This is a genomic window from Bibersteinia trehalosi USDA-ARS-USMARC-188 (assembly GCF_000521725.1).
GTDB classification, from domain to species: domain Bacteria; phylum Pseudomonadota; class Gammaproteobacteria; order Enterobacterales; family Pasteurellaceae; genus Bibersteinia; species Bibersteinia trehalosi.
Genome location: NZ_CP006954.1, coordinates 576,715 through 692,057 on the forward strand (window position 1 = coordinate 576,715; position 115,343 = coordinate 692,057).

At 39.6% G+C, this 115,343-nt stretch carries 108 protein-coding genes and 1 pseudogene (2 of these 109 only partly in view); 62 read left to right on the plus strand and 47 right to left on the minus strand.

Annotation, left to right across the window (positions count from 1 at the left end):
- The 9 genes from prfA to F542_RS02845 all read left to right on the plus strand — a co-directional run.
- Positions 1 to 841, plus strand: the 3' portion of a protein-coding gene (prfA, locus tag F542_RS02805; RefSeq protein WP_025266854.1) for a peptide chain release factor 1. The gene continues 242 nt to the left of window position 1, outside the view; the window shows 841 of its 1,083 coding nt (coding positions 243-1,083); its start codon lies off the left edge, out of view; its stop codon occupies positions 839 to 841.
- A 248-nt stretch (positions 842 to 1,089) separates the two neighbouring features.
- Positions 1,090 to 1,959 carry a peptide chain release factor N(5)-glutamine methyltransferase gene (gene prmC / locus F542_RS02810; RefSeq protein WP_025266855.1) on the plus strand — a complete coding sequence of 290 codons (870 nt, stop codon included), beginning with the start codon at positions 1,090 to 1,092 and terminating at the stop codon, positions 1,957 to 1,959.
- Positions 1,947 to 2,795, plus strand: coding sequence for a SirB1 family protein (locus F542_RS02815; RefSeq protein WP_025266856.1), 849 nt, complete (start codon positions 1,947 to 1,949; stop codon positions 2,793 to 2,795). The genes prmC and F542_RS02815 overlap by 13 nt, the downstream gene beginning before the upstream one ends.
- Positions 2,796 to 2,831: 36 nt before the next feature.
- Entirely contained in the window at positions 2,832 to 3,686 is an 855-nt protein-coding gene (kdsA, locus tag F542_RS02820; RefSeq protein WP_025266857.1) for a 3-deoxy-8-phosphooctulonate synthase, read from the plus strand.
- A gap of 108 nt (positions 3,687 to 3,794) precedes the next feature.
- On the plus strand, positions 3,795 to 4,742 hold the full coding sequence (locus F542_RS02825; RefSeq protein WP_015433042.1) for a 2-hydroxyacid dehydrogenase: 948 nt from the start codon (positions 3,795 to 3,797) through the stop codon (positions 4,740 to 4,742).
- Positions 4,743 to 4,921: 179 nt separating this feature from the next.
- On the plus strand, positions 4,922 to 5,425 hold the full coding sequence (locus F542_RS02830; protein ID WP_025266858.1) for a toxin-activating lysine-acyltransferase: 504 nt from the start codon (positions 4,922 to 4,924) through the stop codon (positions 5,423 to 5,425).
- Positions 5,426 to 5,440: 15 nt separating this feature from the next.
- Positions 5,441 to 8,308, plus strand: coding sequence for an RTX family hemolysin (locus F542_RS02835; RefSeq protein ID WP_015433040.1), 2,868 nt, complete (start codon positions 5,441 to 5,443; stop codon positions 8,306 to 8,308).
- A 74-nt stretch (positions 8,309 to 8,382) separates the two neighbouring features.
- Positions 8,383 to 10,509 (plus strand): type I secretion system permease/ATPase, encoded by a 2,127-nt coding sequence (locus F542_RS02840; RefSeq protein WP_025266859.1) that lies wholly within the window; start codon positions 8,383 to 8,385, stop codon positions 10,507 to 10,509.
- Between the two features lie 12 nt (positions 10,510 to 10,521).
- Complete coding sequence (locus F542_RS02845) at positions 10,522 to 11,958, plus strand: HlyD family type I secretion periplasmic adaptor subunit (RefSeq protein WP_015433038.1); 1,437 nt, start codon at positions 10,522 to 10,524, stop codon at positions 11,956 to 11,958.
- Between the two features lie 227 nt (positions 11,959 to 12,185).
- Here F542_RS02845 and F542_RS11105 read toward each other — a convergent pair whose 3' ends face one another.
- Positions 12,186 to 12,575, minus strand: a complete 390-nt coding sequence (locus F542_RS11105; RefSeq protein ID WP_231504945.1) for a hypothetical protein — start codon at positions 12,573 to 12,575, stop codon at positions 12,186 to 12,188.
- A 1,285-nt stretch (positions 12,576 to 13,860) separates the two neighbouring features.
- Between F542_RS11105 and F542_RS02855 the strand changes: the two genes are divergently transcribed.
- On the plus strand, positions 13,861 to 15,036 hold the full coding sequence (locus F542_RS02855; protein WP_025266861.1) for a lipoprotein-releasing ABC transporter permease subunit: 1,176 nt from the start codon (positions 13,861 to 13,863) through the stop codon (positions 15,034 to 15,036).
- A 26-nt stretch (positions 15,037 to 15,062) separates the two neighbouring features.
- A complete protein-coding gene (msrA, locus tag F542_RS02860; RefSeq protein WP_015433035.1) occupies positions 15,063 to 15,569 on the plus strand; it encodes a peptide-methionine (S)-S-oxide reductase MsrA in 507 nt (168 codons plus the stop codon).
- 132 nt (positions 15,570 to 15,701) lie between these two features.
- Here msrA and F542_RS02865 read toward each other — a convergent pair whose 3' ends face one another.
- Positions 15,702 to 16,259, minus strand: a complete 558-nt coding sequence (locus F542_RS02865; protein WP_015433034.1) for a TorD/DmsD family molecular chaperone — start codon at positions 16,257 to 16,259, stop codon at positions 15,702 to 15,704.
- Between the two features lie 58 nt (positions 16,260 to 16,317).
- Here F542_RS02865 and nfo point away from each other — a divergent pair, with 58 nt between their 5' ends.
- Complete coding sequence (gene nfo, locus F542_RS02870; protein ID WP_025266862.1) at positions 16,318 to 17,157, plus strand: deoxyribonuclease IV; 840 nt, start codon at positions 16,318 to 16,320, stop codon at positions 17,155 to 17,157.
- A 580-nt stretch (positions 17,158 to 17,737) separates the two neighbouring features.
- On the plus strand, positions 17,738 to 18,247 hold the full coding sequence (locus tag F542_RS02875) for an NlpC/P60 family protein (RefSeq protein WP_025266863.1): 510 nt from the start codon (positions 17,738 to 17,740) through the stop codon (positions 18,245 to 18,247).
- 12 nt (positions 18,248 to 18,259) lie between these two features.
- Here F542_RS02875 and F542_RS02880 read toward each other — a convergent pair whose 3' ends face one another.
- From F542_RS02880 to F542_RS02895, 4 genes are all read right to left on the minus strand, one after another.
- A complete protein-coding gene (locus F542_RS02880) occupies positions 18,260 to 18,706 on the minus strand; it encodes a LexA family protein (protein WP_015433031.1) in 447 nt (148 codons plus the stop codon).
- A gap of 162 nt (positions 18,707 to 18,868) precedes the next feature.
- Complete coding sequence (gene pepB, locus F542_RS02885; RefSeq protein WP_015433030.1) at positions 18,869 to 20,158, minus strand: aminopeptidase PepB; 1,290 nt, start codon at positions 20,156 to 20,158, stop codon at positions 18,869 to 18,871.
- Between the two features lie 38 nt (positions 20,159 to 20,196).
- On the minus strand, positions 20,197 to 21,366 hold the full coding sequence (locus F542_RS02890; protein WP_025266864.1) for an efflux RND transporter periplasmic adaptor subunit: 1,170 nt from the start codon (positions 21,364 to 21,366) through the stop codon (positions 20,197 to 20,199).
- 68 nt (positions 21,367 to 21,434) lie between these two features.
- Positions 21,435 to 22,253 (minus strand): Cof-type HAD-IIB family hydrolase, encoded by an 819-nt coding sequence (locus F542_RS02895; RefSeq protein WP_025266865.1) that lies wholly within the window; start codon positions 22,251 to 22,253, stop codon positions 21,435 to 21,437.
- 581 nt (positions 22,254 to 22,834) lie between these two features.
- Here F542_RS02895 and leuA point away from each other — a divergent pair.
- Positions 22,835 to 24,382, plus strand: a complete 1,548-nt coding sequence (gene leuA, locus F542_RS02900; RefSeq protein ID WP_025266866.1) for a 2-isopropylmalate synthase — start codon at positions 22,835 to 22,837, stop codon at positions 24,380 to 24,382.
- A 70-nt stretch (positions 24,383 to 24,452) separates the two neighbouring features.
- Here the strand turns inward: leuA and recB are convergent, their stop codons facing one another.
- On the minus strand, positions 24,453 to 28,055 hold the full coding sequence (gene recB / locus F542_RS02905) for an exodeoxyribonuclease V subunit beta (RefSeq protein WP_025266867.1): 3,603 nt from the start codon (positions 28,053 to 28,055) through the stop codon (positions 24,453 to 24,455).
- An 801-nt stretch (positions 28,056 to 28,856) separates the two neighbouring features.
- On the opposite strand from recB, the gene rep reads away from it, so the two are divergent.
- A complete protein-coding gene (rep, locus tag F542_RS02915) occupies positions 28,857 to 30,875 on the plus strand; it encodes a DNA helicase Rep (protein WP_025266869.1) in 2,019 nt (672 codons plus the stop codon).
- A gap of 4 nt (positions 30,876 to 30,879) precedes the next feature.
- Here the strand turns inward: rep and F542_RS02920 are convergent, their stop codons facing one another.
- The 15 genes and pseudogenes from F542_RS02920 to lptF all read right to left on the minus strand — a co-directional run bounded on the left by F542_RS02920 (position 30,880) and on the right by lptF (position 47,101).
- Entirely contained in the window at positions 30,880 to 31,131 is a 252-nt protein-coding gene (locus F542_RS02920; protein ID WP_269319468.1) for an ATP-binding cassette domain-containing protein, read from the minus strand.
- Positions 31,132 to 31,163: 32 nt separating this feature from the next.
- Positions 31,164 to 31,487: a hypothetical protein gene (locus tag F542_RS11200; protein WP_407636815.1), complete on the minus strand. Its 324-nt coding sequence runs from the start codon at positions 31,485 to 31,487 to the stop codon at positions 31,164 to 31,166.
- Between the two features lie 84 nt (positions 31,488 to 31,571).
- A pseudogene (locus tag F542_RS11205) lies at positions 31,572 to 31,907 on the minus strand (JmjC domain-containing protein); the annotation flags it as partial.
- A complete protein-coding gene (locus F542_RS02935) occupies positions 31,885 to 32,241 on the minus strand; it encodes a hypothetical protein (RefSeq protein WP_025266870.1) in 357 nt (118 codons plus the stop codon). The pseudogene F542_RS11205 and the gene F542_RS02935, both read right to left, overlap by 23 nt.
- A 1,143-nt stretch (positions 32,242 to 33,384) precedes the next feature.
- A complete protein-coding gene (locus F542_RS02950) occupies positions 33,385 to 34,638 on the minus strand; it encodes an HlyD family secretion protein (RefSeq protein ID WP_015433019.1) in 1,254 nt (417 codons plus the stop codon).
- Between the two features lie 747 nt (positions 34,639 to 35,385).
- Positions 35,386 to 35,742, minus strand: a complete 357-nt coding sequence (locus F542_RS02960; RefSeq protein ID WP_015433018.1) for a hypothetical protein — start codon at positions 35,740 to 35,742, stop codon at positions 35,386 to 35,388.
- Positions 35,743 to 36,100: 358 nt separating this feature from the next.
- Positions 36,101 to 37,249, minus strand: coding sequence for an N-acetylmuramoyl-L-alanine amidase (locus F542_RS02965; RefSeq protein ID WP_015433017.1), 1,149 nt, complete (start codon positions 37,247 to 37,249; stop codon positions 36,101 to 36,103).
- 18 nt (positions 37,250 to 37,267) lie between these two features.
- Positions 37,268 to 37,768: a tRNA (adenosine(37)-N6)-threonylcarbamoyltransferase complex ATPase subunit type 1 TsaE gene (gene tsaE, locus F542_RS02970; protein WP_015433016.1), complete on the minus strand. Its 501-nt coding sequence runs from the start codon at positions 37,766 to 37,768 to the stop codon at positions 37,268 to 37,270.
- Entirely contained in the window at positions 37,768 to 38,331 is a 564-nt protein-coding gene (orn, locus tag F542_RS02975; RefSeq protein ID WP_015433015.1) for an oligoribonuclease, read from the minus strand. Before orn ends, tsaE begins: the two co-directional genes overlap by 1 nt.
- Positions 38,332 to 38,356: 25 nt before the next feature.
- Positions 38,357 to 38,833 (minus strand): pantetheine-phosphate adenylyltransferase, encoded by a 477-nt coding sequence (coaD, locus tag F542_RS02980; protein WP_015433014.1) that lies wholly within the window; start codon positions 38,831 to 38,833, stop codon positions 38,357 to 38,359.
- Between the two features lie 2 nt (positions 38,834 to 38,835).
- Complete coding sequence (gene waaA / locus F542_RS02985) at positions 38,836 to 40,116, minus strand: lipid IV(A) 3-deoxy-D-manno-octulosonic acid transferase (RefSeq protein WP_015433013.1); 1,281 nt, start codon at positions 40,114 to 40,116, stop codon at positions 38,836 to 38,838.
- Positions 40,116 to 41,363, minus strand: a complete 1,248-nt coding sequence (locus tag F542_RS02990; RefSeq protein WP_015433012.1) for an O-antigen ligase family protein — start codon at positions 41,361 to 41,363, stop codon at positions 40,116 to 40,118. Before F542_RS02990 ends, waaA begins: the two co-directional genes overlap by 1 nt.
- Before the next feature lie 55 nt (positions 41,364 to 41,418).
- A complete protein-coding gene (dnaE, locus tag F542_RS02995) occupies positions 41,419 to 44,895 on the minus strand; it encodes a DNA polymerase III subunit alpha (RefSeq protein WP_025266876.1) in 3,477 nt (1,158 codons plus the stop codon).
- Between the two features lie 30 nt (positions 44,896 to 44,925).
- Positions 44,926 to 45,996: an LPS export ABC transporter permease LptG gene (gene lptG, locus F542_RS03000; RefSeq protein ID WP_025266877.1), complete on the minus strand. Its 1,071-nt coding sequence runs from the start codon at positions 45,994 to 45,996 to the stop codon at positions 44,926 to 44,928.
- Positions 45,997 to 46,000: 4 nt separating this feature from the next.
- Complete coding sequence (lptF, locus tag F542_RS03005) at positions 46,001 to 47,101, minus strand: LPS export ABC transporter permease LptF (protein WP_025266878.1); 1,101 nt, start codon at positions 47,099 to 47,101, stop codon at positions 46,001 to 46,003.
- A gap of 168 nt (positions 47,102 to 47,269) precedes the next feature.
- Between lptF and F542_RS03010 the strand changes: the two genes are divergently transcribed.
- Entirely contained in the window at positions 47,270 to 48,745 is a 1,476-nt protein-coding gene (locus F542_RS03010; protein WP_025266879.1) for a leucyl aminopeptidase, read from the plus strand.
- Positions 48,746 to 48,775: 30 nt separating this feature from the next.
- On the opposite strand, the gene F542_RS03015 is transcribed toward F542_RS03010, so the two are convergent.
- A complete protein-coding gene (locus F542_RS03015) occupies positions 48,776 to 49,228 on the minus strand; it encodes a DUF5358 family protein (RefSeq protein WP_025266880.1) in 453 nt (150 codons plus the stop codon).
- Positions 49,229 to 49,366: 138 nt separating this feature from the next.
- Here F542_RS03015 and F542_RS03020 point away from each other — a divergent pair, with 138 nt between their 5' ends.
- The 9 genes from F542_RS03020 to F542_RS03060 all read left to right on the plus strand — a co-directional run bounded on the left by F542_RS03020 (position 49,367) and on the right by F542_RS03060 (position 57,949).
- A complete protein-coding gene (locus tag F542_RS03020; RefSeq protein WP_042365552.1) occupies positions 49,367 to 50,185 on the plus strand; it encodes a DNA ligase in 819 nt (272 codons plus the stop codon).
- A gap of 93 nt (positions 50,186 to 50,278) precedes the next feature.
- Complete coding sequence (gene pxpB / locus F542_RS03025; RefSeq protein WP_025266882.1) at positions 50,279 to 50,926, plus strand: 5-oxoprolinase subunit PxpB; 648 nt, start codon at positions 50,279 to 50,281, stop codon at positions 50,924 to 50,926.
- Complete coding sequence (locus F542_RS03030; RefSeq protein WP_025266883.1) at positions 50,923 to 51,852, plus strand: 5-oxoprolinase subunit C family protein; 930 nt, start codon at positions 50,923 to 50,925, stop codon at positions 51,850 to 51,852. The genes pxpB and F542_RS03030 overlap by 4 nt, the downstream gene beginning before the upstream one ends.
- A complete protein-coding gene (gene pxpA / locus F542_RS03035; RefSeq protein ID WP_015433002.1) occupies positions 51,839 to 52,591 on the plus strand; it encodes a 5-oxoprolinase subunit PxpA in 753 nt (250 codons plus the stop codon). The genes F542_RS03030 and pxpA overlap by 14 nt, the downstream gene beginning before the upstream one ends.
- Before the next feature lie 42 nt (positions 52,592 to 52,633).
- Positions 52,634 to 53,827 (plus strand): NRAMP family divalent metal transporter, encoded by a 1,194-nt coding sequence (locus F542_RS03040; RefSeq protein ID WP_015433001.1) that lies wholly within the window; start codon positions 52,634 to 52,636, stop codon positions 53,825 to 53,827.
- A gap of 280 nt (positions 53,828 to 54,107) precedes the next feature.
- A complete protein-coding gene (locus F542_RS03045) occupies positions 54,108 to 54,371 on the plus strand; it encodes an oxaloacetate decarboxylase subunit gamma (protein WP_015432999.1) in 264 nt (87 codons plus the stop codon).
- 14 nt (positions 54,372 to 54,385) lie between these two features.
- Positions 54,386 to 56,191 (plus strand): sodium-extruding oxaloacetate decarboxylase subunit alpha, encoded by a 1,806-nt coding sequence (gene oadA / locus F542_RS03050; protein ID WP_015432998.1) that lies wholly within the window; start codon positions 54,386 to 54,388, stop codon positions 56,189 to 56,191.
- 9 nt (positions 56,192 to 56,200) lie between these two features.
- Positions 56,201 to 57,505, plus strand: coding sequence for a sodium ion-translocating decarboxylase subunit beta (locus F542_RS03055; RefSeq protein ID WP_015432997.1), 1,305 nt, complete (start codon positions 56,201 to 56,203; stop codon positions 57,503 to 57,505).
- Positions 57,506 to 57,622: 117 nt separating this feature from the next.
- On the plus strand, positions 57,623 to 57,949 hold the full coding sequence (locus F542_RS03060) for a zinc ribbon domain-containing protein YjdM (RefSeq protein WP_015432995.1): 327 nt from the start codon (positions 57,623 to 57,625) through the stop codon (positions 57,947 to 57,949).
- 45 nt (positions 57,950 to 57,994) lie between these two features.
- Here the strand turns inward: F542_RS03060 and F542_RS03065 are convergent, their stop codons facing one another.
- A complete protein-coding gene (locus F542_RS03065; protein WP_015432994.1) occupies positions 57,995 to 58,885 on the minus strand; it encodes a LysR family transcriptional regulator in 891 nt (296 codons plus the stop codon).
- A 213-nt stretch (positions 58,886 to 59,098) separates the two neighbouring features.
- Between F542_RS03065 and F542_RS03070 the strand changes: the two genes are divergently transcribed.
- Entirely contained in the window at positions 59,099 to 60,199 is a 1,101-nt protein-coding gene (locus tag F542_RS03070) for an alpha/beta hydrolase (protein WP_025266884.1), read from the plus strand.
- A gap of 29 nt (positions 60,200 to 60,228) precedes the next feature.
- Complete coding sequence (locus F542_RS03075; RefSeq protein ID WP_015432992.1) at positions 60,229 to 60,675, plus strand: nuclear transport factor 2 family protein; 447 nt, start codon at positions 60,229 to 60,231, stop codon at positions 60,673 to 60,675.
- 31 nt (positions 60,676 to 60,706) lie between these two features.
- On the opposite strand, the gene F542_RS03080 is transcribed toward F542_RS03075, so the two are convergent.
- Complete coding sequence (locus F542_RS03080) at positions 60,707 to 62,416, minus strand: protein-disulfide reductase DsbD (protein ID WP_015432991.1); 1,710 nt, start codon at positions 62,414 to 62,416, stop codon at positions 60,707 to 60,709.
- 177 nt (positions 62,417 to 62,593) lie between these two features.
- On the opposite strand from F542_RS03080, the gene artP reads away from it, so the two are divergent.
- The 4 genes from artP to artM are packed head-to-tail and all read left to right on the plus strand — an operon-like array spanning position 62,594 to position 65,432.
- Complete coding sequence (gene artP / locus F542_RS03085; protein WP_015432990.1) at positions 62,594 to 63,328, plus strand: arginine ABC transporter ATP-binding protein ArtP; 735 nt, start codon at positions 62,594 to 62,596, stop codon at positions 63,326 to 63,328.
- Between the two features lie 15 nt (positions 63,329 to 63,343).
- Complete coding sequence (locus F542_RS03090; RefSeq protein WP_025266885.1) at positions 63,344 to 64,069, plus strand: transporter substrate-binding domain-containing protein; 726 nt, start codon at positions 63,344 to 63,346, stop codon at positions 64,067 to 64,069.
- 5 nt (positions 64,070 to 64,074) lie between these two features.
- Positions 64,075 to 64,746 carry an arginine ABC transporter permease ArtQ gene (gene artQ, locus F542_RS03095; RefSeq protein ID WP_015432988.1) on the plus strand — a complete coding sequence of 224 codons (672 nt, stop codon included), beginning with the start codon at positions 64,075 to 64,077 and terminating at the stop codon, positions 64,744 to 64,746.
- A 2-nt stretch (positions 64,747 to 64,748) separates the two neighbouring features.
- Positions 64,749 to 65,432, plus strand: coding sequence for an arginine ABC transporter permease ArtM (artM, locus tag F542_RS03100; RefSeq protein ID WP_015432987.1), 684 nt, complete (start codon positions 64,749 to 64,751; stop codon positions 65,430 to 65,432).
- A gap of 84 nt (positions 65,433 to 65,516) precedes the next feature.
- Here the strand turns inward: artM and F542_RS03105 are convergent, their stop codons facing one another.
- On the minus strand, positions 65,517 to 65,858 hold the full coding sequence (locus F542_RS03105) for a carboxymuconolactone decarboxylase family protein (protein WP_015432986.1): 342 nt from the start codon (positions 65,856 to 65,858) through the stop codon (positions 65,517 to 65,519).
- A 97-nt stretch (positions 65,859 to 65,955) separates the two neighbouring features.
- On the opposite strand from F542_RS03105, the gene F542_RS03110 reads away from it, so the two are divergent.
- Complete coding sequence (locus tag F542_RS03110) at positions 65,956 to 66,861, plus strand: cupin domain-containing protein (protein ID WP_042365556.1); 906 nt, start codon at positions 65,956 to 65,958, stop codon at positions 66,859 to 66,861.
- A gap of 8 nt (positions 66,862 to 66,869) precedes the next feature.
- Here the strand turns inward: F542_RS03110 and F542_RS03115 are convergent, their stop codons facing one another.
- A complete protein-coding gene (locus tag F542_RS03115; protein ID WP_015432984.1) occupies positions 66,870 to 67,616 on the minus strand; it encodes a YdcF family protein in 747 nt (248 codons plus the stop codon).
- A 103-nt stretch (positions 67,617 to 67,719) separates the two neighbouring features.
- Between F542_RS03115 and F542_RS03120 the strand changes: the two genes are divergently transcribed.
- The 7 genes from F542_RS03120 to F542_RS03150 are packed head-to-tail and all read left to right on the plus strand — an operon-like array spanning position 67,720 to position 74,204.
- The gene (locus tag F542_RS03120; RefSeq protein WP_025266887.1) at positions 67,720 to 68,394 is read left to right on the plus strand and encodes an acylneuraminate cytidylyltransferase family protein; all 675 of its coding nucleotides are present in this window, start codon (positions 67,720 to 67,722) and stop codon (positions 68,392 to 68,394) included.
- Positions 68,394 to 69,599, plus strand: a complete 1,206-nt coding sequence (locus tag F542_RS03125) for a flippase (protein ID WP_015432982.1) — start codon at positions 68,394 to 68,396, stop codon at positions 69,597 to 69,599. The genes F542_RS03120 and F542_RS03125 overlap by 1 nt, the downstream gene beginning before the upstream one ends.
- A complete protein-coding gene (locus F542_RS03130; protein ID WP_015432981.1) occupies positions 69,596 to 70,525 on the plus strand; it encodes a glycosyltransferase family 52 in 930 nt (309 codons plus the stop codon). The genes F542_RS03125 and F542_RS03130 overlap by 4 nt, the downstream gene beginning before the upstream one ends.
- Before the next feature lies 1 nt (position 70,526).
- Positions 70,527 to 71,294, plus strand: coding sequence for a glycosyltransferase family 25 protein (locus F542_RS03135; protein ID WP_015432980.1), 768 nt, complete (start codon positions 70,527 to 70,529; stop codon positions 71,292 to 71,294).
- Position 71,295: 1 nt separating this feature from the next.
- Positions 71,296 to 72,516, plus strand: a complete 1,221-nt coding sequence (locus F542_RS03140; RefSeq protein WP_025266888.1) for a hypothetical protein — start codon at positions 71,296 to 71,298, stop codon at positions 72,514 to 72,516.
- Between the two features lie 3 nt (positions 72,517 to 72,519).
- Positions 72,520 to 73,404 (plus strand): glycosyltransferase family 2 protein, encoded by an 885-nt coding sequence (locus F542_RS03145; RefSeq protein WP_015432978.1) that lies wholly within the window; start codon positions 72,520 to 72,522, stop codon positions 73,402 to 73,404.
- The gene (locus tag F542_RS03150; RefSeq protein ID WP_015432977.1) at positions 73,404 to 74,204 is read left to right on the plus strand and encodes a glycosyltransferase family 2 protein; all 801 of its coding nucleotides are present in this window, start codon (positions 73,404 to 73,406) and stop codon (positions 74,202 to 74,204) included. Before F542_RS03145 ends, F542_RS03150 begins: the two co-directional genes overlap by 1 nt.
- 36 nt (positions 74,205 to 74,240) lie before the next feature.
- On the opposite strand, the gene F542_RS03155 is transcribed toward F542_RS03150, so the two are convergent.
- From F542_RS03155 to leuS, 6 genes are all read right to left on the minus strand, one after another.
- A complete protein-coding gene (locus F542_RS03155) occupies positions 74,241 to 74,522 on the minus strand; it encodes a heavy-metal-associated domain-containing protein (RefSeq protein ID WP_015432976.1) in 282 nt (93 codons plus the stop codon).
- Positions 74,515 to 74,874 (minus strand): hypothetical protein, encoded by a 360-nt coding sequence (locus F542_RS03160; RefSeq protein WP_025266889.1) that lies wholly within the window; start codon positions 74,872 to 74,874, stop codon positions 74,515 to 74,517. Before F542_RS03160 ends, F542_RS03155 begins: the two co-directional genes overlap by 8 nt.
- Positions 74,846 to 75,952, minus strand: a complete 1,107-nt coding sequence (locus F542_RS03165) for a transglutaminase-like domain-containing protein (RefSeq protein ID WP_025266890.1) — start codon at positions 75,950 to 75,952, stop codon at positions 74,846 to 74,848. The genes F542_RS03160 and F542_RS03165 overlap by 29 nt, the downstream gene beginning before the upstream one ends.
- Before the next feature lie 87 nt (positions 75,953 to 76,039).
- Positions 76,040 to 77,065, minus strand: coding sequence for a DNA polymerase III subunit delta (holA, locus tag F542_RS03170; RefSeq protein WP_015432973.1), 1,026 nt, complete (start codon positions 77,063 to 77,065; stop codon positions 76,040 to 76,042).
- A 4-nt stretch (positions 77,066 to 77,069) separates the two neighbouring features.
- Positions 77,070 to 77,564, minus strand: a complete 495-nt coding sequence (locus F542_RS03175; RefSeq protein ID WP_015432972.1) for an LPS-assembly lipoprotein LptE — start codon at positions 77,562 to 77,564, stop codon at positions 77,070 to 77,072.
- Between the two features lie 95 nt (positions 77,565 to 77,659).
- A complete protein-coding gene (leuS, locus tag F542_RS03180; RefSeq protein ID WP_015432971.1) occupies positions 77,660 to 80,251 on the minus strand; it encodes a leucine--tRNA ligase in 2,592 nt (863 codons plus the stop codon).
- A gap of 341 nt (positions 80,252 to 80,592) precedes the next feature.
- Between leuS and thrS the strand changes: the two genes are divergently transcribed.
- The 6 genes from thrS to F542_RS03210 all read left to right on the plus strand — a co-directional run bounded on the left by thrS (position 80,593) and on the right by F542_RS03210 (position 85,315).
- Complete coding sequence (thrS, locus tag F542_RS03185) at positions 80,593 to 82,524, plus strand: threonine--tRNA ligase (RefSeq protein WP_025266891.1); 1,932 nt, start codon at positions 80,593 to 80,595, stop codon at positions 82,522 to 82,524.
- 452 nt (positions 82,525 to 82,976) lie between these two features.
- The gene (infC, locus tag F542_RS03190) at positions 82,977 to 83,465 is read left to right on the plus strand and encodes a translation initiation factor IF-3 (protein WP_038442966.1); all 489 of its coding nucleotides are present in this window, start codon (positions 82,977 to 82,979) and stop codon (positions 83,463 to 83,465) included.
- A 215-nt stretch (positions 83,466 to 83,680) separates the two neighbouring features.
- Positions 83,681 to 83,878 carry a 50S ribosomal protein L35 gene (rpmI, locus tag F542_RS03195; protein WP_005596065.1) on the plus strand — a complete coding sequence of 66 codons (198 nt, stop codon included), beginning with the start codon at positions 83,681 to 83,683 and terminating at the stop codon, positions 83,876 to 83,878.
- A 106-nt stretch (positions 83,879 to 83,984) separates the two neighbouring features.
- Complete coding sequence (rplT, locus tag F542_RS03200; protein WP_006249240.1) at positions 83,985 to 84,338, plus strand: 50S ribosomal protein L20; 354 nt, start codon at positions 83,985 to 83,987, stop codon at positions 84,336 to 84,338.
- A 55-nt stretch (positions 84,339 to 84,393) separates the two neighbouring features.
- On the plus strand, positions 84,394 to 84,936 hold the full coding sequence (locus F542_RS03205; protein WP_015432967.1) for an ATP-binding protein: 543 nt from the start codon (positions 84,394 to 84,396) through the stop codon (positions 84,934 to 84,936).
- 70 nt (positions 84,937 to 85,006) lie between these two features.
- Positions 85,007 to 85,315, plus strand: a complete 309-nt coding sequence (locus F542_RS03210) for a hypothetical protein (protein ID WP_015432966.1) — start codon at positions 85,007 to 85,009, stop codon at positions 85,313 to 85,315.
- 220 nt (positions 85,316 to 85,535) lie between these two features.
- Here F542_RS03210 and F542_RS03215 read toward each other — a convergent pair whose 3' ends face one another.
- Entirely contained in the window at positions 85,536 to 86,333 is a 798-nt protein-coding gene (locus F542_RS03215) for an ABC transporter ATP-binding protein (RefSeq protein ID WP_015432965.1), read from the minus strand.
- A 2-nt stretch (positions 86,334 to 86,335) separates the two neighbouring features.
- Positions 86,336 to 87,268, minus strand: a complete 933-nt coding sequence (locus tag F542_RS03220; RefSeq protein WP_025266893.1) for an ABC transporter permease — start codon at positions 87,266 to 87,268, stop codon at positions 86,336 to 86,338.
- Positions 87,269 to 87,443: 175 nt separating this feature from the next.
- On the opposite strand from F542_RS03220, the gene F542_RS03225 reads away from it, so the two are divergent.
- On the plus strand, positions 87,444 to 87,659 hold the full coding sequence (locus F542_RS03225) for a YgjV family protein (protein ID WP_015432963.1): 216 nt from the start codon (positions 87,444 to 87,446) through the stop codon (positions 87,657 to 87,659).
- Between the two features lie 66 nt (positions 87,660 to 87,725).
- Here F542_RS03225 and secF read toward each other — a convergent pair whose 3' ends face one another.
- The 3 genes from secF to yajC are packed head-to-tail and all read right to left on the minus strand — an operon-like array spanning position 87,726 to position 90,872.
- Positions 87,726 to 88,697, minus strand: coding sequence for a protein translocase subunit SecF (gene secF / locus F542_RS03230; RefSeq protein WP_015432962.1), 972 nt, complete (start codon positions 88,695 to 88,697; stop codon positions 87,726 to 87,728).
- Positions 88,698 to 88,706: 9 nt separating this feature from the next.
- On the minus strand, positions 88,707 to 90,551 hold the full coding sequence (gene secD, locus F542_RS03235; protein ID WP_015432961.1) for a protein translocase subunit SecD: 1,845 nt from the start codon (positions 90,549 to 90,551) through the stop codon (positions 88,707 to 88,709).
- Positions 90,552 to 90,578: 27 nt separating this feature from the next.
- Positions 90,579 to 90,872 (minus strand): preprotein translocase subunit YajC, encoded by a 294-nt coding sequence (yajC, locus tag F542_RS03240; RefSeq protein WP_015432960.1) that lies wholly within the window; start codon positions 90,870 to 90,872, stop codon positions 90,579 to 90,581.
- Between the two features lie 185 nt (positions 90,873 to 91,057).
- Between yajC and F542_RS03245 the strand changes: the two genes are divergently transcribed.
- A complete protein-coding gene (locus F542_RS03245; RefSeq protein ID WP_025266895.1) occupies positions 91,058 to 91,618 on the plus strand; it encodes a YtfJ family protein in 561 nt (186 codons plus the stop codon).
- A gap of 79 nt (positions 91,619 to 91,697) precedes the next feature.
- Here the strand turns inward: F542_RS03245 and F542_RS03250 are convergent, their stop codons facing one another.
- A complete protein-coding gene (locus F542_RS03250) occupies positions 91,698 to 92,600 on the minus strand; it encodes a transcriptional regulator GcvA (RefSeq protein WP_015432958.1) in 903 nt (300 codons plus the stop codon).
- 392 nt (positions 92,601 to 92,992) lie between these two features.
- On the opposite strand from F542_RS03250, the gene F542_RS03255 reads away from it, so the two are divergent.
- From F542_RS03255 to F542_RS03275, 5 genes are all read left to right on the plus strand, one after another.
- Complete coding sequence (locus tag F542_RS03255; protein ID WP_015432956.1) at positions 92,993 to 94,015, plus strand: branched-chain amino acid aminotransferase; 1,023 nt, start codon at positions 92,993 to 92,995, stop codon at positions 94,013 to 94,015.
- 73 nt (positions 94,016 to 94,088) lie between these two features.
- Positions 94,089 to 94,433: a RidA family protein gene (locus F542_RS03260; protein WP_015432955.1), complete on the plus strand. Its 345-nt coding sequence runs from the start codon at positions 94,089 to 94,091 to the stop codon at positions 94,431 to 94,433.
- Between the two features lie 12 nt (positions 94,434 to 94,445).
- Positions 94,446 to 95,126, plus strand: coding sequence for a pyrimidine 5'-nucleotidase (gene yjjG, locus F542_RS03265; RefSeq protein ID WP_015432954.1), 681 nt, complete (start codon positions 94,446 to 94,448; stop codon positions 95,124 to 95,126).
- A 26-nt stretch (positions 95,127 to 95,152) separates the two neighbouring features.
- A complete protein-coding gene (cysB, locus tag F542_RS03270; RefSeq protein ID WP_015432953.1) occupies positions 95,153 to 96,136 on the plus strand; it encodes an HTH-type transcriptional regulator CysB in 984 nt (327 codons plus the stop codon).
- Positions 96,137 to 96,144: 8 nt separating this feature from the next.
- On the plus strand, positions 96,145 to 96,777 hold the full coding sequence (locus tag F542_RS03275; protein WP_375804313.1) for a hypothetical protein: 633 nt from the start codon (positions 96,145 to 96,147) through the stop codon (positions 96,775 to 96,777).
- Between the two features lie 55 nt (positions 96,778 to 96,832).
- On the opposite strand, the gene trxA is transcribed toward F542_RS03275, so the two are convergent.
- Positions 96,833 to 97,147 (minus strand): thioredoxin, encoded by a 315-nt coding sequence (gene trxA, locus F542_RS03280; protein ID WP_015432951.1) that lies wholly within the window; start codon positions 97,145 to 97,147, stop codon positions 96,833 to 96,835.
- Between the two features lie 120 nt (positions 97,148 to 97,267).
- Positions 97,268 to 98,572 carry a nucleobase:cation symporter-2 family protein gene (locus F542_RS03285; RefSeq protein WP_015432950.1) on the minus strand — a complete coding sequence of 435 codons (1,305 nt, stop codon included), beginning with the start codon at positions 98,570 to 98,572 and terminating at the stop codon, positions 97,268 to 97,270.
- A 163-nt stretch (positions 98,573 to 98,735) separates the two neighbouring features.
- Here F542_RS03285 and F542_RS03290 point away from each other — a divergent pair, with 163 nt between their 5' ends.
- The 6 genes from F542_RS03290 to F542_RS03315 all read left to right on the plus strand — a co-directional run bounded on the left by F542_RS03290 (position 98,736) and on the right by F542_RS03315 (position 104,722).
- Entirely contained in the window at positions 98,736 to 98,939 is a 204-nt protein-coding gene (locus tag F542_RS03290; RefSeq protein WP_015432949.1) for a heavy-metal-associated domain-containing protein, read from the plus strand.
- A 28-nt stretch (positions 98,940 to 98,967) separates the two neighbouring features.
- Positions 98,968 to 101,136: a heavy metal translocating P-type ATPase gene (locus F542_RS03295; protein ID WP_015432948.1), complete on the plus strand. Its 2,169-nt coding sequence runs from the start codon at positions 98,968 to 98,970 to the stop codon at positions 101,134 to 101,136.
- A 246-nt stretch (positions 101,137 to 101,382) separates the two neighbouring features.
- A complete protein-coding gene (locus F542_RS03300) occupies positions 101,383 to 102,261 on the plus strand; it encodes a metal ABC transporter substrate-binding protein (RefSeq protein ID WP_015432947.1) in 879 nt (292 codons plus the stop codon).
- Positions 102,261 to 103,022, plus strand: coding sequence for a metal ABC transporter ATP-binding protein (locus tag F542_RS03305; RefSeq protein ID WP_025266896.1), 762 nt, complete (start codon positions 102,261 to 102,263; stop codon positions 103,020 to 103,022). Before F542_RS03300 ends, F542_RS03305 begins: the two co-directional genes overlap by 1 nt.
- Positions 103,015 to 103,908 (plus strand): metal ABC transporter permease, encoded by an 894-nt coding sequence (locus tag F542_RS03310; RefSeq protein ID WP_015432945.1) that lies wholly within the window; start codon positions 103,015 to 103,017, stop codon positions 103,906 to 103,908. Before F542_RS03305 ends, F542_RS03310 begins: the two co-directional genes overlap by 8 nt.
- The gene (locus tag F542_RS03315; RefSeq protein WP_015432944.1) at positions 103,901 to 104,722 is read left to right on the plus strand and encodes a metal ABC transporter permease; all 822 of its coding nucleotides are present in this window, start codon (positions 103,901 to 103,903) and stop codon (positions 104,720 to 104,722) included. The genes F542_RS03310 and F542_RS03315 overlap by 8 nt, the downstream gene beginning before the upstream one ends.
- On the opposite strand, the gene F542_RS03320 is transcribed toward F542_RS03315, so the two are convergent.
- Positions 104,703 to 105,593 carry a LysR family transcriptional regulator gene (locus F542_RS03320; RefSeq protein WP_015432943.1) on the minus strand — a complete coding sequence of 297 codons (891 nt, stop codon included), beginning with the start codon at positions 105,591 to 105,593 and terminating at the stop codon, positions 104,703 to 104,705. The genes F542_RS03315 and F542_RS03320 overlap by 20 nt on opposite strands.
- Before the next feature lie 119 nt (positions 105,594 to 105,712).
- Between F542_RS03320 and F542_RS03325 the strand changes: the two genes are divergently transcribed.
- From F542_RS03325 to rsgA, 3 genes are all read left to right on the plus strand, one after another.
- Positions 105,713 to 106,123, plus strand: coding sequence for a DoxX family protein (locus tag F542_RS03325; protein WP_015432942.1), 411 nt, complete (start codon positions 105,713 to 105,715; stop codon positions 106,121 to 106,123).
- A gap of 100 nt (positions 106,124 to 106,223) precedes the next feature.
- A complete protein-coding gene (locus tag F542_RS03330; protein ID WP_015432941.1) occupies positions 106,224 to 107,228 on the plus strand; it encodes a TerC/Alx family metal homeostasis membrane protein in 1,005 nt (334 codons plus the stop codon).
- Positions 107,229 to 107,353: 125 nt separating this feature from the next.
- Entirely contained in the window at positions 107,354 to 108,385 is a 1,032-nt protein-coding gene (gene rsgA / locus F542_RS03335) for a small ribosomal subunit biogenesis GTPase RsgA (protein WP_015432940.1), read from the plus strand.
- A 37-nt stretch (positions 108,386 to 108,422) separates the two neighbouring features.
- Here the strand turns inward: rsgA and F542_RS03340 are convergent, their stop codons facing one another.
- The 3 genes from F542_RS03340 to pyk all read right to left on the minus strand — a co-directional run bounded on the left by F542_RS03340 (position 108,423) and on the right by pyk (position 113,539).
- A complete protein-coding gene (locus tag F542_RS03340; RefSeq protein WP_015432939.1) occupies positions 108,423 to 109,976 on the minus strand; it encodes a SulP family inorganic anion transporter in 1,554 nt (517 codons plus the stop codon).
- 113 nt (positions 109,977 to 110,089) lie between these two features.
- Entirely contained in the window at positions 110,090 to 112,048 is a 1,959-nt protein-coding gene (recD, locus tag F542_RS03345; protein ID WP_015432938.1) for an exodeoxyribonuclease V subunit alpha, read from the minus strand.
- A gap of 54 nt (positions 112,049 to 112,102) precedes the next feature.
- Positions 112,103 to 113,539: a pyruvate kinase gene (gene pyk / locus F542_RS03350; protein ID WP_025289592.1), complete on the minus strand. Its 1,437-nt coding sequence runs from the start codon at positions 113,537 to 113,539 to the stop codon at positions 112,103 to 112,105.
- 111 nt (positions 113,540 to 113,650) lie between these two features.
- On the opposite strand from pyk, the gene sixA reads away from it, so the two are divergent.
- Positions 113,651 to 114,133, plus strand: coding sequence for a phosphohistidine phosphatase SixA (gene sixA, locus F542_RS03355; protein WP_015432936.1), 483 nt, complete (start codon positions 113,651 to 113,653; stop codon positions 114,131 to 114,133).
- Positions 114,134 to 114,186: 53 nt separating this feature from the next.
- Here sixA and thrB read toward each other — a convergent pair whose 3' ends face one another.
- Positions 114,187 to 115,137 carry a homoserine kinase gene (gene thrB / locus F542_RS03360; protein WP_025266897.1) on the minus strand — a complete coding sequence of 317 codons (951 nt, stop codon included), beginning with the start codon at positions 115,135 to 115,137 and terminating at the stop codon, positions 114,187 to 114,189.
- A protein-coding gene (thrA, locus tag F542_RS03365; RefSeq protein ID WP_025266898.1) for a bifunctional aspartate kinase/homoserine dehydrogenase I crosses the window boundary here: on the minus strand, positions 115,137 to 115,343 show its 3' portion. Its footprint extends 2,250 nt past the window's final position; 207 of the gene's 2,457 nt are visible here — the last part of the coding sequence; the start codon falls outside the window, past its right edge; it ends in the stop codon at positions 115,137 to 115,139. Before thrA ends, thrB begins: the two co-directional genes overlap by 1 nt.

Below are 115,343 nucleotides of genomic sequence, written 5' to 3' on the forward strand. Positions count from 1 at the left end.
GATTGAGCAAAATAAAGCAGAGATTGAGCAAACTGAACAACAGTTACAAATTCTTTTATTACCAAAAGATCCAAACGATGAATACAACGCATTCTTAGAAATTCGTGCGGGAACAGGTGGTGATGAAGCGGGGATTTTCGCAGGGGATTTATACCGTATGTATAGCCGTTATTGTGAAAGTAAACGCTGGCGTATTGAAGAGCTTTCGGCCAATGAAAGTGAGCAAGGTGGTTATAAAGAAATTATTGTGAAAATTTCGGGTGAAGGCGTTTACGGGCAGCTCAAATTTGAATCGGGCGGCCACCGTGTACAACGTGTGCCAAAAACTGAATCACAGGGGCGTATCCACACGTCTGCGTGCACCGTTGCAGTAATGCCTGAATTGCCAGAGAGCGAATTGCCAGAAATTAACCCATCGGATTTGCGTATTGATACCTACCGTTCATCAGGTGCGGGTGGTCAGCACGTGAATACCACCGACTCTGCGGTGCGCATTACTCACATTCCAACAGGTATCGTGGTAGAGTGTCAAGACGAACGTTCACAACATAAAAACAAAGCGAAAGCATTAGCAGTGTTAGCCTCTCGCATTGTTCAAGTGGAAAAAGAGAAACAAGCTCAAGAGCAAGCGGATACTCGCCGTAATCTACTTGGTTCGGGCGACCGTTCAGATAAAATCCGCACTTATAACTACCCACAAGGGCGTGTTACCGATCACCGTATCAATCTTACCGTTTACCGCTTAGATGAAGTCATGAACGGCAAAATTGATGAGTTAATTCAGCCGATTATCACCGAATACCAAGCGGATCAGTTGGCAGCGTTGTCGGATCAGCCGTAATAAAGATTGTATAACTAGTGCTAAATCCTGCATTTCTGCTCGATGTGATTCCCCTCTTTAGCAAAGAGGGGTTAGGGGAGATTTGGCAGGTGTGATTGGCGGAGTGAGAGAGTAATTGATAGCTGAAATTTGTTGATAATTTATGCATTTTTATAACTTATTTTCTTCGATAATTTCTTCTGCCAAATCTCCCCCTGCCCCTCTTTGCTAAAGAGGGGAGTCAGATCACAACAAAGATAGATTAAACAATGAACTACGCCCAATGGCTCACATTCGCCACTCAGCAATTACTTAAAAACGTTAAGAATGATCCGTTTTTAAATGCAAAATTTGACGCAAATTTACTGCTACAAGCGGTAACAAAACGTTCAAAATCTGCCATTTTTGCTTTTGCGGAGACAGAATTAACGGAAAATGAATTAACTGAATTAACGGAAAAATTGGCTCGCCGTGTGAAAGGTGAGCCAATGGCGTATATTTTAGGCGAGCGTGAGTTTTGGTCTTTGCCTTTAAAGGTCTCTCCGCACACGTTAATTCCCCGCCCAGATACTGAACGCTTAGTTGAACTTGCCCTTGATAGAGCTTACAAACGGTTAGAAAGTCAGAAAAGAGTGCAAATTTTGGATCTCGGCACAGGCACGGGAGCGATTGCATTAGCACTTGCTAGTGAGCTGAAAGAGAAAGCGGGAATAGTAGGGGTAGATCGCATCATAGAAGCAGTAGAGCTTGCTGAACAAAATCGGCAAAATCTTGGTTTTGATAATGTCTGTTTTTTACAAAGTGATTGGTTTTCAGCATTAGGTGAGCGTAAATTTGACATTATCGTCAGTAATCCGCCTTATATTGATGCTGATGATGAAAATTTAATGGTTGGTGATGTTCGTTTTGAACCCTTGTCTGCATTAGTTGCCGAACAGCAGGGTTTAAGTGATTTGCAAAAAATTATTCAAAATGCACCGCTTGCATTGAATAAAAATGGCGTTTTACTGCTTGAACATGGTTGGCAGCAAGCTTTTGCTGTACAAGAATTATTTAAACAAAATCAATGGGATAACATTCAAACCGCACAGGATTATGGCGGTAATGATAGAGTAACGAGTGCCGAATGGAACAGATAAATTTTCAACCTCCTTTTTCTAAAAAAGAGCGGGTTGCATTACAGCAATTTTTATATCGAGAATTAATTCGTATTAGTTTGTTATTAGATAATAATCTCACCGCGCCACAGCTTTACGGCAAAATGGCGGCCTTGGTAAAAAAGGCACGCTATGCAGTGAATGCGGATACGGATTTGGCGCGAATTGAGCAGCTTTTAGCATTTTTCTACCAAGAACAGGGGTTTTATTGTCACCACGCAGAATATTATCATTCACAAAATTTAATGTTAAATCAAGTGTTAGATTTAAAGCGTGGTATGCCTGTGTCGTTGGGGGCGGTATTATTACAGCTTGCAAGTGTGTTAGATTTGCCGCTTTATCCCGTCAATTTCCCTACGCAATTATTATTGCAAGCGGAAGTGACTCTTGAAAATGGGCGTAAAGAGAGCCGTTTTATTGATTTGTGGAATGGCACTTATCTTAGCTTTGAACAGATGGAAAAACTGCTTGAAGGCGAAATGGGAGCGAGCACGAGTTTAGCACGCCAGCATTTAAAAATTGCCGAGCCAAGTGAGTTGCTAGAGCGCTTAGAGACGGTGTTAAAGATGGCATTAACTCGCGAGAAAAAATTTGAAGAAACCTTGAGAGTGATTGAATATCGCTTACAGGAGCAACCAGATGATCCTTATGAAATCAGAGATCGAGGCATGATTTTAGCCAGTATGGAGTGTTATCAAGCTGCCATTGAAGATCTCAACTATTTTATCGATCAATGTCCAGATGATCCTTCGGCAATGATGCTCAAAATGGAAATCCCCGCATTAGAGAAACAAGGCAAAGCATTTATTATTCATTAAGTAAATTCTCTTTACGAGAGAAAATAAGGAAACCTTATGCAACAAAAAACCATCAAACTCGGCAATCTTGAAATTGCCAATGACAAGCCATTTACCCTATTTGGTGGGATGAATGTGCTGGAAAGCCGTGATATGGCAATGGCTGTCTGTGAAAAATATGTGGAAGTCACCAATAAACTTGGTGTGCCATATGTGTTTAAAGCCTCATTTGATAAAGCCAACCGTTCCTCGATCCACTCTTATCGAGGGCCGGGTATGGAAGAAGGTTTGAAAATCTTCCAGGAATTAAAAGATACTTTTGGCGTAAAGATCATCACGGATGTACATGAAATTTACCAATGTAAACCCGTTGCCGAAGTGGTTGATATTATCCAGTTACCAGCATTCCTTGCGCGCCAAACCGATTTAGTGGAAGCAATGGCTCGTACTGGTGCGGTAATTAATGTGAAAAAACCGCAATTTTTAAGCCCAGGACAGATGGGCAATATCGTAGAAAAAATTGAGGAATGTGGTAACGATCAAGTGATTCTTTGTGATCGTGGTACAAATTTTGGTTACGATAATTTAGTGGTAGATATGCTCGGTTTCAGTGTAATGAAACAAGTTTCCAAAGGTTGCCCAGTGATTTTTGACGTTACCCATTCATTGCAATGTCGTGATCCATTTGGTGCTGCATCAAGTGGTAGACGTGCTCAAGTTACCGAGCTTGCCCGTGCAGGTTTAGCGGTGGGCATTGCAGGTTTATTCCTAGAAGCTCACCCTGATCCAAACAACGCAAAATGTGATGGTCCATCAGCATTACCACTTTCAACCCTTGAAGCCTTTGTCGGACAGATGAAAGCGATTGATGATTTGGTGAAGTCATTCCCTGAGATTGATACCTCAAAATAATGAACTAAGGGCGAATGATTTCGCCCTTTTGTAAAAAAATTGTTAATTTTAACCGCTTGATATATATTGATTCCGGTATTTTAATCATAAAAAACATAAGGAAACACTATGCTCAACATCGTTTTTTTAGACCGTACAGGCATTCCTGCAACACATGAAATCCCTCGTCCTTCATTTGCTCATAACTGGGTGGAATATGATCGTACTACAGCGGAGCAAACTTTTGAACGAGCTAAAGATGCAGATATCATTATCACGAGTAAAGTGATTTTTGATCGAGAAATGCTTGCTCGTTTGCCAAAATTAAAGCTGATCGCGATTACTGCAACGGGGACGAATAATATTGACACCGTAGCAGCAAAAGAGCTGGGAATAGCGGTTAAAAATGTAACGGGCTACTCTTCGGTTACCGTGCCTGAACATGTTTTGGGAATGATATTTGCCTTGAAACATAGTTTAATTGGTTATCATCGAGATCAAGTCACTTCTGATCGCTGGGCAACTTGCGGGCAATTCTGCTATACCGACTATCCAATCACAGATATTCGTGGTTCAACCTTAGGGGTATTTGGGAAAGGGAATCTTGGCTCAGAAATCGGGCGTTTAGCAACGCTGTTAGGCATGAATGTGCTGTATGCAGAACATAAAGGGGCTACAACAATTCGTGAAGGTTACACGCCATTTGAAGATGTGCTCAAGCAAGCGGATATTGTTACGCTGCATTGCCCATTAACTGAAACTACACAAAATTTAATTAATGCAGAAACCCTCGCATTGATGAAACCAACCGCGTATTTAATCAATACGGGACGAGGACCTTTGGTTGATGAAAGTGCTTTGTTAAATGCCTTAGAAAATGGTGAAATTGCTGGTGCGGCATTAGATGTTTTGGTGAAAGAGCCACCAGAAAAAGATAATCCACTTATGCAAGCGGCTAAACGTTTACCAAATCTACTGATTACGCCACATGTTGCGTGGGCATCGGATAGTGCGGTAACCACTTTAGTCAATAAAGTGGCACAAAATATTGAAGAATTTGTAGTAGTAGGTAAATAGCCTCACTCTACCCTCCCTCTACTCTCCCTTTAGCGTCAATTACAACCGTAAATATTGCTTCTTACGTTTTTAATAAGCAGAATGCGGTTGTTTTCCACTTCTTTTTTCTGTTTTTTGATAAAAATAATTATATAGTGTTATAATTCTCATTCGTATTTTAAATGAAGGTGGTGTGAGTTATGAAAGGAAATAATTTTAATCTACTAGGGAATATCACATGGCTATGGATGAATTCCTCTCTCCATAAGGAATGGAGCTGCAAATTGTTAGCTTGTAATGTTATTCCAGCAATTGAAAATGAACAATATATGCTGCTTGTCGATAATGGGATACCTATTGCTTATTGTAGCTGGGCAGACTTAAATCTGGAGACAGAGGTAAAATATATTAAGGATATTAGTTCGTTAACATCCGATGAATGGCAATCGGGTGATCGACGCTGGATTATTGACTGGGTAGCGCCATTTGGACATTCTCAATTACTTTATAAAAAAATGTGTCAGAAATACCCAGATATGATCGTCAGAGCTATACGGTTTTATCCAAAACAGAAAGAACTAGGTAAAATTACTTATTTTAAAGGAGGTAAATTAGACAAAAAAACAGCAAAAGAACGTTTTGATATATATCAAGAAGAACTGGCAACAGCGTTGAAAAATGAATTTAATTTTATCGAAAAATAAGAGGAGATCTCCCTTATGGGAACTAAACTAACCCTATCAACCTTATCAAATGGAATAAGAAGTACTTTAACTGCAACAAGAGGCGGCTTAAATAGAGCAGGGCAGTCATTAACCCAAGCTGGACAGACTTTAAAAAACGGAGCTAAAAAAATCATTCTCTATATACCAAAAGATTACAAATATGATTCAGGTAGTGGTAATGGATTACAAGATTTGGTTAAAGCTGCTGAAGAGTTAGGTATTGAGGTACAGAAAGAAGAAGGCAATGATATTGCTAAAGCCCAAACTAGTTTGGGAACAATTCAAAATGTATTGGGTTTAACTGAACGTGGTATTGTATTATCCGCACCACAACTTGATAAGCTATTGCAAAAAAATAAAGTAGGTCAAGCATTAGGTTCATCTGAAAGCATTGCGCAAAATTTTAGCCAAGCAAAAACAGTATTATCTGGAGTTCAATCAATTCTAGGATCTGTATTAGCTGGTATGGATTTAGACGAAGCATTGCAGAATGAGAGCGATCAACTTACTCTGGCTAAAGCTGGTTTAGAGTTAACTAACTCATTGATTGAGAATATTGCTAATTCAGTACAAACACTTGATGCCTTTAGTGAGCAAATCAGTCAATTTGGTTCTAAATTACAAAATGTAAAAGGTCTAGGAGCTTTAGGGGATAAACTCAAAAATATCGGTGGACTTGATAAAGCTGGTCTTGGTTTAGATGTCATTTCGGGTTTATTATCAGGTGCGACTGCAGCACTTGTTCTTGCTGATAAAGATGCTTCAACAGCTAAAAAGGTAGGAGCAGGCTTTGAGTTAGCAAATCAAGTAGTTGGTAATATTACGAAAGCAGTTTCTTCATATATTTTGGCTCAGCGTGTTGCAGCAGGATTATCCTCTACGGGCCCTGTTGCTGCTTTAATAGCCTCAACTGTTGCACTTGCTATCAGTCCATTATCGTTTGCGGGTATTGCTGATAAATTTGATCGAGCAAAAAGTTTAGAAAACTATGCTGAACGTTTTAAAAAATTAGGTTATGAAGGTGATAGCTTATTAGCTGAATATCAACATGGTACAGGGACTATTGATGCATCCGTCACTGCAATCAATACAGCATTAGCTGCTATTGCTGGTGGTGTGTCTGCTGCTGCCGCTGGCTCTGTGGTTGCTTCCCCTATCGCTTTACTAGTATCGGGTATTACTGGTGTCATTTCTACGATTTTACAATATTCTAAGCAGGCAATGTTTGAACATGTGGCGAATAAAATTCATAATAAAATTGTAGAATGGGAAAAGAATAATGGTGGTAAAAACTACTTTGAAAATGGTTACGATGCCCGTTATCTTGCGAATTTACAAGATAATATGAAATTCTTATTGAACTTAAATAAAGAATTACAAGCCGAGCGTGTAATTGCAATTACTCAGCAACAATGGGATAGTAATATAGGTGATTTAGCTGGTATCAGTCGTCTAGGTGAAAAAGTACTTAGCGGGAAAGCCTATGTTGATGCCTTTGAAGAAGGTCAACATCTTAAAGCGGATAAATTAGTGCAATTAGATTCTGCGAAAGGGATTATTGATGTTAGTAACACTGGAGAAGCGAAAACACAGCATATTTTATTCCGGACACCGTTATTAACTCCGGGAACAGAAAAACGCGAGCGAGTGCAGACGGGTAAATATGAGTATATTACTAAACTTCATATTAACCGAGTAGATAGCTGGCAAATTAAAGATGGCGCAGCGAGCTCAACATTTGATTTAACGAATGTCGTTCAGCGAATTGGTGTTGAGTTGGATCATGCTGAGAATGTTATTAAAACCAAAGAAACGAAGATTGTTGCAACATTAGGTGATGGCGATGACAATGTATTTGTTGGCTCAGGTACTACAGAAATTGATGGTGGTGAAGGTTACGACCGAGTTCACTATAGCCGCGGAAACTATGGTGCTTTAACTATTGATGCAACCAAAGAGACCGAGCAAGGTAGTTATACCGTAAATCGTTTCGTAGAAAGCGGTAAAGCATTACACGAAGTGACTTCAACTCACACCGCATTAGTGGGCAACCGTGAAGAAAAAATTGAATATCGTCATAGCAATAACCAGCACCATGCCGGTTATTACACCAAAGATACCTTGAAAGCTGTTGAAGAAATTATCGGTACATCACATAACGATATTTTTAAAGGTAGTAAGTTCAATGATGCCTTTAATGGTGGTGATGGTGTCGATACTATTGACGGTAACGACGGCAATGACCGCTTATTTGGTGGTAAAGGCGATGATATTATCGATGGTGGAAATGGTGATGACTTTATCGATGGCGGTAAAGGCAATGACCTATTACACGGCGGTAAAGGTGATGATATTTTCGTTCACCGTCAAGGCGATGGTAATGATTCAATTACTGAATCGGAAGGTAATGATAAATTATCATTCTCTGACTCAAATCTAAAAGATTTAACCTTTGAGAAAGTAAATCACCACCTTGTGATTACTAATACCAAGCAGGAAAAAGTCACCATTCAAAACTGGTTCCGTGAAGCAGAGTTTGCAAAAACAATTCAAAATTATGTTGCAACAAGAGACGATAAAATTGAAGAGATTATCGGTCAAAATGGTGAACGGATTACCTCGAAGCAAGTGGATGAACTTATCGAAAAAGGTAACGGTAAAATCGCTCAGAGTGAACTGACAAAAGTTGTGGATAACTATCAATTACTCAAATATAGCCGAGATGCATCAAACAGTTTAGATAAGTTAATCTCATCTGCAAGTGCATTTACCTCGTCTAATGATTCGAGAAATGTATTAGCGAGCCCAACTTCAATGTTGGATCCGAGTTTATCTTCTATTCAATTTGCTAGAGCAGCTTAATTTTTAATGATTGGCAACTCTATATTGTTTCGCACATTATGGAGTTGCCGTTTTATTTTATAAAAGGAGACAATATGGAAGCTAACCATCAAAGGAATGATCTTGGTTTAGTTGCCCTCACTATGTTGGCACAATACCATAATATTTCGCTTAATCCGGAAGAAATAAAACATAAATTTGATCTTGACGGAAAAGGGCTTTCTTTAACCTCTTGGCTTTTAGCCGCAAAATCGTTAGTGTTGAAAGCGAAACACATTAAAAAAGAGATTTCTCGCTTACACTTGGTGAATTTACCTGCATTAGTTTGGCAAGATAACGGTAAACATTTTTTATTGGTAAAAGTGGATACCGATAATAACCGCTATTTAACTTACAATTTGGAACAAGATGCCCCACAAATTCTGTCACAAGACGAATTTGAAGCCTGCTATCAAGGGCAATTAATTTTGGTCACATCTAGAGCTTCCGTAGTAGGTCAACTAGCAAAGTTCGATTTCACCTGGTTTATTCCGGCAGTGATCAAATACCGAAAAATCTTTCTAGAAACCTTGATTGTTTCGATCTTTTTGCAAATTTTTGCCCTAATTACACCGCTATTTTTCCAAGTTGTTATGGATAAAGTACTGGTGCATCGAGGTTTTTCAACCTTGAATATCATTACGGTTGCCTTAGCTATTGTGATCATCTTTGAAATTGTACTAAGTGGTTTGAGAACCTATGTTTTTTCTCATAGCACTAGCCGTATTGATGTTGAATTAGGCGCTAAATTATTTCGACATTTATTATCACTACCCATTTCTTATTTTGAAAACAGACGAGTTGGAGATACAGTCGCTAGGGTTAGAGAATTAGATCAAATTCGAAATTTTCTCACAGGGCAAGCATTAACTTCTGTTCTAGATTTATTATTCTCTTTTATCTTCTTTGCCGTGATGTGGTATTACAGTCCGAAGTTGACTCTTGTTATTCTTGGCTCATTACCTTTCTATATATTGTGGTCTATTTTTATCAGTCCAATTTTGCGACGACGTCTAGATGATAAATTTGCCCGAAGTGCTGATAACCAAGCATTCTTAGTTGAGTCGGTAACAGCCATCAATATGATTAAAGCGATGGCGGTTGCTCCACAAATGACTGATACATGGGATAAACAGCTGGCAAGCTATGTTTCATCAAGTTTCCGTGTCACCGTATTAGCAACCATTGGGCAACAAGGTGTACAACTTATTCAAAAAACCGTTATGGTGATTAACCTTTGGTTAGGGGCACACTTAGTTATTTCAGGCGATCTTAGTATTGGACAATTAATTGCCTTTAATATGCTGTCAGGACAAGTGATTGCACCGGTGATTCGGTTAGCTCAGCTCTGGCAAGATTTCCAACAAGTTGGGATTTCCGTCACTCGCTTAGGTGATGTTTTAAACTCTCCAACAGAGCAATATCAAGGAAAGTTATCACTACCAGAAATAAAAGGCGATATCTCATTTAAAAATATCCGCTTTAGATATAAACCAGATGCACCAACTATTTTAAATAATGTGAATTTAGAAATTAGGCAAGGAGAAGTGATTGGGATTGTTGGACGTTCCGGTTCAGGCAAAAGTACTCTGACTAAATTACTGCAACGTTTTTATATTCCTGAAAATGGGCAGGTTTTGATTGATGGACATGATCTAGCCTTAGCTGATCCAAACTGGCTACGCCGTCAAATAGGTGTAGTGCTGCAAGATAATGTGTTATTAAACCGCAGTATCCGAGAAAATATTGCGCTATCAGATCCAGGAATGCCAATGGAGCGAGTAATTTATGCAGCAAAATTAGCAGGGGCTCACGATTTTATTTCAGAATTGCGTGAAGGTTATAACACCATTGTGGGTGAACAAGGAGCGGGGCTTTCAGGCGGGCAACGCCAACGGATTGCGATTGCACGAGCCTTGGTAAATAACCCGAAAATCCTGATTTTTGATGAGGCAACCAGTGCCCTCGATTACGAGTCTGAGCATATTATTATGCAAAATATGCAAAAAATATGCCAAGGTCGAACTGTGATTTTAATAGCTCATCGCTTATCTACAGTAAAAAATGCTGATCGGATTATTGTGATGGAAAAAGGGGAAATAGTAGAACAAGGCAAACATCACGAATTACTACAAAACAGTAATGGGCTTTATTCTTACTTACACCAATTACAACTAAATTAAAGAAGGATAATCATGAAAATATGGCTTAGCGGTATTTATGAATTTTTCCTACGCTATAAAAATATCTGGGTAGAAGTATGGAAAATTCGTAAAGAACTAGATCACCCAAATAGAAAAAAAGATGAAAGTGAATTTCTACCTGCGCACTTAGAATTGATTGAAACACCAGTTTCGAAAAAGCCTCGCTTAATTTCCTATTCAATTATGCTATTTTTAATAATAGCAATCGTACTTGCGAGTGTGAGTAAAGTTGAAATTGTGGCGACTGCTCCCGGTAAATTAACTTTTAGTGGCAGAAGTAAAGAAATTAAACCGATTGAAAACGCCATTGTACAAGAAATTTTCGTTAAAGATGGGCAGTTTGTGGAAAAAGGGCAATTATTAGTCAGCTTAACTGCATTGGGTTCTGATGCAGATATCAAAAAGACCATTGCTTCACTTTCTTTAGCTAAACTGGAGAGCTATCGCTACCAAACTTTGCTTACTGCCATTGAAAAAGAGTCCTTGCCGGTGATTGATTTATCTAGAACCGAATTTAAAGATTCATCGGAAGAAGATCGACTACGTATTAAACACTTAATTGAGGAGCAATACACCACTTGGCAAAAACAAAAAACACAGAAAACTTTAGCGTATAAGCGTAAAGAGGCTGAAAAACAAACAATATTTGCCTATGTCCGTAAATATGAAGGTGCAACACGTATTGAACAAGAAAAATTAAAAGACTTTAAGGCACTTTATAAACAGAAGTCTTTATCTAAGCACGAACTTCTTGCGCAAGAAAATAAATTAATTGAGGCTCAGAATGAGCTAGCTGTTTATCGCTCAAAATTAAATGAATTAGAAAATGATCTACTCAATGTAAAAGAAGAACTTGAATTGATCACGCAATTCTTTAAAAGCGATGTATTAGAAAAATTAAAACAGCATATTGAAAATGAACGTCAACTTCGGCTTGAATTAGAAAAAAATAATCAGCGTAAGCAAGCTTCTATGATTAGAGCGCCGATTTCTGGTACTGTTCAACAATTAAAAATTCATACGATAGGTGGTGTTGTCACGACAGCGGAAACCCTGATGGTCATGGTACCAGAAGATGATGTATTAGAGGCGAGCGTACTTGTTCAAAACAAAGATATCGGCTTTGTCACCGCTGGACAAGAGGTAGTGATTAAAGTAGAGACTTTCCCTTATACACGCTATGGTTATTTAACTGGCCGAATTAAGCATATTAGTCCCGATGCTATTGAGCAGCCTAATGTCGGCTTAGTCTTTAATGCAACTATCAGTATAGATAAAAAGAATCTTAGCTCTCCTGATGGAAGAACCATTGAGTTGGGCTCAGGAATGACGATAACGGCTGAAATCAAAACAGGTGAACGTAGTGTAATGAGTTATTTACTCAGCCCACTTGAGGAGTCTATTACAGAAAGCTTAAGGGAACGTTAAAGGGGGATAGATACGTTTCATTTGAATGTGAAGATCAAACCTAATCTGACAGTCCCTGTTTAAAATGGCGGTGTCTGTCAGATTAATTTGAGCTTAAATTCTTTTCCTCCCAAATCTATTTTCCCCAAGTAATGTTGCTAAATCTCTTTGAAATATCTGTACAACACAAACATTATTTACCTTTCTCCCTAAGGAGATTGTTTACATCGTGTTTGTGTGCCATCGGGTCAATGGCATGATTTTTTGCTCTCGTTCGTGAAATTCACCCAAGAGCAAAAATTGGATAATAAATCCGCCAAATGCCGTCTGCATAAGGGCTCAAAGGCAATCGGTTCTTTGGCTAACACTTGGCTGATGTAATAAGTCTTACCCCGCCACTTAATTTCGCCACTTTGTTTCACTTGGCGAATGTGTTGATGAGCCTCATATTCATAGGTTTCAACCTTATTCGAGTATTGCCAGTCAGACGGTCGGTAAAGCCTGTGGTCGAGTCCTTCGTGCGAATGAATTTTATTGTATTCTTGGCGAAAATCGTCAAAAAACGCTTGTTGTTCGCTCAGCGTATGCTCCACGCAATTTGGGCGTTTAAGCAAGTGTGCTTTCAGACTGCAGTGCATTCGTCCGTGTTGCCTGTTTTGTTCCGGATGCGACGGTTTAATCCGTTGTGGGCGAATGCCGAGGTCAATCCACCATTTGGGCAGCCGGCTGATGCTGCTCAATACGGCTGAGGCAAAAGACGTGCCTTATCGGAGGGGATTGAGCACGGCGGCTCGAATTCGCAGAACAAGCGGTCGAAAACGGCGAAAACATGGCAAGCCTGAGTGCCGGAAAAGCCTTCGCAAGCGAATAAATGGCAACCGAATAAATCTGTGACCGTCAGCGGATAGAACAACTGCTTGTTGCCAAGGGTAAATTAGCCTTTGAAATCGCTGCACCACACCGCATTGGTTTCAAGGCAATCGCTGAAAGGTGCGGCATCGGCAGAGGTTCTGAGTTTATGCTTGCGCAGCTCAACCAAACCGGCACGGGCCAAAATAAAATCGCCAGTGCTGTCCGACGGTCGCTCGACAGACGGATAGCTTAAAGCAAAGTAGTCGAGCAACTTTTGGGCGCCCCAATCGGGATGTTTAAGCCGATAGACAATCCATTGTGGCGTGGCATTCGGACTGTGTCTCGGTTTACGGGAAAGCTCGCTTAAGTCGGCAACCCCTACCTGCTCATGGCGTTTAATCTATTTATCGGCAGTCGGGCGGCTGATGTTAAACTGCCGACACAGTTGAATTTTAGTATAGCATCGGGACAACCACGCATTGATGAATATCACTCGTTGTTCCATTACATTCGTCTCTTTCCAAGGCATCGTCATTCTCCGTTGCAGATTTTAGCGATTAGTTTACGGGAAAATGTAAACGATGTGTTTGGGGTAAGATGTAAACGATGTTATCAGGTTGTACCAATGCTTTTCCTCTATCTGAACTTGAGCTGCTTTACTTGCTTTTTGAGCGGATAATATATCTCTGCCAATACAGGGATTGAGTTTTTATTGGGAATTTTTTATCTCAACTCAAAATGACTTTTTCTGTCTACTAGTATAACTAAATAAGTTCTCCTCATTTTGTCTAATACTGTATAGCCATTCCTAATGGTCAAAATGAGAACTGTTTGAGTCCTAAATATAGCGGTCATTGATGATATGATTGGATATCTACTATTTTGCTATGTTTTTTTGCCATTTTTTGATTGATATGGTTTACCTTGATGACGTAAAGAATGTTTTATTTTTGTACTTGGATTGTAAATTCAGACTTTGAATCAAATAGGTTCAGCCTATAGCTAACACTATTACAAGCGGGTAAATTTTGCTAGAATTTTGCAAAATTGATCCGTTTTTATTTTGAATTTATGAACACTCCTTTATTTATTGCATTTCGCTATTGGCGTTCTAAAAGTGGCGATCGTTTTGGGCGGTTGGTATCTAACCTTGCTGCTTTTGGTATTGTATTGGGTGTGATGGCATTGGTTATTGTGCTTTCGGTGATGAATGGCTTAGAAAATATGCAAAAACGCAATCTGTTGTCCACGTTACCGCATGCTATCATTTCACCTCTGGAAGTGCATTGGCAAAAAGGGCAGTCTCTAGCAGTGCCTGATTTTGTGCAGAAAAGTGTAGAAATTAACCGTACGAATGTAGTTATCCAAAGCCAAGAGGGGATTAATGCCGGACAGCTATTAGGTGTGACTCATAACGATGATGATCCTCTCTTGAACGGTATGATTGATGTATCACATGCGTTACCAGAAGGCGAATATAAGGTTGTGATGAGTCAGCGTCTCGCACAGCAATTACAATTAGAAATTGGTGATCAAATTCGTTTAATGATCACAGAAAATAGCCAATACACACCGTTTGGACGGGTGCCGGTGCAGCGGCTATTTACCGTTTCAGACTTTTACCTTTCTCATCGTGAAGGCAGCGAATATACACTGTTTGCAAATTTAAATGACGTGGGGCGTTTGTTACGCATTCCCAACGAGCAGGTGCAAGGCATACGCTTATTTTTAGATGATCCTTTTAAGGTGACAGAGCTAGCAAATTATTTTCCCGCTGATAAATGGCAAATTAACGACTGGCGCGAGCATAAAGGCGAATTTTTCCAAGCGGTGAGAATGGAAAAAAATATGATGGGTTTATTGATTAGCCTGATTATTATTGTGGCCGTGTCTAATATTGTCACGTCTTTGAGTTTGATGGTGGTGGATAAGCAAGGCGAAATTGCTATTTTACAAACCCAGGGACTAACAAAAGGGGCTGTCATGTGGATTTTTATCGCACAAGGCGCGATTGTCGGAGTGATTGGGGCTCTGTTAGGCGGCGTTTTAGGTCTGCTAATTGCGCAGAATTTAGGGACATTCTTAGAGCTAATAAACCCGAATGGCGTACGTTTACCAAGTGAAATATCATCATTGCAGGTGTTGATAATTATTGTTACTTCAATGCTGTTATCTCTGATTTGTACAATCTATCCTGCTTACCAAGCAGCCAAAGTTGAGCCAGCAGAAGCATTACGTTATGAATAATCAAGCGGTTAAAAATAAGGAAAATTATGCAAAATATTAAACAAATTTATTTAGCAGGCGGTTGCTTTTGGGGAACTGAAGCTTTTATGCAACGTATTAATGGCGTGCTGGATGCAGAGTCTGGTTATGCGAATGGCAATACATTAAATCCAAGCTACCAAGATGTTTGCCAAGGTAGCGGACATGCCGAAGTGGTTAAAGTCACTTATGATGCGGCGCAGATTAGCTTAGCTAAATTATTAGATTACTATTTTAAAGTGATTGATCCTGTAAGTATTAATCAGCAGGGTAATGATAAAGGCGTGCAATATCGTACTGGGATTTACTATGTTGATCCTGCTGATGAGCCGATTATTGCCGCCGCTCTGTCTGCATTACAGCAGAATTACGCGAAGCCACTCGCTGTAGAGCAGCAAATGTTAGAACACTACTTCCCAGCAGAAGAGTATCATCAAGATTATCTTGATAAAAACCCTAATGGCTATTGCCATATTGATATTCAGTTGATGAATGAGATTTTGAGAAATCAGTAGGCGATATTGCTGTTTTAGCTAAGGCTGGTGTTATAGTTAAACGTCAAGACACTCTCTGGTTAATGAATGCATAGAAAGAGTCATTGATGATGGAAAGGGGCAGTGACTGAGCTGCCCCCTCTTTATGGAAGTTTATTCACTCTCTTCTTCTAGTTCATCAGCCATTGCACTCAGTGCATCGCGGGTAAGTTGAGCAAGCGCTTTATAGAATCCGGTATCAAATGCTTCAACTTTGCCTAAAAATTTGCTGAGGCAAGGTAGGAGAAATTGCACAAATAGTTCTTGCTGGGCAATGGTTGAATCTAAATTATCTTCAATCCAAGAGGCAGTTAAAAGCAGTAAGGCAACGTGATCGAGATTTGCGACTTCTGGCATATTGCGTTGCTGACGGAAAGTATGAAAATCTGCTACGGAAAAACCATAATTCGAGATTGTTGTATTGACAGAGCCATCTTCACCAAATAAACGTTGATAGCTTTCGCTTAGTTCAAGTGGATTTGCCAATTTTGCTAAAATATCAAGCGCTTGTTCGCTCTGGCTATCTGTAGATAATGCCCATTGTTGGCGTAGTCCACCTTGCTTTAGCCAAGCAAAAGTGCCTGTTAGGATGTCGTCATTGGGATTACGGTAGAAAAGGTTGCCGAATAATCGGCAGAGTAAAGAAAAATCATTGATAGTAGTTTCGCTCATAACATTAATGTGAGAAATAAAAAACGCTATGTTACACGAATAAAAGGAAAATCATAAGATGAAATATATTGGTGCCCATGTGAGTGCTTCTGGTGGCGTAGAAAATGCGGTATTACGTTCGGTAGAGATTGGGGCAAATGCGTTTGCACTATTCACTAAAAATCAACGCCAGTGGAAAGCACCTGCATTAAAGGCGGATAGTATTGAAAAATTTAAACTTTTTTGTGCTGTACACCATTTCAGCGCGGATCAGATTTTGCCGCACGATAGATATTTGATTAATTTAGGCAATCCTGAGGCAGAGACGCTAGAAAAATCGCGTACAGCTTTTATTGATGAGATGCAACGATGTGATCAATTAGGTTTAAAATTGCTTAATTTTCACCCAGGAGCACATTTGAATAAAATTTCAGAAAAGGCGTGTTTAAGCCGTATTGCTGAGTCGTTAAATATAGCGATTGAAGCCGTACCTAATGTCGTTGCAGTAATTGAAAATACAGCAGGGCAAGGCTCAAATTTGGGCTACCGATTTGAGCATTTGGCTGAAATTATTGAACAAGTGGAAGATAAAAGTCGTGTAGGTGTTTGCTTAGATACTTGTCATCTTTTTTCGGCAGGCTACGATATTAGTAGCTATGCGAAAAGTGAGCAAGTTTTTACTGAATTTGCCAATATTGTTGGATTTAACTATTTACGTGGTATGCATCTCAATGGCTCTAAAACACCACTTGGAAGCCGAGTAGATAGACACGATACGCTACGTAAGGGCACAATTGGTACTGAAGTCTTCCAATTTATCATGCAATCAGTCGATTTTGATGGTATTCCAATGATTTTAGAAACCATTGAACCAGAACATTGGGCTGATGAAATTCAGTTTTTGCGAGCTATGGTATAAATAAAAATCCGCCCGAGAACTGGGCGGATTTTTATTGCGTGATTCACATTTTTTGAATAGATGAACGTGCACCTAATAGTGCGGTTCAGCATAAAATGGGAATCACTTTTTGCTTTTGTATGGGATTGTCTCCTTTTAAAAATATGGGGAAACATATGCTACTAATATACAGTTATTCTAGTTAAATTGCCTATAAATGGTGTGTTTTATATATGTTTATATTATGGCTTCGTTATTTTGTAGCATATGATAGACATTATTATATTATGGATAATTTGGGTTTGTAAATAACGTATCGCATATAGTAAGCATTCTTAATTTTGTGCTGATGATGAGTAACTAAACGAGATTTAACTTCAGCATAAGAGATAAACTTATTGATATATAAGGATTTTTTTGATTTGGTGGATTGAATATTGCGCAATTTAGGAAAATTTATTCTGACATTAGAACTAAATAAAGCTATACTTGTCCGACCAGTGCGTGAGGCTCTATATATCTAGAGCTTATTTTATGGTTAAAATTTAGGAGAGTTCCGCTACTCAAGTTCTGGCGAGACAATATTTCTATGCAAAACACAATGATCAAATTTTTATCCCACTTAGGCAAGATGGTTTCTTTTTGCTTGATTTTTAGTCTTTTAACGCTGTATAGCCATAATGCCATGGCAAGTTTAAGCACTAAGGCCGCTACGCCAAGTCAGCTTGCTAAAAGCAATAAAAGCTCGCATATAAATGCTTCACAAAAAGTGTTAAATGTTTATCGCCAATGGGCTGGCACTCGCTATCGCTTAGGCGGAACAAGTAAAGCTGGTATTGATTGTTCTGCATTTGTTAAAACGACAATGAGTGCAGCATTTAATATTCATTTACCAAGAAGTACTGCGGAGCAACGATATAGTGGGCGAGCTATTGCTAAATCTGAATTACGCCCCGGTGATTTAGTGTTTTTCCGCAAGAATCATCATGTTGGTGTTTATGTTGGTGGTGGAAAGTTTGTGCATGCGGGTTCAAGCACGGGAGTGACTATTGCATCACTTTCCGATCGTTATTGGGCAAAAACTTATACACAATCTCGCCGAGTACTTTAAATTTAATGTAAGTTATGCCGCATATTTCATTTGAGATGTGCGGTTGCGCATTTGGTGTACAACATTAGTAATAACTCCCGCCATATTCACTTCATCCCAGTTTTGAATGCGCAAATTTGGTTTGTTTGCATCAAGTGAAAATAGAATTTTTTCACCATTAATTTCACTAAAAAATTGGTAGAACTGGTATTTTCCCTGTTGCTCTATAACAAAAAGCTCATTAATTAGCGGTTCCTCGCTACGTTCAACAATAAGCAAGTCGTCCTGTGCAATTCCCCAAGCAATCAAATGGCTATTTTCAACATGGATAAAAAAAGTTTCTCTAGGACGGCGAATGCAGAAAGCGTTGAGATCTAACTTAATCTTTGCTTTAGTCTGCTTTTGATCGCGATAAAGCGGGATAGGTTGGTAAGAAAGGGAGCAGTCAGCATTCCGAGTTACATTGCTAAGTGTTGCCATAATAGATATCCTATAAAACTGTGTGTTTGTACAGTTGTAGATTTTACTGTTTATCTACACAGTGTCAATGGCAAATTACAATTTTTTTGTAAATTTTTACAGTGTTAAAAAAGGATCTCCATGAGATCCTTTTGCAGAATAATATATAAAATCGACCGCTTGTTATTGAGCTTGACTGAGTAATAGGTGAGCTAAGGTTTTCATACCAATGCCTGTTGCGCCAGCGGCCCAGAGCTCACTTGATGATTTTCGGAAAGTTGCTGAGCAATCAATATGTAACCAATTTTGCTGATAGTTTTCGACAAAATAGGAAAGAAATGCGGTGGCAGTGCTTGCACCTGCTCCAACAGGTACTGACCCTATGTTTGCAATATCTGCAAAAGACGAGCTAATTTGTGAGCGATGGAACTCTTCAAAAGGTAAACGCCAGAAGGGCTCATTTTCTGCGGTAGCTGCGTTTAATAATGCTTGGCTTAAGGCGTTATCCATTGAAAGTAGAGCATGGTAGTCATTACCTAAAGCCACTTTTGCAGCCCCCGTCAGGGTGGCACAGTCGATAATAAATTTAGCCTGTTGTTTTGAGGCATCAATTAAACCATCGGCTAATACTAAACGGCCTTCTGCATCTGTATTTAATACTTCGGCACTGACACCATTGCGATAATGGATAATATCGCCTAACTTGAAGGCGTTATGACTAATCATGTTTTCGGCACAGCAGAGATAAAGTTTAACTCGCTGTTTTAGCCCACGAGCAATTGCAAAACCTAGTGCAGCGGTGGTTAAGGCTGCTCCCCCCATATCCGTTCGCATCGTGGACATCGCATCGCTTGGTTTTAAGCTATAGCCTCCAGTATCAAATGTAATGCCTTTACCAACTAAACAGGCAAGCACAGGAGCCTCTGGATTGCCTGTTGGGTTGAAATCAAGGTGGAGCATCGCTGGCGGATTAGCAGAGCCTTTCCCTACAGTCCAGATGCCGTGATAACCACGTTCTTTGAGTGCTTCTCTAGCAATAATTTCAAAGGAAACAGAGCCTTTAGCCGCGTATTTTTCTGCTTGATGTAAAATGAACTCTGCAGCATCGTGTGCCAATTTTTCAGGTGTGAGCTGGTCGGATGGTTGGTTAATGAGACATCGCATAAAGCTAGAGCATTCAAGACGTGCATTCAATTCAGCTTGCTCTTCGCCTAAGTCTGGAAACTGAATTTCTCCGGCCTGTTTTACGCTAGTAAAGCCCTGATAAAATGCCCAACAGGCTTCTAAATCCCACCCACGACCTTGTAAAGAAACATTTAACAGTCCCTGATTTTTGATTTTACGTGCCGCTTTTTGAATGCTAATAAGCGGAGGGGAGGAAAGGTGAATAGTTGTGCCATTTTCATTAAAAGAAAGCAGTGCATTTTTACCCCATTGTTCGGGCGCATTTTGAGTTGAAAGATAGATGTTCATTATGTTCTCCAAAATAGGGGCATAACCCCTATTGTTTATTAAAAGCGAGGCATGCGCATATTATTGCTGCCTACTTTTTCATTTGCATTACGTTGAGCAGTAATAATTTTATCACCTGTATTTAGGCCTGAAAGAATTTCTGTATTTTGGCTATCGGCAAGTCCTAGCTGCACTTCTTTCTCTACTGCTTTGCCATTTTCTAACACCTCAATCACATTACGACCTTTACGTTTTTTGATCGCTGTCGTTGGTGCGAGTAGTACGTTATTTTTTTCTGCAATCACCACTCTACCTTGTGTTGTCATGCCGATACGTAGTGTGTTATCGCTATTATCAATTAATACGTTCGCATAGTAATATACAGCAGTGCTGTTGCCTGATGTTTCGCTATAAGTATTATCAGTTAGTGTGGTTAAAGCAGGATCAACCGTATCAATGATACCTTTATAGAGGCGGTCAGGCTCAGAAAGTGTGCTAAAAGTAACTGTTAGACCTTCACGTACTTGCGCAATATCTCCTTCGGAGATCTCTAGTTTTATTAAGGCTTTTGAAAGATCTGCAACTTGCACGATGGTGGGAGATACTTGATTAGAATTAGCAGTTTGCCCTTCCGACATTGGAATAGAAACCACAACACCATCAATGGGGGAGGTAATCTTAGTATAGCCCATATTTACTCGTGCATCATTAACAGAAATTTCTGCACTGCGAATTTGTGCTTTGCTTTGTTCAACATTGGCACGGGCAGAAGCCAAGGTATTTTTCGCATTTTCTAATTCATTTTGCGAAGTGCTTTTTTGCTGATAGAGCTTGCTTAAACGATTATAGTGAGATTCGGCAACTTGTAGTGCAATTTGATTTGAGCTTAGTTGCGCTTTATAGATAGAAAGTTGAGCTTGAGCTGTATCAAGTTGGTTTTGTTGATTGCTTGAATCAATTTCGGCCAGCAGTTCACCACGCTTAACATGTTGTCCAAGTGTAACGTAAATTTTCTGGATCTTACCAGAAACCTGTGCGCCAACTTCAATACGCTGGTTGGCTCGCACAGAACCTGTCGCAAGCACACTTTTATCAATTCTGCCAAGACGAGCTTCTTCGGTAATGTAGTGAACTTGCTGCTTGTTGCTGTCAGTGTAAAATTGCTGATAAGCGAAATAACCGCCACCAGCAAGAATGGCGAGTATAAATAAGGATTTTAGATACTTCATTGTCTTCAAATAATAATAGAGGTTACAAGCAGTCGTTTTCGACAGTTTTTTTGCAAAAAGCTTTGCTTTTAATGTAATTGAAATAATTGGTGCAGGTAATGCGCTACAGCTTCATGTTTATTTTCACCGATAATTTCGTTATTTGGTAAAGCACGTTTTAAACGTGGATCAGCATTGCTCATTATACAACCTTTGCCTACCTGTGAGAGCATTTCAACATCATTCATACCATCGCCAAAAGCGATACAGTCTGACAAAGAATAACCTCGTAATTTTACAAGTTCAGCCAGAGTATTTGCTTTGCAAACATTTTTGGTCATCATCTCGAGACATTGAATGGTGGAATAAGTGATTTGAAGCTGTTCTGCATAGCGGGAGGTAATAAATTGTTCAATTGGTTTTAAGGCTTCGCCTGTTTTGCCAATAAAGAAAAATTTTTCAGTTTGTTTACCATGATGCTGAGCAAAATCAACTACTTGATACATAAAGCCAGAATCTTGATGGAATTTACGTAGTTGCTCAATATCTTTATTAATAAACCATTCATCACCTTGATAACTATTTAAGCAGACTTCGTTAGGATCGAAGGGAGTATTCTGCATAATCTCAAGTGCGATATTTTCTGGAATATGGTGCTGAGCAAGTAATTCGCCAGCGAGATTATTAGCTCTTGCGCCGTTAGAGGTGACCAGCATTGCTTCCTGTACGTTTACTTTAGCAATAATATGTTTTACATCCGGTAAACTACGACCTGTAGCAAGAAAAATATCAATACCTTTGGCGGCAAGTCGTTCTAGCGTTTGAATGGTAAAATCACCTAGGCGATGTTCACCATTAAGAAGTGTACCGTCTAAATCAGAAATAACGGCACGAAAGGGTAGAGTCATAGCATCTCTCCTGATAAATCGAACTGATAGAGCTAATAAATTTTAGCTAGGGTCTGTTGATAATTCAAATTAAATGGCGTTCTTGCTTAAAAATACCAAAATAGAAAAGAAATATCTGGCTTAATTTTATTAGTTTTGGGAACGTTTTTCTATTTTAGCTCAAATGTTAAGCAGTTGTGCTAAACCGCAGAAAAGAGTAGGTTTTAGCAAAACTGCCTTTTTTTATGCGAGATTAAACGCAATAAAACAGATTTAAATTTTAATAAATCTATTTTTTTAAATATTTTAGTCTGTTATTTAACGTTAATTTAACATGGTAAACGTTTGCTTTTATATGTTGTGCTATTGACTTCATTTTTTAAGCAGATATGATACCTGCAATTTCTGAATAACAATGCAAACATAAAACACACAACAATGGTAAAACACTTCTCTCTTAGCTTACGACTGTTATCGCGCTTGGTGCGAGGCTGATGTATAGTTGGAGAAAAGTACTATCCACACTTGCCCGCACTTAAATGCGGGTTTTTTTTTACCTGTGTTTTGCAAGCATAGCCAAAAATTCTTAATAGGAGCTTAATATGAGCAACAATAACATTATTATTTTTGATACTACATTACGTGATGGTGAGCAATCACTCAAAGCCAGCTTGACGGTGAAAGAAAAGCTACAAATTGCTTTAGCGCTTGAACGTTTGGGCGTAGATGTGATGGAGGTTGGATTTCCGGTCTCTTCTTCCGGTGATTTTGAATCGGTACAAACTATCGCTCGTCATATTAAAAATAGCCGAGTATGTGCATTAAGCCGAGCGGTAGAAAAAGATATTGATGTTGCTGCAGAAGCTCTGAAAGTCGCTGAAGCTTTCCGTATTCATACCTTTATTGCAACCTCTGCTTTACACGTAGAATCTAAATTGCGTAAGTCTTTTGATGATGTATTAGCAATGGCGGTACAAGCGGTTAAAAGAGCAAGAAAATATACCAATGATGTAGAATTTTCTTGTGAAGATGCAGGTCGAACAGGTGTAGACAATATCTGTCGTGTTGTTGAAGCTGCTATCAATGCCGGAGCAACGACGGTAAATATTCCTGATACTGTTGGTTTTTGCCTGCCAGTAGAGTATGGCAGCATTATTGCGAATGTCATGAACCGAGTACCAAATGTCGATAAAGCGGTGATTTCAGTTCATTGCCATAATGATTTGGGTATGGCAACGGCAAATTCTTTAACAGCCATTCAAAATGGTGCACGCCAAATTGAATGTACCATCAATGGTATTGGCGAGCGTGCTGGTAATACCGCATTAGAAGAAGTGGTAATGGCGATAAAAACGCGTTCTGAACAGTTCGGCGGGCTAGATACTCGGATCAACACTCAAGAAATTCATCGTGTCAGCCAAATGGTAAGTCAGCTTTGCAATATGCCAATTCAGCCAAATAAAGCCATTGTTGGCTCAAATGCCTTTGCGCATTCTTCTGGAATTCATCAAGATGGCATGGTGAAAAATAAGAACACTTACGAGATTATGTCGCCAGAAACTATTGGTCTGAAAAAAGAGAAGCTGAATTTAACGGCTCGTTCAGGTCGTGCAGCGGTAAAAAACCATATGGAAGAAATGGGGTATCAAGAGTGCGATTATGATTTAGATAAACTTTATGAAGCCTTCCTTGCATTGGCAGATAAAAAAGGACAAGTCTTTGATTATGATTTGGAAGCACTAGCCTTTATTGATATGCAAGCGGGCGATGAAGATCGTTTAAAATTGGATGTGATTACGACTCAACTGATTAGCGGTTTGCCGGCATCTGCTTTTGTGCAAGTTGAGCTTGATGGCGAACGTTTAAGTGCGACCTCTCAAGGCGGTAATGGCCCAGTTGATGCCACATATAATGCGATCATGAATATCGTAGGTATGGAATTAAATATTTCACATTACAATCTCACCGCTAAAGGAGAGAGTGCACAAGCATTAGGACAAGTAGATATTGTAGTGGAATATGAAGGGCGTAAATTCCATGGTGTGGGGCTAGCAACCGATATTGTTGAATCTTCCGCACGAGCACTTGTGCATGCCATTAATGCAATTTATCGTTCACAAAAAGTGGCTAATATTAAAGCAAAGAAATAACAGTAATCTATAAGGGCAGCGTAGTGCTGCCCTAGGCTCAATAAATTAGACAACCTAATTGTACCTGTGCTTAATCAAATAGTTGATCGAGTTTTTCTATTAGGGTTTGACTAGGTCGGTCAAAATAAACACCGCTGTTTAGCTCACCATTCATTCCCCGTAAAAACAGGTAAGCTACCCCGCCAAAATGCTTTTCATAACTATAATCTTTACCAAGCCGAGAATTCAAGTAACGGTGTAGTGCAAGTGTATAGAGCAGATATTGTAGGTCATAGCGATATTGCCCCATCGCTTTTTCGATTTTTTCAGCACAATAATCTTGTGGCAGTTTACCTAGATAGTTTGATTTGTAGTCGATAATATAGAATTTGCCTGCCTCTTGTACCACCATATCAACAAAACCGCGTACAAAGCCATCTAGCTGTTTAAAATGAAAATCTGGTAGATTTTTGGCTAAACGGCTTTCTGCTTTCAAAAGCTGATTAAGTTGTGGCAACGCTTTTTCATTACGTAAACGCAGATAAAATTGCCATTCATTTAAGCGTTTATCACTAGCAAAATCAGCTAGGCGAAGATTATCGGCAAAAGGTGTATAGATAATTTGATTGAGCCACAGTTGTAGAGGCTCAAGCCATTCTTCGCTTAAGTCTAGCGGTTGGCAAATTTTTTCCTGAATTTGAGCGCTTGTCAGTGGCTCGGCAAAGTGCCATTCTTCAAATACTTTATGCAATACATTACCAACTTTAGTATTATGCGGGAAGCTGAAAGGGCTGTAGAACAGTTTACTTTCCTCGTTGCTATCATCCGCTGCTAAATAGTCTTGGCTGCGATCGTAATCTTGTGCGTCATCGCTGATAACAAGCGGTTGATTTAGCTCCCTATTTTGCAAACGCTCATGTTGTGCATGTAATGCACTAAAACTGGTGAGCTGCCTATTTGAATGGATCTGGGTTTGAAAAACTTTTGGCTGAAGGATTGTTGGCGCTTCATTTGTGGCTTGCCAAGTATCAGCTAGTACAGGGCTAAATGGCTGTATTTGGCAGCGGAGTTGCTTTTGAGCCAAAAGTTGCTCGGTTGGTTGTTGAATCTCTTCACCGCCCAAACCAATTTCGCCATTACTAAGCAGGTAGCTTACACTATTCCAATTTTCGTCGAATTGCTCAGGTAAAATCAGGTTTAATTGGTGTTTTGCTCGGGTTAAAGCAACATAAAGCAAACGTAAATCTTCTGCAAATTCTTCTTTCGTAAGTTGTTGTTGTTCTTGTTCAGAAAGAGGCGAAAAAGCCCAACGCAATGCATGGTTTTCATCATGGTAAGTTGTGGGTGTATTCTTTTTACCAAAGGCGCCTATTTCACTGAATGGCTTGCTTGCTTTTGCAATAAATGGTAACCAAACAACTGGGTATTCTAAGCCTTTTGAGCCGTGAATTGTCACAATTTTTATCAACGCTTGTTCGCTTTCTAAGCGTAATTTTTGTTCATCAGATTGCCCATTGGGTTCATTAAGTTGCTGCTGAAACCATTGAATTAATGCGCTTTCATTACGGCATTCGAGCATTGCCTCTTGTAGTAGCTCGGCAAGGTGAAGTAAATCGGTAATGCGTCGCTCAGCATTTTCTTGACTACTTAGACGCTGAATAATGCCTTGTTCTAGGAAGATTTTATGGAGCATCGGTAAAATACCTTGCTGCTGCCAGATGCGGTGATAATGAATAAATTGCTCAACATAGCTTTCCCAACGTTGTTCATCATGCTTTAACTGAAAAATTTCGTGGGCAGCAAGACTCCAAAGTGAGGTGCCTACTGCGGTTAATAAATTGCCTTGGTGATATGGATTAACGCAGGCTTGCAAAATAAACAGCAATTCTTGTGCTTCGGCAGATTCATACACACTATCACGCGCAGAGAGATAGATTGCTTGGATTTTTCGTCGCCATAGCTCATGTTTTATCAATTCAGCCTCGTTTTTACCTCGAACTAAAATTGTGATGTCTTTGGCTGCAAGCGGATGTTTCTCGCCATTTTTTTGCAAAAATAATTTGCCTTGTGCAGCAAGTTTGAGCTGTTGTTGGATGTGGTAAGCACAATATTCGGCGGCGTGCTGTGCATCAAATTCAGGTAACAAATAGCAATTGCTTTGGCTTGCTCCCTGCAAGGTTTCATCAGGTTCTTTAGCCTGTACTGCTTGGAATTGAATACCTTGATAAATAAACGGACTTTTGCCATTTTCCGGAAAACTAAACAGCGCATTAATATCGCTAACAATTTGTGGCACTGAGCGCCAGTTTTTATCCATGGTTACGCATAGATCTACCTGTTTAGCTGCATTGAGATACGAGAAAATATCCGCATGGCGGAATTTATAGATCGACTGTTTTGGGTCGCCAATCATGATAAAACCTTGATTTTCTACCCCTTGAATAAAAATGCGCTGGAAAATTTCATACTGTTGGCGGTTAGTATCTTGGAACTCATCGATCATCGCAAAACGGAATTGTGTACGAATAGCTTGGGCAAAGCGATCACCATTTTCACCTTGTAGCGCGGTGTGTAAGAAATCGGTTATGTCGTTAAAGCTTTTTTCTCGGTGCGATTGTTTATAGGCCGAGAGTTTCTTGCGTAGGTGGGTTAAAAAACGAAAAATTAGAATGTTATATTCCTGCTTCTCACTAAACTGCTGTGAGTAATGTTGAGCTAATTGCTCTGCCTGCTCAAGGAGTGGCGAGACTAACGGATCAGCCCCTTTTTCTGCTTTATTTGCGATAAAAGATTGGGTGAATTTTTCCCAATTTGCGGGGAGGGCCGTACTATGCGTTTTTGCCCATAAATCAAGTTCGGCAAGATATTGTGAAGTACGAGCAGGTGTGTAACTACGGCGGCTGAGAGATTTTGGCGTTTTTGGCGGGTATTTTTTATCCAACTCACCTAAAACTAGGGCGCTGATTTGGGCGCTATTTTCTTGCCAGAATTGTTTTAATTGGCTAATAGCGAGGCTTTTTTGTTGAGCAAAGTCGGCCAGCCGGCTTTGAACGACGGATTGGTGTGCGGATAATGCTGGTAATGAGCCGGAAAGGGAAGCTTGTACGATTTTTAAAGCCTGTGCAGGGGTTTTGAGGTGTTTACGTACCAATTCGCTTTCGGCTAATGACATCGAATAAAATAACTCTCGCCAGCTCTCTTCACTTAAGCGCGCTAATAAATTTTTTTCATCAGGTTGTAAGTCAATATCAAAGCGCATTCCAGAATCAAAAGCATACTGAAACAGCATTTTTTGGCTGAAGCTATCAATAGTAAAAATACTGGCAAGATCCATTTCTCGCTCAGCAATTTTTAAGCGTAAGCGAGCGGTATTAAGGTTTGGCTCAATGGCTTGATAGAGCTCGAATAAAAAAGGATCTTGCGCAAATGCTGCTTTTGAGTTTTCACTTTCCACATCTTGAAACCACTTAGCTGCATTGCCTAATTTAGTTCGAATACGATCTCTTAGCTCTTGAGTTGCTGCTTTGGTAAAGGTGACAACCAATATTTGTTCTGTGGTTAAAGGCTCGCATCCTATACCTAAAATTAAACGTAGATAGAGATTTGCCATGGTATAGGTTTTCCCTGTACCTGCAGAAGCTTCAATTAATACGGATTGATTTAGAGGAAGAGAGAGTGGCTCAAGAATATTCATGGTTATGCCCCAAAATACAGAATAAGGGAATTTTAACATTCAATCAGCTAGTGGTCATTGCTTAATATTGACTACTTTTCTCTTAAACCGTGCGGATAGGAAATCTTTTTTATCAGCTTACCAATGGAATACTTTGCGTGTGCAGCCATTGATTTGCTTATAACAGCGTTGCTCTTGCGGAGGGAGTTGGGAAAAGGATGTGAGAACAAGTCGCAAGACTAAGGGTAAAGTAAAAGAGTAGAACTTTCATATGTGTTCTCACTAAAGGCATTTTAATACTGAGCGGCTAATCTTTTCGATAAATAGCATAAGTAATCGGTAAAAAAATCAGTGCCATAGCAATAGAATAACTTATCGCTCTTAATAGGGAATAGCCGTGTTCTCCCATAAAATAAACTTTACTAAAGAAGATTATTGCATTAATGAGCGAGAGAATACTTAACGATCGGAGCGTAGTAATATTTCTGTTTTTTAGCTGAATAGAAAAGATTCTAATTGAAGCAACTATAATAATAATTAAGATAAAATCAGCCATTGTATTTCCTTAAATTCTAACCCACCAAGATTAATATCCCAATTTCTACAGACACGATGTTTTGAAAAGTTTGGTGCTTTGTTAAAGACGTTATACAACACCTTTATTGTGTCAAGATTTGTAAACTAGGGTAAATGTCATTTGGGCTAGAGTCAATAAAAATTGCTAAAAAATGTGCAAAATTGCACATTTTGTTGTTTCTATTTGAGAACTTGCAAAAAATCCGTAAAATTCGACCGCTTGTAAACGTAGAAAATGGGACTGTAATGAAACTCAATCCTCAACAACAACAAGCGGTAGAATATGTGCATGGCGCTTGCCTTGTACTGGCTGGCGCAGGTTCAGGTAAAACGCGGGTAATTATTAACAAAATTGCTCATTTGATTGCCCACTGTGGCTATGCGCCTAAGCAAATCGCAGCTGTAACCTTTACCAACAAAGCAGCACGAGAAATGCGTGAGCGGGTGGCGCACTCTATTGGTAAGGCACAGACTAAAGGGCTAACCATTTCCACTTTTCACACGCTCGGTTTTGAGATTTTAAAGCGTGAATACAAACTACTTGGGTTTAAGTCGGGAATGACGCTGTTTGACGAACATGATCAGCTTGCCTTGTTGAAACATCTTCTCCCTGAAACAGTAAGCGAAGATAAAGATCTGCTTAAGGCTCTGATTTCAGCAATTTCAAATTGGAAAAATGACCTGCTATTGCCTGAGGAGGTTATCGGGCGTTGTAAAACTGAACAGGAGCGTATTTTTTCTCATTTCTACGCGCAATATCAAAATCAGCTTAAGGCTTATAATGCCTTGGATTTTGATGATTTGATTATGTTGCCCACTTTTTTATTTCGCCAATTTCCCGAAGCGCTTGAGCGCTGGCAGAATAAAATCCGCTATCTATTAGTGGATGAATATCAAGATACCAATACCAGTCAATATGAATTGATTAAGTTGATTGTTGGTCGCCACAAAAATTTCACTGTAGTAGGCGATGATGATCAGTCGATCTACTCATGGCGTGGTGCAAGACCGGAAAATATGGCTCGTTTGCGTGATGATTTTGATTTGAAAGTTATCAAGTTAGAACAGAACTATCGCTCCAGCCAACGAATTTTGCACTGTGCTAATATCTTGATCGACAATAATGACCACCTGTTCGACAAACGGTTATTTTCTAATCTTGGTAAGGGCGAAAAGCTCAATGTGATTGAGGCGAAAAACGAGGAGCATGAGGCAGAACGAATTGTCGGAGAGTTGATAGCCCATCGTTATATTCACAAAACTAAATACAAAGATTATGCCATTCTTTATCGGGGTAATCACCAGTCTCGGCTCTTGGAAAAGTTGCTGATGCAAAACCGCATTCCTTACCGAATTTCAGGAGGAACATCGTTTTTCAGCAAGGCTGAGATCAAAGATATGCTTTGCTATTTGCGCTTGTTGGTTAATCAAGATGATGATGCGGCATTCTTGCGCATAGTAAATACTCCTAAGCGAGAGATAGGGGCGGCAACCTTGGAAAAACTAGGACAGTTAGCGAATGAAAAACAGGTGAGTCTATTTGAGGCGATTTTTGATTTTGAGCTGATTCAACGGCTTTCGCCTAAACCCTATCAAGCTCTGCAGGATTTTGCTCACTGGATTGTTGCATTAAGTGATCAAGCGCTGAGATCGGAGCCAAAATCTGCAATTACGGATATGCTGAGTAAAATTCAGTATGAAGCTTATCTGTACGAAACTGCGAGTAGCCCTAAAGCGGCAGAAATGCAGAGTAAAAATGTGGAAACTCTGTTTGACTGGGTAGAAAAAATGTTAGAAGGTGATGAAACAACAGATTCTATGAGCCTTGCGCAAGTAGTGGCAAATTTAACCCTACGCGATATGCTTGAGCGAGGGGAAGATGATGATCAATCTGATCAAGTTCAGTTGATGACATTACATGCTTCAAAAGGCTTGGAATTTCCTCATGTTTTCTTAATTGGAATGGAAGAAGGGATTTTGCCGCACCAAAATAGTCTAGATGATGACAATGTAGAAGAAGAGCGCCGCCTTGCTTATGTTGGCATCACACGCGCGCAACAGACGCTGACTTTCTCACTGTGTAAAGAACGTCGTCAATATGGCGAAGTCATTAAACCTGAAGTGAGTCGTTTTTTACTTGAGCTCCCACAAGATGATTTGCAATGGGAGCGGGATAAGCCGACAATGACGGAAGCTCAACGCCAACAAAAAGTATCAGCAGGTTTGCAGGATATGATGGCGATGTTAAAAGCAAAGCAAAAATAGCTTATTAAGTGAGTTGAATAACCCTATCCGCTGATCGGATTGTCGATTGGCGGTGTGCTACAATAACACGTGTAATATTAAGTTGTGAGATTGCTTGGTTAACGATTTCTTCATTTTTTTCATCTAAATGGCTGGTTGCTTCATCCATAAATAGAATTTTCGGCTTTTTATATAAGGCTCTGGCAATAAATAATCTTTGCCTTTGTCCACCAGATAATTGGTTGCCTAATTCGCCTAATAGGGTTTCATAGTTCATCGGCATTGCCATGATTTCTTGGTGAATATTGGTTAGCTTTGCGCATTCAATTGCCCAATTTCTAGATAAATCCCATAACCATTTGAAATAATTTTATTTTCATAATTAAAATAGTGGTTTTTAGTTTTAAATGAAATTTTTTGCTTCTCTGACATAGAATTACATTGACAATTTCCAAAAGTTTCCAAATTCAGCGGTTTTTCAATCCGTTTTTTATCATAGAAATTTTCAATAAATTTCCGATAATTTTCTCTATCTTTTATGTATTCTGCAGTTTGATTTGCCAATTCTTCAAGAAATACTTTGTCAACTTCATAATAAGATAAAGAGGCTCGGGCAATTTCTTTTTCAACCATATTTTGAGCGATCCAAGTCAAATAATTATTGACATAGGCAGGAAATACCCCTACTGCTAAATGGACAGTCTCTTCTCCAACTGGAACAGGGTCGTGCCACCAGCCACGAGGTAAATAGAGAATATCTCAGGCTTCTAAAACAATATCCATATACACATCATCTAAATTCGGATCGTATTCTGGCATATCTTTACTGCGATGCATAAATAACGGATTTTTAAATCTCGGGGCGTGAATAATCCAACGTTTTTTACCCTGCATTTGAACCACAAAAATATCACGACTATCCCAATGGCTTTTAAATGAACGTTGAGTATTAAAGGCGATATATAAACTGGAAAAAATATGGCAACCGGTAAACTGGGCGATTTCCTGAGAGAAAACATCGACACTTGGCTCATTTACAATGCCGTTTGCCACTAATTAATTGTTGGTAGTTACAATCATCACAATAGGCTGAGCCTGATTGGTTTTTTGAATTTATAATCTTTGATGTACCAAAATTCGGTTTTATTGGCAAAGATGATGGGATTAATTCTGTCATTCCCATTGGTAAGGATTCCTCGTTCACTGTAATAGGAAGACTACGAGCTAAATCAAGTGCTAAATTTACAGAAGCACTCGAAACACCAGCTAATGCACCACCTTTAATAAATCCAGTTGCAAACGCAACACCATAAGAAGCTAAATCAGGCGCATTATTTTTTGAACCTCCAAATACCAAACTTAATTGTTCAACTGATAGCTCTTTCAATTTACTCTCCTTTAATTAGATTTTTAATTTTGAACATAATAAAAAAAAACAATATTAATATAATGCCAATACTTGTCGCATTTATTAAAATATATATACCTCCTTCACTTTTCATATAATTATCTTTTGCATAAAAAAACAGGTTAGAAAATAGAGAGATAAATAAAATCCTAGACAGAGATTTCTTAAAGAAAGTTTTATAGTCTCTATATTCCATAAACAATTTATAGATAAACGGAATGGTTACGCTTAGAGTAAAAAATAGTACTTTAATATACATATAAAAACACCATGCATTAATAACAAAAATTCAAAACGCCGATATAAGATAATTTCCAAAGAAATCCTGAGGTTTTTCTTTTTTATCTTCAGGTATATCTTTTATTCCATATAAGGTTACTTCAACAATATCTTCAGTTTATAATTACAATTAATACTATTAAAAATATTTCTTTAATAACATCTTGTTTTTCTTTCATCAAGTTTTTTATAAAAATATAAAACTGTCCTTGATGATAACAATGGAACAATTAATTAAACTCTGCATTATTACACTTGGATAATAAATAAATATATTTTTTACATATTGCGATTAATAATATTGTTAATATATAAGATACTATTTGAGCAGTGTCATTTTTGTTTTTTTCTTTAAATAATTTCTTGAATAAAAACAAATCTAACAACTTTACTATAATTACAGGAACAACAATAATAAATGCTAAAAAAATGAAGTCTGTCATTTTATCTATTTACCTTTTATAAAGTTTGTGATTTTAAAATTTAAAAAATAAAACTATTCTTAATATTATTAAAATGGAAATATGTGATGTGAATATTAAAACTGGATGATAATATAAGTGATATAAAATATATGAATAATAAAAATATAAAATACTCTAAACTTTCTTTTATCTTTTTATAAAAATATTTCACATAAATCTCCTTTATCACAAAAACAGAATTATAATTATTATACCTACTTACTATAGATGATATTAAATAATCATTCCTTCAGAAAAAATGAATATGAAAAAGTATGAAATGTAACGATAATGCGAATCAATATTATAATCAAATTGTGGTCATGTTGTCAATATTTTGTTAATAATTTGTTTGGGTAATGTTTTGTTCCTTTCATTTCTACTCCATATTTTTGGTTAATTCATACATAGGGAACAGCATCCATTCGTATAATTTACGGTTTTCTAAAAATAAGGTAATTTCCGCTTTCATTCCGCTCATAAAATAGAGGGTTTTATTATTGTAATTTACATTTTGATTTTGTAATTCAATCTGTGTTTTATAGAGTGGGACCATCCCCTGTTCGATATTTTGTGGCAGATTTTTATAAAAACTGAGCTCCTGCAAAGAAGCGGGCAAAGTAGAAATGTGCTTTATTTTCCCTTTAAACTGACCGAATTTTTCAAACAGAAAGGCTTCATGGCGGATATTAACTTCATTGTCGGTATTGATAAAAGAAACAGCACTGTTCGGTACCCAAACCACCAGCTGATAATCGCCCTTATTTTGAGGAATAATCTGTGAAAGTACGTCACCTTCTTTCACAATTTGCCCGACTGTTACACCGATCGATTCCACAATACCCTCGGCTGAAGCATTCACAATAATTTCGGCAACCGATTCCTGCTCCATTAAACGAATATCCAAATCGCTTTTTTGCATTTCATAGCGAATAATCTGATTATCAAAGTCGGTTTTACGGGTTTCAATTTCATTTTCCAAATTTAGAATATTCGACTTTAGCTGAACCAATTCTTGCGTCACATCATTAAAAATCGTTCTTTGTTGGAAATACCTTGAACGTTGATTATTTACTTCATCGTGGGAGGAATGCCCCTGCTTAAATAATTTTTGATAGACTTTTAACAATTCAGCATAATCATTCATACTTTTACGCACTTCAACCAAATAATTAGATTTATCTTGCTGAATCGATTTATAGTTATCAATTTGTTTATTTAGACTTTTAATTGTTTCATTCTTATTGTTTTCTAAGGATTGAATCGCTTTTTCCGTTGCCGTAATTTGAGATTTTAATAAATTAATTGAATTGATACTGATATTTCCGCTATCAGTAATACGATCTAATGTAATTTTAAATAACGGATCACCTTTTTTAATTGCTTGATGGATTTCAACATAACTTTCAGAGATATAGCCTGATTTGGGAGTAGAAACAATAATCGGATGAGATTGCATCACTAATTCACCGACAACAATTTCTCTTCGGGTATAACTGCCAAAGATAATAAATAGGATAAAGGCGGTGAAAATAAAGAAAGAAACGGAAAAGACCAACCAAGCAGGTACTTTACTGATTAGTACAGCGGTGCTTTTCCATTTCTGATGATTAATGGCTTCTTCACGAAACATATTTTTTATACAAATTAGCTATATATTGAAATAATTTACCGCATAAAAATGGTACTACCAGTAATATTGATACATCAATCAATATTCCATAAATAAAATGTATTTCCACATATTTATGATATGTCTGCATTATTAATACGGCTATTAAGAATCCAAATATAGGTGGTTTTTTATTATTTTTCATAATCTAATCCGCAGGAATATTTCCATCTTTTATTTCACTGATGATATAATTCTTATAGTTTTCTCCTAAATTATTAAAATTAATTACATCAACAGCAGTTCCTACCGCATATCCAATGACAGCTCCTTGAAAACCGAATCTACCACCAATTAATGATCCTAATCCTGAATATTTTCCTCCCCAGTTATCCCAACTAGTGGCAGGTAGTTCTTTAGTATTTTCTTCTATTCCAAAGAAATCATCACATTCTGGGCATCCGCTACTTATTTTATTTTCTAGAAAATATAGATAGCGTGCATGAATAGAACCAGAGAAAATGAATAAAAATGGAAAAAACTAGCTAAACAGTCATTTCAGTGATTAGTACGGCAGTATTTTTCCATTTTTGATGATTAATGACTTCTGGTCTGAACATGTTATTTTATATTTAATCTTCTCAAGATAAGATACACAAATAAACTAACTATAGAAAATACTAAAGCTCTATTTTCATTATTTATGATATCATTTATAATATAGAAGATTAATATTAAAGATATAAATTAAATTAAATTTCATTATATTTACCAAGGCTGTTCATTCTTAATATAGTCTAATAGGATTTGGGGATCTCCAAGTGGAGGTAAAGAGTTATTTTTTACAGATTCATCAATGAACTCACCTAATCTAGTTCCTATGTAGGTTCCGGCAACAATTCCTATTCCACCAAATGGACTACCAAAAGCACCTCCTACTCGAGCACCAATAAGTCCTCCCGTTGTCCCTACAATAAGAGCTGCATCTCCTGTTCTATTACTACTTGTTGTAGTATTTTTTTCTTCTTCTATTCCAAAGAAATCATCACATTCTGGGCATCCGCTACTGACCGCAATAGCTCCTCCTGATACATGATGTAAGCAACATTGTTTAAGTTCTTTCATACTTGATTCTCCTATAAAGGATAGTGGTTTACCTCTTTTAATACAAGAGACGCAATTAAGATTGATACGCATTTCGCTTTGTGTCAATATTGTTTATTATTTTGTTGCAAAAATGTGATCTCATTAACAAAAAAGAACCATCATAAAAATATGGTTTTAAAAGTGTCGGAGAATAAGGTAAAAACACTAACAGCGTATAGCTATAGTGCTTTTGTACAAAGATAAGAAGAAAAGTAAAAAAGCAAAGAGATGAAAAAGATCAAAACGAATTTGGTTGATGATGTGGTTTTAAACGTAGCTTTTCTGATTAAGGCTTTGTGATATAAAAATAGCCCAAGCCATTTGGCTTGGGCTATTTTTACTTCACTTTAAGCCGCTGACCAACTCGAATATTATTATTCTTGATATTATTGAGTTGGCTGAGTTTTTCTGGGGTAGTTTTATACATTAAGGCAATACGGTAAAGTGTTTCATCTTGCGCCACAATGTGGTGTGTTGCATTAGGGTTTACACTTTTCTCTTGATTTTTTTTGCCCTGTTCTGTGTTTTTAGCTGATGATTTATTGTCCTTCTCTTTGGATTTACTTTCTATTTTTGCTGTTGTCTTAGATTGGGCCGCGACTTTTTTGTTCTCTTCTGCATTTGTGGTATTTGTTGATTTTTTAGTCTCTATTTTTTTAGCCGAATCGCTTTGTGCTTTTATTGATTTATCTTCTTTGTATACGGTTTTTGGGGTAGTGTAGCGAGCGGTTTTATTCGCATAAGCTACCAAACCTTGATAAATTGCTCGGGCTACCTGCTTGCGATAAGCTGTTGTTGCAAGGCGCTGTTCTTCTGTTGGATTGGATAAAAAACCAGTCTCAATGAGAATAGATGGAATATCAGGTGAACGTAACACGCTTAAGCTAGCATGCTGTGGATTTTTCTTTGCCAATGGTGAGACATTCGCCAATTTTGATAATACATTTCTCCCTAATTCATAGCCTGCACGTTGTGAGTGAGAAAACTGTAAATCTAGCACGGTTTGGTTTAAATAACGTTCGTTTGCATTTGATAATACCGAGCCAGCCCCCCCTAATAATTCAGATTGTTTTTCACGATCTTCAAGCCATTTCCCTAGTTCATCACTTGCACGTTGATTCGACAGAACCCAGACCGATGAACCACGTAAGTTATCTGAGCTTGGTGAGGAATCTGCATGAATGGAAACCAGATAATTTGCTTTACCCTTGCGAGCGATTTCAGTACGGTTGGGTAGTTGGATAAAATAGTCACCATTACGAGTCATAACTGCTTTAAAATTTGGATCGGCATCCAGTAATGCTTTTAATTCTCGGGCGATAGCAAGAGTGACTTCCTTCTCTTTTAGCCCAAGATTTTTACCGATAGCTCCGGGGTCTTTTCCTCCGTGTCCTGCGTCAATTGCAATCGTTAGCTTTGCCTGTGCGCTAATAGCAATTAGCAGACTAACTAATCCGAGAGTAAATTGGCGGATAAATTTTGTCATAGTATTTATTATTCCTTATCAAGCGGTCAATTTTGCGTAAAAATTTGCAACAAGCTGCTCTGTAACCGGATTTTGTGGCTGCAACTGAATATTCCTACCTTGTGGAGCATAGTCGATTTGGATAATTAAATCAGCCGGTGGAATCATACCTTCTCCTCGGCTCGCCCATTCCAATAAACAGAGCGTTTGCGGGCGGAAATAATCGCGAATTCCCATAAACTCCAGCTCTTCTGGATCACTTAAGCGATAAAGATCAAAGTGATATAACGCATAAGGAGGCAGATTATATTCCTCAACTAAGGTATAAGTTGGGCTTTTTACATTGCCTTGATGTCCAAAAGCCTGCACGATGCTGCGAGTAAGGGTCGTTTTTCCTGCACCTAATTCCCCATTTAAATAGATAATTAAGCCATTTTCACTTTGAGTAGCTAGCTGTTGCTTTAATATTTGTGCCAAGCTATGACCGAATTGTAAAAGTTGAGTTTCATCGGTACAGTAAAAAAAATCAGATTGTGACATTATTCTTCCAAATTGATAAAGTGTTCACGGTAAAATTTGAGTTCATTAATTGACTCTCGGATGTCATCTAACGCTAAATGAGAGTTAGTTTTACTAAATTTTTTTAGTATCTCAGGTTTCCAGCGGCTGGCAAGTTCTTTTAGCGTACTCACGTCTAAGTGGCGATAGTGAAAATATTCAGCAAGTTCTGGCATATATTTGTAAAGAAAGCGTTTATCCTGTGCAATGCTATTACCACAAATAGGTGAGACGCCTTTCGGCACCCATTTTTTTAAGAAATCCAATGTTTGTAACTCTGCCGCACGTTCGGTTAATTTACTGGTTTTTACTCGTTCAACTAAGCCATTTGCTGTATGAGTTTTTACACACCATTCGCTCATCTTACCAAGTAGCTCATCGGACTGGTGCACGGCAAGTACAGGGCCTTCAGCTAGGATATTGAGATTTTTATCAGTGATGATTGTCGCAATTTCAATGATTCTCTCTTTTTCAGGGTCAAGCCCTGTCATTTCGAGATCGATCCAAATAAGATTTTGTTTATCTTGTTGTGGTATTGAGTTCATATAATGTCCTATTTTGTAAATTTTTCTAAAATTTTAACCGCTTGATAGCATGATGTACGCATTCTGGTACAAACTGCGCAACATCCCCTTGATGGCGGAAAATTTCACGCACCATTGTTGAAGAGAGGTAACGCCACTCTACCGCGGGGGGAAAAAAGATTGTTTCCAGTGTGCCCGCCAATTTTTGGTTAAGCTGTGCGAGTTGAATTTCGTATTCGGTATCATCGGCGCCACGTAAACCGCGGATGAGGCATTTTGCTTTGTATTTTTGAGCAAGTTCTACAAGTAAACCACTAAATGCAATGATTTCAACACCACTTAAATGGGCAGTGCTTTGTTGCACAAGCTCGGCACGTTGTTTGAGCTCAAATAATGGATTTTTCGAAGGATTTTCTGCCACAGCAATAATCACTTTATCAAATAGTTGGGTGGCACGCTGAATAATATCTAAATGCCCGTTAGTAATTGGATCAAACGTTCCTGCATAAATTGCGATGTTCATTTTTAGTTCTCAATATATTTTGCGAGTAAATCTAAGTGGCGTTGTAGCGCCCCTTGATTTTCTTGTAATACAGCAAAGCCTGCTTGGCTAATCTTTTTTCCGTTCTCATGATGTTCAAGTAGATAATCAACCGCTTCGACAAGGCTATCACAATTGCTCTGAATTTCTATCACACCATTCATTTCACGTAGTTTACTGAATACTTCCGGAAAATTAAATGTGTGTTGGCCTGAAATCACGGGAAGCTCAAATGCAATAGGTTCGAGCGGATTATGCCCACCATGTTTAACTAAACTGCCACCAACAAAAGCAATTTGTGCTAACCCATATAAAATCATCATTTCTCCCATGGTGTCACCAAGTAATACAGGGGTATTTCCCATAATTGGCAGGTGACTTGAACGCTTGATATAGGCTAAATTCATTTTTTGTACTAACAGCTCAACAGAGTCAAAACGCTCTGGATGACGAGGTACTAAAATAAGCAGTAAATCAGGGTATTTTTTTAATAATTTAATATGAGCTTCTAAAATAATTCGCTCTTCGCCTTCATGTGTACTGGCTGCAATCCAAACTGGGCGATGTGTTATATTGAGCTTTATAGCAGTATCGTGCACTTTTTGGCGCTGTTTATCATCAATTACCAGATCATATTTTAAGTTGCCTGTATTAATTAGCCTTTCTGCAGGAAAACCGAGAGAAATATAGCGTTCGGCACTGACACTATCTTGCGCTAAAATCAGCTCAATTTCTGCCAACATATTTTCAACTGAGGAGCGAATCCAGCCATAGCGTTTAGCTGAGCGTGGCGATAGACGAGCATTGGCAATAATGAACGGGATTTTACTAAGCCGCATCTGGCGAATCAGGTTGGGCCATAATTCGGTCTCTATAACGATAAATAATTTGGGTTGTACGAAACGGATAAAACGACGAATAGCAAAAGGCAAATCATAAGGTAGATAGAAATGTGAAACGCGATCGCCAAAGGCTGCTTTTACCCGCGCAGACCCTGTCGGTGTCACCGTTGTTACGGTAATTGGTAACCTAGGGTAGTTTTTTTGCAAATGCTTAATAAGCGGGGTTGCTGCAATCACCTCCCCAACAGATGCGGCGTGAATAACGATGCCTTGTGGTTTTGGTTGTACAAGATCGTTATAGATACCGTAACGTTCGCTTAAGCGTTGGCGATATTCCGGTTGCTTAATACCACGTTTGTACATTATCAATAGGAGTAATGGTTGAATTAAATGAATTAAAGAGGTATAGAAAAAGCGTAACATTATTTATTTCCTAAGGATACTTGGGTTAAGCTATTCTGTTGCAGACCTAAGAAAAGCAGGGTACAAAAAATGTAGAACATCATTCCTGAATTATGCGAGAAAAACGCTTGGGTTAAACAGTAACCCATAGTTGATAAAATATGTATGATTCCTAGAGAACCCCACAAATGATTTTGTGTATTATTTCTCTCTTGTCGCATATTTTTAAAGAAAATGCTTAAGGGGACGAAAAATAGCGCTAATAAAGCAGCTAAACCACATAGCCCCCGCACATTAGCATCGTGCAAATATTGATTGTGAGCATGAGTAAACTGAGATGCATATTCAGAGATAATACGCTGTTCATAATGTTTTTTTCGTAATTGTTTTACACCTTCTAACCCCCAGCCAAACAATGGTTTTTCTTGAATACCAATGAGAGCGCTTTTCCACATATCTAGTCTAGCACCGACCGAAGTAGTACCATCATTTTTTTCAAGATAATAGGTGATTTCTTGTTGTGCTTGCGACCAACGTTTTTGTACTAAATGTCCAGCAAAGAAAGCAGCAATCGCAGCTGCAATAAGTAGTGTTACCACGACAGATTTTGAGAGCAAATGACGATTTAGCACAAAGAGTGAAATCACAATGAATGGCGCCGCTACCCAAGCACCTCGAGCTTGATTAAGTAAGCAGGTAAAAATACCTAAGCTAGTTGCAAGCAGAGCTAAAATAAACCACTTACTTTGCTGTTGCTTAAAATAGAAAGCGCTTGTCAAAGAAAATAGTGATAGCGACATTAAAATATCCCCAGCTTGAATATACATCATGGCGGGAAAGAGAAACGGTAGCTTTAAAATGAAAAATTGTACTATGCCTATCGCAGCAGCTGTGATTGTTGCAAGCACAATAGCATATAAGATCCAAATTGTTTTTAGCTGAATTTTATAGCAAACGGCAAGAATAGGGAGTAATAACAATGTACGTGCTGGTAGATCAAGTTCCCGTATTTTGCTTTGATGAAGGATTAATGAGATAACAAAAAGCAGAAAATAGAGGCTAAAAGTGGCGATAATCCATTTATCTGTTTGAGCTAATTGCCATTTTCGTTGCTTAATTTGCGGATAAAGTAACACTATTCCGAGCAGGCTTAGTAGCATTGGAATTAAGTTATAGCTAATTCTAAAGTGAAGTACCAAAATAAAAAACAAAGCCACCAATACGGTTGCGATGGTTGGTAACTGTGTTTTAAATTGTTGCAACTGCATAAGGTTTCCTTTGTAAAATTTTATGCGAAATTGACCGCTTACTTTGAGCGACAGATCACTCAAATTCTAACTCTACTGCATTTTCACCAAGTAGGGTTTTTAATTGCACCAGCATATTTTCTTTTGGTGTTACTCGCCATTCAACGCCACCACGTACCAATGCACGTCCTGTAGGGCTTTGGTAGTAAAAATGTAGTGGCAGAGTGCCCTCTTTATTGGGTTCAATAATCCCTTTAAGATCTTTAATAAACGCAGGCGTAATTTGTTCTTGATTAATCGCAAGTGCTAAGCTTTTTGCATAGCGGCTACGAGCCTCATCTAGGCTTGCCACCTCACGCACTGACATTTTTAAACCGCCACTAAAATCATCGTGCTGTACTGAACCTGTGGCAATAATAATGGCATCTTTTTGTAAGAGATCACCATAGTTTTCCAATGCTTCCGAAAATAGCGTGAGATCCAGTTTACCCGATCTATCTTCAATAGTGGCAATGCCGATACGGTTGCCTCTTTTCGTTACCGCAATACGAGAAGCCATCACAATCCCTGCTACGGTAATATTTTGTCCACGAAAAGTGGGTTGTAATTCGTTTAAACGAGTAGGAGCATAATGTGCCAATTCCTTTAAGAAACGTCCCACTGGATGTCCACTTAAATATAAGCCAAGCGTGCTCTTCTCTCCATCTAAAATCACTTGTTCAGAGAATTTTGGGGTATTGGCATAGGCATTTTGCACTTCTTCAGGGGTTTCAGTGAGTACGCCGAACATATCACTCTGCCCCAATTCTTCCATTTTAGCGTGTTGATCAGAAGCTTTTAATGCATCTTCTAAATTTTTCATCAAGGCAGCACGGTGTGGCCCTAGTTTATCGAATGCGCCTGACATAATCAGTCCCTCAAAGGTCTTGCGATTGAGTTTTTTCAAATCGACACGAGCGGTGAGATCGAATAGATCTTTAAAAATTCCCCCTTCTTCACGTACCCGTAATAACTCTTCAACTGGGCCTTCGCCTACGCCTTTAATTGCGCCTAAACCGTAAACAATCTCACCTTTTTCATTAACACTAAAACGGTATTTTCCGCTGTTTACATCTGGTGGTACAACGGTTAGCCCCATATTGATACATTCATCATAGAAGCCAACAATTTTATCGGTATTATCCATCTCGGAAGTCATCACCGCTGCCATAAATTCCGCGGGGTAATGTGCTTTGAGCCATAAGGTTTGATAGGAGACTAACGCATAGGCAGCAGAGTGAGATTTGTTAAAGCCGTAACCAGCGAATTTCTCTACAAGGTCGAAAATTTTACCCGCTAATTCACCATTGATCCCTTTGGCTTCTGCACCTGCTTCAAATACTGAGCGCTGTTTTGCCATTTCTTCTGGCTTTTTCTTACCCATCGCACGACGAAGTAAATCCGCTCCACCCAGTGTATAACCTGCAAGCGCTTGTGCGATCTGCATCACCTGCTCTTGATAAACAATAACACCGTAAGTGGGCTCTAAAATCGGTTTTAAACACTCGTGCTGATATTGTGGATCGGGGTAAGAAACTTCTTCTTTACCGTGTTTACGGTCGATAAAGTTCTGCACCATGCCCGATTCTAGAGGTCCAGGACGAAACAGAGCCACTAGTGCAATAATATCTTCAAAACAGTCGGGTTTTAGGCGAGAAATCAGATCTTTCATGCCGCGACTTTCCAACTGGAATACCGCGGTGGTTTTAGATTTCAGTAAAAGGTCGAAAGATTTTTTATCATCTAATGGAATGCTTTCAATACGTACTGGTGCTTTACCCTCTTTTTCAAGGCGAGTATTAATCATCTCCAACGCCCATTTGATGATAGTGAGCGTACGTAACCCTAAGAAGTCGAATTTTACCAGCCCTGCATATTCCACATCATTTTTATCAAAATGGGTAACAGGGTGTAGCCCTTCATTATCGCAATAGAGTGGTGAGAAATCAGTAATCGCGGTTGGGGCAATCACTACCCCACCTGCGTGTTTACCGAAGTTACGGGTAACACCTTCAAGCTTGCGAGCCATGTCGATCAGTGCTTCAACTTCCTCATCACTGTCGTACAGTTCTTGTAGCTTTGGCTCTTCTTTGAAAGCCTGTTCCAGTGTCATACCTGGGGTAGGTGGAATGAGTTTGGAAATGCGGTCGCAAAAACTGTAGGAGTGTCCAAGCACACGCCCTACATCACGCACAACGGCTTTTGCCGCCATCGCACCAAAGGTGATAATTTGTGAAACGGCTTGGCGACCGTAAGTTTCTGAAACGTGCTCAATGACTCGATCTCGCCCTTCCATACAGAAGTCCACGTCAAAATCGGGCATTGAAACACGTTCAGGGTTTAAGAAACGCTCGAAAAGAAGATCAAATTCGAGTGGATCTAAATCCGTAATTTTTAATGCATATGCCACCAACGAGCCAGCACCAGAACCACGCCCAGGGCCTACAGGGATACCATTGTCTTTCGACCACTGGATAAATTCCATCACGATCAGGAAGTAACCAGGGAAGCCCATCTGGTTAATCACGTCTAGCTCAACTTGCAATCTTTCGTCATAAACCGACCGCTTGTTTTTTCGCTCTTCGGGATCTGGGAAGAGAAATTCAAGCCGCTCTTCCAAACCTTCGCGAGATTTTTGTACTAAATAGTCTTCGGTAGACAGCTCGCCCGTTGGGAAATTTGGCAAAAAGTATTCACCCAAACGAATCGTCACATTACAGCGTTTGGCAATTAGCACCGTATTTTCTAAGGCTTGTGGTAAATCGGCGAAGAGTTGGCACATTTCCGCCTCTGAACGGAAATATTGCTGTGGTGAGTATTTTTTAGGGCGTTTAGGATCATCAAGAGTGTAGCTATCGTGAATAGCAACTCGAATTTCATGTGCTTCAAAGTCTTCTTCTTTGAGAAACATCACATCATTGACAGCCACTAACGGAATGGCAAATTTTTTGGCAAATTTGACCGCTTGCTGAATGTAGCGTTCTTCATCTACACGTCCTGTTCGACAAAGAGAAAGATAATAGTGGTTTGGAAAATGTTGCTGATAAAAACTAAGTAAGTTCTCTGCTTCAATATCGTTTTCTTTGAGCAGGGCTTTGCCGACATCTCCCATTCGCCCACCAGATAGCACAATAATGCCATCGGCAAGCTCAGCAAGCCATGCTTTTTCTAGCACAGGGAGATCAAAATAGCCTTGTTGATAGGCTCTTGAAATGAGTAAGGTAATATTTTGATAACCTGTATTATTTTTGGCAAGCAGTGTCAGTTCAAAGCGCTCTTCACTCTCTGGCTCTGGGCGAACGAGAACATCCATCGCAACAATTGGTTTAACGCCTGAGCCCTGTGCTTCGCCATAAAAACGCACAAGTCCACAAAAGTTACTAAAATCGGAGATCGCCATTGCCACCATATTATTGGCAACGCAGGCTTTTACTAATGGCTTCACTTTGGCTAAGCCATTAATCATTGAGAAATCACTGTGTACTTTTAAGTGTACGAAACGGGGTTGGGACATAGTTTGCAATGAATAATTAATAATGGAAAATTAATCTCTTTTTTTACTCAACAACCACCACACAATTAAAATACAAACAATGCTTGGAATTAATGCACTAATTGCCACGGGGAGCCAAGAAACGACTAAGGTTAAATTGCCGAAAACGATATTTGCCACATAAAAGCTGAAACCGGCGATAACGCCAATCACAATTTTCAAGCCCATTGCACTACTTCTTAATGGACCAAAAATAAAGGAGATTGCCAGTAGCATCATGACTGCCATTGCAAGTGGTTCATAAAGTTTACGCCAAAAGGTTATCTCAAAGCGTTTAGCATCTTGTCCTGTGTCTTTTAAGAACCCCACATAATCTGCCAAGCCTGAAATTGAAAGAGATTCCGGTTTAAGTGAAACAATCCCTAATTTGCTTGGCGTAATACTGGTTTTCCAAGGCTGGTCGGCCAATTGTGATTGTGCAATTTTTTCATCATTAATGACCGCTTGTTGTACATTTTGTAGTTGCCATTCATTGCCTGACTGGAAAGTTGCTTTTTCCGCAGAAAGTATCGATTTCAGTTCTCGCTCTTCAAAATGATAAATCAAAATATCATTCAGATTTTGTTCATCGGTAATACGGCGAATGTAGATAAAATCTGAACCATCTTTTGCCCAAAAGCCTGCCTGTGTAGCAAGCATTGAGCCTCCACTTTGGGCAACTGCACGCATATTACGAGCAAATTGCTCGGTTTGTGGTGCAATCCATTCGCCGATTACCATTGATAAAATCATCAATGGAATCGCTGTTTTCATCACTGCAAACCCGATTTTAAAACGGGAAAAGCCTGCCGATTGCATCACCACTAATTCACTATTACTTGCCAATGCACCTAAGCCCAGTAATGAACCGATTAATGCGCCTACAGGAAAGAAATTTTCTAAATCACTGGGCAACATAAGTACGGTATAGTAAGCCGCATTTAATGCGTCATAGCTTCCTTTACCCACATGGCGGAACTCTTCCACATATTTAATAATGCCAGCAAGCCCAATAATAACGAGCAGAACTACAAAAATATAGAGCAGAATCGTTTTGCCGATATAGCGTTCTAGAATATTCATTGGATTATGCCCCTTTTCTTGCACTGAGTCGGTAACGTAATGCGGAAATTGTTTTAGTGTCCCACACATTCATCAAAATACCGAGTAGTAAAAAGCCGACTGATACAAGTGGCATCACGCTATTTGCATTGATTTTACCACTTCCTGCCACTGATTTTAGTGAACTCTGTAATAGGAAATAGATTAAGAAAATCAGTACCGCAGGGAAGAATTTGGCATAGCGACCTTGACGAGCATTCACTTTGCTTAATGGTACGGCAATTAATGCCATTAATGGCACAGCAAAAATTAAGGCTAAACGCCACTGTAATTCGGCTTTGGCTTCAGGAGAGTTTGTAGCGACTAAAGTCGAAAAGTCGGCACGTTGTACCAATTTTTCTTCAGAATCAACATCTTGGTAGCCAAGATAAGCTCTGTAATCTTCAAAATGCGAAATACGAAAATCAGCCGTTTGCGGTGTCCCTTCATAGCGGTGGCTCTCTTTTAATGTGAGCAATTGATCGCCATTCGGCAAACCTTTTAACTCACCGCTTTCTGCGACCACGACCGATGGACGATTTTTTTTCTGTTGATCAGGTTGAAAAACATAAACATCATTGATTTGGTTTTTATTTTGTTCAATGCTTTCAATAAAAAGGACATAACCGCCAGCAGAGATAAATTGCCCAGCTGTCAATGCGGAAAAACGGGGATTGGCTTTCGCTTCCGCTAAAATCTCACTTTGTTTATCAATAGCCCAGGGAGTAAGCCAAAATACGTTATAAGTAGCAAGTGCGGTCATTAGCACAGAAAGCATTAACGCAGATTTGACTAAAATCCCCGATCCCACGCCACAGGCTCGCATTACGGTGATTTCACTTTCAGAATAGAAACGGCCAAGGGTTAAAATCAGGGCAAAAAAGAGTGAAACGGGAAGAATAAATTGTGTCATTGTTGGCATACCTAGCCCAATAAGGCTAAGCACCAAATCTGTTGGAATTTTGCCACTGACAGCCGAATTGAGCACACGTACTAGCTGCTGGCTGAAGAAAATAACGATAAAAATAAACAAAATCGCAATCAGGCTTTTGGCGATTTCTTTGGTTAAATATCGGCTTAATATCACGGTTTTTCTCTTAAATTATGCTTGCAATTTTCTAACAAATGAGTAGTTTACGACCTACATTTTTACAATGAGTTGCAAGCGGATTATTTGCAGAATTTTTTGCAAAAATGAGCGCTTGAAAAAGGTGTAATCATACCTTTTTATCAAATAAAAATCACGAGAGGATTTATGCAATTTAATTTAATTCCAACAAATGAGTGGCAAAGCCAAGTAACAGATTGCTTGGTGGTCGCTGTTTTTGAAGAGGGCAAATTATCGTCCAGTGCACAACAAGTTGATCAAGCAAGTCATGGTTTTTTAAGTCAGCTACAAACGCAGGGGGATTTATCAGGCGAAGTTGCACAAGGCTTGGTGTTGCATCACGTACCAAATATTCAAGCAAAGCGTATATTAGCTATTGGTTGCGGTAAGCAGGGAGAAACTACTGAACGTCAATTTAAACAGCTGGTACAAAAATGCGTAGAATTGCTTGGTCAAACGCAAGTTAAACGAGCAGTATTTGCTTTAGCAGAAGTGGAAATTAAACAGCGTAGCCCATACTGGTCTGTGCGTTTTGCGGTGGAAGCGATTTGTGAAAGTTTATATCGTTTCGAACAGTTCAAAACGACAAAATCAGCAGAATCATCACTTGCTCAAATTAGCTTTGTTGCCGAAGGTAATGACGCAGAAACCGCTCTAGTCCACGCTCAAGCGGTGGCAATCGGGGCAAAATTTACCAAAGATGTGGCGAACTGTCCGCCAAATGTATGCAACCCACGCTATCTTGCTGATTGTGCACTAGCACTTGCTGAACAATACAGCACCATTAACACCACTATCGTTGATGAAAAACAGATGGCAGAGTTGGGTATGAATTCCTATCTTGCGGTTTCTCGTGGTTCGGCAAATGAAGCCTTTATATCGATCATCAACTATCAAAACAATGGCAATGCGAAGCCGATCGTGTTAATCGGTAAAGGTATGACTTTTGACAGTGGCGGTATTTCACTCAAACCGGGCGAAGCAATGGACGAGATGAAATACGATATGGGCGGTGCGGCAGCAGTATACGGCACAATGAAAGCGATTGCCGAGCTGAATTTGCCATTAAACGTGATTGGTGTATTAGCTGGCTGCGAAAATATGCCAGATGCCAACGCTTACCGCCCAGGTGATATTATCACTACAATGTCGGGCAAAACAGTGGAAGTGTTAAATACCGATGCGGAAGGGCGTATGGTACTTTGTGATGCTTTAACATATGCGGAGCGTTTTGAGCCTGAATTAGTGATTGATGTGGCAACCCTCACAGGGGCGTGTATGATTGCACTTGGCAACCACAATAGCGGCTTAATTTCTACCGATGATGAACTTGCCGAACAACTATTCCAAGCAGGACAGGCAAGTGGCGATAAAGTGTGGCGTTTACCGATGGGCGAAGAGTATCAAGAGCAGCTTAAATCTAACTTTGCTGATCTTGCTCACTTAGGCGGACGAATGGGCGGAGCGATTACCGCAGGCGTATTCTTATCCAACTTCGCTGAAAAATTCCGTTGGGCTCATCTAGATATTGCAGGCACCGCTTGGAAATCGGGTGCAGGAAAAGGGGCAACGGGCAGACCTGTTCCGCTTTTAACTGAGTTTTTAATCAATCACGCAAAATAAGAGATAGGGCGGAATGATCCGCCCTATTTTTTAACGAGGAGAATGAATAAGTTGTAATACATCGCCCATCATATCTGAAAACGCCATTTTAAACTGCTCACATTCTCGAACATTCACATTGGCATTTTGGTGATTAAATTTATCTAATTTATCAAAGAAATAGTGTTGTGATGCTTCATCATCCACAAAAATTGTTTTGGCATTTTGCTTACCAATGATTTTTTCCAATACTTTCGGGACTACGCCATAATTCCATACAAATTGTTCAAGCTCAGAATACTTGCTGTAAACCTGCGCTTGGGCTTGCTCGTAACTTAAACCAGCCAAATTTGGGTGAATACACTGTTCGGCATTATTCATTTGCAACACATACTCTTTCATTTGACTATTTGAAATTTTGTATTTTGCGTGGGGATATTTTTGATCTAATTCACTGCTACAAGCAGCTAAAAGGGCAGTGGCAATCAGAGCTATTTTTTTCATTTTTAATCCTTACAAGCGGTAGATTCTTCACTAATTTTTGCAAATTTTGGGACGTAGATCCCAAAAATAGATAAAAAATCGGATGTTGGCTAATCGGTTACCTATATTAACAAAACTTTGTTTGATAGGAGAAAGGTTATGTGGCGATTACTTTTGATTTTTATGGCAACATTGGCAACAGCGCAGCCTCTTAATTTAATGCTACTTGAACAGTATAAAGATCAACCTATTGATGGCTGGGTAATGAGTGAAAAGCTTGATGGTGTAAGAGGTTTCTGGGATGGTGAACAGTTGATTAGCCGCCAAGGATTCCCGCTCGCTCCGCCTGATTATTTCATCAAAAATTTTCCTCCTTTCGCTATTGATGGCGAGCTTTTCAGTGAGCGCGGCAAATTTGAAGAAATTGCGGCAACCGTGCGTTCGGCAAATCCGAAAGGGTGGTACAAATTAAAATTACACGTTTTTGATGTGCCAAATGCCGAAGGCGATCTTTTTGCAAGGTTGACGAAACTACAAAACTTTCTTGCAGAAAACCCAAGTAATCATATTGAAATTATTGAGCAGATCCCTGTAAAAGATAAGGCTCATCTCAATGCTTTTTTCAATGAAGTCCAAAAACTAGGTGGTGAAGGTGTGGTAGTTCGTAATCCAAATTCGCCTTATATTCAAGGCAGATCGGCACAAATTCTCAAACTTAAAGCCATTGATGATGAAGAATGTACAGTGATTGCTCATCATAAAGGCAAAGGGAAATATGCGGATAAATTAGGTTCAATTACCTGTGAAAATGAACGTGGTCGCTTTCGGATTGGTTCAGGTTTTAAAGATAAAGAGAGAGAAAATCCGCCCGCTATCGGCATGGTAATTACGTATAAATATCGAGGTTTAACTGCAAATGGCAAACCACGTTTTGCCACATATTGGCGTGAACGGAGTGATATTTTGCAACAAAAATAACGTATAGATCACAATTTTTTGAAAATCTATTTGACAGGAAAAATGTTCGAGCGTAAAACGTTTTTACCTTTTATTAACATTTTGGGGCGTTTTATGCTCACCATTCATCATACGAGCGAACATTCCCTGCTGTGTTCTGCTTCCCCGCCTGCTGAACTTAGCAAACAGCAACAAATTTGGGCTATATCTGCGCAAGCTCGTCGCTTACCGAATGTACAAGAAGTCGTAGTAGGTATGAATAATTTTACCGTCTATTATGATTTATTCACCGCTAGCCAACCCCTCATTGAGCATTTGCAAGCCCTGTGGGAAAACTATCAAACGCAAACGACCAAAACTGCTCGCTGTGTAGAAATCCCAGTGCATTATGGCGGTGAATTTGGCGAAGATTTATTTGAGGTTGCGCGCTTTCACCATACTACGCCTGAAGAGATTATCCGCCGTCATACCGACCCGACTTACACCGTATTTATGATCGGCTTTCAAGCTGGTTTTCCTTATCTCAATGGCTTGCCTGAAAATTTACACACGCCACGCCGTGACGTACCACGCACCAAAGTACCTGCTGGTTCTGTTGGGATTGGCGGTAGTCAAACGGGGATCTATCCTTTTACCTCGCCAGGAGGTTGGCAGTTACTTGGACGAACTGAGCTTCCTCTATTTGATATTCAGAAATCTCCGCCTACTTTGTTAAGTGCTGGAGATAATGTCCGTTTTGTCGCAGAGAGTATCCGTCTATGATCTACATTAAACAAATGCAAGGGTTTGCCTATATTCAAGATTTAGGACGTTATGGTTATCGCTTGCTCGGTATTGGGCATAGTGGTGCAATGGATAAACTTGCCTTACAAGCGGGTAATTTATTGTTAAAAAATGCAGAAAATGCCCCTGCGATAGAAATTACCTTAGGCGGAATGAGCCTGACTTTTGACTGCGATACACCATTTTGCTTTACGGGGGCATTAGTCGAAGCAGAGCTTGATGGTTCGCCTATTTTTGCTTATTTCCGCTACACCGCCAAAGCTCGTCAGACCTTAACTCTCAAGCGTATTGTTCAAGGTAATTATGCTTATCTTTGTGTCGCAGGCGGTTTTCTGGTGCAGCAGGTACTTGGTTCAGCCAGTACCGATCTCAAAGCTCAATTTGGCGGCTATCAAGGGCGAATGTTAAAAGCTGGTGATACGATTCCAACAGCTTTACGTGATACCCAATTATCATTTCTAGGCGTTGAGCCGATCAATTTTACTCAGCGAATTGGGGCAACAACCTCTTCTGAATATGATGCTTTTACCCAAGACAGCCGAGAACGTTTTTGGCAACAAGGGTGGATACTGCAGCACAATAGCAATCGGATGGGCTACCGTTTTGCAGAAAATCCACTGAAATTGACCGCTTCCCTTGAAATGCTTTCATACGCAGCGCCTGCTGGCACTGTGCAAGTCCCTCCTGATGGGCAGCCTATTGTGTTAATGGCCGATGCCCAAACTACAGGGGGCTATCCTAAAATTGCTTGCATAATTCAAGCTGATCTTGGGCGATTAGCCCAAACCCAAATTGGTCGTTCAGTACAATTTGAATTATTAAGCCGTGAACAAGCAGTGGCTCGTTTCCAACAAGATCAAGATTATTTAGCGAACATTTGGAGAAAAGCAAATGAAGAGAATTGATTTAAATGTAGATCTCGCCGAAGGCTGTGCCAATGATGAGCAATTACTACAGCTAGTAAGCTCGGCAAATGTCAGTTGTGGCTTGCATGCAGGCGATTACAATGAAATGCGTAAAGCCATTTTATGGGCAAAAGCAAATAATGTACGAGTTGGTGCTCACCCGAGTTTTCCCGATCGAGAAAATTTTGGACGAACCAATATGAATTTGCCCAATGATGAAATAAAAGCTTGCTTGCTTTATCAGCTAGGAGCAATCAAAGCTTTATGTGATGCGGAAAGTGTTCGATTGAGTTATGTAAAACCACACGGTGCATTATATAACCAAGCCGCAAAAGATCCTCAACTTGCAGGCTTGATTGCAGAAACTATTAAACACTTTGATCCTTCACTAAAATTGATGGGGCTCTCCGGTAGTTTAATGCTCTCTGTTGCTGAAAACATTGGGTTGGAAACGATTTCTGAAGTATTTGCTGATCGCCGTTATCTTGCCGATGGTTCTCTAGTGCCAAGATCTCGCCCTGATGCAATGGTAGAAAGCGATGGTGAAGCAATCGCTCAAGTATTGGAAATGATTGAACAGGGCACTGTGCTTACTGTAGATGGCGGTAACGTACCGATTAAAGCAGAAAGTGTTTGCTTGCATGGCGATGGCGAGCACGCCGTGGTATTTGCCAAGAGAATTTTGGAGGAATTGAGAAATCGGGGGATTTCGATCTGCTCTGACAATCCAATAACTTGATTAAAATGACAAATAAAAAACAACAAAAACAGGAGAGACAATATGTCAAATACAACAAAAAACCGTAGTGCTTTGCTCGGCGCTGCTTTTTTGATGGCAACCTCTGCCATTGGACCGGGATTTTTAACCCAAACTGCCACTTTTACGCAAACACTACTTGCTAGTTTCGGCTTTGTGATTTTGCTTTCAATTCTGCTAGATATTGGAGCACAGCTAAATATTTGGCGTATTGTGGCAGTCTCTGAAAAGAAAGCACAGGATATTGCAAATGTGGTATTGCCTGGGGCGGGATATTTCCTGGCAATTTTGATTGTCATGGGTGGGCTTGCATTCAATATCGGCAATGTAGGTGGTGCGGGTTTAGGCTTGAATATTCTCACAGGATTTGCTCCTGAAACAGGAGCGATTATTAGTGGTGCGATAGCGGTAGGCGTGTTCTTATTCCGTGAAGCAGGTAAAGTGATGGATAGATTTGCCCAAATTATGGGCTTTATTATGATCGCTTTGACTATTTTTGTTGCGGTAAAATCTAACCCGCCTATTGGTGATGCAGTTGTGCATACTTTTATTCCCGCACAACTTGATGTTATTGCGATTGTTACGCTCGTAGGCGGTACTGTTGGAGGATATATTACTTTTGCTGGTGCACATCGGTTGTTAGATGCGGGGATTAAAGGCAAAGAAAATCTTAAAGAAGTGAGTAAAAGCTCTGTCTCTGCCATTTTGATCGCCTCAATTATGCGCGTGGTACTTTTCTTAGCGGTATTAGGCGTTGTATCACAAGGCGTAAAACTTAATCCAGCAAACCCAGCATCAACCCCATTTGAATATGTGGCGGGTAATATCGGACTAATTATTTTCGGTATCGTCATTTGGGCGGCGTCCATTACATCTGTAATTGGTGCAGCTTATACTTCAGTTTCATTTATCACCTCCTTCTCACCGTTTATTGAGAAGCATAAAAACTGCTTTATCGTTGCCTTTATTATTATTTCAACCGCAGTGCTTGCGACTGTTGGTAGACCTGCTCAAGTATTGGTTTTTGTTGGCACACTAAATGGTCTAATTTTACCTATTTCTCTTGGCTTAGTGCTGCTGGCAGCACATAAAAGCAAAATTGTGGGCGACTATAAACACCCAGTTTGGATGACAATAGCAGGTGCTGTTGTTGTAGTGAGCATGGCAATTTTAAGTATGATGACTCTTTCAAAATATATTTCTGGGCTATTTGCCTAACTGGTTTGAGGCTGCAATGGCAGCCTTTTATTTTGCAAATTTTTCGCAGAAATTGACCGCTTATATTATTAGGGCGTATTGGTGTTTCAAACGGGGTTGTGGTTTCGGCAAAAATTCGCCAAGCCCGCTGGGGGGGATTTTTAATCGACAACGTCACTTCATTTGAAACATCAATACGCCCTAACGTATTAGAAAATTTTATGATTTAAATTAGATTTAATATTGAGTTTTGCTGTTATCTCGTTTACATTACAGACTATCTTTTTGATAGGAGTGAAAAATGAGTGAAACCGAACTATTACGAGAAGGGTTAAACTTGATGTTAGTTGGAATGGGATTTGTGTTAGTTTTCCTCTTTCTGCTAATTTTTGCTATTAGCCTGATTTCTAAAGTCGTTAATACTTATTTCCCAGAACACACACCACAATCAGCAACCTCTGCACCTGCGCCTATCTCAACGGCTAGTGTGAATGATATTGCGTTGCTGCGTCCAGTGATCGCTGCCGCGATCGCCCATCACCGCCGCCAACAAGGGCTACATTAAATTAAGGATCAATCATGACAAAAAAAATTGCCATTACTGACGTTGTATTGCGTGATGCTCACCAATCTCTATTTGCTACCCGTCTACGTTTAGACGATATGTTACCGATTGCCAAAGAATTAGATGATATTGGCTATTGGTCTTTAGAAGCGTGGGGTGGTGCAACTTTCGACTCTTGTATCCGTTTCTTAGGCGAAGATCCGTGGGTGCGTTTGCGTGAATTGAAAAAAGCAATGCCTAAAACCCCTCTGCAAATGTTATTGCGTGGTCAGAATTTATTAGGCTATCGCCATTATGCCGATGATGTGGTGGATAAATTTGTGGAACGTTGCGTCGCAAACGGTATGAGTGTCTTCCGTGTATTTGATGCGATGAATGACCCACGCAATATGCAACAAGCACTACAAGCGGTGAAAAAACAAGGCGGACATGCACAAGGGACATTAAGTTATACCACCAGCCCTGTGCATACCTTGCAAACTTGGTTAGATGTGACCGAGCAGTTAATGGAAATCGGCATTGATTCTTTGGTGATCAAAGATATGTCAGGTATTTTAACCCCATTTGCCGCAAGTGAATTGGTTAGCGAAATCAAAAAACGTTTTGATGTTGAGCTACACTTACACTGCCATTCAACCACAGGTATGGCAGAAATGGCATTGCTTAAAGCGATTGAGGCTGGTATTGATGGAGTAGATACCTCTATCTCTTCAATGAGCGGTACTTATGGTCACCCTGCAACTGAATCATTAGTGGCCACCTTACAAGGCACACAATTTGATACAGGATTAAGCATTCCTAAGTTAGAAAAAATTGCCGCTTATTTTCGTGAAGTACGTAAAAAATACCACGCTTTTGAAGGGCAATTAAAAGGGGTAGATAGCCGTATTTTAGTGGCACAAGTGCCGGGCGGTATGCTTACCAACCTTGAAAGCCAGCTTAAACAACAAAACGCAGCGGATAAATTAGATGCGGTATTAACTGAAATTCCAAAAGTACGTGAAGATTTAGGTTTCTTGCCGCTTGTTACCCCGACTTCGCAAATCGTAGGGACTCAAGCAGTAATGAACGTATTAATGGGTGAGCGTTACAAAACTATCGCTAAAGAAACCGCGGGCGTATTAAAAGGTGAATATGGTAGAACGCCTGCTCCTGTTAATACTGAATTACAAGCTCGTGTTTTGGAAGGTGGAGAAGCGATTACGTGTCGCCCTGCAGATAAAATCGCCCCAGAAATGGATAAACTGCTTGCGGAGGTGAAAGCACAAGCGGCTGAAAAAGGGTTAAAACTTGCAAATGAGGTGGACGATACATTAATCGTGGCACTTTTCCAACAAGTTGGCTGGAAATTCTTAGAAAACCGTGATAACCCAGCCGCGTTTGAGCCTGTACCAACTGCAGAAAGCAAAGCCGCAGAGAAATCAGCGGCAGCGCCTACACCGAAAGCAGGTGAACCAGCGGTTTACACCGTTGAGCTTGAAGGCAAAGCGTTTGTGGTGAAAGTGAGTGATGGTGGCGATATTAGCCAAATCAGCCAAGTTGCCGCACCGCAAGCGGCTGCTCCTGTTGCAGCCCCAGCATCTGCGGCAGCCGCACCAGCAGGTGCTGGCGAGCCAGTTACTGCACCAATGGCAGGTAACATTGTTAAAGTGTTGGTTTCTGAAGGGCAAACTGTTGCACAAGACGAAGTGTTACTCATCTTAGAAGCCATGAAAATGGAAACCCAAATCTGTGCAACCAAAGCTGGCACAGTAAAAGGTATTAAAGTCAAAGCAGGCGATGTGGTTGCCGTTGGCGACACCTTGCTAGAGCTTGCCTAAGGGGGCTGAATGGAAAGCATTATTGCATTAATTCAAGGCACAGGCTTAATGCACTTAGAGTGGGGGCAAGCGGTGATGATTATCATCAGTTTGGTGCTACTCTGGCTTGCAATTTCTAAGCAGTTTGAGCCGTTATTATTGCTGCCGATTGGTTTCGGCGGCTTGCTTTCAAACATTCCTGAGGCAGGCTTAGCAATGACTGCACTGGATAATTTGCTACACAGTGGCACAGCCGAACAGTTGGCGATTGTGGCTGCAAAATTAGGCACAAGTGCAGATTTAGGCTCAATTAAAACCGCTTTAAACACTGCTCTGCCATCAGTTCAAAATGAATTGGATGTGATGGCGGGCGATATGGGTTATACCGCTGGTGTACTCGCCTTATTCTATAAAATTGCAATTGGCTATGGGGTTGCACCGCTGATTATCTTTATGGGCGTTGGTGCAATGACAGACTTCGGCCCTCTACTTGCTAACCCAAGAACGCTACTTTTAGGTGCTGCAGCACAATTTGGTATCTTTGCAACTGTACTCGGTGCAGTGGGCTTAAACTGGTTAGGTGTGATTGATTTCACTCTGCCACAAGCTGCAGCCATCGGGATTATCGGTGGTGCAGACGGCCCAACTGCAATCTATATTGCCAGCAAACTCGCCCCTGAATTATTAGGTGCAATTGCAGTTGCAGCTTACTCTTATATGGCATTGGTGCCGTTAATCCAACCTCCAATTATGAAGGCTTTAACTAATGAGCAAGAACGTAAAATCAAAATGGTACAACTTCGCCACGTTAGTAACCGTGAGAAAATCTTGTTTCCAATTGCATTATTGTTATTAGTCGCTTTCTTGTTACCGGATGCAGCACCATTGCTCGGTATGTTCTGTTTCGGTAACTTATTAAGAGTCAGTGGCGTGGTTGAGCGTTTGAACGACACCGCACAAAATGCATTAATTAACATTACCACGATTTTCTTAGGTTTATCCGTAGGTTCAAAATTAGTTGCCGATAAATTCTTACAACCGCAAACATTGGGTATTTTATTATTGGGTGTTATTGCATTCTGTATTGGTACCGCAAGTGGTGTATTAATGGCAAAACTGATGAACAAAGTGAGCAAAAACAAAGTAAACCCACTGATTGGTGCCGCAGGTGTTTCAGCTGTACCGATGGCTGCTCGTGTAGCCAATAAGGTGGGCTTGGAAGCGGATAAACAAAACTTCCTACTCATGCACGCAATGGGCCCGAATGTGGCTGGCGTAATCGGCTCAGCCATTGCCGCTGGGGTAATGCTCAAATATATCGCAACACTTGGCTAAACGAGATGAAATAAAAAAATCCCACTTCGGTGGGATTTTTTCTGCTTGTATTTTGCAAAATTTTCCCTGAAATCGACCGCTTGCTTTATAATAATGCTTTTTTTAACGGAGATAACAATGGATTTCCCTATTTGCCCACAATGTAACAGTGAAAATACTTACCACGATTCTATTCAATTTGTTTGCCCAGACTGTGCTTATGAATGGACAGGCGAAGAAGTTGCAGAGCAAGATGATGAAGATGTATTAATCGTTAAAGATGCTAATGGTAACTTACTTGCAGATGGTGATGATGTTATTTTAGTCAAAGATCTTAAACTAAAAGGTTCATCAGAGGTATTAAAAAAGGGTACAAAATATAAAGGTATCCGCCTTGCCCATGGCGATCACAATGTTGATTGCGGTAAGATTATGCTGAAATCAGAGTTTTTGAAGAAAGCTTAATATCCCATTAAAGGCTAAGTTTATACTTAGCCTTATCTATATATTTTAAATTCGTAATTGCGCAACGAGTGCCTGAAAAAGCGGTGAATTTTGGCGGCGGTTAGGGTAATAAAGATGATAGCCGTTATAGTGCATTGCCCATTCATTCAGAATAGGAACGAGCGTGCCGTTATTTAACTCGGTTTGAATGCTGTCTTTCGGTGTCCAAATAATGCCTAATCCCTGTTTTGCGTAGTGAGGCAATAAGAAGCCGTTGTTTACGGTGAGATTACCTTGTGGCTGAAGCTTGATCATTTTTTGCGTGATGGGATCATTAAATTCCCACGTCATAATGCCCCCCAGCGTGGCAAGACGATGTTTTAGGCAACAATGTTTGGTTAAATCAAAAGGGGTTTTTGGCGTGCCAAATTTTGCCAGATAGTCAGGACTGGCAGCGGTAACCATTTGTAAATCAGGCGAAATGCGTAACGCAATCATATCTTTGGCAACATCTTCGCCAAGCCGTATGCCCGCATCAAAACGCTCTGCCACAATATCCACAAAACGGTCTTCGGCAACCAGTTCTAATTCCACTTCGGGATAACGTTTGGCAAATTCAGCAAATTTATCGGCTAACACATAGCGAAAAACGTGTTCATTGCCGTTAATGCGTAGTGAGCCTTTGACGGTATTGCGAAATGCACTTAATTCGTCTATTTCTTGGTCAATTTCTGCAAAAAGTGGCACGAGTCGCTGATAGAGCTGTTCGCCTGCTTCGGTGGTGGAAATACTACGAGTGGTGCGGTAAAACAGTTTTATATTCAACCGTTCTTCAATGCCTTTAATACTATGGGATAACGCCGACTGCGATACGCCCATTTGTGCTGCGGCTTTGGTAAAACTGCCTGTTTGTGCCACTTTCAAAAAGGCACGGAGATCGTTAAGGTTTTCTTTCATGTTGACTTTATTGATGAATTTTTTTCATAAGAGTATCCTGATTTTCCTATCTAATCAAAATAAATCTACCGTTTTATACTTATCTTAAAACAAGCAAGCGATTAGAAATCAGATGAAATTTGCAAAATGGCTTATACGGTAAAATTAAAAGAGCCGCAATAGACGCTAATACAAGCGATTGCGACATTATTCTAAATTCAAACGGAGCAAAAAATGAAATTAAAAACGACTTTGTTACTCGCAACATTAAGTGCGGTAGTTTTAACTGGTTGCCAAACTGCAAGCAATGCCTTACAGATTGAAAAACAGGGTAGCTTTACCGTAGGCGGAAGCTATGTGACTCACAAAGGCACATTTAATCCCGAGCACTTTATTAGCCCGAATGGGCAACGTGCTTATGGCGATTTTGCTTATGTGAAATATCAAACGCCCGTCAATGCGAAAAAATATCCACTGATTTTCCAACACGGTGGCGCACAATCTTCTCGCACGTGGGAAAGTACCGTTGATGGGCGTGAAGGTTTTGATAGTTTATTTTTGCGTAAAGGGTATAGCGTTTATTTGCTAGATCAGCCAAGAAGCGGTAAAGCGAACCTTTCTACCCAAGCTGTTACTCCTGATACCCCTTGGGCAAGTAATCCAATGTATGGCGATAAAACATTATGGATTCTTTCTCGAATGGGCAGTTACGATAACAACGGCAAGCCTGTGGCGAATGCTCAATTTCCACAAGGTGAAACAGCTTATCAAGCCTTCCAACAAGCGTGGACAATTGGCTCTGGCCCGCTGGATAATGATTTAAATGCAGACGTATTAGCACAGCTCGTTAATCAAACTGATGGTGCAATCCTTGTGACTCACTCAATGGGGGGGACTATCGGTTGGCGTGCTGCATTGCGTTCAAACAAAGTAAAAGGCATTGTGGCGTGGGAACCCGGTGGTACACCGTTTATCTTCCCTGAAAATGAAATGCCAAAAATCACCAAAGCTCGCTTTGAAGCGCTTAGCGGATCGGCAATAGGCGTACCAATGAGCGAATTTAAGAAACTGACTCAACTTCCAATCGTGCTTTACTACGGTGACTATATTCAAGTGGGATCGAAAAATGTTGGCGAAGATAAATGGGGAACTGAACTGGAAATGGCAAAACAATTTGTAGCAGCCATCAATAGACATGGTGGAGATGCGACACTCGTTCATTTGCCTGAGATCGGCATTAAAGGCAACTCACACTTTTTAATGGGTGAAAAAAACAATGCCCAACTCGCCGCGTTAGCCGCTGATTGGTTAAAAGCGAAAGGGTTAGATAAATAATCATTTTTAACAAATAAAAGGAAATCATAATGAACTTACAACAACTCCAAGATCGTTTAGCATTAAAAGACTTAGTAGATACCTTCTCTAATCTTGCTGATGAAAAAAATGTGGCAGCACAAATGCCATTATTTACGGAAAATGCCATCGTCAATACCTATATTGGTGGTGAATTAGTATTTGCAATGCAAGGGCGAGCGGAAATTGAAAAAGTGTTTACGGAATACTTAACACCTTTTCATTCAGTTTATCACTTAAATGGTCAGCATACGGTAACGTTTCAAGATGAAATGAATGCGAGTGCAATCAACTATTGCCAAGTGGCATTGGTGCGTAAAAATGAAGCGGGCAAAGACGTGATGTTAAGCCATTATGTGCGTTATCACGATACTTATGTGAAACAAGCGGGTCAGTGGCTTATTGCTGAACGCATTGCAAATTTTATGATTAGTGAAGAGCGAGTGATGGGGGCGTAGCGTGAAGGGAGGGCTTAGCCCTCCTTTTCGTTTAAAGCTGATTTAACCAAGCTAGAAATGCTTCTGCGGGCATAAAACCTGTAACTCGAGCTTGGCTTATTTCCGTTCCTTGCTCATCAAAGAATAAAATTGTGGGTAAGCCTAGCACATTGAAATGTTTCATGAGTTCATCATTAGCAGGTGAGTTTTTAGTCATATCAACTTGTAATACCAGCATTTCACTCAATTTAGCTTTCACTTCGGGATTTGGGAATGTGTATTTCTCAAACTCTTTACAAGCAACACACCAATCCGCATAGAGATCGAGCATTACTTTTTTTCCTTGTGAAGCGGTTAGTTTTTGTTGTAATTCTGCAAGTGTAGTCACTCGGCTAAAGTGAATAGGCGCTTGTGTTGTCTGGTTGGCATCTCCCCAAACTAAATCTGCGAAAGGCTTTGCACAGAGTGCAAGCGTAATGATTAAAAGTAGTTTTAGGCTTTTCTGATAAAGCTTGGCAGAGCCAACTTTTTCATAAGCCCAAGCAATAAAGGCAATTGCCAATGCTGACCATAGATAGCTTTCCCATTCAGGGAAGATGCGAGCAAGTAAAAATACGGGTAACGCTAGCATCACAAAGCCAAAAATCGTTTTCACATTGAGTAACCAATCACCTGATTTCGGCAGAATTTTATTCCCGAACAGAGTAATTAAAATTAATGGAATGCCCATTCCTAAAGCGAGCAGATAGAGAGCTACGCCCCCTGTAATGAGATCGCCACTTTGTGCAACATAAAGCAGCGCGCCAGAAAGTGGCGCTGAAGTACAAGGTGAAGCAACTAAACCAGCGATCATGCCCATGATAAACACACTGATAAATGAACCGCCTTGTTGCTGTTGGCTTAGCGTGTTTAGCTTTTGTTGCCAGCTATTTGGTAGGCGGATTTCAAATAAGCCAAACATTGAGAGTGCCAGTATCGTAAATAAAATAGAGAGCCCGATCAGCACAGGTGGGCTTTGTAAAGCGACTTGGAATGGTAAACCAATTGCTGCAACGATTAAGCCTAGCAGAGTATAAGTTAATGCCATACCTTGCACATAGGTAATACTTAACAAGAGGGCTTTGGCGGTATTTGGGCGGTTTTGGTTGCCGATAACAATCGCAGAGAGCAATGGCAACATAGGTAATACGCAGGGGGTAAAAGCTAAGCCGATACCAAGTACAAAGAACCAAAAGACAGAAAGGCGACTTTGCGATAAATTTTGGGCAAGTTGGTCTTGTTTGGCAATAGGAGCATTTGTTAAAGCGGTTGTATTTTCCGTATTTTTTGCAAAATTTTGCGTATTATCAACCGCTTGCTTGGCTAAATCGAGAATAACGGTTTCTGGTGGGTAGCAAAATCCTTGGGTACAACCTTGATAACGAATTTCTACTTTTCCAACATGTTTTTGGAATGGAACCTGAATGGCAAGTTGATGGCGGAAAATCTCGACATCGCCAAAAAATTCATCGTGATAACGTTCACTGGCAGGGAATTGTGGCTCGTCTAACTCAGTATGAATGCCTGTTATTTCAATCTCTTTTTTATACAGATAATAGCCATCTGCAATTTGCCAATTAAGTTCAAGGAGATTTCCTGATTGTTTATGCGAAAAAGCAAATGCTTGCTCACTACTGAGAAACTTTGGCTGTGATTTAAATAATCCTGCTTGTGCACTGCACGCAATAAGTAGCAGGGAAAGGTAGGTCAAAAAACGCTGCATAGGTTAGTTCCCGAATAAAATAGTCGCAGATTGTAATATGGATGTATGACTTGAGAAAGTGATAATTTTCAACGGGGCAATAAAAAATAATTAACAAAATTTTTTCAAAAAATTACTTGCATAATTATTCATTAAATTCTAATATCTATTCAAATTTTCGAAAATAGGATTACACGAATGGCAATTCGTATTCATAATGTCAATTTTTTCTATGGCAGTAACCAAGCGCTGTTTGACATTAACTTAGATATTGAAAAAGGCGATACGGTTGTATTACTTGGGCCGAGTGGAGCAGGGAAAAGTACACTCATTCGCACTTTAAATTTAATGGAAGTTCCACAATCGGGCTCATTGCAGGTTGCAAATCATCAGTTTGATTTAACTGCTAAAGCAGATAGCAAGCAAGTCGCATTATTGCGAAGAGAAGTGGGAATGGTGTTTCAGCAATATCATCTTTGGAACCACTTAAGTGTTATGCAAAATTTAATCGAAGCGCCAATGAAAGTGCTTGGGTTAAGTAAAACAGAGGCATTAGAGCGTGCTAACGGATTGCTTGCACGTTTAAAGCTTGCAGAATTTGCAGATCGTTTTCCATTGCAGCTTTCTGGCGGGCAACAACAGCGTGTTGCGATTGCTAGAGCATTAATGATGCAACCTAATGTGCTGCTATTTGATGAACCAACAGCTGCCCTTGACCCTGAAATTACCGCGCAAGTGGTAGATATCATTAAAGAATTGCAGGAAACTGGTATTACGCAAGTGATTGTTACGCATGAGGTATCAGTTGCCCGTAAAGTTGCGACGAAAGTCGTGTATATGGAACAGGGTAAAATTATTGAATTTGGTGATGCAACTTGTTTTGAACAACCAAAAACAGCGGAGTTTGCTAACTATCTTTCTCATTCTGATTAGTATAAGGACACAACAATGAAAAAATTACTTTTAAGTGCCGTGATCGCTGCGACTACTATGGCAAATGCGCAAGAAATTACTTTTGCTATGGAACCAAGCTACCCTCCGTTTGAATTAACAAACGAAAAAGGTGAGATTGTGGGGTTTGATGTGGATGTGGCAAATGCCATTTGTAAAGAAATTGGTGCAACTTGTCATTTTAAAAGCCAAGCATTTGATGCTTTAATCCCTAGCCTAATTAAAGGTCGTGGCGGTTTTGATGCGGCAATTTCTGCCATTGATATTACAGAAGCACGTGCAAAACAAGTGGCATTTACGGATGCTTACTATGAAAGTTCTGCAAGTTTTATTGCGGTAAAGGATAAAAATGTAAGCTTAGAAACTGCGAAGAAAGTTGGGGTACAAAATGGTACAACCTATCAGCAGTATGTGAATAATGAAACTAAACAGTATGCAGCTTCTTCTTACAATAGCTTGCAAGATGCTGTATTAGACCTAAAAAATGGTCGTATTGATATTATCTTTGGTGATACCGATGTGTTGCGTGATATGTTTGAGAAAAATCCTGAATTAGGGTTTGTCGGTGAAAAAGTGACTGATAAAAAATATTTCAATAACGGTTTAGGTATTGCAGTGAATAAATCTAAGACAGATTTAGTTGAAAGCTTAAACAAAGGTATCAAAGCAATTAAAGAAAGCGGTGAGTACCAAACAATTTATGATAAATGGATGACTAAATAATCTTTATGTTTTTTGATTATCTTCCTTTAATGTATACCGCAACCCTAATGACCCTAGGGTTAGCGGTTTGTTCGTTATTAGTTGGTATGTTGCTCTCAGTCGTTTTTGTGAGTTTAGAAACGAGCAAATGGGCAGCACTACGCAAGACGACAACTGTATTTCTAGCATTATTACGAGGTTTGCCAGAAATTTTAGTGGTATTTCTGATCTATTTTGGTGCACCTGAAGTGTTGGAGATGATTACAGGGCAATTTATTGAATTAAGTGCTTTTGGTAGTGGGGTTACGGCATTATCATTGATTTTTGCCTCTTATGCTTCGCAGTCGCTACGAGGCGCTATTCAAGCTATTCCAATTGGGCAATGGGAATCAGGGGCTGCACTTGGTTTAAGTCGTGGCTATACCTTTATCCATATTGTAATGCCACAGGTGTGGCGCCATGCATTACCTGGGTTAAGCAATCAATGGCTGGTGCTACTTAAAGATACCGCGCTGGTATCTTTAATTGGGGTACATGATTTAATGCGCCAAACTGAATTGGTTAATACTCGTACTCATGAGCCATTTACTTGGTATGGTTTTGCGGCTTTGATCTACTTAGCAATTACCTTAATTAGCCAGTTCTTTATCCGCCGTTTAGAACAGCGCGTAACTCGTTTTGAAAGAGGAGGCAGATAAAAATGTGGCAAGAATATTTATCCGTCATTGCACAGGGAATCCCAACCAGTTTAATGCTGACAGCAGTCGCATTAGTTGTTGCTTTCGTGCTGGCTGTGCTGCTAACCTTCCTGCTTTCAATGGAAAATAAACCGATAAAATGGTTAATTAATGGTTTTTTAACGCTATTTACAGGAACGCCATTATTGGTGCAATTTTTTCTGATTTATGCAGGGCCGGGACAATTTGAATGGATTACCCAAAGTCCTATTTGGGGATTACTCTCGAATGCATGGTTTTGTGCAATGCTTGCTTTGGCGCTTAATAGTACTGCTTATTCTACCTTGCTGTTCCATGGCGCGGTAAAAGCGATTCCTAAAGGGCAGTGGGAAACTTGTGCAGCATTGGGGCTAAACCGCATACAGACGTTAAAAATCTTAATTCCGTATGCATTGCGTCGAGCATTACCTTCATACAGTAATGAAATTATCTTAGTATTTAAAGGCACATCCTTAGCTTCAACTATTACCATTATGGATATAATGGGCTATGCACGTCGTTTATATGGTACGGAATATGATGCACTTACGATTTATGGTATGGCTGGTGTAATTTATCTTGTGATTACAGGAATAATGACGGTAGTACTGCGTAAAGTTGAACGCAAAGTACTTTCATTTGAGCGTTTAGAAGCGGAAAAAGCCTAAAATTATTTTAAAATGGCTTAACAAGCGGTGGATTTTTGCAAATTTTCTGCAAAAATCCACCGCTTTATTTTTGGATACGACAAACTATTTTTGGCTTTCAACTGCTTCCATTGCACGTAAAGCATAGGTATATGCTGCTCCTGCATTTAACGCAATCGCAGTAGCTAGCGCGCCAGCAATTTCACTTTCCGTTGCTCCTGCTTTTGCGGCTTCTTCTGCGTGAACGCTAATACAGCTTTCGCAACGAGTGGTAATTGCTACGGCTAACGCAATAAGCTCACGGGTTTTTGCATCAAGAGCTTCCGCTGCCGCAGCGGTATTTAGTGCTTTATAAGCATCAAACATTTTAGGATGATTTTGCGCAAGTTTACCAAATGATTGTTTGACATGTGCTGTATGTGCTTGCCAGTCTGTAAATTGTTGCATAATGATTTCTCCGTTGGGTTGTATAAAAAACAGTGCTATTATTGCGATCTTTTCAGAATGTTTCTTATTAAAAAATCTCAATTTCTAGCAAAATCGTATGATCAAAAGTTTAGATAAATTAGTACAACTCGCTCAAGTGAGTGGTGGGATTAATGTGCAGTGTCATTTTCAGGGAGAATGGCTGGTACAGCATCAATGCCAAGCCGCACAAGCGATTGTGCATATTGTAGTAGCAGGGACTGGATGGCTAAAGTTAGCCAATGAAACACACTATCGTCCATTAAAGCAAGGAGATATTGTATTGCTCAGTCGTTCTACCTATCATCAATTAAGCTATCATCAACAATATAATGGTGTTTCATTGTTACCAAGCATTGAACAAAAAGGTGGAATACAGATTCGAAAAATTCATAATGGGCAAGGCAATGAGCTGGAGTTATTTTGTGCGTGTTTTCACTATGAGCCACAATCTGAGTTGTTTAGCAGTTTGCCTGATTGCCTATGGCTAAACTTACCTAATCAGGTGCTACAACCAGTTTTAAGTTTGTTACAACTTGAAATTGCACAGAATGAAACAGCATCACAGCAGGTTATTGATTGTTTATCGACAGTATTGCTTATTGAAATTTTACGCCGTTATTTGCTGCAACAGCCCGATGATGTTGGTGGAATTTTACGGGGTATTCATGATCATCGACTTAATCAGTTGATTCAGAAAATTCTACATGCCCCAGAACAGGATTGGTCGATAGAGATGATGGTAAAGCAAAGCCCGATTTCTCGGGCACAGCTTATGCGCTTGTTTAAACAAAAAATAGGGCAAAGCCCGCATGCTTTTGTGCATAAAATTCGGTTACAAAAAGCAGCACAATTACTTAAACATTCCGCTAATTCGGTTCTAGCAGTGGCATTATCAGTTGGCTTTCTCTCTGAAACGCATTTTAGTAAAGCATTCAAACAACGCTATGGAATAAGCCCAAGCGCTTATCGTCGAGGGCATTAAAAGTGGGTCTAATACCGTTCTTTTAAATAACCAATCCACTCTTTTAAAGCAAGCATATTACTGTTCATTGCGCCAGCTTGCGGGATAAAATACATTAAATTCATTCCATAGGTTTCAGGGGTTGCTCCTGCGCCGACACTAGCAGGAAGTACCTCAAAGCCTTGTTGCTCAAATAACATTCTAGCGCGTTGCATGTGCCATTGGTTTGTCACCAAAATGATTTTGTTAATATGTTGCTTAGCTAAAATTTTGTGGCTAAATAATGCATTTTCTTTGGTTGTCTTGGCTTGTTCTTCTAGCCATTTGGTTGGCACTTGGTAAAACATTTGTAATTCTTTAGCCATAACTGACGCTTCTGAAACGCCATTAGGCGCTGAGCCAGTGATTAAAATAGGCAGTTGCGTTTCTCTGTGCAAAAATGCCGCATAGCGCACACGTTCTACCGCAATTTGGTTCGTAGCAAGCTTGGCAAATAGCTCCTTACTATCGCGTAATCCTCCGCCCAATAAGACAATGGCTTGCGCATTACGGTAATCTGTGAGTGTGAGATTATCTTCTTTGATTAGGCTATCATTCAGTAGTTTTGATGTATATGGAATGCTGAAAAGATAGAGGATGCTGATCCCAAGTAATGCAGCACTATAGCCGATTTTACGCCAATTAAATTTAAAGCAGAACAGCGCAAACAGCCATAATAGCAAAGCATTAAATGGTGGTAGAATGATAGCTGTAATTATTTTAGTGAGCTCAAACATAGCTTAAGAATATAAAAAACGGGAGCGCATTATTCCTGATCTATTCTTGCTTGTCTATGGCTAAAAAATTACAATGGTAACTCTTTTACAAGCGGTTAGATTTATGAAAAAAATTGCAATTATCCCTGCTCGCGCAGGTTCAAAGGGTATCAAGGATAAAAACTTACAATTAGTAGGTGGAATCTCTCTGGTCGGACGCGCGGTTTTAGCTGCAAAAGAGTCAGGAATGTTTGACGAGATAGTTGTAACCTCTGATGGTGAGAAGATTTTACAAGAGGCTGAAAAATATGGTGCACAAGCGTTGCATCGCCCACTTGAGCTCGCACAGAGCGATACTCGTACTATTGATGCGGTGTTACATTGCTTAAATAGTCTAGAATTTAGCGATGGTATTGCAACTTTATTGCAACCGACTAGTCCATTACGCACAGCACTTGATGTTCGTAACGCAATGCAGATTTTTTTAAATGGCGATTGCAAATCGGTTGTTTCTGCCTGCGAATGTGAGCACCATCCGTATAAATCATTTTCCTTAGACGGCGATGAGGTAGTACCTGTGCGAGAATTAACAGATTTTGAGGCTCCTCGCCAGAGTTTACCGAGAATGTATCGTGCTAATGGCGCAATTTATATCAATGATATCCGCTCGCTCTTGCATGCAAAAAATTTCTTTATTCCGCAAGTTAAATTTTATTTAATGCCAAGTTATCGTTCGGTAGATATTGATGCTACTCACGATCTGCAACTTGCAGAAAGCTTAATTGAGAAAGAACTTTAATGAAAGTTGTTAAAGATAGTGCAATTTATCTGATAGGCGAATTGACGGCACGTTCGGTGCCGTTTTTACTTTTGCCTTATCTCTCGCGTAAATTGGGCGTGGAAGGATTTGGGCAGCTTTCCTATTTTCAAGCGTGGTTGGCGCTGTTTACTATTTTTATTAGTTTGAGTCAAGAAGGTGCCGTTGCTCGCTATTTCTATTTTTATGGTAAGCGTTCGCTCAATTTAGTATTACGAACAGGGTATAGCTATAGTTTTGCTATTGGTATACTGATTTTAGCGGTTTGTTGGCTAGCGCAATCAGAAATTTTAGCCATTGTAGCATTATCTGCTCTGTTTCAATCTTTTTTAAATGTGCAATTGACAGTACGACAATGCCGTAAACAGGCGCTGTCTTATGCGTTAATTCAGCTTTGTTCAACGATAGTATCTGCAGGTCTGACAGTACTATTGTTAGAAATCTACCAAGATGATTTAGTTGAGAAGCGCTTATTAGCGATTTTATGTAGCAATATTTTTGTTTTTACTCTTGCTTATGTTTTATATACACAGCATGTTCATACAAAAAGGTTTAGTTTCCAGCGTTATAAAATAGCACTTTACTATTTGCTTGGCTTTGGCTTTCCGCTTATTTTACATAACGGTAGCCTATTTTTACGTGGACAATTTGATCGCTTTCTGATTAATCATCAATTTAGTCAAACTGAATTAGGCTTATATGCAATGGGCTTACAGATAGCATCTATATTAACCATTGTAATTCAGGTGCTAAATAAGGCTTTAACACCTCATTTATTTGAAGGATTAAAGCAGAAAAAAATCACATTACGCGATATTCATCGCTGGGCAACATATAGCTTACTAATTATCCCTATTCCTGCTTTAGTTATTTGGTTGATTCCTGAAGATATTTTTATTTGGATTTTAGGGGAACAATTCGTAGGGACAAAGTATTATATTACACTATTTTTAATTTCATCTGCGTTATTAATTCCTTATCTGATTTTAGTGAATTACCTTTTTTATTTTGGAAAAAATAAGCAAATTTCATTTTGCTCAGTATTGGGAACCGTCTGCTACATTATTGCATTATTACTATTGAGTAAGACAGAAGTTCAATATATTCCTTATGCGGGAATTTTAGGGGCGATCATTATTCTTCCTTTGCTATATACTATGACCGCAAGAGTGAGTAAAAAGTTATGAATCTAATTATTTGTTGTACGCCATTGCAAGTGCTCATTGCAGAAAAAATTATGGAAAATTATCCTGAAGAAAAGTTTTTTGGGGTTATGCTACATACTGTAGATAATAGCAAATTTTCTCATTATAAGGCGCGTTTAAAAAGTAAATGCCAAGCTGGATTTTTTTCTTTATTACAGCATAATGATAGAATTAATTTGTTAAAAGAAATTATTCGGCTAAAATTTTTCTTTACAGGGAAATCTTTTGTTAGGGTATTCGTTGCTAATTTTACCGAATTACATATTCAATTTTTACTTAGTTCAGTAAAATTTGAGCAGTTTTACACCTTTGATGATGGTACAGTAAACATTGTTGAGAATAGCCCTTTTTTGAGGAATGATCCTAAAACACCTATGCGTAAAATGATTAATTGCATTTTAGGTAATCGTTTTTCTAACCAGAAATTAAGAACATTATCACAAAAGCACTACACTATTTATCAAGGTTTTCCAAATATCATTAAAAATACGGAAGGGATTGATTTAATTGAAAATAGTGAAATTAACAGTGATGATGTTGAGTCAGTAAATATTTTACTTGGGCAACCTGTTTATGCTGATGATGATGCTAATATTGCCTTAGCAGAAAAAGTGATAAAAAAATTTAATATCCATTACTATTTTCCTCATCCGAGGGAAAAATATAAATTATCAAATATAAGCTATATTAATACACCGCTTATTTTTGAAGATTATATTATTAGTAAGTTTTCTAAACGTAAATGTAAAGTATATACCTACTTTAGTAGTGCAATTTTGAATTTGAATAATAAAAGCCCTAATATTGATATGGCTGCCCTCAAAATTGAAACTCATGATCCCGCATTTGATGCAACCTATGCTCTTTTTGAGAAACTAGGAATTAATGTTATCGATATTCGAGAATAATATGCAAAAATATTTAATTTCCTTAGATAAGGATAATCTACGAAGAGAACTCTTTTTTTCCCAGCCAGATACAGCTGATTTCCAAATTTTTTCAGCATTTAATACGATGTCAGAAAGTGAAGAATATTTAAGTAAGCGGTTTGAATTAACCAATTTTTTGCAAAAATATGGAAGGCATGCTACTAAAGGTGAAGTTGGCTGTACTTTAAGTCATTTAGGCGTTTATCAGCAAATTATACAAGATGACTCAATTGGGGAAAACGAATTTAGTTTAATTTGTGAAGATGATGTACTATTTCACCAAGATTTTCCGGTGGTTTTGCAGGCAATATTAAATCAACAATCTTCAGCGGATATAATTTTATTAGGGCAATCAAAAATTGCAAAATTTAATGATAGGGAACTTGAACTTAATTATCCTACAGCGTTTTTAACAGACTTAAAACAAACTGGTTTTGCTATCGGGTATCCATATAAAAATTATTATGCTGGCACAGTCTCTTATTTAATTCGTAAATCTGCAGCAAGGATCTTTTTACAAACATTAGAGCAAGAGAAGCCTTTTTGGCTTGCTGATGATTTCATTTTATTTGGAGATGAATTTGGTTTGAATATTCAAGTTGTTCGTCCTTTAGTAGCAATTGAAAATCCTAAACTGAATTCAAATTTAGAAGCTTTGCGAGGTTCAAATTCGCACTATTTTTGGCAGAAGTTAATTAAATACCCTGCAAAGAAACTCTTAGCAATAAAACGAAATATAAGGAAATAAAATGTCGGCGATATTTAATCTATTTTATATTTATGATCCTTGGTTATTCCATTTTTTTCGAATGGCATTTTTATGTGGGGTTTTAGCTTGCTTCATATTAATCTATCGTTGGACGCAGAAAAAATTAGTTGATGGTATTATTTTACCAATAGACAGTTTAGTTGTTATTATTGGTTTGATTTTATTTAGTATTATTCCTATTTTGCTAAATGCAACAACGGAATTTGCAGTCATTATTCAATATGTAAAAACGTTAATTTTATTTATATTTGGTATAGCAATTTATAATCTCTTTTATGCTAATGAAAGCGGACAAGCAAAAGTAATTCGAGACCTAAAAATAGGGATTGTTATTCAATCTATAGTGGGTATTCTGGCATTATCCGGCATACCTTTTATGATTGATTTAAGCCTTTCAACAAATGTACTTTTGCCACGCTTTTATGGCTCAGAACAAGAATATCGTTTATATAACATTACCTCAATGGCATTTTTTCAGTTAAGTATTTTTTACTTAATGCTAATGCACTTCTTACTAGCTTATAATGCAAAGAATAATAATATTAATAGTCTGTTTCTGTTTTTATTGTTATTTATTGGTTTAATTTCAGGACGAACATTTTTATTTTTATCAGTATTGAGTATTTTAGTTTACTTTAAATGGAGATATATCCCTGTATTAATCGTTTTTAGTGGTATTTGCCTGTTCTTAGCAATAAATTTTTCAGAACACAAATATGTATTACATGCACTAGAACCGCTCATTAATATTCTAAAAATTACAGGGGTATCATCAAGCGCAGAGCAAGCAGTGGTATTTAATGATATTTCTCAAATTAGTTCATCAAGTGAGAATTTAGTTAAAAATCAGCTTTATTTGCCAAAGCTGAAACAAATATTACTTGGTGATGGTTACTACTATACGCCCGCAGGGCATTATTATGGTGCAACAGATTCAGGCTTTATTCGCCAAATATTATATGGTGGTATTGCTTACTTAGCGGTTTGCTTTTTCTTTACCGCTTATTTTGTTTATCGCATTGCTCAAAATTGGTTTGATACGAGTTGGAAATTTATACTTTCAACTATATTAATTCTCTCTATTTTAAATATTAAGGCTGATACTTATGCCTTCCCAGGAATTATGTTAGTATTATTAATGTTTCTTTCGTTATTTGGTCGTAATGGCAAGCAAGTCGTTATTTTTAAACGTGGTAATTAAATAATGTTTAGTATTATTATTCCGTCTTATAATCGTCAAGAATATATTGCGGATTTATTAAAAAGTTTAGAGTGTCAGACAGTACATAATTTTGAAGTAATTATTGTGGATGATTGTTCTACTCAATCGGTAGAAATTAAACAATTCTATTCATTTCCACTAAAAATTATTCGTAACTCAGTAAATCAAGGAGCTGCTAAAAGCCGTAATATTGGAGCGAATGTAGCAGAAAAGGAATGGCTGTTATTTTTAGATGATGATGATCGCTTTGCGTTAGAAAAGTGTGAAATTTTAGCACATAAGATTTCTCAGGATCCTCGGGTGAATTTTATTTATCATCCGGCAGAATGTATTATGGTCAATGAGCATTTTAGCTATTTTACTCGCCCATTTACTGATATCGCAGATATTACATTAGATAATTTGCTTAGAGCGAATAAAATAGGTGGAATGCCGATGATTGCGGTAAAAAAATCACTATTTTTAAGTGTAAATGGTTTATCCGATGAGTTGCTTTCTTTAGAAGATTATGAATTTCTATTAAAGTTAGTGACTAATAAAAATTTTAAACCGTGTTATGTGGATAATGCATTAACTAAATGCGCATTTTATACTCAGCGTGCAAGTGTTTCTACTAACACAGAAAATACAGAAAAAGCAATTCAAGCGATTGCAAAAAAATATGTTAAAACAGCGCAACAACAGAGAAACTTTACATTTAATTCACTTTATATGCTCTCTTATACTCATATGATGAATTTATCACGTAAAGCAGGTGTTTTTTATTTAAGAATGTTTTGTGGCAGTTTTAATTTAAAATATTTAGCAATTGCGTTGATCACTTTTATTTCGCCTAAGTTGGCAATTAATATGAAACGGTATTTTTAATGAAATTCTCGGTATTGATGTCGCTCTATATTAAGGAGCAAGCAGCGTATTTAATCGAATGCTTCGAAAGCTTGGCAGCTCAGACTATTTTAGCTGATGAAATTGTTATTGTCTTTGATGGTAAAATTACGCCTGAATTAGAGCAAGTTGTACAAAATTTTGCTCAAAAACTACCGCTTGTTATTGTTCGATTGGCTGAAAATCAAGGTTTGGGTAAGGCTTTGAATATTGGCTTAACCCATTGTAAGAACGATTGGGTGTTTCGAATGGATACGGATGACATTTGTGTGCCGGATCGTTTTGAAAAACAAGTCAGATTTATTGAACAACATCCCGATTTAGTGATTGTTGGTGGGCAAATTGCCGAATTTGGCAAAGATGTGCAGGATATTGTCAGCTACCGTCGAGTACCAACCTCTTATCAAGAAATTGTGAAATTCACCCAAAAACGTTGTCCATTTAACCATATGACGGTCGCCTACTGTAAGCATGAGGTTTTAGCTTGTGGTGGTTACCAAGACTTACAAGAAGACTATTATTTATGGATTAAATTGATTGCATTAGGCAAAGTTGCTAGTAATTTAGCCGATATATTAGTTTATGCCCGAGTAGGTAATGGTATGGTTGGACGTAGGCATGGTCTTTCACAAGCAAAAGCAGAGTGGCGGTTATTTAAACTGAAACGACAGCTTGGATTGCAAGATCCATTCTCTGGATTAGTCGTATTTTTGATGAGAGCATTGCCTAGATTACTGCCTGTTTCATTACTTAGCCAAGTGTATAAATTCACTCGTCGCTGATAGATAAACATACCCACAATTTGTGGGTATGCGAAATTATTTGATAAGCGTTGCAGAATAATTGAGTTTCTTTATCGCATTGACAATATCTGCTTCTTGTACATGTTGTTGTGCCACAATGACCACATTGCGTTCTTTAAAAGATGCTTTGCTTGACATTACGCCTTCCACCTCTCGGACTTCTTTATTGACTAAATAGACACAAAGTTGGCAATACATTTCTGGAATATGGAAGGTCATTGTTTTTTTCTCTGTTGCTTGAGCAAAATTAGCTAGAGCAGAGAAAGATAAAAAGGTCAAAAGTAATTTTTTAAGCATAGTTTTCTAAAATCCATGGTAAAAAAGTTGGGTAGAGCAAAAAGAAAAGAATCAGTATAAATACTGCTGCATATAGCCACATCAATGTACGATGAGAGAGATATTTGCTACAGATAATTCGCTTGGAAAAGAATAGTAGCCAAAAACCATATGCAAAGATGGTAAGCGAAATGACTGTCATCGGAATTTGTAGCCATGTGAGTTTGCCTAATTGCATAAGCCAAGGTGAAGAGATCCCAAATAGCAGATATATTAAAGGTGCAATGCAACAAAGGCTTGAGGCAATGGCGGCTGAAAGAGCCGCCATTAGAGTTGTTATTAGGTTATTTGAGTTTTTTGGAGATGTACTCATATTTAAACTCTTTCGGATCGAAATGGTTTAATGGATCGCCACCAATTTCCGCATAAGGGTAGCCAAAATTGTTGATAGGAGCGAGTTCTGGTTGTGGATAGAGATCGAAATCTCGTGCGTGATTAAAGCCTACCCAATTCATTTCCCAGTTACCGAAAAGATATTTTGCCACCGCTTGAGTATCTGCATCTTCCACTGATTTATGCTCCGCTAAACGCATTTTGGCTACATCGGCGGAATCCACTGGCAGCCAACCAAAACCGGCTAAATAAAATTCAGCACGGCAATGCTGTCCACCGGCAACATCAGCAATGCCATTTTCATCCGCAGAACCAAAAGCACCTTTGGAATACTTACCCATTTTAATAGCTTGTCCTAAGCGAATACCAAAAACTTCTCGAGCAGGAATGCCAACAGCGCGTGCTAAAGCCACAAATACGGAGTTAATATCGGTACATTTACCTGAAAGCTTTCCACTGGTAAGGATTTTTTCAACATTACCATCGCCACAACCTAACACGGAATTATCTCGTTCCATATTAGCAACAATCCAGTTATGAATAAGACGAGCTTGTTCGAGCGGATTTTTTTCATTACCTACGATTTTCTCGGCAAACTCTTTTACAATCCCATCGGTTTTAATGTGTTCTGTCGCTTGGAGATAAGGTTGTACATCCACCCCATAAATGATTTTTTCAGGCACTTGATAGTTTTTCAGTGCATTTTGTGCCATTGGTTCACGATCACGAGTTTCAATAACTAATTTGAGTGTTAAATCTCGTGTTTCCGCTTTTTCGTCCCAACTAGCAAACAGCGTTTTTGCCCCATATTGGTTATTTTCCGTAATGTAAGCATGTTGGAAATTGCCATCAAACTCAAGTGATTTCACATCTTGGTAAGGAGTATTGCTTGGTAATGGAATCCAAAGTTTTGTTTCGCCATTTGAACCTTTAGGTACGGCTAAATCATAGCGTTGAGTTAATTCATAAACGTGAGTTTGAGTATAGTAGGATTGGCTAGCAACAGCCAAAGCAGCAGGGCTAAATGCCACTGCGAGTAGGGTAAGAGATGTCTTCATAGTTTGTCCTAATAGTTAAACTTAACATATTATACTTGGCGATAATTTGCCAAAACGGACAACATTCTAATGGAAATTTAACAGAATTTAAACAAACTTCAGTGACAATTTTTCGAGATCGTTCCAAATATCATTGCTAAATGTTTGCTTCACTTTCTTTTCAATTTCAGCCAGTGATTGAATAATCTGAAAGAGTTTTTGATAATTCAAACGTTGAGCCGCATTTTGATAAATTGGGCGTTTATTCTGCCAAATCTTCAAGCGGTCAAATTCTTGGCGTAAATTGCCAAGATAAAGTGGCTGGCTTGAGTGAATAGTTTGCGGTGAGCGAGTAATTTCGAGCAAGATCATCAACTCTTTTTGCAAAATTCTCAGCAAAACGACCGCTTGTACATCCTCATTTTCAAGTTGGCGTAAAATTCGCACTGCTCTTGCTATTTTTCCAAGTAATAGGGCATCAACCCACTGAAATGGCGTAAATTGCGCGGATTGCTCAACAATTTCTTTCGCCTGAGTTATCCCAATTTTCTTATTGTTATACTGTAGCTGTAGCCATTGTAAAGCTTGCTTTAATGCGAGTAAATTCCCTTCGTAGCTATAACAAAGTAAGCCGATCGCTTCATTATCTAGCTGTAAATTCATTGTCTTCGCGCGATGATTTAGCCAAGTTGGCATTTTATTTATATCGGGCGTTTGGCAGTTAATGATCGTGCTGTTCGCTTCAATTTGCGTAAACCATGCCTGCTTTTCCATTGCCTTAGAAAATTTAGGCAGGTGTAGAATAAACAGCAGATCGGGATGTGAAAGAGCAAGTAGTTCGTTTAATTGTTTCTGCTGAGTGGCAGTGGTAGATTCAGGCAAATCAAGGATGAAAATCTGGCGGCTAAAGAATAGTCCCCCAGATTGTGCTTGTTCGAAGAGATTTTCCCATTTGGTATCTGGAGCGACAGTGATTTCGGTTTTTTCATCAAATTCTTGCTGACGAGCAAAGGCGATAATGCTGTCTTTAGCTTCACCAACCAGCATTAAATCTGCACCACTTAATACATAAAAGGGCGTAAGACCTTTTTCTAACGCCATTTTTAAGCCTTCTGGAAAAATCCGCTGTAACATTGTGCTATTTTGTTTTGTTGATTTCGGTATGTAGCCCCGCAATTTTGATTAGTAACTGACGAGAAGCTTGTTCATACATTTGACGCATAATACTTTCGCGCTCTTCAGATTTTGCAAGGGCCGCTCGAGAATCATCAAAGAATGTTCGGTGTACAGATACTTCTAGTGGATAGCTTCGCTGATCCGGCATTGTTACTGTTGCGGTTACATTTAAACTGAGAATTTTTTCCGCTTCACGCGCTTGCTTAAATACCGAGGCAACGGTATCGCTACTTTGCGTTGAATTCAGGCGTAAATTAGCGACATTGGCTGATTTTGGCACGATATGAATATCATTTGATAACATCTGATTGCGTAAAACACGGGACATATCGCTATATTGATCAGCACTTTCAAATGAGAGTGTACGTAGCTCTTCCGGAAACAGCTCACTGTTTTTAAATTGCCAACCGCAAGCGGTTAAAAAAATTGCAAAAAATGCAAAAAGTTTTTTGAACATTTGGATGAAATCCCTTGTAAAGGCGTATGTCATACGCCCTAATCATTGCATAAAAGGGCGTATGCAATACGCCCCTACATTTAGATGTGATGATATTACGCTTTCGGCTTCACCGCAAAGCTAAACATTTTCAGTGGTACGTAAATTTCTTTCACCACCTCCATATTCTCCAAGAATTTTTGCACATTCTCATCGGCAAGTGCCGCTGCTTTGATCTCTTCTTGGGTCGCTGTGGCTGGTACAGTCACTTTACCACGCACTTTACCGTTTACTTGCACCACGATAAGTTTTTCATCTTCTACCATCGCTGATTCATCAGCTTGAACCCACTCGGCAAAATCAATGGTGCCTTCAAAACCGAGATCATTCCAAAGTTCAAAACAGATATGTGGTGTGATTGGGTAAAGCATACGAATCACCGCACTTAATGCCTCTTTCATCACGGCTTTATCTTGATCACCAGCAAGCTCAGCTTTGGTGAGTTTGTTCATTAACTCCATAATCGCCGCAATTGCCGTGTTAAATGTTTGGCGACGACCAATATCATCGCTCACTTTGGCGATCGTTTTGTGCACTTCACGGCGAAGCTCTTTTTGTGCTTTCGTGAGAGCTGAAACATCTAATTCAACGCTTGCTGGATTTTGGTTATATTCGTAAGCCAAATTCCAAAGGCGTCCTAAGAAACGTTTTGCCCCTTCCACACCAGATTCTTGCCATTCCAACGTCATTTCCGCAGGTGAGGCAAACATCATAAACAAGCGAACGGTGTCTGCACCATATTTTTCCACCATCTCTTGCGGATCAATACCGTTGTTTTTGGATTTTGACATTTTGGTCATACCACTGTGAACAAGCTCACGTCCTTCTTTATCAAAGGCTTTGAGAATACGACCTTTATCATCTTTTTCCAGTGTCACTTCAGTTGGGCTTACCCAAATACGCTCGTTGGTCGGGCTAGTGTAGTAGAACGCATCAGCAAGCACCATGCCTTGACAGAGAAGTTTTTCCGCAGGTTCATCGCTGTTCACCAAGCCCGCATCACGCAGTAATTTGTGGAAGAAACGGAAGTAGAGCAAGTGCATGGTCGCGTGCTCAATACCGCCGATATATTGATCCACTGGCAACCAGTAATTCGCTTCATCGCTGTCTAGCATGCCTTCGGCAAATTGTGGGCTAGTGTAGCGTGCGTAATACCAAGAAGATTCCATAAAGGTATCAAAAGTATCAGTCTCTTTGAGTGCGCTTTTGCCGTTATAAGTGGTTTTTGCCCACTCAGGATCCGCTTTAATCGGGCTTTTCACCCCGTCCATCACCACATCTTCTGGCAAAATAATCGGTAAATCTTGCATTGGTGCAGGCACAACTTCGCCACTATCAAGGGTGAGCATTGGAATTGGTGCTCCCCAATAACGTTGGCGAGACACACCCCAGTCACGCAAGCGGTAATTCACTTGGCGTTTGCCCACACCTAATGCTTCTAATTTATCCGCAATGCCGTTAAATGCTTGCTCAAAGGTATTGCCATCAAATTCCGCAGAGTTGATGAGTTTGCCGTGTTCGGTGTATGCTGCTGTACCAAAATCCCATTCAGAACCATCAAGCGGTGCAATCACTTGATTAATTGGCAAATCATATTTTTGGGCAAATTCAAAGTCACGTTGATCGTGAGCAGGCACTGCCATCACTGCACCTGTACCGTAGTGCATTAACACAAAGTTTGCGACCCAAATTGGGACTTCTTTACCTGTTAATGGGTGAATAGCGTATAAGCCTGTTGCCATACCTTTTTTCTCCATCGTCGCGATGTCGGCTTCGGCAACTTTGGTGTTTTTCGCTTCACGAATAAATTCTGCAAGTTTTTCGTTATTTTTAGCCGCTTGCTCAGCAAGAGGGTGAGCGGCTGCCACCGCCACATAACTTACGCCATAGAAAGTGTCAGGACGAGTAGTGTAAACAGGTAAGGTTTGATCGCTATCTTTAATTTGGAAGGTAATTTCTACCCCTTCTGAGCGACCAATCCAGTTGCGTTGCATGGTTTTTACTTGATCAGGCCAGTTTGGAAGCTGATCTAAACCGCCCAGTAACTGCTCGGCATAATCGGTAATTTTAATAAACCATTGCGGAATTTCACGCTGTTCCACTGGCGTATCACAACGCCAGCAACAACCTTCGTGAACCTGCTCATTCGCAAGCACAGTTTCATCATTCGGACACCAGTTTACGGTTGAAGTCTTACGATAAACTAAGCCTTTTTTGTATAACTCAGTAAAGAACCACTGCTCCCATTTGTAGTATTCTGGGCGACAAGTAGTGACTTCACGATCCCAGTCAAAACCAAAGCCCAAAATTTTGAGCTGATTTTTCATATATTCAATGTTTTCGTAAGTCCATTTTGCTGGTGCGGTTTTATTCTTAATCGCAGCCCCTTCCGCTGGCAAACCAAATGCGTCCCAACCCATTGGCTGTAATACATTTTTACCATTCATACGTTGATAACGAGACACGACATCACCAATGGTGTAGTTACGCACGTGCCCCATATGCAGACGACCTGACGGATATGGGAACATAGAAAGGCAGTAGTATTTTGGCTTAGAGGTATCTTTGATAGCTTTGAATACTTTATTTTCGGCCCAGAATTGCTGAACCTTTGGCTCAATCGCACTTGGATTATATTGCTGCTGCATAAAATTTAACCTTTGAATTTATTACAAAAAATTGTGCGTAGGATAGCGTAAAAACGGTTTTTTTTGAATGGTATGCGGTGGGATTTTAGGGATTTTTTGCAAAGCAATGTGCATATGTTATAATTCCAATGCTTTTCTGCCGCCCAAAGTTGGGGCGAGATTTGCAAAATTTTTATGGAAAATAACCGCTTGTTAGCGGTTTTTTTGTTTTCCTGAAGATTGTAATCGGGCGTACGCAGTACGCCCCTACATTTCGGGAAAATTGTGTAGGGGCGTATTGCATACGCCCAGAAAATTAACAAGTAACCTCTCGTATGGGTTACCACTGTAAGGAATTTAAAATGCCAATTATTACTTTACCAGACGGTTCACAACGTCAATTTGATAATCCAGTTTCTGTAATGGAAGTCGCCCAATCTATCGGTGCAGGCTTAGCCAAAGCCACCATCGCAGGGCGTGTAAATGGCGAACGCCGTGATGCTTCCGACATCATTTCCGAAGATGCTAGCCTTGAAATTATTACTGCCAAAGATGAAGACGGTTTAGAAATTATTCGCCACTCAACCGCACACTTATTAGGGCATGCGATCAAACAACTTTTCCCGAATGTAAAAATGGCAATCGGGCCGACCATTGATAACGGCTTTTATTACGATATTGATTTAGACAGATCTTTAACCCAAGAAGATATTGATGCGTTAGAAAAACGTATGTTAGAGCTGGCAAAAACCAATTATGACGTGGTGAAAAAACGTGTTAGCTGGCAAGAAGCAAGAGATACTTTTGAAGCACGTGGTGAAACCTACAAAATGGCGATCTTAGATGAGAATATCAGCAAAGATGACGAGCCAGCCCTTTATCATCACCAAGAATATATTGATATGTGTCGTGGGCCACATGTGCCAAATATGCGTTTCTGTCATCATTTCAAATTGCAAAAAATTGCTGGGGCATACTGGCGTGGTGATAGCAAAAATAAAATGTTGCAACGTATTTATGGTACAGCATGGGCAGATAAGAAACAGCTTAATGACTATTTACAACGTCTAGAAGAAGCGGCAAAACGTGACCACCGTAAAATCGGTAAAGCGTTAGATCTCTATCATATGCAAGAAGAAGCACCGGGTATGGTGTTCTGGCATAACGATGGTTGGACGATTTTCCGTGAGTTAGAAACTTTCGTGCGTACTAAACTTAAACAATACGACTACCAAGAAGTAAAAGGCCCATTTATGATGGACAGAGTATTGTGGGAGAAAACAGGACACTGGCAAAACTACGGTGATTTAATGTTCACCACCCAATCAGAGAACCGTGAATATGCGATTAAGCCGATGAACTGTCCGGGGCACGTGCAAATTTTCAATCAAGGCTTAAAATCTTACCGTGATTTACCGTTGCGTATGGCAGAATTTGGTTCTTGCCACCGTAACGAACCGTCTGGTTCATTACACGGCTTAATGCGTGTACGTGGCTTTACCCAAGATGATGCGCATATTTTCTGTATGCCAGACCAAGTGGAATCAGAGGTAACGTCGTGCATTAAAATGGTGTACGACATTTACAGCACCTTCGGCTTTGAAAACATTGCAGTGAAACTTTCAACTCGTCCAGAGAAAAGCATTGGTACGGACGAAATGTGGGCAAAAGCAGAAAAAGACCTTGCGACTGCATTAGAACACAACGGCTTGGAATATGAAATTCAAGAAGGCGAAGGCGCATTCTACGGGCCAAAATTAGAGTTTGCTTTGCGTGATTGCTTAGATCGTGAATGGCAATGCGGTACGATTCAGTTAGACTTCTTCTTACCAGAGCGTTTAAGTGCCTCTTACGTTGCCGAAGATAACGACCGCAAAACGCCTGTAATGATTCACCGCGCGATCTTAGGTTCATTAGAACGCTTTATCGGCATTATCACCGAAGAGTATGCAGGCTTCTACCCAACTTGGTTAGCTCCTGTGCAAGCAGTGGTGATGAATATTACCGATAGCCAATCAGATTATGTGCAAAACGTGGTGAAAACCTTGTCTGACGCAGGTATCCGTGTTAAAGCAGATTTACGCAACGAAAAAGTCGGCTTTAAAGTGCGTGAACATACCTTACGCCGTGTGCCATATATGTTGGTATGTGGTGATAAAGAGATCGCAGAGGGTAAAATTTCCGTTCGTACTCGTAAAGGGGCTGATTTAGGCACTTACAAAGTAGAAGAATTTGTGGAAATCCTCAAAGCACAAATTAAAAACCGTGAATTGAAATTGCTAGGTGAAGCGTAAGCGGTAGAAAAACGGCATTTTTTTGCAAAATGAAGATAGAGGCGGATGAGATATCCGCCTTTTTATTGCAGGTTATCTATTTTTGGACGTAGGTACAGGCTGATTTTATGCTGCAGTATCGCGGGCGTTGCAGTTTGAATGGGATTCATCAAGTATTGGTGGCAGAGTAATTCTAAACAAAATTGCAACAGTTGATTAAGCCAAAATGCAAGAGTCGAAAGCATATTCTTTAACTAGGTAATGTGAAGTGATTATAAAATCTCGTTCTGGTCTTGCTCAATGCCTTAAAACCAAGTAAAATCCCCCCGTTTTGCTCATTTTAGAGCCAGAGGTCGAAATTGAGCTTGTGACAAGCGGGCTGATTTTCGTAAAAATTTACCAACAGAAGGAATAACATTATTAAACCTGCAAAACGTGTTCAGTCTAACCGTGCTCATCGCTTAAATGATGAGATTCGTGGTGTTAAAGAAGTTCGCTTAACCGATGAAAATGGCGAACAAGTCGGTATTGTATCTATTCAGGAAGCTCAAGCACGAGCAGATGAAGCTGAATTAGATTTGGTGGAAATCAGCCCAAATGCAGAGCCACCAGTTTGCCGTATTATGAACTACGGTAAATTTATCTACGAAAAAGAGAAAGCCGCAAAAGAGCAGAAGAAAAAGCAAAAAGTGGTGCAAGTGAAGGAAATCAAATTCCGTCCGGGTACTGACGTTGGCGATTATCAAGTGAAATTGCGTAGTATTTTGCGTTTCTTGGAAGATGGCGATAAAGTGAAAATCACTGTGCGTTTCCGTGGTCGTGAAATGGCTCACCAAGACATCGGCTTCGATGTATTAGAACGAGTAAAACAAGATACTGCTGAAATTGCAGTGGTCGAAAGTGCATCGGGTAAATTAGAAGGTCGCCAAGCAGTTATGGTGATTGCACCGAAGAAAAAATAATTTTTCCTTGCAAAAAATGAGCGGTTCTTATAGAATTCGCTCGTTTTTTCGTTGGAAAAACATAAGGCGAACAGGCAGACTCAGCAGCCTGATTTGCTTTTTTATTGCAATGAAAATTGCACGGAGAGTAATTAGTGCTTGTCAAGTAAGGGTAGCAAATGTTGCACTTCGCCTAATTACAAATATTCACTAAAACAATGCGGAGTTTTTTAACAATGCCTAAAATTAAAACAGTACGTGGTGCTGCTAAGCGTTTCAAAAAAACAGCGTCTGGCGGTTTCAAACGTAAACAATCTCACTTACGTCACATTTTGACTAAGAAAACCACTAAACGTAAACGTCACTTACGTCATAAATCAATGGTAGCGAAAGCTGACCAAGTTTTAGTCGTAGCGTGCTTACCGTACGCATAAGCCTTTAAGGTTGCGTAGAAAGTACGGACGTACGAATAGAAATTCTTAGTAGGGGCGGAATGCTTACGCCCGTGAAATCAAAATAGACAATTTAGGAGATTAAATAATGGCTCGTGTAAAACGTGGTGTTATTGCAAGAGCACGCCATAAGAAAGTTCTTAAGGCTGCTAAAGGTTATTATGGTGCACGTTCACGCGTGTATCGCGTTGCTTTCCAAGCAGTAGTTAAAGCTGCTCAATATGCTTACCGTGACCGCCGTCAACGTAAACGTCAATTCCGTCAATTATGGATTGCTCGTATTAACGCAGCAGCACGTCAAAACGGTTTATCTTACAGCAAATTCATCAACGGCTTGAAAAAAGCATCTGTTGAAATCGACCGTAAGATCTTAGCTGACATTGCAGTATTTGACAAAGTTGCTTTTGCTGCATTAGTTGAGAAAGCAAAATCTGCTCTTTAATTTTTAAAGAATAGAGAATAGGACGCTGAAAAGCGTCCTTTTTTACTTTTATGCGATGAAAAAATTGATCATTATTCGCGGGCATGCAGGTGCTGGGAAATCTACTTTTGCTCAGCAGAAGATCGACGCTTTTAAAAAAGAATTTCCGCAAGCAGAGGTTTTTCATATAGAAAATGATAAATTTCTGTCTGAAAATGGTAAATATCATTGGACGCCGAGTCGCTTTAAACATGCAAAGCAGCAAGCTTTACAGGCGTTGAGCCAAGCTTTGCAAACGAAACATAATTGTTGTTTGATTGTGTTAAGCAATGTTGGTGTAAATGCTACTTTTCTCATGGCTTTAATGGCACAAGCTAAAGCTTTGGGGTTTGTTGTCGAAATTTATCGGGTGCAAAATTTTCTTCGTAATCAGCATGGGGTTAGCTTAACGCAGGTATTAGAGATGTATCTAGCTTTGCAGTGTAACCCAATTGCTGATGAAATATTTGTGCCGGTAATAAAATCAATGAATGCTTACGTGCGCCAACGTTTGCTAAGGTTAATTTTGCAGAAAAATGCAGAAAATATACCGCTTGTAAAAGATTCTTTACCTAACTAGAAATAACTAGACAAAATATTCGTTAGAATAGCGAGCAAGGTAACGAACTGGATTTGGAATAGGAGAATACATGAAAAAGTTAGCTGTGGTCATTGGGGGATTTGTATTAGCTGCTTGCTCTAGTCCTGTACAGCAAAGTTCTGTACCAATGGATATGAAAACGGTGCAAGAATATCAGGCGCGTATAGCCACTGCTCAAAGCAACAAAGTGGCTGCACAAACGCAAAATGAGCCATGGGAATTGAATCAAAGTGATCATCGGCCAAAAGTTGTTGTGGTTCAGACTCATCCAAGAGTATATCCATCCTTTTACTATGACTGGGGTAGACATCATCGCCATCACAGTGGGGTTGGTGTGCGCTTAGGTGGCTATTATTAACCAAGCGGGATAATGGCATTAAGAATTGATAAAGATAAGGGCTATCTGTTGATCTGTACCCCAAAAGTTGGACTAAACAACCAACAGATTAAGGTGCAGATTTTTTATGACTAAATACAACCAATCTTTCAAACAATAAGTCATCGAGTTTTATCTTCAAAATGGTAAGAATCGGTTTAACTTTTTGGGGGCTGATCAGTAGAGATAGCCCTTTCATTTATTAATTTCCAAGCAATAAGCTATCATCACTGAGTTGCTCATGGCGACTTTGTTCAAACAGACGCAGTAGATCCGGCACATCCATTTGTTTGCGTTGTTCTCCGCTCACATCAAAAGCGACTTGTCCTTGGTGTAGCATTACTGTTCTGTCCCCATAGTCTAACGCTTGGCGCATGGAATGCGTTACCATCAATGTTGTAAGCTTTTGTTCGCGTACAATTTTATCGGTTAATTCCATCACAAAAGCCGTCGTTTTAGGATCAAGTGCTGCGGTGTGTTCATCTAATAAGAGAATACTCGAAGGTTGCAATGATGCCATTAATAAACTCACCGCTTGACGTTGCCCTCCTGAAAGTCGTCCCATTTGGTCAGTTAGTCGATTTTCTAGACCTAAGCCAAGTAATGAGAGCTTTTCTTTAAATAGTTCTCGTAGTGAGTGGTTTAAAGCAAAACCTAAACCGCGTTTTCTGCCGCGTTGGTAGGCAAGTGCCATATTCTCTTCAATGGTTAAACTTTCGCAAGTACCCGCCATTGGATCTTGGAAAACACGAGCGACTAATCCCGCACGCTGCCAGCTTGTTTGGTTATTTACATTTTCACCTTGAATGAGTATTTCACCGCTATCGATAGGGTAATCACCACTAATTGCATTTAGCATGGTAGATTTGCCCGCGCCATTACTGCCAATTACAGAGACAAACTCACCTTCTGCAACATTTAATGAAAGGCCTCTCAAAACAGGATTTTCAATTGCACTACCACGATTAAAAGTAATAAATAGATTTTTGAGTTCAATCATGATTATCTCCGTTTGACCTGAAATTTTTGTTTTAACCGTGGCAAGACAAGTACAATAACAACGAGCAATGCTGTAATCAAATTAAGGTCTTGTGGGCCGAAGCCAATATTATTTAACGTGTCATTATTCAGTGCTAATGCGATAAAAATACGGTAGAGAATGGAGCCGATAATGACCGCGAATGTGAGCCATATAATGCGTTTTGCTGAAAAAATTGCTTCGCCAATAATGACTGCTGCTAAGCCAATTACAATTGTACCCACGCCAATAGAAATATCAAATCCACCATTGCTTTGCACATATAATGCACCTGCAAGGGCAATTAATCCATTTGAAATAGCCATACCGAGTAAGGTCATCTTATTCACTGCAATACCTTGTGCTTTTGCCATACGCGCATTTGTTCCTGTAGCACGAATCGCTAAACCTGTTTGAGTCGCAAAGAAAAGATCGAATAGCAGTTTAGCAATAATTACGACAAAAACAGCAATAAGCAAGCGAACGATAGCCAACTGTAAATCATCATTAGCGCTAATGCTGTCGTAAACGGTTGGATCTCCAAGCAGAGAGACATTAGGTTTACCCATGATGCGCAGATTGATGGAATAAAGTGCAATCATCATTAAAATACTGGCAAGTAATTTTTCGATTTTGAAACTGATGTGCAAACTAGCAGTAATTGCACCTGCAACTGCCCCTGCTACCATGCCAATTAGTGTAGCAATCCATGGATCAATATTATTTAGAATACATAGCACACAAACTCCGCCTCCTAATGGAAAGCTACCATCTGCGGTGAGGTCTGGGAAATCTAAGATTTTGTAAGAGATAAGAACGCCTAACGCGACGAGTGCGTAAATCAGCCCGAGTTCTAGTGCACCAATCCAAGTAATATTAGTGAGGAAGGTGCTTAAAAAAAAGAGTAAATCAGTCATTGAAACCATACTATTTCACTAGTACAAAACAGGCTGTATTGTACGCTATTTTTTGAAATAAATCAGTTTTTTTGAAAAAATTTTTAACGCAATCCTTTGCGTTTCAATGGTTTACCGACAAATATAAAAATAAGGCGTAAAATGCGCACCATCTTTATTTTACAAGGAAATTGTTATGATTGAACTATTAGGTTATTTGGCAACAACTTTAGTTGCTGCATCGTTTTTATTAAAAGATGTCATTAAACTGCGTTTAGTTAATGCGATTGGCGCTGCTTGCTTTGTCGTGTATGGCTTGATTGTTGGTACTTATCCCGTTGCCTTGTTAAATGCGTTTTTGGTCTGTGTAAACGGTTATTATATTTGGAAAGCGAAACAAGAAAAGGATTAGCAAGCGGTTGTTTTTTGCTACTTTTTTACAAAAAAATGCAGGTTTAAAACCTGCATTTTTTGATGGTTAGTAGTCAATGAATGATTGGCTATTTTCACCTTCTTTTTCCACCACGGGTTGGATCATATGCTCGCGCTTTAAGCCTAGATCGAGTGCTGTGGCGATAGCAATAAAGATAGTTGAATAAGTACCAAACCCAATACCAATTAATAATGCTAAAGAGAAGCTATGCAGTGTTGGCCCACCGAGTAAATAGAGAGCCCAAACTACCACTAAGGTTGTTAAAGAGGTGACTATTGTTCTTGCGAGTGTTTGGCTCAGTGAGATATTGATGACATCAGCCGATGAGCCACGACGAATTTTAGGGAAGTTTTCCCTTACGCGGTCAAAGACAACGATACTGTCATTTAGTGAATAACCTACTACAGACAAAATAGCAGCGACAAAGGTCAAGTCTATTTCGATCTGCAAGAAAGAAAATGCACCTAAGGTTACTAAAACATCGTGGAATAAGGCAATTACCCCACCTGCAGCTAGCCGCCATTCAAAACGGAAGCCGACATAGGCAAGAATCATCGCGAGTGTACCCAAAGTTGCGTAAATTGCACCTTGTGTCAGTTCCTCACCAACGTTTGGCCCCACGAATTCGATACTTTTGACTACTGCATTTGGATCGATTTGCTGATGCAATACATCCATTACTTTATTACCCAGTGTCATATCACTTTCAGCGGCGCCAAGGCGGATCATTAATTCACTTTGGCTTCCTGTGGTTTGTACTAACGCTGAGGCGTACCCGTTTTTCTCTAATACGCTACGTACTTGAGCGAGATCAGCTGGCTGTGAAAAGCTAGTCTCAATTACTGTTCCGCCTGTGAAATCTAAGCCCCAGTTAAAGCCTTTCGTCACAATGGTAAATATACAGAGAGCCGAGAGAATTATTGAAAATAGATAAGCCCCAAGACGGTATTTCATAAACGGAACTAAGCGATAAGGCAACTTGACTTCCGTCGCATTTTTTTCTGTTTGAGTCGTCATGTAATCCCCTTAAATCCAAAGTTTTTTCACACGTTTGCCGCCATATACCCAGTTTACCAGCATTCTAGTACCAGTAATTGCAGTAAACATTGAGATCATTACCCCTAATGCAAGGGTTACTGCAAAGCCTTTAACCGGCCCAGTCCCCACCGCATACAAAATTAATGAGGTAAGAATAGTGGTTAAGTTTGAATCAAAGATACTTGAAAATGCACCATCATAACCTTCGTGAATAGCTTGCTGTATTGAGCGGCCATTGCGCATTTCTTCTTTAATCCGCTCGTAAATAAGTACGTTCGCATCAATTGACATTCCTACAGCAAGAACAATCCCCGCAATACCAGGCATGGTCAAGGTTGCCCCAATTAATGACATTAAACCCACAGTTAAAATGAGATTAACGATCAACGCCATTGATGCAAAGATTCCAAAGACTTTGTAGTACACTAGGCAGAAGATTAAGGTTAAGCTTAAACCCAATAAACCCGCCTCCATACCTTGAGCAATATTGTCTGCTCCCAATGATGCACCAATAGTCCGTTCTTCAACGATAACGATAGGTGCGATTAATGCGCCAGAGCGAAGTAATACCGCGAGGTTTTGTGCTTCAGCAGGACTGTTAATGCCTGTAATTTGGAAATGTGAACCTAAACGGGAGTTAATAGTTGCAACATTAATGACTTCTTCGTGTTTTTCTAAAATGACTTTGCCATTAGCATCACGTTTACCAGAATCTTTAAATTCGCTGTAGAGCGTAGCCATTGGTTTGCCGACTTCCGATTTGGTGATTTCCCCCATGAGACTACCACCTTCACTATCCAGCTCAATACTGACTTGAGGTAAACCACGTTCATCAATCCCTGATTTAGCATTAATAATATGCTCACCACCGAGTGATGGACGCATTCTGAGGACAACAGGACCTCCATGGCGATCATATTTCAACTCAGAGTTTAGTGGCACTATACCGCGGCTAGCCTGACCAAGATCGGCCTCTTGATTAACCATCCGAAATTCAAGTGTAGCTGTTGCTCCAAGGATTTCTTTTGCGCGTGCAGTATCCTGTACCCCTGGTAATTCCACCACAATACGATCAGCGCCTTGGCGTTGAATAGTAGGCTCAGAAACGCCAAGTTCTTCAACACGCTTACGCAGGATAGTCAGGTTTTGCTCAATAGCTAAATCACGTGATTCTGATAATCCTTGTGCGGAAGGCGTTAATACTGCTACGTTTGTGGAAGTGAGTAAGACATCTAGTGTTGGATAAGTACGACGAATGTAGCGTACCGCTTTTTCTGCACCATTTTCATCATTAAATTCAATCTCAGTGCCGAAATTATCGACTTTTTTAAATGACTTTGTTTCTATATTGTCTTTGCGGAATATGGCGCGTAAGCTATCTTGCAGTTGGTCTTGCTGCTTCGTAAGCGCGGTGTTCATATCCACTTCCATTAAGAAACGAACCCCTCCACGCAAATCTAAGCCACGTTTCATTGGTTCGCCACCAATAGAGGTGAGCCATTCAGGTGTAGCTGGAGCCAAATTTAATGCCACAGAATAGTTATTACCAAGCACTTCGGCAATTTTTTCCTTGGCAGGAAGTTGTTCTTCATCTTTATTTAAACGCACTAAAATAGAGCCATTTTCTAAGCTCATTGCTTTGGGAGTGATATTTAAAGCGCTGAGAGCTGATTGCACTTGGGTGAGCGTTTCTTGAGATGTTTGTTGCCCACGAGTGCCAGAAATTTGTACTGATGGGTCTTCGCCATAAAGATTTGGAAGGGCATATAAAGCGCCAATGGCGATCACAAGGATCACCATTAGGTTCTTCCAAAGCGGGAAACGGTTTAACACAATAAGTCCCCTATTTTGTTGGAAGGATTAGAGAGATTTGATAGAACCTTTCGGTAATACCGCCACCACGAAAGCACGTTGAATAGTCACCTCTGTGGTATCGTTTAATGCGATAACGATATTTTCATCTTCAGCAGAAACTTTCGTGATTTTACCAACTAAGCCGCCGCTAGTTAAAACTTCGTTACCTTTTGCAAGGCTTGCTAAAAGCTCACGTTGTTGTTTTTGGCGTTTTGCTTGTGGGCGGTAGATCATAAAATAGAAGATCGCACCGAATACCACTAGCATAAAAATCATTTCCATACCGCCACCTTGTTGCATAAAAAGCTCCTTAACATGTTGTGATTAATAGGAAAAAAGAGGGCGCTAAAATAGCATATTTCCACTTGGTTTTCATCAGAAAAAATATGGATATAACAGATCCGCTCTCTTTTGTGTTGTATTCTAGGTAGAATGTCGTCCGATATGGGAGCAATTCTGTTAAATTCAATACAAGAAGGAAAATGATGAAGAAAAAATATCTACAAGCGGTGCTTTTTAGTGCAATTTTTGCAAATTCAGCCCTTGCACATAACATTTCGTTACATGCTGGCTTACCTGCTGTTACAGTTGCTCAAGATGGTGAACTCATTGCAAAAGGCAAAAATGTGCAATATCAGGGTTGGGATAGCGCTAGTTTGAATGGTAAAGTGCGTGTTATTTTTCACATTGCCGGTAGGAGTGCAGCAAAAGAAAAAAATCAAGCACTGGTGAATGCGATTAAAGCCGCAGGCTTAGATCGTAGTAAATATCAAACAACGACAATTATTAATGCGGATGATGCTATTGTTGGGACGGTGCTATTTGTGAAAAATAGCGCAGAAAACGGCAAATTAGAAAATCCGCATAGCCAGGTTGTCCTAGATCAACAAGGGAAAGTGAAAAGTGCTTGGAAATTAAAAGCAAAAGAAAGCTTTGTGGCGGTATTAGATCGGCATGGTAAAGTGCAATTTGTTGCAGAAGGTAAACTTTCAACTGAACAAACTCAACAAGTTATTCAGCTTGTGAAAAAACTATTGAATGAATAAGAAACGCTAAGCGTTTAAGTTAAATCGCGTCTTGCTTAAAAACGGTCTCGCATCATGATGGGAGACCGCTTTTCTCAAATTAATTTGGATAACTCTGTGCCATTTCTGTTGTGATCCATTCTACAAAGAGCTGAACTTTGAGAACTTCTGCCATTTGGTGAGGATAGACGACATAAAAAGTCTTTTCATCAATGAGCCCTGTAGGGAACGGTTCAATTAAATTACCCTGCTCAATTTCATGCTGAGCCAAAATTTTATTGGCGATCGCTACGCCTTGGTTGTGCATTGCGGCTTGTAGAGCCATAAACGTATGGCTAAACATTGTGCCAGCTTCTTCCACATCAATTTTGTCGTCTAGCTTGAAGTGTTCTATCGTACGCTTCCACTTGTTGCGACTAAAAACATGCAACAACATTTTTCCAATAATATCATCTGGTGTGTTTAATGGATTCTCGGCTAAATATTTGGGTGAAGCTAAGATCACTAAAGGTGCTTCTGCTAAACAAACAGACTCAAGGTTATCCCATTTTCCGTTTCCATAGTAGATGGCAACGTCAATTTCTTTCCCTAACTGACCTTCATCTTGATCAACCCCTTTAATGCGAACTTCTACATCGGGGAATTTCTCATGAAAATCATTTAGACGAGGAACGAGCCATTGCATACCGAAGGTTTGGGGTACGCTGATGGTTAAAATTTGTCGATTGTTTTTAGCGCGAATTTTATCTGTTGCTTTGGCGATCTGTTCTAGAAGCGGTCGAATTTCCTCAAAATATTGCAAACCCGATTCTGTGAGCTCGAGAATACGGTTACGCCGGTGAAATAATTGTATGCTCAAAAAATCTTCTAATAATTTGATTTGATGACTTACGGCAGCCTGAGTAACGAAGAGTTCTTCGGCAGCTTTAGTAAAGTTAAGATGACGAGCAGCGGATTCGAAAGCTTTTAGCGCATTAAGAGGCGGAAGTTTTTTGTTATTCATAGCAAAGAACGATTGATTGATGATAAAGCATTACTTTTTTTGATTAATAAAATAAAAAAATCTCGTTTGTTACAGAGGATAAATCTCTCTAGAATAGCAACCCATACTTAGATGGATAGTGAACAACATTTTGTTGTTTGTATTTTTAAGTATGATGTTGTGTTTGCATATTGGTCTAGTTTATAGACCGTGAGTAATTCATTACTCATTTCACTTCCTGTATATTTTGACCGATTTGGTTGATAACCGCCCACTTGGGCGGTTTTTTTATGCCAAAAATCTGTGACATTCTAGCAGAAAGTCGCAGAAAACCAAAAATTTTTATCATTCTAAAAAAATTTGCTTTAGAATAGCCAAATTCGATTTTAATACACAATAATAAGGACACAACAATGACCCCAAAAGAGATTGATTGGCAAAATCTAGGCTTTTCTTATATTAAAACTGATTATCGCTTTATCGCACGTTGGAAAGATGGCAAGTGGGATAAAGGCGAACTTACTACTGATAATACTCTTCATATCCACGAAGGTTCGACCGCACTTCACTATGGACAGCAATGTTTTGAAGGCTTGAAAGCTTATCATTGTAAAGATGGCTCAATTAACCTTTTCCGCCCAGATCAAAATGCGCTACGAATGCAGACGACTTGTGATCGATTGCTTATGCCACAAGTACCAGTAGAAATGTTTATTGAAGCATGTAAGCAAGTGGTTAAAGCAAATGAAGCATGGCTTGCGCCTTATGGTACAGGGGCAACACTTTATCTGCGTCCATTTGTGATTGGCGTAGGTGAAAATATTGGCGTTCGAGCTGCGCCTGAATATATTTTCTCTGTTTTCTGTTGTCCTGTTGGAGCTTATTTCAAGGGTGGTTTAGCGCCGTCTAATTTCCTTGTTACAAATTATGACCGTGCAGCGCCTCATGGCACTGGCGGGGTAAAAGTGGGGGGTAACTATGCGGCAAGTCTGCTGCCACACGAATTAGCCGCAGAGCGTAATTTTGCAGACTGTATTTATCTTGACCCTAAAACTCACACTAAAATTGAAGAAGTTGGTGCCGCAAACTTCTTTGGCATCACGCGTGATAACAAATTCATCACACCTAAATCGCCATCAATTTTGCCAAGTATTACGAAATATTCTTTACTGTGGTTGGCAGAAAATCGTTTAGGCATGCAAGCCATTGAAGGTGATGTCTATATTGACGAACTTGATCAATTTGCAGAAGCAGGGGCTTGCGGCACAGCTGCTGTGATTTCTCCGATTGGCGGTATTCAAAATGGTGATAATTTCCATGTGTTCTATTCTGAAACCGAAGTTGGGCCAATTACCCATAAACTTTATGATGAATTGACAGGTATTCAGTTTGGCGATGTAGAAGCGCCAGAAGGCTGGATTGTGAAGGTAGAGTAGTAACAAGCGGTGGATTTTCCACCCTATTTTGCAAAAGGGCGAATTGTATTCGCCCTATCTTTATGGAGCATATATGATTCAACGTTTTGAAGTCGGGCATCGCTATTCTGAAGTTGCTATTCACAACCATGTTGCCTATTTAGCTGGCCAAGTACCATGGGATGCCTCGGCAGATGCTTATGGACAAACGCAGCAAGTACTGGCAGAAATTGATAAATGCTTAGCCCTAGCTGGTACAGATAAAAGCCGTATTTTGATGGCACAAATTTATCTTGCTGAAATGGGCGATTATGCAGAAATGAATCGCGCTTGGGATGAATGGGTAGCAGAAAATCATGCGCCGCCACGCGCGTGTGTAGAAGCTAAGCTGGCTATGCCAGAGTGGAAAATAGAAATCGTGGTAACCGCTGCAGTGTAGAGTAGGAAGAGGATGAAATATAACTGGATTTTATTTGATGCCGATGAAACGCTTTATTCTTTTAACTCATTTCACGGCTTAAAGCCAATGTTGGCTCGCTATGGCATTGATTTTACTCAACAACATTATGATGAGTTTCAAGCCGTTAATCAGCCGTTGTGGGTGGCGTACCAAAATAAAGAAATTACCGCAAAAGAGCTGCAAATGACCCGCTTCGCCAAACTTGCGAAGCAAACAGGACAAGATCCATTGATATTAAACCAAGAGTTAATGGCGGAAATGGCAAAGGTTAGTCGTCCTCTGGAAAACACGTTAGCCATGCTCCAAGCGTTATATGGTAAAGTGCAGATGGGGATTATTACGAATGGTTTTCGATCCTTGCAACAAAAACGCTTAGATAATACAGCTACGGGGCAGTTTTTTGAGATGGTGGTAGTGTCTGAAGACGTTGGTGTGGCAAAACCCGACCACCAAATTTTTGATTATGCATTTGCCCAAATGGGGGAGTTTGATAAATCAAAAGTGCTTATGGTTGGTGATACGCTTGCCTCTGATATTTTAGGCGGTAATTTGAGTGGGATTGATAGCTGTTGGTTCAATCCGCATCAAAAAACAAATGAAACAGATATTCGCCCAACTTATGAAATTCACTCCATGTTAGATTTAATTCCTATTGTAAGCGGTCGACTTTAACCCAAAATTTGCAAAGGGTAACAGCTATGAAATTACAGCAACTTCGCTATATAGTGGAAATCGTTAATCAAAATTTAAATATTACTGAAGCCGCGGAAAGTCTGTACACCTCTCAACCGGGAATCAGTAAACAGGTGCGGCTACTTGAAAGTGAACTTGGTATTAATATTTTTGAACGAAACGGTAAGCATATTAAAGGACTCACTTCAGCAGGCGAGAAAATTGTTGAAATTGCGCGGGAAGTGTTAGTGAAAGCACAAAGTATTAAAGCGGTTGCTGAAGAGCAGACTCGTCCGAATAAAGGTGTGTTACGCATCGCGACAACAAACACCCAAGCTCGTTATATGTTGCCAGCAGTGATTAGCCGTTTTAAAACAAAATATCCTGAGGTGAGTTTACATTTGCATCAAGGTTCACCTACTCAAATTTATGATGCCTTAATGGCCGGAGAGGTGGATCTCGCGATTACGACCGAAGCGCAATATTTGTTTGAAGATGTTATCTCTTTGCCTTGTTATCGTTGGAATCGTTCAGTAATTGTTAAACCGGATCACCCTCTAGCCATTCTCGCGAACCAAAAACAACAACTGACTGTCCAACAGCTCGCTCAATATGAACTGATTACTTATACTTTTGGTTTTACTGGGCGTTCGGATCTCGACCAAGCATTTAACCAAGAAGGGTTGGAACCAAATATTGTGTTCACTGCAACCGATGCGGATGTGATTAAAACCTATGTTCGCTTAGGATTAGGAGTTGGGATTATGGCAAGTATGGCACATACTCAGGAAGATGATGATTTAATTGCGATTGATGCTTCTCACCTCTTTCAATCGAGTATGACCCGTATAGCTTTTAAACGTGGTATGTTTTTACGTAACTATATGTATGATTTTATTCACTATTTCTCTCCTCATTTAACTAAAATGCAGGTAGAGCAGGCTGAACAGTTACGTGATAACAATGCAATTTTACGTTTATTTGAACAAACTCAATTAGAGGAAAAATAATGAAACTGATGAAAAAAGCGTTAGTGCTAGTGACCGGATTATTGGCTATCGCTGTAAATTCTGTGGCAGAAGATTTTAATATTAAATATAGCTCAAACTATCTGATGCCGGCGTATGTGCATTTTAAAAATGATGGCAAAAGCTATTCGATTGTGTCGAAAATTAATGTGCCGCTGTATAACATTGTATTCAGTGCAAAAGGGCGGGAATATGGTAATCAATTCCATATGCTGAGTTATCAAGATAGCCGTAACGGTAAAAATTATGCCATTGCAGAATTGGATTCCAATACCATTCAATATGGTAAAGTGAAAGAACCACTGAAAAAGGAGAGCATTAAAATGCCAACTTTCGATCTATTTAGTGTGGCCTTTCAGCTAAGTTATTATGATCGGTTGCCAAAAAGTTTTCAAACTACGAATGGCAAAAAGTTGTATCCAACAGAAAACGTAGTGCTTAATAAATCGCAACAAACTATCAAAGTAAAAGGTCAGAATGTTGAAGAGATTACCTATCGTTTCAAAACGGGTGGCAAATATATTACAGTGAAAAAGCATGCAGGAGAAAAATTCCCTCGCTATATTTCTTACAATCGTGATGGCGATAATTACGAACTGAAGTTTGATAGTTTTGTAAAATAATTCAAATAATGAAAAAGAGAGAACGATAATTTTCGTTCTCTCTTTTTATATAAGATTAAGCTAATTTTTCTAAAAATGCTGGAAGGTTTTGCGCACCAACCTGTTGAGCTACTACTTCACCATTTTTGATAATTGCCAAGAATGGGATACTACGTACGCCAAATTGAGCCGGCACTTGTTGGTTCTCATCCACATTCATTTTTACGATACGGACTTTATCTCCCATTTCTGCGGCCAAATCGTCTAATACTGGGCCAATTGCACGACAAGGTCCGCACCATGGAGCCCAGAAGTCTAATAATACAGGCACGTCCGATTTTAAAACATCTTGTTCAAAAGTTGCATCAGTTGTGTGTAATACGCTGCTCATAATTTTGTTTCCTTAAATTTAATTAAAAAGAAAACGCTCTGTGAACCAGAGCGTTCAAGGTATTCGACAAGATAGTCACTTATCTCCCACTTTTCAAGTAGGAATTTTAAATTGCTGTGATTATTTTTCTTCATGAAGTTGATCTTGTGGTAACACAAGATTCAGAGTTAATGCCATTAATGAACCAACAGTAATTCCCGAACCAAAAATTTCTTTGATAAATGACGGCAGTTTATCTAACAACTCGGGGCGGGTTGTCACAGCTAAACCACAGCCAATAGATACGGCAATAATTAAGCCATTACGGCGGCTACGTTCAATTCGGTCAAGCATTTGAATACCGGCTGCAATAATCATGGCAAACATAATTAAGCCGGCACCGCCTAATACCGGCGTTGGAATAGAAACAATTAATGCGCCAAAAACAGGGAAAATCCCTGCTATAATTAACATGATGCCCATAATGGTCACAACATAACGGCTTGCAACACCAGTTAATGAAATAATTCCGATATTTTGTGAGAAAGAAGAGAATGGGGTTGTAGACATGAGTGCAGCAAATGCTGAGCCTAAACCATCACATAAAATCCCGCGGCGTAAATGTTCTCCGGTAACTTCAGTTTTTGTAGCATTTCCTACGGCAAGGAAGTCTGCATTAGATTCAACAATGGTGACTAAATAAGCAATACTCATGCCAATAATGCCTGAAATTGGGAAGGCTAAGCCAAAATGTAGTGGCTTAGGTAGAGCGATGATCTCTGCTTGTTTTACGGTACTGAAATCAATCCACCCTAATAATAAAGCGACAATATAGCCAACCAACATACCAATTACGATAGCAGCAGCGGAAAAGATACCTTTTCCCCATTGCACTAAGCAAATCACTAAAATTAATACAAATGATGCCATTGCTAAATTAGCCGGATCCGCATAATTCGCATCGCCTTTTTGGCCTCCGGCAAACCAATCGACCGCAACGGGGATCAAGCTTAAACCAATCATCATCACTACTACTCCTGTCACCACAGGTGGAAAGAGTTTACGTACATAAGGCATAAAAAAGCTACCAATAATCATCACCAGTGAACCAGCTAATGCTGACCCCATAATACCAGCTACGCCATGTTCGCTAAATCCAATTGCAATTGCAGCAGCAACGAAAGTAAAGCTTGTTCCCATTACGGTTGGTAAGCGTAAGCCGACAGGACCAACACCTTGGCATTGAACAATGGTGACAATGCCAGAAACCAATAACGCGGCATTGACTAATACAATAGTGTCGGCAGTCGGTAGCCCAAGCACCCCACCTAAAACTAATGGTACCGCGATAATTCCTCCAATTGCAGCAAGCAAATGTTGAGCGGCAAGTAGGAGAGATAACCCAAATGGTGGTTTGGAATCGACAGGATAGCGTAAATTTTGCATAATGAGGTTCTCTTGAGTATAGAAATAAAAATGGGCGGTATTATAATTATTTTTTTTAATAAGGCAATCGTTTGCGCAAGGCGTTTTTTGGTAAAAAAATATGAATACCTGACCGCTTGTTTCGCTTTATTTTTGAGCATAATTGAGTTAATAGGAGTTTAAAATGACAACGATTACATTGCAGCTAGAAGGTTTACACTGTGGACACTGTGTGAGAAGCGTAGAAAATGCATTATCTGCATTAGCAACGGTACGAGCCGTAAAGGTTGATTTAACCACTCAAACTGCAGTTGTTGAAAGCGATGAAACGCCCACAACATTGATTGAAGCTATTGTTGAAATTGGCTTTGATGCAAAAGAGGCATAAGAAGAGGGTAGTTTGATAGGGAATCCTCATGAAAGAACAACAATATTTACTCAACGGCTTACACTGCGCCGCTTGTGTCCGACGAGTAGAAACAGTAGTTAAGCGGTTAGAAAATGTCGAATATGTTTCTGTTAATCTTGCTGATCAAACCGCGTTTGTACAAGGTGATATCTGTGCAAACCAAGTGATTGCTGCAATAACAAAAATAGGTTTTGGAGCGGAGTTACTGGAAAGCGAGCAAGAACGTCGCGTTAAGCAACAACAGCAAACAAAAAAAATTTTAAATGAGAAAAAACAGCAGTTTATTTTAGCGTTAGCTATTGGTGCAATTTTAATGCTGTTTGGTATGCAATTTGGTATGCAGCCTACGCATGAGAATCGTTGGATTTGGCTATTTTGGGCGGCAATATCTGCCTTCACGATGTATTTCAGTGGACGCCATTTTTTTGTTGGCGCTTGGAAAACATTTAAACAGCGCACAGCAACAATGGATACGTTGATTGCATTAAGTACAGGCGTTGCATGGAGTTATTCTTTCTTTCTGACTCTTTTCCCACAGCCGCATAGCCACCTCTATTATGAAGCGAGTATGATGATTATTGGCTTTCTTAATTTGGGTAAATTCTTAGAATTGAAAGCAAAACAGCGTTCCTCATTAGCATTAGAGAAATTACTAGATCTCGCACCACAACAAGCGGTCATTTTGGAGGAAAATTCTGCAAAAGTTATTCCCGTGAAGGGAATTAAAGTGGGTATGCAGCTCCAAGCGCTCACAGGAGACCGCTTAGCCGTTGATGGTACATTATTGCAAGGTACGCTTTGGGTTGATGAATCTATGCTAAGTGGAGAGCCTTTGCCTATCGAGAAAAATAGCGGAGACAAATTGCGAGCAGGTACCATTGTACAAGATGGTGCGGGTGTGTATATTGCTGAGCAGGTCGGTTCACAAACAGCACTTGCGCGTATTATTCATGCGGTTCGTCATGCGCAGTCGAGCAAACCGCCGTTAGCACAATGGGTTGATAAGGTGGCGAGTGTATTTGTGCCGATAGTCGTTTCAATTGCGTTTATTTCTGCTCTGGTTTGGCTTGCTGTTGGCAAAGATTTTGCCTTTGCATTGTCGATTTTTACCACCGTGTTGATTATTGCTTGTCCTTGTGCTTTAGGGCTTGCTATCCCACTTTCCACCATTGCTGGCGTAGCAAGGGCGGCAGAATTTGGGGTTTTGGTGAGAAATATTGAAGCATTGCAGGCAAGTAGTGAACTGGATACTTTAGTATTTGATAAAACAGGGACTCTAACGACAGGTGAAATGCAGGTGGTAGATGTCCAGATATTTAATGGAGCAGAACAAAATGAAGCGCTTGGTTTAATTAAAGCGCTTGAATGTCAATCTAATCACCCGATTGCTAAAGCAATTGTAAAATTTTGTGAAAATGTGACCGCTTGCTCGGTTGAAAATGTACAAGTGGTGAAAGGGCTGGGTATAACAGGAATATATCAAGGGCAAAAGGTTAAACTTGGTAATAAGGAATTTGTAAAATCAGAGCACTGGGTTCAGCCTTTATTCTCTTCAACAGCAATAATCGGAACGGAAGTTTGGCTTTCACTTGATGACATTGTTTTGGCTAAACTGACTTTGCAAGATCAACTTAGAGCTGAGAGTAAGCAGGCGATTCAAGTTTTTCAAGCACAAGGTTATCTGTGCATCATGCTCACAGGAGATCGCTCGGAGGTTGCTCAATATTATGCTAAAGAGCTAGGTCTTGATGCGGTTATTGCAGATGTGCTACCTGAGCAAAAGTCTGTTGAAATAGCGAAGTTACAAGCTCAGGGCAGAAAAGTTGCTATGATTGGTGATGGGATTAATGATGCGCCAGCGTTAGCACAAGCTAATGTGGGCGTGGCAATGCATCAAGGCAGTGAAATTGCCCTAGAAACCGCTGATTTATCTTTAATGCAAGCAGGGTTAAAACCGCTGAGTGCAATTTTGCCATTTTCTAAAAGTGTACTGAAAAATATGCAACAAAGCCTGCTTGGCGCATTTTTCTACAATATTATTAGTATTCCTGTCGCTGCCGGTGCTCTATATCCGTTTACCGGTTGGTTGCTTAACCCGATGATTGCCGCCATTGCTATGGCATTGTCATCGGTGACGGTGGTACTAAATAGTCAGCGCTTGTTAGCCACGCGCTAGCTAAAAACGCTTTATTGGAATAATGAGGTGGTGTGCATTTGCTTCGCGGTGGCAAAATTTGTCGCTATTGAGCGTGAATTTGAGTGAATATCTGGTATTTAGATAACTATTCTCATTTACGATGAGGTTGTTGATTATCATCTTTAACAACATAATTGAGAATGAATATCATCTGTTGATCTTCTCTGCATTTCTCCTTATAATCTCTAGCACGAGAATAACCATACTTTGAATAAGGAGAAAGACATGAAGAAGTTACTCGTACTACTGAGCTCAGCATTATTGCTAGCCAATCCACTTGCGGCAAAGCAGTTTAAAGCGGTAACAACCTTTACTGTAATCCAAGACATTGCACAAAATGTGGCGGGTGATGCTGCGGTTGTGGAATCTATTACTAAACCTGGTGCTGAAATTCATGAATACCAGCCAACACCCCAAGATATTGTAAAAGCCCAATCCGCAGATTTAGTGCTTTGGAATGGCATGGGCTTAGAGAGTTGGTTTGAGCGCTTTTTCAGCCAAGTGAAGGGTAAGCCATCGGTATTGGTGACTGAAGGCATTCAGCCAATTGCTATCGCAGAAGGCCCTTATAAAGATAACCCAAACCCACATGCTTGGATGTCGCCAAAGAATGCTTTAGTTTATATCGAAAATATTCGTAAGGCATTTGTCGAGCATGATCCTGCCAATGCAGAAACTTATAACCGTAATGCGAAAGCATATGCAGAAAAAATTATGGCGCTAGACGAACCATTACGCGCGAAGCTCAATGCAGTACCTGAGGCGCGCCGTTGGTTAGTAACCAGTGAAGGTGCATTTAGCTATTTAGCTGCTGACTATGGCTTCAAAGAACTTTATCTCTGGGCAATTAATGCTGATGAGCAAGGTTCTCCGCAACAAATTCGCAAAGTGATTGATCAAGTTCGCCAGCATAAAATTCCAGTGGTATTTAGTGAAAGTACGGTTTCTGATAAACCTGCAAAACAGGTAGCGAAAGAAACAGGTGCAGTCTATGGTGGCGTTTTATATGTTGATTCACTTTCAACTGCAGATGGTGAAGTACCAACTTATATTGATCTGCTTAAAGTGACTGTTTCAACCATTGTTGAAGGGTTTAAGCAGTAATGAAAAATTCGCTGAAAGTGGAAAATGCGACAGTACGTTATAATAACGGACATACCGCAATTTATGATGTTACTTTTCAGCTTCAAGGGGGCACAATTTGTGCCCTTTTGGGCGTAAATGGTAGTGGGAAATCTACACTATTTAAAAGTATTATGGGGTTAACTCCTCTTTCCCAAGGTAAGATCGAACTTTGTGGGTTACCCATCAATCAAGCATTAAAACGTAATTTAGTCGCTTACGTCCCACAAAGTGAAGAAGTTGATTGGCAGTTTCCTGTCTCGGTTTATGATGTTGTGATGATGGGGCGTTATGGCTATATGAACTTTTTGCGTATTCCCAGTAAAACGGATAAACAGAAAGTACAACAAGCTATGGAGAGAGTCGGTATTGCTCATCTTGCTGAACGGCAAATTGGGGAATTGTCTGGTGGTCAGAAAAAACGTGTTTTCTTAGCTAGAGCATTAGCACAACAGAGTCAGATTATTCTGCTTGATGAACCCTTCACTGGGGTGGATGTCGAGACCGAAAATACCATTATGCAATTGCTTAAACAGCTACGCGCTGAAGGGCATCTCATTTTAGTTTCCACTCATAATTTAAATACTGTTCCCGCCTTTTGTGATCAAACCGTCATGATTAATCGTACTGTGCTGTTTTATGGTGATATTGAGCAGACATTTACGCCAGAAAAGCTAGAACAAGTTTTTGGGGGTTACCGCTATACAGTTGCGCTAAGTAGTAAGGAGCCGTCTTATGCTTGAGGTATTACTTGAGCCTTTCAGCTACGACTATATGTTTAAAGCCATTTGGGTGAGTGGGTTGATTGGCGGAGTATGTGCTTTTATGTCGGCATACTTAATGTTAAAAGGCTGGTCATTAATTGGTGATGCGTTATCTCATGCGGTAGTTCCAGGGGTTGCAATTGCTTATGCATTTTCTCTGCCTTATGCGCTCGGTGCATTTTTTTCTGGTTTTCTTGCCACGTTAGCTATTTTAGCGGTGAAATCATTGAGCAAATTACGTGAGGATGCAGTAATCGGCTTTATTTTCAGTACTTTTTTTGCAATTGGATTACTGATTGTCTCGATCAATCCAACCAGTGTTAATGTGCAATCTATTGTTCTGGGGAATATCCTTGGTATAGCAGATGAAGATATTGTGCAACTCTATTGGATTTTGGGAATTTCAACACTATTACTTGTGCTGTTTTGGAAAGATCTATTGCTGGTATTTTTTGATGAAACACAAGCGCGAGCGGTTGGATTATCCCCCTTACGTTATAAAATTTTATTTTTTAGCTTGTTAAGTGCATGCGTTGTAAGTGCACTGCAAAGTGTCGGTGCAATTTTGGTGATTGCGATGGTGGTGACCCCTGGTGCAACCGCATACTTGCTGACAGATCGTTTTGGCTATTTAGTGCTTATTGCAATTATCATTGGGAGTGTAACAAGTGCGATGGGGGCTTATTTAAGCTACTTTGCAGATGGTACAACAGGTGGATTTATTGTATCGATACAAACTGGCATTTTTCTATTAGCTTTTCTGTTTGCGCCTAAATATGGTTTCATTCCGCGCCGTTTTGCAAAAAAACAGCCAAATGTGAGCGCTTGTAAAGCCGAAAAAACAGGAGAGAAAGCTTATGGTTGAATGGTTGAGCGAGCCTTTTGTTTTCCCTTTTATGCAACGAGCACTCATTATTGGGATTTTGGTAAGCTCGGTGTGCGCTGTGCTTTCTTGCTATTTAGTCTTAAAAGGCTGGGCATTAATGGGTGATGCAATTTCACATGCTGTGCTTCCTGGGATTGTTATTGCGCATTTGTTATCTTTGCCACTTGCTTTAGGTGCTTTTTCTGCTGGTATTTTTAGTGCGGTAGCAATTGGTTACTTAAAACAGCATAGCCGCATTAAGCAGGATACCGTCATGGGCATTGTGTTTTCGGGTATGTTTGCCTTTGGTTTAGTGATGTTTGCAAAATTGGATACGAACCAGCACCTATTGCATATTTTATTTGGGGATATTCTTGGTATTCATGACCACGACTTTTGGCTAAGTTTAGGGATTGCCACTCTTGTCTTGCTGATTATTTTGGTTAAGCGCCGTGACTTTTTGCTTTACTGCTTTGACCCAAGTCATGCAAGGGTTGCTGGGTTAAATAGTCAGCTATTGCATTATGGTTTGTTAGTACTACTGACCGCAATGATCGTGAGTGCAATGCAAGTTGTTGGTGTTATTCTTGTGGTCGCGATGTTAATTACCCCAGGGATGACAGGATTTGTTCTCAATAAGCGCTTTGATAAAATGCTTCTGACGGCCGTTTGTTCTGCGGTATTAAGTGCTTATTTAGGCATTTTGCTGAGTTTCCACTGGAACGTTGCAACTGGGGCAATGATTGTGGTGCTACAAGCAATCTGCTTTGTGCTTGCACTACTGTATAGCCGGCTTAAGGCAATTTTGCATTAAAATAATCCATGATGAGTTCACAAGCTATACGTACCTTTTCTGATTGTATTCGTTGTAATGTCACTAAATAGAGTGGGATTGCAGGAAGTTGCCAATCTGGGAATAGACGAATTAATTCGCCTGTTCCCAGCATTTTTTGTACATCCACATTGGGTTGTAATGATATACCTAAGCCACTTGTCGTTAAGCAGCGACTAGCATAAAGCGTATTACAATGTATCCGATAAGCTGGCTGAATGCTTTTTTGTTGTTTGCCTTTTTTCAGCGTAAATTGTTGAAATTTGGGATTAGAAAAACTGATCCAATCCAGCGATTGTAATTCTTCCAATGTTGTTGGCACAGCCTTATCAGTAAAGAATGCTGGGCTTGCCACGATATGCCATTCAAAGTCAGTGATATGTCGTGCAATCATATTATCACTCAGAACCCCTTCTCCAGCTCGGATAGCAATATCGATCCGCTGTTTTTCTAAATCGATCAATTTATCTTCAAACAGTAAATTGAGTCTAAAATCAGAGTAGCGATCAAGAACCGATTTGAAAACATTAACGAATAAACTATCGGTGAGCCCTGTGACACAAGCAATATTCAATTGTCCTGATGGCGATGAACGAAGCTGCTCAAGGCTTTTGAGAGCATTATCGGCATTTTTTTCAATTTGCGCAGCATGTTCATAAAATGCTTCTCCTGCTTCGGTGAGCGAAAGTTTACGCGTTGTGCGAGTGAGTAGCTTGATATTTAATTGTTGCTCAAGTTTCTGGATGGTTTGACTAATGGCAGAGGCGGTCATTTGTAATTTCTCTGCTGCCGCTTGCATTGAGCCATGTTCCACTACTTTCACAAATACCGTCATGGCTTTGTAATCATGCATAATGTTTCCTATTATTTAGTGATACTTAATAGTGTATTTAGAAATCTTACTCTTATCAACTAATACACAATACGTATAATGCACGCTTTAAATTTCATTCATATTTTAAGGAAAGCAAAATGAATCAATTGATTGAAAATTTACGTCCATATGCATTACTGATTGCTCGTGTTATTGCTGGTTATATGTTTTTATTACATGGCACAGCAAAATTCTTTGAATTCCCCGTTTCAATGACAGGCGGCAATGGCGCTGTTGCATTCTTTTCAATTTATGGTGCGGCAGCAGTGTTAGAATTAGTTGGGGGGATTTTTATTATTTTAGGCTTATTTACCCGCCTAACAGCTTTTATACTCTCTGGCCAGATGGCAGTTGCCTATTTTATGTTTCACGCTAGTGCTGAAACATTGTTCCAACCAATGCTAAATAAGGGAGAATTAGCTGCACTTTATTCACTCTTTTTCTTAGTTCTTATTTTTACGGGAGCAGGAAAAATAGCACTTGATCATAAGATCGCGAGCAAAAATTAATTTTTTTACATAATTTCAACAAACGGATTAGTAGATCAGCTGCTAATCCGTTTATTTTTCGGTAAAATCAACCGAATTTTTTTATTTATAAGGATGTGCTATGCACCACTTTGGTTTTCCGCTGGAAACGATCATTATTTTCTTCTCTGTCATTGCCCTTTCGATTTATTTAGATCTTTTTGCTCATCGCAATGCAAAGGAGATAAATGTTAAAGATGCGACATTATGGTCGCTATTTTGGATTGGACTTGCGCTTGCATTTTATGCCTATATTTGGGTGCGTTTTGATAAAGCATTTGCTGATCTTTATTTAGCGGGCTATGTACTGGAAAAAAGCTTATCTATTGATAATTTGATGGTCTTTATGGCAATTTTTGCCTCATTCGGTATTGTTGGTAAATTGCAACACCGTATTCTTTACTGGGGGATTTTGGGGGCACTACTTTTCCGTGGTATTTTTGTTGTTATCGGTAATGGGCTATTTTTACTGACACCTTGGGTAGGTTTTTTATTCGCACTTTTTGTACTCTGGAGTGGAGTAAAAATGTGGAAAGAGAGCAATAGCGATAAAAGCGAAGAAATTGAGGATTATGCTAATCATTGGAGTGTGCGCTGGGCGAGCAAGGCATTTCCTGTCTATACTCAATTATTTGCTGATCGTTTTTTAGTGAAAGATAATCAATTGAATGCTGAACAGAAACAGAGAGTAACCCGAAAAGGCTTAACTTACATCACGCCTGCGTTGCTTTGCTTAATTGCGATCGAAACCTCTGATGTGGCTTTTGCCTTTGACTCTGTTCCCGCGGTTATCGCTGTAACACAAGAGCCATTATTAGTTTATGCGGCAATGATTTTTGCGATTTTAGGATTGCGTAGCTTATATTTTATTCTTGCCGCCCTAACTAAATATTTAGTGCATCTTGAGAAAGCTGTCATTGCATTGTTATTTTTTATCGGTTTGAAAATGGGGCTACAATCGTGGAACCACACAATGGGAGATACAGGAATTCATCTTTCGCCTAATGCAAGCCTACAGATAGTATTAGGTGTGTTAGCTTTAGGCGTGATAGCCTCATTTATTTTTCCCAAGAAAAAAGAAAAATGATGCCGTACTATTTTAAGGCATAAGTGGCAAGCGGTACGATTTTGTAAAATTTTTGCAAGATCGCACCGCTTGCTTTATGCTTACGCTATTTTTATTTATAAATTATTTCTAAAGAGAATCTAATTTTGAGCAAACGTCGTTTAACCCAAAATCAACAACGCCGCATTCAGTCTAACCATCAACGTAAAATACATAAAGCTGAATTCGAATGGCAAGATGAAATGCTTGGTGAAATTCGGCAGGGGGTGATTGTTACCCGCCATGCAAAACATGCTGATGTCGAAACCGAAAATGGTGAAATCTTTCGTTGTAACTTACGACGGACATTGAAAAATGTTGTTGTTGGCGATGTGGTTTCTTGGCGCTTAGGTAATGAGCAATTGCAAGGGATTAGCGGAGTTATTGAGGCGGTTTTTCCTCGCAAAAATGAGCTAACCCGCCCAGATTATTACGATGGCATCAAAGTGATGGCATCAAATATTGATCAAATTATTATTGTCTCGGCGGTGCTTCCTACATTATCACTTAATATAATCGATCGCTATTTAGTGATTTGTGAAAATGCGCAAATTCCGGCTTTAATTGTGCTAAATAAAATTGACCTATTGAGTGAACAGGAGCGGGTAGAAGTACAAAAACAGCTGGCAATTTATGAAAAAATTGGCTACGAGACACTCTGCCTTTCTGCAGATACCGGTGAAAATATGCCGGCTTTGCACCGTTATCTTGCTAAAGGAACATCTATTTTTGTTGGACAATCAGGGGTGGGTAAATCCAGTTTAATTAATCAATTACTACCGGAAGTAAATGCATTAACAGGATCTATCAGCGATGTTTCAGGCCTAGGGCAACATACCACAACCGCTTCTCGTTTATACCATTTAGAACAAGGCGGGAATTTAATTGATTCTCCTGGAATTCGAGAATTTGGCCTGTGGCATTTAGAACCAGAACAGATCACCCAAGGTTATCGAGAATTCCAAAGTGTACTTGGGGCTTGTAAATTTCGTGATTGTAAACATAAAGATGATCCAGAATGTGCATTAAGGGCTGCGGTAGAACAAGGCAAAATTGATGCTGTGCGTTTTGAAAATTACCACCGCTTATTAGAGAGCCGAGAAGAGAGTAAAAGCCAGCGTCATTTCAGAAAAGAGTAAGAGATTTCTTCCCCATTTGGGGAAGAAATTTTTTTGGCTAAATTTGCCCATGGTGCTCTACATGGATATTGGTATTTTCCATCCCCTCCTGGTTTTCGTAATCATGTTTAAAACCACGCAGTTTAACGGTAATGTTATTCTCTTTTGCATAAAAATTGGCAAAATCGTCAATTAACTCCAGCACATCACTGGCAATATAAACACTACGCTCGGCATCTATCGTGATGGTTGAGTCTGGGCGAATGTTTTTCAATGTTTTCTTAATCGCAGCTTTGTTTAAGAAGGAGACTTCTTCAGACAGAGTTAAAACGATACTGTGTGCTTCAGCAAGCTGCTCGCGGCTGAGGTAGTAAGCGCGTTTCATATTGCCATAAAGCAGGAAGATTATGCTAATAACTAAACCAATTCCGACCCCTTTAAGAAGATCTAAAAACACCACAGCAATCATTGTGGCAAGGAAAGGGATAAATTGGTAAATCCCTTTGCGCCAAAAATGGCGATATGTTGCAGGACGGGTCAGTTTATAGCCAATTAAAATTAACACAGCTGCAAGGGTTGCTAGTGGGATTTGATTAAGTAGATTTGGAATAGCAATAATGCAGATCAGCAGTAATAGCCCATGAATCACCGCTGATAATTTGTGTGTTGCGCCGGCATTGGCATTGGCAGATGAGCGAACGATCACTGAAGTCATCGGTAATCCTCCAATCAATGAGGCTACGATATTTCCGACACCTTGCGAACGTAATTCGTGGTTAGTATCTGTAATTCTACGACGCTGGTCTAAGCGATCGGCAGCTTCGATGGAAAGTAAGGTTTCAATAGATGCTACGGCGGCAATTGTTGCACCGGTTAGCCAAACATAGGGATTTAATAAGCCGGTGAAATCTGGGAAACGGATTAGGCTTTCCGCTTCTTCTAAAGAGTGCGGGACTGGAAGTTGTACGAGCTGAGAAGTTGGAACAGCTAATCCACTATCAAAATAAATAAAGAGATCATTTAACAGGATACCAGCAAAAACGGCAATTAGTGCTGATGGCAGAAGCTTCAACTTGCTCAATAGAGGGTTTTTCTCCCAAGCAATAATGATTGCAATGGAGACTAATGCAATTATTAATGCGCCAAAGTGAATCTGCCCGCTCTGGATAATTTGCCAAAGAGAGCCTTTAGTACCAAATGCGTAAGGTAATTGCGATAGAATAATCAGCACGCCAATACCTGCTAGCATGCCTTCAATCACTGAAATTGGGATATAGTTGGTAATACTACCGGCACGAATCAAGCCCAATAATAATTGCAATCCTCCTGCAACTAAGCCTGCACATAAGAAGAGTTCAAATGCACCTAGCTCGGTGATCGCCGCGAGCACAATGGCAACCAAGCCTGCTGCGGGGCCTGAAACACTAATATGTGAGGTGCTTAATGCTCCGATAACTATTCCGCCAACGATGCCAGAGAGCACACCAGCCAGTGGAGGGGCGCCAGATGCGAGTGAAATCCCTAAGCAAAGAGGCAAAGCAACTAAAAAAACAACTAATCCAGATGAAAAATTTTGTTTGAGCAACTGCCCGAAACTGTGTTCTTTACTCATAACAGACCTTATTTCACAAAAAGAAATTATTCTATGCCTTTTTTACGGAAAAAACTGTGAGAAATATCATTTTTCTGTGTTTTAACCGAGGAAAGAGGTAATAAAATGAAAAACTAGTTTGCGAGAATTTGTTCGCGTAGCCCACTTTGGCGTTGAATATCCGTTCTTACTGCATTTTTCCAAATGCGCTCACTCGCAAACAGCGTAAATTTTTCTTTTGCACGAGTGACTGCGGTATAAAGCAGCTCTTTGCTCAATACAGGGGAGTGACTGTGAGGCATCACCATTAATGTATGTGCAAATTCAGAACCTTGAGATTTATGGACAGTCATCACATAAGCCGGTTCATAATTAGGCACTCGACTTGGGGAAATATTAAGATATTGCCCATTTTCGTTGGTATCGAAATAGATGCGAAGTTTGCCTTGCTCATCTGGTAACATTAAGCCGATATCGCCGCTAAAAATATGTAATTGAGCCGCATTTTCCGTGATCAAAATCGGTTTACCAATATAGCTTTCACGGCTTTGGTTAAATTCGATTAAATGGCATTGCCGCAGAGCTTCGGCTATCTCTTGATTTAAGTTCTCAACGCCCAGTTCGCTAACGCGTAATGCAGATAAGAAGCGCACTTGTGAGAATGCTGCAAAAATTTGCGCCACGCTAATGCTAGCCGGTGATTGCTGACGTTGTTTGACCAAACTAAGATAAGGACGATAAAGTTGCACGGCCTGTTGCACCACGAGTTTTACACACTGCTGTTGCCATTGTGTCTTTTCTGGGGCGTTTATCATAGCAGGATAGGTAATGAGTTGCAGATCGCTAAAAGCACTATTTGCAAAACTTTGCCAAGAATTGCCCGCTTGTTTGGCATTAATTTGGGCGGCAAGATAGCCTATACCAGAATATTCGCTAAAACGACGACTTTCTCGTAAGTGACATAGGCTGTCGCATACTGTGGGTACTTGGCTATTGCTGGAAAATAGCTCATAGCCTGTTACACATTGCAGATAATCACAATGCTGTTTGCTATAGCCAAGGGGAAGTAATTCGCCTAATTCGCTCATTGCATTGCCGGCTTCAACAGAGGCAAGCTGATCTTTATCGCCTAAGAGGATCAGGCGAGTTGTGGGCTTTAAGGCGTTAAATAGTTTTTCCATGACGAAGAGATCAATCATCGAGGCTTCATCAACCACTAATAGATCAACATGCAGTGGGTTATCCGCGTTATAGTGTGGTAAATCACGGTTTGGTCGAATACCTAATAAACTATGCAGTGTTTTGGCACTGTTTGGTAGAAGTTGTTTTAATTCATCTGGAATTTGAACTAATGACAGCAAACTATGCGTAATGGATTCTTTTAAACGTGCTGCTGCTTTGCCTGTTGGCGCAGCGAGGGCAATATTAAGTGGCGCTAGACCTAATTTGAGCTGTTTAAGTTGTAATGCCGCTAGCAAGATTGCTACGGTATAGGTTTTTCCTGTACCAGGACCACCTGAAATTAAGCAGAATTTTTTGGCTAATGCTGTGGCAACGGCCACTTTTTGCCAATCAATTTTTGCGGATTGGTGAATAAAAAATTGAGCCAGAATCGCTTGATTTAAGCTGTTCTCTGCGCTGTCTGGAGTATGTGTTTGCACAGTTTGTTGCATTTTCCGAGCAATTCGGTGTTCTGCTTGCCAATAGCGGTAGAAATAGAGTCGATTATGCTGGAACAGCATCGGGGCAACATGCTCAGGATTATCGCTAAATGCGATATGTTCAGCTAAGTAAGATTGCCATTCAAGCGCTGGGATTCGTTCAATTTTTTGCAAAATTTCGTTGAAATAGTCCCGCTTGTATTGGTAATTCTTTAGCCCAAAAGGGTTTTCAATTATGCTTGAATTGAGGCGAAGGCAACTATGTCCTTGCATCACATGAAAAGAAAGTAATGCGGCTAAGAATAACGTTAAGTTTTGCTGAGTGGGAGAGTAGTCGTAAGCTTGTTGTTTGTTATCAATCCATTTGGCAAATTGATAATTAAGTTCAGAAATTAGGTTCTCTTGTTTGAGTTCGGCAAGTAGTTTGAGCATAACCGTTATAAAAAAATCCACGCGATTGCGTGGATTTTATTGAGTTAAATTTAATTATTCAACTGTTAAAATACGGCAGGTGTTAGTACCACCTTCGCGTAATTCATCACCGTGAGTGAGTAACACGATATCGCCAGCTTTTAAGTAACCAAATTCTTTTAATAAGCTAATTGCTTTTTTCGCACCATCAATTGTGCGGCTGTCTTCGTTATAGAAAATTGGTGTTACACCACGATATAGTGCTGAACGGTTTAAAGCTTGTTCGTTACGAGAAAGTGCATAAATTGGTAAGCCAGAGCTGATACGGCTCATTAATTTGGCAGTTTCACCTGACTGAGTTAATGCGATAATTGCCGTTACACCTTCTAAATGGTTTGCAGTGTACATGGCAGACATTGCTGTAGCTTCATCAATGCTCTCAAATTTGCCTTCCATACGGTGGCGAGAAACATTAATACTTGGCATGGTTTCTGCACCTAAGCAAACACTTGCCATTGCGCGTACAGTTTCTTCTGGGTAGTCACCATTTGCGGTTTCACCAGAAAGCATTACTGCATCAGTACCGTCTAATACGGCGTTTGCAACGTCCATCACCTCTGCGCGGGTTGGCATTGGTTTTTTGGTCATTGATTCCATCATCTGAGTTGCCGTAATAACCACGCGGTTTAATTTACGTGAGCGACGGATAAGTTTTTTCTGAACACCAACTAATGCGGCATCACCAATTTCTACACCTAAGTCTCCACGTGCAACCATAATAACATCTGCACCTAAGATGATATCATTCATGGCTTCTTCGGTAGCTACTGTTTCTGCACGTTCTACTTTAGCGACAATTTTAGTATCTAAACCAGCTTCTTGTGCTAACTGGCGTGCATAATGTAAATCTGCACTAGACTGAGGGAAGGAAACGGCAAGATAATCTACACCAATTTTTGCAGCAAGTTTGATGTCTTCTTTATCTTTGTCAGTTAGCGCTGGCGCAGATAAACCACCACCTAATTTATTGATCCCTTTATTATTTGAAAGTGGACCGCCAACGGTGACTTCCGTATGAACTTTCGCCCCTTCAACAGAAAGTACGCGTAATTGTACGTTGCCATCATCTAATAATAAGATGTCTCCAGGAACTACATCATTTGGTAAGTTTTTGTAGTCTAAACCTACCGCTTCTTGATGACCTTCACCACGTGGTAATTCAGCATCTAAAGTGAATTTATCGCCGATGCTTAAGAAAATTTTGCCTTCTTTAAAGGTTGAAACACGGATTTTAGGACCTTGTAAATCGCCTAAAATTGCAACATGTTTGCCTAAACGTTTTGCAATTTGACGAACTTTTTCAGCACGTTCAATATGATCTTCTGGTACACCGTGAGAGAAATTCATACGAACCATATTCGCACCAGCTGCGATAATACGCTCAAGCATATCGCCACGGTCGGTTGCAGGCCCCATAGTACAAACGATTTTGGTTCTTCTGAGTTTAGACATTGATAATGTTCTCCAAGTAATGATTAAAAAATGAAATCTTTTTTTGCTCTTGCGTCAAGTAAAAACGTTGGGCATTATACGCGCAATTTCATTAATTTTTAAGGGGAAACTATGAAAATTTGGATAATGCGACATGCAGAAGCCGGCTTTAATGCGCCAAGTGATAGCTTACGAACATTAACGCCAGATGGGCTAGCAATGGCCAAAGCACAGGGGAAAAAGCTTGGAGAGCAATTCAAACAACAGCATATTGCGTTAGATAAATTATTAGTTAGCCCTTATATCCGCGCAATGCAAACTAAAGAGGCTTTAATCGAAGGAATGCAAGCGGTTGATTTTTCTCAAAATTTTGCAAATATTGAAGAACAATGGGATGGTATTACTCCTGATGGCATAGCAGAGAGCGTGTTAGATTATTTGTCCTTTTTGCGTGAAGAAGGTGCTAGAAATGTACTGATAGTTTCCCACTTACCACTTGTCTTTGAATTAGTACAAGCCTTAACGCAATTTCAAGCCAGCGTGCATTTTTATCCTGCGGTCGTTGCCGAAATTGATTGGCATCGCAATAATGGGCAATTAATCTCTTCTATATAAATTATCCATCTAGCTAAGAGAAAAGGAGCAAATGATTTGCTCCTTTCGTTGTATTAACCAATTACTCTCGTGCCTTGATTATCCACCTTACAAATATGAATAAAGCCCTCATTATTTTGTAAGTATTCTTTTTCTAAGAATGCGACTAGTTTATTTGCCGTCTCTAAATCAGGTGCGATGGCAAACATGGTTGGGCCGGAGCCTGAAATGCCCACAGCTAATGCGCCCAGATCTTTACAACCTTGACGCACCTCTGAGAAGTTTGGTAGCAAATTCTCACGATAAGGTTCTGCGATTAAATCTTTCATCATCGTTGCTGCCAGAATATCTTGCTGGGTATGGCAAGCATGCACAAAACTACCTAAAAAACGCGCCTGCTGGATCATCTCTTGGCGAGTGTAGCTTTTCGGCAAAATCGCACGGGCTTCGGCGGTGGATACTTCAATCCCCGGATAAGCTAATACCCAATACCACTCATCAAAGAACGGTAACGGTTGGCAGATATTGCCGAGTGACTGGGTCATAAGTTGCAAGCCACCCAAATAGCATGGAGCCACGTTATCGTAGTGGATCGAGCCTGAAATTCGCCCCTCGAGTTCCCCCATCATTTCTAACAATTCCATTTTAGAAAAGGGTTCATCGTGGAATTTATTTAGGGCAACTAACGCTGCCACGACCGAACACGCACTTGAGCCTAAGCCCGAGCCAATCGGCATATTTTTCTCAAGCGTTAAGCGTAAATTTTTCACCACGCCTCCGCGCAATTTTAAGCGTTCGCTAAAAAGCACATAGGCTTGATAAACGATATTTTTTTGTGGCTCTTTAGGCAATTTGCGGACGAAATACCCCACACTGTCCAATTCAAAAGGGGTATCGCAATCTTCAATTTGTACCACATCTCCTAACAGTGAGCCGTCAATTGGCGAGATTGCCACGCCTAATGAATCAAAGCCAACGCTTAAATTCGCACTACTGGCAGGAGCATAAATACGTAGCATTGTCATTAGTGTGATCCTCCATGTAATGTGCGTAAAATATCCGCAAAGATGCCTGCAGCGGTGACTTTATTACCCGCACCATAACCACGCAATAAAAGTGGAATTGGACTGTAGTAACGAGTGTAGAATGCTAATGCATTTTCACCATTTTTTACTTTATAGAGCGGATCATCACCATCGACTTCTTTAATCGCCACTTTGCATTTGCCGTT

Coding starts and splice junctions, on each gene's coding strand:
- prmC (WP_025266855.1), top strand. CDS start 1,090: ATGAACTACGCCCAATGGCTCACATTCGCCACTCAGCAATTACTTAAA.
- F542_RS02815 (WP_025266856.1), top strand. CDS start 1,947: ATGGAACAGATAAATTTTCAACCTCCTTTTTCTAAAAAAGAGCGGGTT.
- kdsA (WP_025266857.1), top strand. CDS start 2,832: ATGCAACAAAAAACCATCAAACTCGGCAATCTTGAAATTGCCAATGAC.
- F542_RS02825 (WP_015433042.1), top strand. CDS start 3,795: ATGCTCAACATCGTTTTTTTAGACCGTACAGGCATTCCTGCAACACAT.
- F542_RS02830 (WP_025266858.1), top strand. CDS start 4,922: ATGAAAGGAAATAATTTTAATCTACTAGGGAATATCACATGGCTATGG.
- F542_RS02835 (WP_015433040.1), top strand. CDS start 5,441: ATGGGAACTAAACTAACCCTATCAACCTTATCAAATGGAATAAGAAGT.
- F542_RS02840 (WP_025266859.1), top strand. CDS start 8,383: ATGGAAGCTAACCATCAAAGGAATGATCTTGGTTTAGTTGCCCTCACT.
- F542_RS02845 (WP_015433038.1), top strand. CDS start 10,522: ATGAAAATATGGCTTAGCGGTATTTATGAATTTTTCCTACGCTATAAA.
- F542_RS11105 (WP_231504945.1), bottom strand. CDS start 12,575: ATGCACTGCAGTCTGAAAGCACACTTGCTTAAACGCCCAAATTGCGTG.
- F542_RS02855 (WP_025266861.1), top strand. CDS start 13,861: ATGAACACTCCTTTATTTATTGCATTTCGCTATTGGCGTTCTAAAAGT.
- msrA (WP_015433035.1), top strand. CDS start 15,063: ATGCAAAATATTAAACAAATTTATTTAGCAGGCGGTTGCTTTTGGGGA.
- F542_RS02865 (WP_015433034.1), bottom strand. CDS start 16,259: ATGAGCGAAACTACTATCAATGATTTTTCTTTACTCTGCCGATTATTC.
- nfo (WP_025266862.1), top strand. CDS start 16,318: ATGAAATATATTGGTGCCCATGTGAGTGCTTCTGGTGGCGTAGAAAAT.
- F542_RS02875 (WP_025266863.1), top strand. CDS start 17,738: ATGATCAAATTTTTATCCCACTTAGGCAAGATGGTTTCTTTTTGCTTG.
- F542_RS02880 (WP_015433031.1), bottom strand. CDS start 18,706: ATGGCAACACTTAGCAATGTAACTCGGAATGCTGACTGCTCCCTTTCT.
- pepB (WP_015433030.1), bottom strand. CDS start 20,158: ATGAACATCTATCTTTCAACTCAAAATGCGCCCGAACAATGGGGTAAA.
- F542_RS02890 (WP_025266864.1), bottom strand. CDS start 21,366: ATGAAGTATCTAAAATCCTTATTTATACTCGCCATTCTTGCTGGTGGC.
- F542_RS02895 (WP_025266865.1), bottom strand. CDS start 22,253: ATGACTCTACCCTTTCGTGCCGTTATTTCTGATTTAGACGGTACACTT.
- leuA (WP_025266866.1), top strand. CDS start 22,835: ATGAGCAACAATAACATTATTATTTTTGATACTACATTACGTGATGGT.
- recB (WP_025266867.1), bottom strand. CDS start 28,055: ATGAATATTCTTGAGCCACTCTCTCTTCCTCTAAATCAATCCGTATTA.
- rep (WP_025266869.1), top strand. CDS start 28,857: ATGAAACTCAATCCTCAACAACAACAAGCGGTAGAATATGTGCATGGC.
- F542_RS02920 (WP_269319468.1), bottom strand. CDS start 31,131: ATGAACTATGAAACCCTATTAGGCGAATTAGGCAACCAATTATCTGGT.
- F542_RS11200 (WP_407636815.1), bottom strand. CDS start 31,487: ATGGTTGAAAAAGAAATTGCCCGAGCCTCTTTATCTTATTATGAAGTT.
- F542_RS02950 (WP_015433019.1), bottom strand. CDS start 34,638: ATGTTTCGTGAAGAAGCCATTAATCATCAGAAATGGAAAAGCACCGCT.
- F542_RS02960 (WP_015433018.1), bottom strand. CDS start 35,742: ATGAAAGAACTTAAACAATGTTGCTTACATCATGTATCAGGAGGAGCT.
- F542_RS02965 (WP_015433017.1), bottom strand. CDS start 37,249: ATGACAAAATTTATCCGCCAATTTACTCTCGGATTAGTTAGTCTGCTA.
- tsaE (WP_015433016.1), bottom strand. CDS start 37,768: ATGTCACAATCTGATTTTTTTTACTGTACCGATGAAACTCAACTTTTA.
- orn (WP_015433015.1), bottom strand. CDS start 38,331: ATGAACTCAATACCACAACAAGATAAACAAAATCTTATTTGGATCGAT.
- coaD (WP_015433014.1), bottom strand. CDS start 38,833: ATGAACATCGCAATTTATGCAGGAACGTTTGATCCAATTACTAACGGG.
- waaA (WP_015433013.1), bottom strand. CDS start 40,116: ATGTTACGCTTTTTCTATACCTCTTTAATTCATTTAATTCAACCATTA.
- F542_RS02990 (WP_015433012.1), bottom strand. CDS start 41,363: ATGCAGTTGCAACAATTTAAAACACAGTTACCAACCATCGCAACCGTA.
- dnaE (WP_025266876.1), bottom strand. CDS start 44,895: ATGTCCCAACCCCGTTTCGTACACTTAAAAGTACACAGTGATTTCTCA.
- lptG (WP_025266877.1), bottom strand. CDS start 45,996: ATGAATATTCTAGAACGCTATATCGGCAAAACGATTCTGCTCTATATT.
- F542_RS03010 (WP_025266879.1), top strand. CDS start 47,270: ATGCAATTTAATTTAATTCCAACAAATGAGTGGCAAAGCCAAGTAACA.
- F542_RS03015 (WP_025266880.1), bottom strand. CDS start 49,228: ATGAAAAAAATAGCTCTGATTGCCACTGCCCTTTTAGCTGCTTGTAGC.
- F542_RS03020 (WP_042365552.1), top strand. CDS start 49,367: ATGTGGCGATTACTTTTGATTTTTATGGCAACATTGGCAACAGCGCAG.
- pxpB (WP_025266882.1), top strand. CDS start 50,279: ATGCTCACCATTCATCATACGAGCGAACATTCCCTGCTGTGTTCTGCT.
- F542_RS03030 (WP_025266883.1), top strand. CDS start 50,923: ATGATCTACATTAAACAAATGCAAGGGTTTGCCTATATTCAAGATTTA.
- pxpA (WP_015433002.1), top strand. CDS start 51,839: ATGAAGAGAATTGATTTAAATGTAGATCTCGCCGAAGGCTGTGCCAAT.
- F542_RS03040 (WP_015433001.1), top strand. CDS start 52,634: ATGTCAAATACAACAAAAAACCGTAGTGCTTTGCTCGGCGCTGCTTTT.
- F542_RS03045 (WP_015432999.1), top strand. CDS start 54,108: ATGAGTGAAACCGAACTATTACGAGAAGGGTTAAACTTGATGTTAGTT.
- oadA (WP_015432998.1), top strand. CDS start 54,386: ATGACAAAAAAAATTGCCATTACTGACGTTGTATTGCGTGATGCTCAC.
- F542_RS03055 (WP_015432997.1), top strand. CDS start 56,201: ATGGAAAGCATTATTGCATTAATTCAAGGCACAGGCTTAATGCACTTA.
- F542_RS03060 (WP_015432995.1), top strand. CDS start 57,623: ATGGATTTCCCTATTTGCCCACAATGTAACAGTGAAAATACTTACCAC.
- F542_RS03065 (WP_015432994.1), bottom strand. CDS start 58,885: ATGAAAGAAAACCTTAACGATCTCCGTGCCTTTTTGAAAGTGGCACAA.
- F542_RS03070 (WP_025266884.1), top strand. CDS start 59,099: ATGAAATTAAAAACGACTTTGTTACTCGCAACATTAAGTGCGGTAGTT.
- F542_RS03075 (WP_015432992.1), top strand. CDS start 60,229: ATGAACTTACAACAACTCCAAGATCGTTTAGCATTAAAAGACTTAGTA.
- F542_RS03080 (WP_015432991.1), bottom strand. CDS start 62,416: ATGCAGCGTTTTTTGACCTACCTTTCCCTGCTACTTATTGCGTGCAGT.
- artP (WP_015432990.1), top strand. CDS start 62,594: ATGGCAATTCGTATTCATAATGTCAATTTTTTCTATGGCAGTAACCAA.
- F542_RS03090 (WP_025266885.1), top strand. CDS start 63,344: ATGAAAAAATTACTTTTAAGTGCCGTGATCGCTGCGACTACTATGGCA.
- artQ (WP_015432988.1), top strand. CDS start 64,075: ATGTTTTTTGATTATCTTCCTTTAATGTATACCGCAACCCTAATGACC.
- artM (WP_015432987.1), top strand. CDS start 64,749: ATGTGGCAAGAATATTTATCCGTCATTGCACAGGGAATCCCAACCAGT.
- F542_RS03105 (WP_015432986.1), bottom strand. CDS start 65,858: ATGCAACAATTTACAGACTGGCAAGCACATACAGCACATGTCAAACAA.
- F542_RS03110 (WP_042365556.1), top strand. CDS start 65,956: ATGATCAAAAGTTTAGATAAATTAGTACAACTCGCTCAAGTGAGTGGT.
- F542_RS03115 (WP_015432984.1), bottom strand. CDS start 67,616: ATGTTTGAGCTCACTAAAATAATTACAGCTATCATTCTACCACCATTT.
- F542_RS03120 (WP_025266887.1), top strand. CDS start 67,720: ATGAAAAAAATTGCAATTATCCCTGCTCGCGCAGGTTCAAAGGGTATC.
- F542_RS03125 (WP_015432982.1), top strand. CDS start 68,394: ATGAAAGTTGTTAAAGATAGTGCAATTTATCTGATAGGCGAATTGACG.
- F542_RS03130 (WP_015432981.1), top strand. CDS start 69,596: ATGAATCTAATTATTTGTTGTACGCCATTGCAAGTGCTCATTGCAGAA.
- F542_RS03135 (WP_015432980.1), top strand. CDS start 70,527: ATGCAAAAATATTTAATTTCCTTAGATAAGGATAATCTACGAAGAGAA.
- F542_RS03140 (WP_025266888.1), top strand. CDS start 71,296: ATGTCGGCGATATTTAATCTATTTTATATTTATGATCCTTGGTTATTC.
- F542_RS03145 (WP_015432978.1), top strand. CDS start 72,520: ATGTTTAGTATTATTATTCCGTCTTATAATCGTCAAGAATATATTGCG.
- F542_RS03150 (WP_015432977.1), top strand. CDS start 73,404: ATGAAATTCTCGGTATTGATGTCGCTCTATATTAAGGAGCAAGCAGCG.
- F542_RS03155 (WP_015432976.1), bottom strand. CDS start 74,522: ATGCTTAAAAAATTACTTTTGACCTTTTTATCTTTCTCTGCTCTAGCT.
- F542_RS03160 (WP_025266889.1), bottom strand. CDS start 74,874: ATGAGTACATCTCCAAAAAACTCAAATAACCTAATAACAACTCTAATG.
- F542_RS03165 (WP_025266890.1), bottom strand. CDS start 75,952: ATGAAGACATCTCTTACCCTACTCGCAGTGGCATTTAGCCCTGCTGCT.
- holA (WP_015432973.1), bottom strand. CDS start 77,065: ATGTTACAGCGGATTTTTCCAGAAGGCTTAAAAATGGCGTTAGAAAAA.
- F542_RS03175 (WP_015432972.1), bottom strand. CDS start 77,564: ATGTTCAAAAAACTTTTTGCATTTTTTGCAATTTTTTTAACCGCTTGC.
- leuS (WP_015432971.1), bottom strand. CDS start 80,251: ATGCAGCAGCAATATAATCCAAGTGCGATTGAGCCAAAGGTTCAGCAA.
- thrS (WP_025266891.1), top strand. CDS start 80,593: ATGCCAATTATTACTTTACCAGACGGTTCACAACGTCAATTTGATAAT.
- rpmI (WP_005596065.1), top strand. CDS start 83,681: ATGCCTAAAATTAAAACAGTACGTGGTGCTGCTAAGCGTTTCAAAAAA.
- rplT (WP_006249240.1), top strand. CDS start 83,985: ATGGCTCGTGTAAAACGTGGTGTTATTGCAAGAGCACGCCATAAGAAA.
- F542_RS03205 (WP_015432967.1), top strand. CDS start 84,394: ATGAAAAAATTGATCATTATTCGCGGGCATGCAGGTGCTGGGAAATCT.
- F542_RS03210 (WP_015432966.1), top strand. CDS start 85,007: ATGAAAAAGTTAGCTGTGGTCATTGGGGGATTTGTATTAGCTGCTTGC.
- F542_RS03215 (WP_015432965.1), bottom strand. CDS start 86,333: ATGATTGAACTCAAAAATCTATTTATTACTTTTAATCGTGGTAGTGCA.
- F542_RS03220 (WP_025266893.1), bottom strand. CDS start 87,268: ATGACTGATTTACTCTTTTTTTTAAGCACCTTCCTCACTAATATTACT.
- F542_RS03225 (WP_015432963.1), top strand. CDS start 87,444: ATGATTGAACTATTAGGTTATTTGGCAACAACTTTAGTTGCTGCATCG.
- secF (WP_015432962.1), bottom strand. CDS start 88,697: ATGACGACTCAAACAGAAAAAAATGCGACGGAAGTCAAGTTGCCTTAT.
- yajC (WP_015432960.1), bottom strand. CDS start 90,872: ATGCAACAAGGTGGCGGTATGGAAATGATTTTTATGCTAGTGGTATTC.
- F542_RS03245 (WP_025266895.1), top strand. CDS start 91,058: ATGAAGAAAAAATATCTACAAGCGGTGCTTTTTAGTGCAATTTTTGCA.
- F542_RS03250 (WP_015432958.1), bottom strand. CDS start 92,600: ATGAATAACAAAAAACTTCCGCCTCTTAATGCGCTAAAAGCTTTCGAA.
- F542_RS03255 (WP_015432956.1), top strand. CDS start 92,993: ATGACCCCAAAAGAGATTGATTGGCAAAATCTAGGCTTTTCTTATATT.
- F542_RS03260 (WP_015432955.1), top strand. CDS start 94,089: ATGATTCAACGTTTTGAAGTCGGGCATCGCTATTCTGAAGTTGCTATT.
- yjjG (WP_015432954.1), top strand. CDS start 94,446: ATGAAATATAACTGGATTTTATTTGATGCCGATGAAACGCTTTATTCT.
- cysB (WP_015432953.1), top strand. CDS start 95,153: ATGAAATTACAGCAACTTCGCTATATAGTGGAAATCGTTAATCAAAAT.
- F542_RS03275 (WP_375804313.1), top strand. CDS start 96,145: ATGAAAAAAGCGTTAGTGCTAGTGACCGGATTATTGGCTATCGCTGTA.
- trxA (WP_015432951.1), bottom strand. CDS start 97,147: ATGAGCAGCGTATTACACACAACTGATGCAACTTTTGAACAAGATGTT.
- F542_RS03285 (WP_015432950.1), bottom strand. CDS start 98,572: ATGCAAAATTTACGCTATCCTGTCGATTCCAAACCACCATTTGGGTTA.
- F542_RS03290 (WP_015432949.1), top strand. CDS start 98,736: ATGACAACGATTACATTGCAGCTAGAAGGTTTACACTGTGGACACTGT.
- F542_RS03295 (WP_015432948.1), top strand. CDS start 98,968: ATGAAAGAACAACAATATTTACTCAACGGCTTACACTGCGCCGCTTGT.
- F542_RS03300 (WP_015432947.1), top strand. CDS start 101,383: ATGAAGAAGTTACTCGTACTACTGAGCTCAGCATTATTGCTAGCCAAT.
- F542_RS03305 (WP_025266896.1), top strand. CDS start 102,261: ATGAAAAATTCGCTGAAAGTGGAAAATGCGACAGTACGTTATAATAAC.
- F542_RS03310 (WP_015432945.1), top strand. CDS start 103,015: ATGCTTGAGGTATTACTTGAGCCTTTCAGCTACGACTATATGTTTAAA.
- F542_RS03315 (WP_015432944.1), top strand. CDS start 103,901: ATGGTTGAATGGTTGAGCGAGCCTTTTGTTTTCCCTTTTATGCAACGA.
- F542_RS03320 (WP_015432943.1), bottom strand. CDS start 105,593: ATGCATGATTACAAAGCCATGACGGTATTTGTGAAAGTAGTGGAACAT.
- F542_RS03325 (WP_015432942.1), top strand. CDS start 105,713: ATGAATCAATTGATTGAAAATTTACGTCCATATGCATTACTGATTGCT.
- F542_RS03330 (WP_015432941.1), top strand. CDS start 106,224: ATGCACCACTTTGGTTTTCCGCTGGAAACGATCATTATTTTCTTCTCT.
- F542_RS03340 (WP_015432939.1), bottom strand. CDS start 109,976: ATGAGTAAAGAACACAGTTTCGGGCAGTTGCTCAAACAAAATTTTTCA.
- recD (WP_015432938.1), bottom strand. CDS start 112,048: ATGCTCAAACTACTTGCCGAACTCAAACAAGAGAACCTAATTTCTGAA.
- pyk (WP_025289592.1), bottom strand. CDS start 113,539: ATGTCTAAACTCAGAAGAACCAAAATCGTTTGTACTATGGGGCCTGCA.
- sixA (WP_015432936.1), top strand. CDS start 113,651: ATGAAAATTTGGATAATGCGACATGCAGAAGCCGGCTTTAATGCGCCA.
- thrB (WP_025266897.1), bottom strand. CDS start 115,137: ATGACAATGCTACGTATTTATGCTCCTGCCAGTAGTGCGAATTTAAGC.